Source organism: Mycobacterium neglectum (assembly GCF_002591975.1).
Classification (GTDB): Bacteria; Actinomycetota; Actinomycetes; order Mycobacteriales; family Mycobacteriaceae; genus Mycobacterium; species Mycobacterium neglectum.
Genome location: NZ_NVQE01000001.1, coordinates 1 through 115,343 on the forward strand (window position 1 = coordinate 1; position 115,343 = coordinate 115,343).

The window sequence follows — 115,343 nt, forward strand, 5'->3', positions numbered from 1 at the left end:
ACCACTGACGCTGATGCGCCTGCCCACGTTGGCGCACACATCGACGTTGGGCGCTATCGGTGCGTAGTACGGCGGTGGTGGCGGCGGGGGTAGTGCGTCGTTGAGGTAGGACAGGGGGTCACTGCACCCGGTGACGTCGACGAACCTGCCACCGATGGATCCGCACAGCGTCGCGTCAGCGGTGGGTGTCCCCACGTTCACCAATCCGCCCGCGAACAACACTGCCGCGGCACACAGCCAGATCTTGCGCACGTATGGCTCCTTCAAAAGGGCTGCCGTCGTACAGGACGCAGCGGAATGACGATTGTCGCAGTTCCCGCGGCCGCGTGATGGGAAAGGGCTCGGAAGGGTTCAGAAAGGACCCGAAAAAGACGCGCCAGACGACCGGTCGCGGCGCCCCGCGCGCAAAAATGCTTTGCTGCGTGGTAGACGTCGGAACGCTTCACCGCCCTGCGACACCCTGCGCGTGCCGCCCCGGCCGCTCGGGGACCGCATACCGGACCATCGGGTGCCGAGATCGCGGCTCACGACACACCTCCATGCCCGAAAGTCCATAGCTGCGATGAAGAAAAGGGCTTATCCCTTCGACCCGCGTCCGCAGCTGGGGCCGCCTGGTGTTCGCTGGGCGGATAGTGACAAACGCTTCGCTGACGATTCTGCGCAAATTGCCAGGCTCGACTACTTCCGTCGGGAACCACTTCCCGCTATGTTTGCTGTGACGTAACGGTGTGCCGGGGGACCTTCGAGGTGGGCGCCGCCAAGTCGGACCCGACTTCTCGAACCTGGGGATGAATCATGGCTGCACACGTCACCCGTCCTACCCGCACCCGGGCTTTTCACTTCGCGCTCGCGCGGTGATAGGGGTTCGACTCGCCCGCATCGCGTTGACGGTGGGGGTGGCACTGCTGGGCAGCATCGCGATCGGCAATACGCCGGCCCATGCGGCCGATGTATGGCAACCGAAGACACCACCGCTGTCGACCAGGTGGACCCAGTTGGTCGGACCCAACAACGCGCTGCCTGAGTATCCGCGCCCGCAGCTGTCGCGAACGAAGTGGCTGAACCTCAATGGCTTATGGGGTTACACCGGCCGGCCCGCCAAGGCCGGGGCGACCGCGCCGCCCCCGAAGGACGCCTATCGCGAGCAGATTCTCGTCCCCTTCCCCACCGAGTCCGCGCTGTCCGGACTCCAGCGCCACGACGATCAAATGTGGTACCGCAAGGTGTTTGAGGTTCCCGAAGACTGGGACAGCCAGCATGTGCTGCTCCACTTCGGCGCCGTCGACCAGATCGCTACCGTCTGGGTGAACAACAAGCAGGTGGCGCGTCACGAGGGCGGTTATACCGAGTTCAGCGCGGACATCACCAGCGCACTGCGACCGTCGGGACCGCAGGAGCTGACGGTGCGCGTCGAGGACCGCAATGAAAAGGGCGCCTTCGCCGTCGGCAAGCAGCGCTACAACCCCGCCGGACTCTTCTACACCGGGGCGTCGGGCATCTGGCAGACCGTGTGGATGGAACCGGTGCCCGCCGCGCACATCGACAAGCTCGACGTCACGCCCGACCTGGCCAGTTTCACTGTGACGCCCCGCGTTTCGGGCACGAACGATCAGCGCACCGAGGTGGTCGTCTCCAAGCCGGGCGGCGAGGTCGTGGCGCGTGCGTCGGGAAAGCCGGGTGCGACTCTGCGCCTCCTGGTGCCGTCCCCGCATCTGTGGACACCCGAGGATCCATATCTGTACGACCTGACCGCCAGACTGGTGAGCAGGTCCGGCCAGGTGGTCGACGAGGTTTCCAGCTATGGGGGCCTACGCACGATCGGCACGGTGAAAGACGCGCAGGGCCGGTCGCGAATCGCGCTCAACGGCAAGATCACGTTCCTGCACGGCCCACTCGACCAGGGCTATTGGCCCGATGGGATCTACACGGCCCCCACCGACGCGGCACTGAAGTTCGACCTCGAGCAGATCAAGGCGCTCGGAATGAACTTCGTGCGCAAGCACGCCAAGGTCGAACCTGCGCGGTGGTATTACTGGACCGACAAGCTCGGACTCCTGGTGTGGCAGGACATGCCGTCGCTGGACGTGTCACTCGACATCCCGACAGGGCCGGCTCCGACACCGCGTCGCGATGCGCAGGCGCATTTCGAAAACGAGCTCTCCGAATTGGTCCATCAGCTGAGCAGCGTCACATCGATCGTCGGCTGGGTGCCGTTCAACGAGGGCTGGGGCGAGTACGACACAGCCAGAATCGCCAGAGCGGTGAAGGCCGAAGACCCCACGCGCATGGTGGTGCCGAACAGCGGGGCGAACTGTTGTAAATCGCGTGGCGACAGCAGGGCCGGCGACATCTTCGACGACCACACGTATGTGGGCCCCGGCCGACCGGTGGTTCGCGACGGCCGGGTGACTGTCGACGGTGAGTACGGCGGGCTCGGCCTGATCGAGGAGGGCAATCGCTGGCCCGGCCCGCCCATGGCCTACGAGATGACCGACACCAAGGCGCGGCTGACCGAACGCTACGTAGAGGTCAGCCTGCACCTCGAGAGGATCGTGCACGAGGTCGGCCTGTCGGGCGCCATCTACACCCAGACGACCGATGTCGAGAACGAGGTCAACGGCTACATGACCTACGACCGGCAGATCATGAAGCTCGACCTCCCGGTGGTGGCGGGGCGAAATCGCGCGGTCATCGCCGCGGGGTCACGCTAGCGATCGTCGGCTGACGAACGCACGGCGTTCACCCGAGTACGGATCGTCGAACTCGAGACTGTGCGCAATCAGTTGCAGGGGTTGGGAAAAGTCGTCGGGCGCCACGTCGATGACGTTCGGGTACAACGTGTCCCCGGTGATCGGTATCCCGAGCGCGGCCATGTGCACTCGCAGCTGATGCGTTCGCCCGGTGCGGGGCGTCAACCGGTACACGCCGTCTCCGATGTGCTCAACCCGTGTCTCGGCATTCGGCTCGCCTGGCTCCTCGAACGCCTGTAACTGTCCGCGCCGCTTGATGATCCGGCTGGACAATACCCTCGGCAGCTCGATGTCCGGATTCACACCCGCGCGCGCGAGATACGTCTTGTGGACCAGGCTCCGCGCGAACATGGTCTGATATGCGCCGCGCACCTCACGTCGCGTCGTGAACAGCAGCACGCCGGCCGTCAGTCGGTCGAGCCGGTGCGCCGGAGACAATGTGGGCATGTCCAGTTGACGTCGCAGTCGCACCAGCGCCGTCTGCGCGACGTGGCCACCCCGGGGCATTGTCGCCAGGAAGTGCGGCTTGTCGACCACGATGATGTCGTCGTCGCGATGCAGGATCGGCATGTCGAAGGGGACCGGAACTTCTTCGCGCAACTCGCGATAAAGGTAGACGAAGGCGCCGGGCGGCAAGACCGTCGCAGCGCCGACGACGCTGCCGTCGGAGGTCACCACCTCGCCGTCGAGCACCTTGGCCGCGGCACCTTCGCCGAAACGGTCGGCCAACTCGACCAGCACGGCGCCGCCACGCAAGCGCACGCGCGCCGGGCCGAGTCCGTCGCGCACCGGTAAGGGCGCCGCACGCCTCCCCCGCGGCGCGGCACGCATCAATTGAGTGGCACCGGTTCGAGGATCTCTGCACGCGCCTCCGGCGCGGCGGCCCGCAGCGCATCGGCGGATTCGTCGTCGGGTTCCTGCTGCGAGCGCACCTCGGCCTCGACGCGCGCCAAGTACGTCGAAACCTCGCGGTCGACGTCTTCTTCACTCCAACCCAGCACGGGTGCAACCACTTCGGCCACTTCACGTGCGCAGTCCACACCGCGGTGCGGGTACTCGATGGAGATCCGCATGCGCCGGGCCAGGATGTCCTCCAGGTGCAGCGCACCCTCGGCCGCCACCGCGTAGTGCGCCTCTACCTTCAGGTAAACCGGCGCCTCGGTGATCGGTGTGAGCAGTTCCGGCCTGCCTTCAGCCATCTGCAGGACCTCGCCGATCAGTGATCCGTACCGGTCGAGCAAGTGCCGCACCCGATACGGATGCAGTCCGTAATGCACGCCGACGCTTTGGGTCTGGTTGATCAGCGCGAAATAGCCGTCAGCACCCATCAACGGCACCTTTTCGGTGATGGACGGGGCGACCCGGGCTGGAACGTACTCGGCCGCGGCGTCGATCGCATCTTCGGCCATCACCCGATAGGTGGTGTACTTGCCGCCGGCGATCGCCACCAGGCCAGGCGCGGGAACCGCCACCGCATGCTCGCGCGACAGCTTGGAGGTCTCCTCGCTCTCACCTGCCAGCAGCGGACGCAGACCGGCGTAGACCCCGTCGATATCGTCGTGGGTCAGCGGCGTCGCCAGCACCGTGTTGACCGTTTCGAGGATGTAGTCGATATCCGCCTTGGTCGCCGCCGGATGGGCCAAGTCGAGGTTCCAGTCGGTGTCGGTGGTGCCGATGATCCAATGCGTGCCCCAGGGTATGACGAACAGCACCGATTGCTCGGTGCGCAGGATGATCGCCACCTCGCTCACAATGCGGTCGCGGGGGACGACGATGTGTACCCCCTTGGACGCCCGCACCCGAAATCGCCCGCGCTGCTTGGACAACGCCTGGATCTCGTCGGTCCACACACCGGTGGCGTTGACCACCACGTGTCCGCGCACCTCGGTCACGCGGCCGTTTTCGGAGTCACGCACCTCCACCCCGACGACCCGGTCACCCTCGCGCAGCAGCGACACCACTTGCGTCGACGTCCGCACCACCGCGCCGTAGTGCGCCGCGGTCCGCGCGACAGTCATGGTGTGGCGCGCGTCGTCGACAACGGTGTCGTAGTAGCGAATACCGCCGATCAGCGACGACCGCTTCAGCCCCGGCGCCAGCCGCAGTGCACCAGACTTGGTCAGATGCTTTTGCGGTGGAACGGATTTCGACCCGCCGAGTTGGTCGTAAAGAAAGATTCCCGCCGCCACATAAGGCCGCTCCCACACCCGGTTGGTCAGTGGGAACAGAAACGGAAGCGGTTTGACGAGATGCGGAGCCAAGGTGGTGAGCGAGAGTTCCCGTTCGTGAAGCGCCTCGCGAACCAGCCCGAACTCCAACTGCTCGAGGTAGCGCAGGCCGCCGTGAAACATTTTCGACGAGCGACTCGACGTGCCGGACGCGAAGTCGCGCGCCTCGACGAGCGCTACCTTGAGACCGCGCGTCGCCGCATCCAGAGCAGCGCCCGCGCCGACCACCCCGCCGCCGACGACGACCACGTCGAACTGCTCGCTGCCGAGCCGCTCCCAGGCCTCTGCCCGTTGCTCCGGGCTCAGCAGTGTCTGCCCGTTCGCGGGGATCGGGTCGCTCACCGGAAATAGCTCCTAGTTACTGGTCGGTACGTTCACCGTGTCCCAGGTTACGTGGAGTCAGTCCAGATCGTCGTGCGCCATCAATCTTCGCGCCGCCTCCACGATCGATCCGGACAACGAGGGGTACACCGACAGCGTCTGGGCCAGGTCGGTGACCGAGAGGTTGTTCTGCACCGCCAGGGCGATGGGCAGGATGAGTTCCGAGGCGATGGGGGCGACCACGACACCGCCGATCACGACGCCGGTGGCGGGGCGGCAGAAGATCTTCACGAAGCCCAGGCGGAGCAGCGACATCTTGGCTCTCGCGTTGGTGTTGAGCGGCAGCGTGAGCGTGCGGGCGGGCACATTGCCGCTGTCGATGGCCGTCTGCGGCACCCCGACCGCGGCGATCTCCGGCCTGGTGAACACTGCCGCCGAAACGGTGCGCAACCGGATCGGCGTCACCCCCTCGCCCAACGCGTGATACATCGCGATGCGCCCCTGCATCGCGGCCACCGAGGCCAGTGGCAGCAGACCCGTGCAGTCTCCAGCCGCATAGATTCCCGACGCCGACGTGCGCGACACCCGGTCGACCTTGAGGTAGTTACCCGCGGACAGCTCGATGCCGACATTCTCCAGTCCCAGCCCCGCCGTGTTGGGCACCGAGCCGACGGTCATCAGCGCATGGCTGCCCTCGACGGTTCTCCCGTCGGCCATGGTCACCAGCACGCCGTCGGCGGTCCGGGTCACCGAGTCGGCCCTGGCGTTCTTGACCAGCTTCACGCCGCGGTCGGCGAACGCCTCCTCGAGCACCGCCGCCGCGTCGCGGTCCTCGTGCGGCAGGATCTGGTCGCGGCTGGCCACCACGGTGACGGGCACACCGAGTTCGGTGTAGGCGTTGCAAAACTCGGCTCCGGTGACGCCGGACCCGACGATGATGAGGTGTTGCGGCAGTTCGGTGAGGTCATAGAGCTGACGCCAGTTCAGGATCCGCTCGCCGTCGGGCTTGGCATTCGGCAGCACTCGCGGACTGGCTCCGGTCGCGATCAGCACGACGTCTGCCTTGAGCGTGCCGACCCTGCCGCCGGCGGTGGTGACCTTCACTCGGTGGTGGGCCATGCCGGAGGTGTCGTCGACCAGCTCACCGTGGCCGTGAACCACGGTGGCGCCCTCTCGCAGCAGCTGGTGGCCGATGTCGGTCGATTGCGATTTCGCCAGCGTCTTGACGCGGTTGTGGATCTGGTCCAGTGAGATTTTGGCGTCCTCGATCGCGATGTCGAACCCGAGACCTGAGGCACGTCGCAGCTCGGTGCGTACGCCGGTGGAGGCGATGAACGTCTTGGACGGGACACAGTCCCACAGCACGCATGCACCCCCGATCCCGTCGGAGTCGACCACGGTGACCTCGGCGACCTCGGGTCCGCGGGCGGCGGCTACCAGAGCAGCCTCGTAGCCGGCGGGACCGCCGCCGATGATGACGATGCGTGTTGCCACGACCTCAACGCTAGCCAAGCCGGTGGTTGATCGCCCAGCCTGTCGACGAAGCCGGTGGAAGAAGCCAGCCGGAAAAGCTTTAGAGTTTCCTGGTGCCGCTGTACGCCGCCTACGGATCCAACATGCATCCAGAGCAGATGTTGGAGCGGGCGCCCCACTCGCCGATGGCCGGAACTGGGTGGCTGCACGGCTGGCGGCTGACGTTCGGCGGCGAGGACATCGGCTGGGAAGGTGCGCTGGCCACTGTCGTCGAAGATCCTGCGGCGAGCGTGTTCGTCGTGCTCTACGACATGACCAAAGAGGACGAGGCCAACCTCGACCGCTGGGAGGGCTCAGAGCTCGGCATCCACAAGAAGATCCGATGCCGGGTGCACCGCACCTCGTCGGACACCAGCTTCGAGCCGGTGCTGGCGTGGCTGTACGTGGTTGACGCGTGGGAGGGTGGGCTGCCGTCCGCGCGCTATATCGGCGTGATGGCCGACGCCGCTGAGATCGCCGGTGCACCGCAGGAGTATGTACACAGCCTGCGCACCCGACCGGCCCGCAACATCGGTCCGGGCACCTAGCCGCGCGAGAGCCTGTTCAGTTTCCACAGCGGATACCCGCGCTCGATTACCGCTGCACGCACGAGATACACGATGACCTTCGGATTGACCGAGTCAGTGGCACGGATCATCGTCCACCCTTGTCGCACAACGATATCCGGTGTAACGGTGCTGAATTCGACACCAACCATCGGGGCTTCGTACGCCATCGCGATCACCGCAGTGGCTTCTCCATCGGTGACTGCGAATCGAGTCTTAGGCGCGGGAAGACCGGCGTCGATGAGGGCCAGGCGAACCATAGTCTCCTGCGGCGACTGCGACCCACCGTCCATGAGGCGGAGGGCACCGACCGCGCGCCGCCAATGTCGTGAGCTCTGATATCGATTGACCAGCGACTGTGCAGCCGAAGCCGTGACACCCGTTGTCGCGGAGAGCGCGTCCAGGTAGGCGACGGCGAGGTCGCGAGGGTGGTGTCTGGCAAGGTCAAACGCTGTCCGCGCCGGTGTCGTGACGGGGATGCCGGCGATGTCGCTGATCTCGTCGGATTCGATCCGCTCCCTTCGGGCGACGATTCCCTGCGGCGGATGGCTATTGCGGGAGATCACTTCCACATCTGCGAGTTCGTCGACCCATCGCGCGCCGTGCAGAGCCGCCGCGGCGAGACCCGCGACCACTGCTCGGCGACCAGACCACAGCCACGCGCCGACGGCGCGCTGCGACAGCGACGGCACCGCTTCGGCGCGCATGTAGACGTCGGGAAACATGGCCCGGTAGTTCCACCGCAGTTCCGCGCGGCTGAGCACGCCGCGCACCAGCGCTTCACTGCCGATGAAGACGTCTTCCATACCGCGATGCTGGCCGGGCGCACTGACAAATTGCGTCCTACAACCGAGAGTGAACTCAGGGTTGTGGATGCTCGACAACAGCCCTGGATTCACTCTCGCCCATAGGACCGACCACGACGTAATGGTGGACGGCGGCGAAGCGGCTCTTCCAGTCCTAGACCTGCGCCGCCTGGTCGATGATGTTGACCAGGAACCGCACACCCACTGCCATCGCACGTTCGTCGATGTCGAACGTCGGCTGATGCAGGTCCAGCTGCGGCCCGCGCCCCGACCACACCCCCAGTCGCGCCATCGCGCCAGGCACCTCCTCGAGGTACCACGAGAAATCTTCGCCGCCACCGGACTGGCGGGTGTCGCACAACACCTCGGGACCGATCGCCTCGATGGCATGGGTGACGATGCGCGTCGAGATCTCCTCGTTCACCACTGGCGGCACTCCGCGCCGGTACTGCAGGCTGTGCTCGATGTTCAGCGGCGCCAGCAGCGATGTGATCGCCTCGCGCACGATGTCTTCGAGGGTCTCCCAGGTATCGCGGCTTGCGGTGCGGATGGTCCCCGCCAGCGTTCCCGTCTGCGGTATCGCGTTCGCCGCGATGCCGGAATTCACTGCGCCCCAAACCATCACGGTGCTGTTGCGCGGATCGATGCGCCGAGAAAGGATCCCAGGCACGCCGGTGATCAAGGTGCCGATCCCGTACACCAGGTCGCCGGTGAGATGCGGTCGCGAGGTGTGCCCGCCTGGCGAGTGCAGTGTCACCTCGAGTTGATCGGCGGCCGAGGTGATCGGCCCGGGCCGGACCGCAACCTTGCCGACGGCCAGCCGCGGATCGCAATGCAGTGCGAAGATTCGCGACACCCCCGTCAGGGCTCCCGCCGCGATGGCATCGATCGCACCGCCGGGCATCAGCTCCTCGGCCGCCTGGAAGACCAGCCGCACGCCGACGGGCAGCTGCGGCACCGACGCCAGCGCAAGGGCGGTTCCCAACAGCATCGAGGTGTGCGCGTCGTGACCACAGGCGTGCGCCACATTGGGGACCACCGATTGGTAGGGCGCCCCCGTCCGTTCGGCCATCGGCAGCGCGTCCATATCGGCGCGCAACGCGATCCTCGGCCCGTGCTCCGGACCGAAATCACACGTCAGGCCGGTGCCCCCGGGCAACACCTTGGGATTGAGGCCGGCATCGGCCAGACGCGATGCGACGAACTGTGTGGTGGCGAACTCCTGGCGGCCCAGCTCAGGGTGGGCGTGCAGATGGCGGCGCCACTGGACCATCTCGGCGTAATGGACGTCCAGCCACAGTTCAGTGGCGTCGTGCAGACTCATGCCGCCCGCCTCGCCTTCAGCTCCATTACTCGGTCCCGCTGCGCCGGCGTCTCGGCGAGCCCGACCACCGTGCGAGCCAACATGATTGCACCTTCGATCACGGCCGTGTCGGCTCCCGGTCCGGCGGCAGCCGCGGCGAACGCCGGCTGATGCACCGACGCGCCACCGGCGTCGATCCCGACGATCGGATGGATACCGGGCATTATCTGGGTGACGTTGCCCATGTCAGTGCTGCCCAGCGGAAACGCCCCCTCCATCTCGGCCGGCAGTGGCGATCGGCCGATCCGCACCATTTCGTCGCGGAATCGGTCGGCCAGCCACGAGTCGGGAGTCAGCTCGTCATAAGCCGGCTCGGTCTCGGACACCGTGTAGTCGCAGCCGGTGGCCACCGCGCCCGCGAGGAAGCAGTCGGACATCCGCTTTTCGAGTTCGCGCAGCGACGGTGCGTCGTTGGCCCTCATCGTGTAATGCATCTCGGCGCTGCCCGGAATGATGTTGGTGGCTTGGCCGCCGTCGGTGACGATGCCGTGCGTCATCTGGCCCGGCGCCAGCTGCTGGCGCAGCAGCCCGATCGCGACTTGCGCGACGGTGATCGCGTCGGCGGCGTTGATCCCTAGGTGCGGTGCCACGGCCGCGTGTGACTCCCTGCCGCGATAGCCGACCGCGACCTGTGACAGTGCCAGTGACCGGGCGGCCGCGATGTCCAGCGGGCCGGGGTGCAGCATCACGGTGACGGCGATGTCGTCAAACGCTCCCGCGTTGAGTAGCAACACTTTTCCGCCGCCGGCTTCCTCGGCAGGAGTTCCGAGCAGAACCACCGTCAGCCCCAGTTCATCGGCCACCTCGGCGAGCGCCAATGCGGTGCCGACCGCCGACGCGGCGATGATGTTGTGACCGCAGGCGTGTCCGATGCCGGGCAGTGCGTCGTATTCGGCGCAGATCCCGACGACCAGCGGGCCGCTGCCGAAGTCGGCCCGGAAGGCGGTGTCCAGGCCGCCGAGCGCCTTGGTGACCGCGAAACCGCGGGCGGCGACCAGCTCCTGGGTCTTCGCGCAGCTGCGGTATTCGGCGAAAGCAAGTTCGGGTTCGGCGTGAATCGAGTGCGAAAGCTCGACCAAATCACCACGGCGTCGATTGACGGCGTCCTCGACGCAACTCGACGCGGTGACGGTGGGCATCCCCGAAGTATCTCACTGCCCCAGCGCGTGCCGTTTCGACGGCTAAGCTGCCCACCGTGACGACGCCGGATGCGGAAGCTGGGCAGTCGGCAATCGAGATCCGGCAGCGCACCGGCGTCGATCAACACGACGTCGCGATTGTGCTGGGTTCGGGCTGGGCGCCAGCGGTCGACGAACTCGGTGATCCGGTGGCGGTGGTGCCGATGGCCGAGTTGACCGGCTTCACCCCACCCGCAGCGGCGGGACACGGTGGCGAGATCTTGTCGTTGCGCGTCGGCGACCATCGGGTGCTGGTGTTCGTCGGCAGGATCCACGCCTACGAAGGCCACGAACTCCGCCATGTCGTTCATCCCGTCCGTACCGCATGTGCGGCCGGTGCGCGCACCATCGTCCTGACCAACGCCGCAGGCAGCCTGCGCGAGGACCTCGCCGTCGGCCAGCCGGTCCTGATCAGCGACCACCTGAACCTAACCGGCCGGTCGCCGCTGGTCGGAGCGCATTTCGTCGATATGGTCGACGCCTATTCTCCGCGGCTGCGCGCGGTGGCCCGCGAGATCGACCCTGGATTGGCCGATGGCGTCTACGCCGGACTGAACGGACCGCAGTACGAGACGCCGGCGGAGATCCGGATGCTGCGGACGCTGGGTGCCGATCTCGTCGGCATGTCGACGGTGCACGAAACTGTCGCGGCGCGCGCCGCGGGCGCACAGGTGCTGGGGGTGTCCCTGGTGACCAACCTTGCGGCGGGAATGACCGGTCAGCCGCTGAGCCACGACGAGGTGTTGGCGGCGGGCCGTCAGTCCGCGACGCGCATGGGCTCCCTGCTCGCCGGGGTCATCTCCCGGCTCTGACGGCCGAACCGCCCGCTCACCCAGACCATGCTGCGGGCCAGCAGCGGCGCGGCGAACAGCATCAACAGGATCCGCACCACCTGCGCGGCGATGATGAACGTGACGTTGGACCCCGTCTCGACGGCGGTGGCCAGCACGGCGTAGACGCCACCGGGGCTGGTGGCGAGGTAGCCATCCAGAAGGCTGACTCCCGCGACGTGAGACAACAGGACACCCAGGCCGGCCGTCGCGATGCTGAGCGCGGCGATCAGGCCGATGGCCGTCGGCAGCATGCGCGCGACCGCACGCATCGAATCGCGGGTGAACGCCAGCCCGGCCTGCCACCCGATCAGCGCGTAGCCGACCTGAACGAGCACCATCGGGACCGACAGCCCGAACGAAAGGCCGGTGACCTCAAGCAGCACCGTCAACGCCAGCGGCCCCAGCAGACCCGCGCCGGGCAGATGGATCCACCGGCCGACGGTAGCCCCGACCACGACCAGGGCGATGAGCATGCCGATACTCAGATACCAAGGAGCTGAATCGGATTGGGCCAGCACGGTGTCCGGCCGCGATCTGTCGGCGTGATAGACCAGCGTCACCAGGACGGGCATGGAAGCCGTCACCAACGCGACGCGCAGATACTGCACCACCGACACCACACGATCGTCGCCGCCGAGTTCGCGGGCGATCGCGACCAACCCTGAAGCACCTCCCGCAACCAGCGCCAGCGAGCCCGTAAGCGGGGTGACGTCGCGGTGCATCGACAGCAGTGCACCGGCCATGACACTGAGCAGCAGGGTGGCGACGGCGACCGCCACGACGATCGGCCAGTGCGGGCCGAGCGCGTCGACTGCATCCTGGTGGACCATCGTGCCGATGTAGACGCCGAGCACGCCCTGCGCGGCGACGCCGGCCGGACGGGGCACCTGCGCGGGCGCCAGCGACATGAGAGCCAGCGCCACGCCGACGGCCAGCGCGGCGAACAGCGCGGCGGACGGTACGCCGATCAGGGTCAGCGGATAGGTGACACCGGCCGTCACCACGACCAGCAGGCACCACTTCCGCAACCGTCTCATCACCATTGATTACAAGTATCCTCTTACTATGTTCGGCATGCAACTTGCACCTTAGGCACGTGACTATCGATATTTACCAAGGTATAACTTGTATATGGATCAAGCCGAACCAATCCGCAGGTCGGCGGCCACCGAGCTGCGGGAGTCGATCGTCGCCGTCAACCAGCAGATGCGCCGGCACCGGCCCGACCACGGCCTGACGCTCAGCCAGATGCAACTGCTCGGCGAAGTGAGCCGTGCCGGCATCACCACGCCTGCCGAGCTCGGCGCACGGTTGGGCGTTCGAGTGCAGTCGCTGACGGACAGCATCAATGCGTTGGAGGGCCGGGACCTGATCGCACGCAGGCCCGACGAAATCGATCGCCGTCGCCAACTCATCGAGATCACCGCTGCGGGCACCGAACTGCTTGAAGCCGACCGCGCGGAACGGGACGCGTGGTTGCACACGACCATGCGCGACAACCTGTCGGAGCTCGAGTTCGACCTCGTGATGCTCGTCGCGCCGGTGCTGCGCAAGCTGGCGTACACCGACTCCACATAAGCCGACTCAAAACTGGGCACACTATCCGGATGAAAGCGCGAGATTGGACTTCGACCGCCGCGCAAGAATGGATCGCTCACGATCCCGATCCGAAGACCGCCGCCGAACTTCTCGAATGCACCGGAGCCGATCTCTACGAACGGTTCGCCCATCCCCTGACATTCGGTACCGCTGGGCTGCGTGGGCCCCTGCGCGGAGGGCCGAATGGAATGAACCTCGCAGTTGTCCTGCGTGCCTCTTGGGCGCTCGCCAAGGTGCTCAGGGAACGCGGCCTGCACGGCCGCAACGTGGTGGTCGGCCGCGACGCCCGGCACGGCTCGGACGAGTTCGCACTGGCTGCCGCTGAAGTCCTTGCGGCTCAGGGGTTCTCCGTCACGTTGCTGTTCACAGCGGTCCCCACGCCGATAGTCGCATTCGCCGTCCGTCACGGCGGTGCCGTCGCGGGTGTCCAGATCACTGCGTCACACAATCCGCCGACGGACAACGGCTACAAGGTCTACTTCGACGACGGATTCCCGATCGTTCCGCCCGTCGACCACGAGATCGAGCAGGCGATGGCCGACGCACCACACGCCGACCAGATTCGGCGGCAGGTAGTCACCCCCTCCGGGGTCGACGAAGTTCAGCGCTACGTCGAACGCGCAGCCCAGGTTCGCCATACGCACGGCTCGGTGCGGGTGGCGATCACGCCGTTACACGGCGTCGGCGGCGAGTTCGTCCTCGACGCGATGGTGCGCGCCGGGTTCGACGACGTGCACGTTGTCGAGAGCCAATTCGCGCCCGACCCGAACTTCCCCACTGTGGCGCTGCCCAATCCGGAGGAACCCGCCGCTGTGGCCGCCCTGCTGACACTGGCCGCCGACATCGACGCCGACATTGCGGTGGCGCTCGATCCTGACGCGGACCGTTGCGCAGTTGGCATCCCCACACCCGACGGTTGGCGAATGCTTTCGGGCGACGAAACCGGTTGGCTGCTGGGCGATTACATTCTCTCTCAGATCGAGCCCGGTCCCGTCATGGCAGCCACCGTGGTGGCCAGCTCGGTGGTCTCTTCGCGAATGCTTGCCGCTATCGCAGCCGAGCACGGCGCGCGCCACGTGGAGACATTGACCGGGTTCAAATGGTTGTCGCGCGCCGACATCGACCTGCCGGCCTGCACCCTGGTTTACGCATACGAAGAGGCGATCGGGCATTGTGTCGATCCCGCAGCCGTCCGCGACAAGGACGGCATCAGCGCCGCAGTGCTCGTGTGTGATCTGGCTGTCGCGCTGCGACACCGTGGCTTCACCCTGCTCGATGCGCTCGACGATCTGGCTCGCCGCCACGGTGTGCACACCACGACCGCCGTGTCACGACAGGTCGCGGATGCCGAGGAGGCACAGTCGGTGATGAACCGGCTTCGCACGGCGCCACCGGACACACTTGCCGGATTCGGCGCGACGGTCACCGATCTGCGGAACGTGACCGGCCCGCTGCACACCGACGCGGTGGTCCTGTCGGGCGGCGACGGCGAAACCATGGTCCGCGTGGTGGTGCGGCCGTCGGGAACGGAGCCAAAGGTCAAGTCCTACATCGAGGTTCGTTGCAACAACGTGCCGGACGTAGGCAAGACGCGCGCACACGCCACGATGTTGATGACACAGCTCGAGGAGGACGCGCGGCGGTGGTGACGCTGCGCTGGAGATCAGGCCAGTCGACTCTGCGGCGTGCAGACGTTCATACTCGCCGCGCTGGTCAACAGTTCCAGACGGGCGAATCGACTTGCCTTCCTGCTCACCAGGGACAGCCGGCCGTCGCGGAGCACTGGCGCCGGGTGCATGGCGAGCAGATCGTCGGCGTTCGAGTTACCGGTGCCGAGCAGCACGCCGTGGCGTGCACGCACGTGGCGAATGCCATCGGGCGTGTGGACCAAGGCACCGACGGGTTGGCCATCGTTGAAGAGCAGGCGCTGAATCGTGCTCGAGCCGTGAATCTTCACCCCGCGCTCCTTGGCCATGTCTCGCAGCCACTGGCGCAAGGTCGTCCCAGATCGCCGAGCGAACGGGATCTCCGCGACGACGCCGGCTCTGATCGTCGTGCCATCCTCCAAGCGCATCGAAGACATGGTCAACGGTGACACCCGGCTGAACACCAGGCCATACGGCGAGGTCAGGCACTCACGCGCCCAATGCGCGAGTTCGTTGCCGTAGAAGGGTGGGACGGTCCCCCGCCGGTCGTCGCACGGATCGTCGCCGAAGGATTCGACGGAACCGATGGGCAACTGACCATGAGTCGGGGATCGTCGTGGTGGACCCAGGTCGCAGGTGAGCTGATGAAGGTAGGCAGCCGTCGGCTCGTCGGACTCGTCGGCGCCCCAATGCCTCTGCAGCAGATCCGGCCAGGCTTCGACCGGATCGGTCGACGCCGCCGTCTGCGATGTCCTTCGACGTGGCTCTGCCACGAACACCGACATTCCGGCGTCCGCCGCCGTGATGGCTGCAGCCAGGCCTGCGCTGCCCGACCCGATGCACACGATGTCGACGAGCTCGCTGTTGGACATGGTCATGACCTCGATCGCGGCACTCACACCGCAACCGCGGGTTCGACGCCGACGCCTGACCGGTTCGTCTCAGACTCAGCTTGGCTGCGCACTTCAGCAACGCTTCCTTCTCATTATCAAAGTTTTCGTCGGCTACTCTGCCGCCGCGGTCAATATCTCGAATCGGAACTATCGGTAATGCAATCAATAGCTATCAGGGAGGCTAGCAGTTAGACGGTTTGGTTGTCCGCCGTGTGACGAAGGCAACTCCCGCGTCAGTGAGCATCTCAGACTTTGCTCTCAAACCTCGGTCACGACCAACATTATCCTGATCAGGCTATCGATGCAATCGCGATGCGTTCCTGCAATACCTGTGCAACACGCTATTTACGTGCGACAACATTGCAGTTGACCACCGAGAATCACGTTTTCATGCAGTTCGAAGGCCCGTTTCATACTCGGCAGTAAGTTAGCTGTAGTGTTGCCGAAACTTCACGACGCAAACATGTATGCGCGCGCTCCAGCGCGCTGCTGACAGTGTGGCCATTGACGTTCGCGTCCATTTTCAGCAAATAAACATTAAGTGACATTTCTAATACGGGCATACCGTCCCAGAATTGGGAATAACGGATGCGGCGACCTCACAGTCAACAATTCAGTGTCACCGCAACGTCATCCCGGCTAACGCGCGGCACATGGCTGGTCCTAGCGGCGGGCGGCGCTCTCAGTACGCAGCTAGCGCGGTCCGAATTGGCGGTCGCCCGCATCGCCCAGCCCCGGGACGATATAGGCGATCTCGTTGAGACGCTCGTCGATCGCAGCCGTGAACAGGCGCAGATTCGGGGCCACCTCTTCCAATGCCGCAAGGCCTTCGGGGGCGACCACGACACAGATCGCAGTCACATCGGCGACACCGCGGGCTTGCAGCAGTTCGATGGTGTGGGCCATGGAGCCGCCTGTGGCCAGCATCGGGTCTAGGACAAATACGGGTTGAGCACTCAGATCGTCGGGCAGCGATTCCAAATACGGAGTGGGTTCGTGTGTCTCTTCGTCCCGCGCGACACCGACGAAGCCGACACGTGCCTCTGGGATCAACGCGTGCGCCTGGTCGACCATGCCAAGGCCGGCGCGCAGGACGGGTACGAGTAGCGGCGGGTTGGCCAATCGGCACCCGGTCGTCTCCGCGAGCGGTGTGCGGACCGGGACGGTTTCGGTGGCGGCGTCGCGGGTTGCCTCGTACACCAGCATGAGGGTGAGGTCGCGAAGGGCAGCACGGAACGCCGCGTTATCGGTGGTCACGTCGCGCAGTGTGGTCAGCCGCGCGGCGGCGAGCGGGTGGTCCACGACGCGCACATCCATGGGCCGCACATTAATGGAACCGATGCGACCAGGAGCGCAAAGCCGGGACGTTATCCGGAGAACGAAGTCATGCGAGGCGACCTGGTGCCGCGCACTGGCTGTAAGACGCTGCGCTGCGGAGGAATTCCAGCCGGGCGAAGCGACTAGCCGGCCTGCCGACTACGCAGAGTGTGGTGTCGCTGCCGAGCGCCATCGGCAAGATCGCCAATGTGTCGTCGCCTGCAGAACAGCTCGTGCCGAGCAGTACACCGCGGCGGGTCCGTACCGTACGGACGCCGTCGGGTGTGTCAAACACCGCGCCGACGAGCTGGCCGTCGTGGAAGATCAGTCGCCGAACTGCGCACGACTCCTGGACCGTGACACCTTTTTCCCGCGCCAGCCCGGACAACCACTGCCGAACGGTCATTTCGCGGCTCCGGCTCGTCGGGACGGGCGCGATGAGGCCCGCCCTGATCGTCGGGCCATCGACCTTGCGCATCGACGTCAACATCGGCGAGCTGACCCGGCTGAGCATCAATCCGAACGGCGAAGTGAGGCATTCACGCGCCCACGTGGCCAGTTCCGCGCCGTGGAACGGCGGCACGGATTGGGTCGGATCAGCCTTTCTATCGGTGAATGTCTCGACTGTGCCGATCGGCAGGTGACGACTCGCCTTCGCATGCGCCGGTGGCCCCAGGCTGCTCGTCAACTCCTCGAGGTAGTCGTTGATTGATGAGTTGAATTCCTCTACACCCCAGCGCCTCTGGAGCAGAGTCGTCCATGACTCAACGGAGGCACCGACCGACCGCGTTGGCGATATGACCTCTCGATTCAGCTCGACGACCAACACTTTCAAGCCGGCGTCCGCCTCGGCGATCCCGACAGCCATTCCCGCACTGCCGGATCCGATGCACAGAATGTCTACTAACTCAGCTCGGCTCATCTCTGCCACCCCAATCGCGGCCCATCAGATACCGGCCGCTGGGCCCACGACGACGGCGGAGTTGTATCCGCCCATCCCCATCGACGTCTTGAGGGTCAGTCCACCTTCGAGCGGAGTCAGACCATCGAGCAGGCGCGGGTGCGCGGTGCTCACGACCCGAGACGCCGGAACCTGCTTGTGCTCATAACCCATCAGGGTGCCCGCCAGTTCGATCGCCCCCGCGCTGGCCAGACAATGACCCACCAACGGCTTGAGCGCATAGATGTGCGGAACGTCGGCACCGAAAACCTCGTCCAGGACATGGGTTTCGGCGTCGCTGCACTGCTGAGTTCCGGTGCCGTGCGCATTGAGGTAACCCACCTCCTCGGGCGCGACGCCGGCATCGTCGATCGCCTCGGCCACACACCGGATCACCTCGGCATGCGAGGGGTCCATTCCGGTGGCATGGTGGGCATCGCACGTCATCGCCCCACCCAGCAGCGCCCCGTACGGCGCCGCACGCGACACCGTCAAGAAGCCCGCGAGCTGTCGCGAGGACATGACGAACCCGACAGCCGCCTCACCGGGGCCGAAACCCTTACCACCGTCCTGAAACGGCCGGCAGGCATCAAGCGGTTCGATATCGACCGCCGCAGCACCCAGCCGCGTGAATCCGGCGACGACCTCCGGCGTGAAGGACAGATCCGCGGCCACCACCACCACGTCGTCCACCTTGTCGGCGTCCAACCACAGTTTCGCCATGAGCAATGCGTTGTTCGTCGACGCACAGGTGGCCGACACCATCATCGACGGGCCATGGAAGCCGAACTCGTGCATGAACATCGCCACCGGCGTCGAGGGCAGCACCCGTACGAAATCCCGGGAACGCCGCGCACGCCCGGAGCAGAACTCAGTCCACCCGTACTGATCAGAGAAGCAGCCGACGCTGATCACTCCGACGCGCGCACCCGGCACCCATCCCCTGGCCCTGGCATCGGCGACGGCTTCCCGGCCCGCGGCCATGAAGGCGCGTCCGAACAGCCCCTCACCGTCCTCCGCGTCGCCGCCCTCTGGAACCAGGGCGAGCCACGCCGATTCCGTGTGGTCTTCGCCGTAGCCGCCGACCAATCGCGCTGCGGGCTTACCGCTGGATACGCCCTCCCAGAAGACGTCGCGACCCCACCCGTAGCCGCTGACGACACCCAAGCCGACGATGTCGATTCCGTTGCTGGACATAGTGATTCTCCGTTACGTCTGGTAGCCGTGTAGATGATTTGTTACTGCGCGCCGTTGCGGCTGGCGTAGGCGTGCATCGCCGACGCCGAGACTTCCTGCGGGCCTGGAATTGCCAATTCGAGAGATGCCGCAGGCAGTAGCGACGCCATATCGCGCAACTGCTCCAGAGCGGCTTGCACAGCGTCCTTGTCGAGAACGCCGGGATCAAATGACACCGAGAAGATGAGCTGGCCCTCGACGGAGACTGCCGCAACACTGACACCGTTCGCACCAGCCGGATACGACATCGTGAAGTACTGCGCTTGACTGAGCTCAGACCACGGCACGTGTTCAAGACCCGGGAGGCGCGCCATCGAGTTGAACGTCATCGTGAGGGGACCAGGCCCCGATGGGGCCTCATCATGTGATTCCCGGCGCAGTGCAGCCGAGACGGCCCCCGCCAACAGTGCCGGCACCCCGCGCGACGTGTCGACGAGACGCTTCAGACCGGTCGAGACATCCCACGGGCTGTCCATGTCTGCGGGAATGAACACGCTCTTCGCGAGGTTGCCGGGGCGCAACGCCTGGTTCTTGGGCAGATGGCGCCGCAGGTCGACCAGGGTGTAGAACCCAGCGGGATTCACCGGCAATCCCTGACCGGCCAGCGCGCGGTACGCCGCCGACGCCATCAGCGCGGTCGTCGACAGATCAGGGTAGTTCGCCTTCCGCCACGCCTTGAAGCGTCCGAACTCTTCGTTTGACAGCTTCATTCCGACGGCGGTGGTCGTGCCGGTCGGCTGCGCGACCGGGCCGGCCGCCACCCTCGCGGTCGGTGTTACGACCTGTGCTGAACGGCTGTGGTCCCACCAGTCGCGCCAGTGCGCGGACGCCTCTTTCAGGAAGATCTTGCCTGCCACGCCCAGTCCGGCATTGGCACGCAACGGCTTCAAGCCCTCGATGTCGCCGAGCGACATCAGCACCGAGAACGGGGAGAACACCGCGGCATCACCTGTGGCGTGGGCGAAGTAGGAGGTGATCGAGTCGCCACCGATCACCACCTTGAACGGGGCGTTGTACCCGTCCGGCGGCTGATTGTCGACCAGGTAGGTGAAGGGATCCTCGCGGTCACAGGAAGGACCTCGCACAATGATTCGTTCTACGTGCGCGCGTCGCTGCCCGGCCGGGACCGGACGCCAGCGCGTCCCGCCCTCCTCGAGAGTGCAGCACAACGGGTGGGTCGGGTCGGACTCCATGAACTCGACGTACTTCGCGTGCACCTCGTCGATATCGGGGGCAACGATGGGCGCCAAGCCCAGAACAGTCCAATGGTTCAGCCAGGTGCGGTCGAGGTAGCTCGTGCGGGCCCCCCGGCCAACGGGCAGATCACTCATGCGAATATCTCCTTGTCGGGAACAGTTACATTGCAGGACAGCGGTATTGCTTGGCCGGCCACTGATGACCGGTAGATCTCCGCGGTATTGGCGGTAACGTCGCGCCAGTCCGGCACTTGGGCCGCCTGTTCGCGTGGATGGGCGAGCTGATGACGGATCTGCGCCGCCAGCGCGCTTGCAGACCTGTCGCTCTGGATCACGGCACCGTCGCCCAGAAAGTCCGCGACGATCTCGCGGTGAGCGGGCAGATCACTCACGATCACTCGGGCGCCGGCACTGGCCGCCTCCAGCGGGGCGATGCCGAAAGCCTCGCGCTCCGACATCGACACGAAGACGTGCGCCGTCTTCAGCCATCTGTGCAGCTCGCAGTCGGTCACCTTGCCCAACACCCGAACGCGATGTGCTAGATCGAGATCGGTTGCAAGCGAGATGACCTCTTCACGTTGACCACCGTCGCCCACGATTACCAACTGCGCAGGTTCCGGTACGTCCCCGAATGCCCTGACGACGTCGGCGACCCGCTTGTAGGACTCGAGCCGTCCAACACAGAGGACGGTCGGTGGCTCACTGGGGAACGCTTCGGCGCGCCGGATCTCGGCGGCGGAGATGCCGTTGGGAATCACCGACACCTTGTCTGCCAGGAATGGAAAGTCACGCAACAACAACCGGCGTTCTGCCTCCGACACGCAGACGACGGCCGCGCACCTACGGAAGAGTCTCTTGCCGACGTGAAAAAAGCCGAGGTGCAGAAGGTCCGCAGCGCGCGAGTGTCCGCGCCGGCCGTGGTAGTGAGGCGTGAACACCGTCGGCGCGGACGGACCGAAGACCGCGAGGGCCGTCGTCGCGTGATAACTGTGGACATGCATCACGCGCCCGATTCCGCGGCGCCGGACGGCTGCCCGCACGAGTTGAGGTGAGATCGACATCGCGCGCAACCGCCACGCCGGATACGTGACCACCCGGCATCCGCGGTACTCGGTCACCGTTGGCCGGGTGAGGTCACGGCTGGCCGTCAGCACCTCGACATCCACACCGGACCGCGCCAACTCCTCCGCGAGCGCGGACGTGTGCGCTTCGACACCGCCGGTATCGGGCGCGAATCCCGGTGTCACCAGCGTGATAGCGGGAGTGGTCACAGTCCGACCGCCTTCTCGACCTCGCCGGCGATCAGGTCGTGGCCCGCGCGATTCGGATGCGGGTCGTTGTCGGTGCAGTAGTAGGTCAGACTGCATACCCGGCCGATCGACGCGGGCACGGTGCCATGACCTTCCAGATAGGTCTTATCGGTGCTTGGCAGATAGCCCCCGGCCAGCGCGGTGGTATCGACGAACTTCGCGCCGTACTTCGAATATGTCTGCGCCAGCGTCGGGTTCAGGTAGTTCTGGAACAGGATGGTCGCGGCGTCGGCCTTCGCTGAACCGTCCGGCTTGAGCGCATCAGCCAGGTACACGTTGATATAGGAGACGCCGACGATGGGCACGTTCGGGCCGACCGCTGCCCGGATGCGTTCCAGCACAGAGTCCAGACTCAACCGGACGCGAGGGACCTCCGCCTCGGCACATGTCTGCCGTTGCGCGGGGTCGGCCTCGTTGGCACACCGAAGCAGATCGTTGGCGCCGATGCCGAGCGTCACCAGCTTGATCCGATCGCGATGCTCGGAAATGAAATCGACCGCTGCCGCGGCTTGAGGGGTGTCCGTGTACTCCGGTCCACCGGGGGCCCGGGCGTCGTCTGCGCACCCCTTGTCGAAGGCCATTCCGTAGGCCGTGGTGCCTGAACACGCGAAGTTGACAAGCCTGACATCTTCGCTTCCGGAACGCAGCTTCTCCTCAACCCGGTACGCGAAGCCGTCACGTGAGGTGGCGCCCGGTCCCATGAAGCTGGGGCGATAGCCGGCTGCGTAGGAATCGCCGATCGAGACGTAATAGGAATCCGCAGCTGCCACGGGGTCGGTGGCCGATGCAGTGGCGACCCACCAGCCGAGACCACCAACAAGGGAGGTAGCGACTGCGATGCGCGCCGCCCGCCGTACCCAGAGGCCAGGACGCGGCTTGGAAGCGGCACGGCGACTTCCTGGCAATTGTGCTTGCTTATCCATCTTTAGCAACGAACTTCCTGATAAGAATCTCCGTTGACCGGCTCCGGTGCCGACCTGTGAAAATTGACGCGCGGATCAAGAGCTAGAAAAGTCTCTCGTGTTTGCTGACAGTAACACTTAGCTAGTACCGTCGCATCCTGTGTGACCCAGTCCACACTCGCGATCGCGGCTGGAGGAGACCACACCGTCAGCTGACGCCACCCAGCGGTAACGTAACTGACCCGAGCGTGTGGTGCAACATCGATCACTGGGCGAAAATCAACGATAACCTGCAGTTAACGTGCCTATCAGGCGGATGGCAGGAGCCGAAAGCGCCGCCACCGAGGCCGACTTCGGGCTACGCGACTTCAAAGATCTTCACGATCCTTCGGTAGGTCGTTCGAGCGTCCGGCAGCCAATCTCCCGGCCACCGGACAACACACGACGTGAGCAGCGTCTTACACATACTGGTGCAGATTTAGCAAACAATGTCTTCTCGCCCTGGGCCGAGCCGACGCAAGCCAGAAAATATTCGGACTTGCGCAAATTGCTTAGATTCAGCAAACTGCACATCATTGGCTGATGCGGATGCCTGCTAACGCCAGTTGAAGGGGACGTCGTCGAAGTCGCCGACGCAGGAGCACCCGCTCGCCCGCAATTTCCGAGGCCACGGCCTCACATGAACCTCTTTGGGGGAAGATCGTGATCAGGCTTTCGATCGTCATGCCGGTCTACAACGAGGCGTCCACCATCACCGACGCAATCGACCGAGTGCTCGCCGTCGACTACCCGTGCTCAGTCGAGCTGATCGTCGTGGACGACGGCAGCACCGACGGCACCGGCCGGCTCATCCGCGAATATGGCAGCCGCGGCGCCACCGTGCTGTGTCACCCCGTGAACCGGGGGAAGGGCGCAGCCGTGCTGACCGGGGTCCGCAAGGCCACCGGAACGCACGTCATCATCCTGGATGCCGATCTCGAGTACTCCCCGACGGACATCCCCTCGATGGTGACGCCCGTCATCGAGGGCTTCTCGGACCACGTCTTCGGGTCGCGGGTGTTCGGCATGAATACTCGGTTCCCGTCGTACCGCTTCGCCATGGGCGGCCGTGCCACTACCGTCGCGGCCAACCTCATGTACGACGCATGCTTGACCGACATGCATACCTGTTTCAAACTTGTTCCGCTGGAGCACTTCCGAGCGCTAGCACTCGCTCAAGAGGGTTTCGGCCTCGACACCGAGCTCACCGCGTCCATGCTGCGCGCAGGCATCCGGCCCTACGAGGTGCCGATCACCTACAACGGCCGCGACCTGATGCATGGCAAGAAGATCACGTGGCGCGACGGGTTCTCCTGCATATGGATCTTGCTGATGGTCCGCCTGCGCAAGCCGGTCACCCTGCCCGAACGTGCCTACGAGCTCGCACGCGTCGTCGTTCCGATGCCGCAGTCGATCATGGCCCACGACGAGTGGCCCGACGAAGAGATGGTCAATGCCGCAACCTGAGGCACTGTCCACATGCAGGCAGCTCAAGCTGCCGCCTAGTTCCGACTCCAAGCGAGTCCTGCTGGTGGGACCGGGTTTTCGGTTCCTTAGCGGCCTATCTGTCTACACCTGCCGGCTGGCCAACGCGCTGGCCGACTCGCACGATGTGTCGGTGCTGTTGATCGACCGGCTTGTTCCCAAGTTCCTGTACCCCGGGGCGGCGCGGGTCGGGCACGACCTGACGTCGCTGACCTATGACGAGCGAGTACGAGCGATCGGTGAGCTCAACTGGTACTGGGGCCGGTCAATGGCGCAGGTCGCACGCACGCTCCGGACCTTACAACCGGACGTCATCGTCCTGCAGTGGTGGACGGCCGCGACGTTGCATACGTACCTCATGCTCGCCCTCGTCGCGAAACGCATTGGCATTCCAATAGTCATCGAGTTCCACGAAGCGCAGGACACCGGCGAGGCTCGAATCCCGCTGGTCGCCTCCTACGCTCGGCGAAACCTGCGCACGCTGGTGGCCCAGTCGGCGGGGGTAATCTGTCACAACAGCCACGATGTGGACCTGTTGATATCGACCTTCGGGGTGGATCTCCTCCGAAACGTCCCGGTGTCGATCGCCCCGCACGGCCCATACGACCACGTCGTAAAACAGCTATCCGCGACGGCGCGCACGAGCGCTCGGACCAGGGTGCTCTTCTTTGGTCTGATCAGGCCGTACAAGGGGTTGGAAGATCTGGTCTACGCGCTCGACGGGATGTCGGATCTCGAAGCGGCACAGTTCGAGATCGACATCGTCGGCGAGACCTGGGAGCAGTGCACGCTGCCTGCGGAGGCCATCGCGGCCAGCCGACACCGCGACCGGATCAACTTCGTGAACCGGTATGTCAACGACGCCGAAGCGGCGGAGTACTTCGCGCGTGCGGACGTGGTCGTATTGCCCTACCGGCGCGGTTCGGCCAGTGGGCCCTTGCAGATCGCGATGAGCGCCGGACTGCACGTCGTGATGTACTCCGTGGGCGGGCTGGTCGAGGCCGTCCGCGACTACGAGGGTGCAGTTCTGGTGCCGCCGAACGATGTTCACGCACTGCGCAACGCACTGCTCGACGTTGTGGCGCGGCGCGACAGCCGATTCGATGACCCTCACTCCTGGCAGGACGTGCAGAGGGCGATCGAAAAGCACATAGCTGAAGGAAAGACCGCGTGACGATCGTCGCAGCGCCCCTCGATCTCGCCGACTCGGCCGAGACTCGGGATATCGGAACGCCGGATCCAGAAAGCCTTGTGCCCTACCGCCGCACGTGGCGTCCACCCGCATGGCCGTTGACTATCGGCGCAGCCGCCATCGGCATCATCGTCATCGGCTTGTCATATCGGCTGTCTGCACAGGCCTTTCCAGCCGATGTCTACTACCTGGTCTTCTGGATCGGAATGCTCGGCGCCCTTCTGCCCGCGACGCTGAAGCTCAGCGCCGTCGGCACCGATCGGACCGCCCGACTGTGGACGATCCTGCTGATCGGCGTGCTCACCGCAGTCCCGAAGTTCCTCCGGAATCCGGGTGAACCGCGCTACCACGACGAATACGCGCACTGGCGGGAAGCGGTGGACGCTGCCTCCGCCGGTCAGCTATTCCGGCCCAACACCGTCATCCCGATCGTTCAATACTTCCCAGGAACGTCTGCGCTGACAGTGACCACGCATTCATTCAGCGGACTCAGCATCTGGGCCGCGGGCGCACTCGTCGTGCTCCTCATGCACATCCTCGGACTGTTCGCGATGTTCCTCCTGGGCGAGAAACTGTTGTCATCTGCCCGGGCCGGCGCTATCGCCGCGCTCATCTACGGCATCAATCCCTCTGCCATCTACTTCGATACGCAGTACGCCTACGAGAGCATTGCGATCAATTTCTTCCTGTGGACGTTGGCGCTGACGACGATTGCCGCGCGGGACACGTCGCGACGGCGGTGGGCCTTCGTCGCGACGGCGATGATGACCGCCTTCTGTTGCGTCGTCGTCCACCATCTGAGCACCGTTTTTCTCATACTGGCGATGTCGACGGTGGTGGCGACCGCGACCGTCCGAACTCTGTTGCTAAGCCGCCGGTCCGGCGGAGGCGGCGGTTCGATCCGAGGTGAATTGCTGACCTGGTGGCTGATGTGGACCGCCGTGCTCGCCATCGCCGCGGGCTGGGTGATCTTCGCCGCCCGCCCGACATTGGTGTATCTCGAGCCTTACTTCGGCAATTCGGTGGATCAGCTCCAGACCATGACGACGGAGAAGCCCGACACCGGACGCCAGCTCCTGGCCGCCAATGTGCAGCCGATGTGGGAGCAACTGCTGACCGCGGCGGCGCCGCTGTTGTTGGCAGGCGTGGTCATCGCCGCGGCGATGATGTTGCGCCGGCGGCAGATCCGGCTCGATTCGACTACGTGGGGGTTCGTGGTCTTCGGTCTCTTCTATTTTGCGTCGCTACCGTTCATCCTGGCGCCGTCGGGGGCGGAAGGAGCACGACGGTCGTGGGGATTCGCCTACGTCGGCGTCGCCCTGATCGTCGCGATGGTGGTCGTGCACCGGCCGCAGAACCGCCCGCGTTGGCTGCTGGCGACACAGCGGGTACCGGTGCTGGTGACACTGTTCGCTGCGCTCGTCGTCGGAAATGTCGGCGGTGGCTTGAACGACCCTTACCGCTTCCCGAGCCCGTTCCGATGGGGTACCGACACCAACTCCGCCAGCGACGAAGCCCGCACCGTCGCAAGGGATCTCAATGGTGAAGTAGGACGCGTCCGCGTGGTCTCGGACTCGTACACCAGGCTCCAGCTGGCCGCGTACGGCGGCATGATCCTGGCTGCTCCCTCACCAGGCTTCCCCGCCTGGCAGCTGGTTCAGTCCAGCGAGGATCCAAGCCCTGAGCTGGCCGGCATGCTGGTCTCGTCCGACTACAACTTCCTCGTGGTCGACGTCAGGATGGGCGAGGAGGCACCCTTCAACGGGCACAACTTCGGCGAGAACGACCCGCTACGCGGGCGGGCCACGCCGATGACCAACCTGACGCGCCTCGATTCCGTGCCGTGGGCGACCCGGGTCATCACCACCGAGCATCTGCGGGTCTACCGGCTGGATCTGATGCCAATCGCGATGCAACCGAGGGGAACATCATGACCGACTTACAGTCTCGTCCGCCACGCGTGACCGGGGTGCGCCATAGCCTGATGGGGTACGCGATTCCCACGGCTGTGCTCGTCCTGGCAATGTTCGGGTCGATGACGCAGGCGCCGTGGCCGGTCCGGATAGTCGCCGCGGGCGTACTCATGATCCTGCCAGGTGCGGCTCTGACAAGATTGCTCTTCGGTGAGCGGGAGGACCAGGCGATCCGGCTGCCGTTGACTGTGCTGTTCGGGCTGATGCTGTGGCTGGCTACTGCGCTGATCCTGAACCTGATCGGAACATCGATCAATGCAACCAGTTTGGCGATCGGCGTCGGGGTTGTGGGACTTCCCGCGACGGTCGCGAGCCAGTGGCGCCGCTCGCACAACGTCCATACGTACACCGCCGACGTCGGTACTACAGCCACCCTGCCGGGGGAACCCAGGCGCCGGATGAAGGACGTTGGCGCGGTGATCTGTTCCGTCGCGGCTATTGCCCTGGCGCTGGTCGTGGCCGAGGCGATCCAGCCGCATCACGTCGAGCGGTACGCCTCACTCGGGTTCATCGACACTCCGCAATTTGTCGACGGTCGCATCGCCGATGCCGCCCCCGGAGGCCAGGTCCGGCTCAACTGGGTCTTGCGCGGCTACGGATACGACCTGTCGACAACTTCGGCGAGCGTCAGCGTGACCGTCGACGGTTCACCGGTCGACAACGTCGCCATCGATGTCGGCCCCTCCACCGAGCCCGACGAGCCGGGTGCGACGAGCACCGTGGACGGCGCCGTCACGTTCGCAGCACCGATGAATCGGGGTGGGCACGTGGTCGCAGTGACCGTTGTGCCCGCTACAACCGACGGGACAGCTGTCCCCGCACCAGGATTCATTTCCACCGTCTTGGAGGTCAAATGAGTGAGCACGATGTCGACGCGGCGCCTGTGGGCCTGAGCGCCAAGCTCCGGGGCGCATTGACCGACCCGATGATGCGCAACAGTCTCGCAATCATGACAAGTACCGTACTGACCTCAATGCTGGGATACGCCTTCTGGCTCATCGCCGCAAGGCTTTTCAGCCGTGAGGTGAACGGTACGGCTGCCGCGACCACCAGCGCCATCCAGGCGACCGTCCTGATCGCCAGCATCGGCGCCGCGGCGGCGCTCGTGGAGTGGCTGCCCCGTTGCACGACGGCCCTGGAGTGGCGGCAGCGGGTCACCACGGCGATGCTCGTATCGATCGTGACCGCCACGGTAGGTGCCGTTTTCGTCGTGGGCGTACTCGGCCTGGGTTTCAACACGCTGCCTCAGCTCGCGACACCCGCGGGGGCAACACTCTTCTGCGCGGCGTGCGCATTCTTCGCCGTCGGCCTCGTCATCGACTACATCGCCGTGGCAGAACACCGCGGCGGCTTGCTGCTGGTACGCAACATGGTGCTGTGCGGGTTGCGGATCCCGTTGATCTTCATTCCCGTGTTGGCGCTTAGCGGCGCGGATTCGATCCTCTTCGCCTGGACGGTCGCTGCGGCCCTGTCCCTGGTGTGCACGGTCGCGACCTTCGGATCCCGGTCCGGCCACTCGTTACGACCCAGCTTCACGGAACTGCCTCTGCACCTGCGCCAGATGGCGTCGTCGCTGATCGGCCAGCACCTCATCACGGTGACCGCCATGCTCGCCGGCTACGTTCTGCCGGTTGTGGTGTACGCCCGACTGTCGGCCACTGACAACGCGTACTTCTACATCACCTGGATGCTGGGATCCATTTTCTTCATCATCAGCCCGGCCATATCGGCCGCGCTGTTCGTCGAGGGCGCTGCGAACCCGCACGCGATGCCGCAACTGGTGCGGCGCTGCTTCATGTTCGTGGGTGCCCTGCTGACCGGCCCGATGATCGTCTACCTGATCGGCGGACAGTTCATTCTCGGGCTGTTCGGTGCAGACTATGTCGTAAACGGGTACGGCCTGCTGTTGGTACTCACGCTCTCGGCGATCCCCGATGCAATCACGAATATCGCTGTGGCCGTGCTGAGGGTTACCGATCGCACGTACACGGCACTGATGCTCAACGGCGGCATGCTCGCGGGCTGCGTCATCGGTGCGTGGATCGTGTTGCCCTCCATGGGAATCATCGGTGTCGGCGTGTGTTGGCTGGTCAGCCAGTTAGCCGGTGCTGCATGGGTGATCGCGCGCTGGCGAAACGTCTTCGGTGGCACTGCACCGACTGACGGTGACGTCGCCGAGCGAACAATGGAAGACATTGTGCCGGTGGCGATCCAGGCGGCCGACCATTAAGGTTCTGCAGGTCACCGACAGCTACGCCCCCGCGGTGGGCGGGCTCGAGCGAGCAGTTCACTCGCTATCAGTCGGCCTGGTCGAGCGCGGTATCCAGACCACTGTCGCGACATTGAGCCGACCGGATTCGGTGCCGGCCGAGGAGATCGACGGCGTCGAAATCCGGCGCCTCGACGGCTTCACCCGGCACCTGCGCCGTTTCGCTGCCGACCCGCAGCACTTCTTCCATCCGACGTGCCCCGACCCCCAGCTCGTGAAACGCCTCTCTGAGCTCATTGACGAGATCCGCCCCGACGTGATCCATGCCCACGGTTGGATTCTCAACTCCTGTATGGCCATTCGTCGGCCGACTCACACCCCGCTCGTCGCCACTCTGCACGACTACAGCGCCGTGTGCGCCAAGAAGACCCTGATCAACCACGACCGGCTCGATGAGGCGTGCGACGGACCACAGCTGGGTCGCTGCCTCAGCTGCGCTGGCGACTACTACGGAAAGATCAAGGGATCAGCGCTGACACTCGGACTCTCCGAGAGTCGCCGGAGGATGGACCGTGTCACCCTCTTCCTTCCGATCAGCACCGTCGTCGCGGCCAAAAGCTTGTCGCATATACCCGATGACAGGGTCGACGTCATACCGTCATTCATCGACGACTCCGCGCCCCGGGACGCGTTGTCCACTCCACGGCCGGGCTTCTTACCCGACGGCGACTTCCTCGTGTTCGTCGGCGCGCTCGGCGAGCACAAGGGCGTCGAGCTACTGGCCGAGGCACATCGTCGGATGAAAACCGCGCTGCCCTTGGTCATCATCGGCGCCGTGCGGGCCGACACCCGCATCCCTCAAGGATCCGAGAATCGACCGATCTTCGTCCATACCGGGCTGCCGCACAACGAGATCATGGCGACCCTGGCGGCGGCGACCGCTGCCGTTACGCCCTCGCGCTGGCAGGAGCCCCTGGGTTTGGTCCCGATCGAGGCCATGGCGGCAGGAACCCCGGTGGTGGCGACCCGCGTGGGTGCGCTGCCGGAAGTCGTCAAGCACGAACAGACCGGCCTCGTCGTCGAACCCAACAATCCCGATGCACTGGCCGCAGCGTTGGACCGGATCGTCACCGACCGCAGGCTGCGAGATGACTGCGGCCGCGCAGGACGGCGCTGGGCACAACGATTCACCGCATCAGCCGTGATCCCGAGGGTCATCGACGCTTACGAGCGGGCGATCGGTGCGTCCGACGTCAGGGCGTTGCGGCACGCACCAGATCGATCGCGTACTGCGTGAAGAACAATCCGGATCTGGGATCGCCCCGGTGACACTCCCCGTCGGACTCACCCGGGTGCTTGATCCACAGGTACGCATCCGCGTGCGGTCCGGTCGTGTTGGTCGTCGGCGCAGCCCCGATGGCCCGGCCGGGTGGATTACACCAATTCAATGGGCCGTCGGGGGCCGGGCCAGCACCGTTGCGCGACGTGTCGACCACGTAGGACGCCCCGTTCGTCAACGCCGAAACCCTCTCCCCGAAGGCAATCTCCTCCGCGGTGGTGAAGAAGTTCGACGTGTTGAGGCTGAATCCGCGAGCTCGATCGACGCCGACGTCGATCAGACGCCTGGCCAGTTCTTCGGCGGGCAACCAGCGTGAATGACCGCCGTCTATGTAGAGCACCACGTTCGCCTTGCGGGTCAACGTGTCTACGGCGTCGCGTAGCAGGTCCATCCGTTCCTGTTGCAGATCCGGCGGCAGGCAGTCCATCGCGGTCAACGCATCGGGTTCCAGTACGACCAAGACTTGCGACGTCCCGAGACCCTCCACCAATGAAGAGATCCACGCCCGGTATTCGTCACCCGTGGCGAAACCACTGGCGGAGAAGCCACCACAGTCGCGGTGGGGAATTGCGTACAACGCAAGCATTGGCATCTTGTTGACCGATTCTGCCGCTCGCACATAGGAATTGACGTCTGCGGCGACTCGGTCGATCGGCACCTCATTGCCGATCCAGCGGACCTGCGGCGTGCCTGCAATGGTGAGCAACTCACTCGATAGCGGTTGAGTCTCGGCCGCAGCAACCACCGACGACGTCGTCGGATCGACATAGAAGTACTTGCCGGACAACGGGTTATTCACCGAACCCGTGATTGTCTGCTCAATGTGAATGCTGCGTGGGGTGCTCACGGCGACATCGGGCAACGGCGCCTGCGCGGTAGCGGTGCATCCGATCACAGCGGCGGCAGGGACGACGAGGACGGGCGCCATTGCTCTCGCCAACCATCTACGTCGCTTCAGGGATAACACTCCAATAGTGTAGTGGCCCAACGTCAATGACGCCAACTGGACGGAAATCACCTACCGTGGCCCCATGTCGACGCTCCGCGCGAAAAGCGGAGGCACCCCAACGTCTCTGAAGTTCCGCGGCCCATCAGATACCGGCCGCGGGGCCCACGACGACGGCGGAGTTGTATCCACCCATCCCCATCGACGTCTTGAGGGTCAGTCCACCTTCAAGCGGAGTCAGACCGTCGAGCAGGCGCGGGTGCGCGGTGCTGACGATCCGCGAGGCCGGAACCTGCTTGTGCTCGTAACCCATCAGGGTGCCCGCCAGTTCGATCGCCCCCGCGCTGGCCAGACAATGGCCCACCAACGGCTTGAGCGCATAGATGTGCGGAACGTCGGCACCGAAAACCTCGTCCAGGACATGGGTTTCGGCGTCGGTGCACTGCTGGGTTCCGGTGCCGTGCGCGTTGAGGTAACCCACCTCCTCGGGCGCGACGCCGGCATCGTCGATCGCCTCGGTCACACACCGGATCACCTCGCTGTGCGAGGGGTCCACTCCGGTGGCATGGTGGGCGTCGGACGTCATCGCCCCACCCAGCAGCGCCCCGTACGGCGCCGCACGCGACACGGTCAAGAAGCCGGCCTGCTGTCGCGAGGACATGACGAACCCGACAGCCGCCTCACCGGGGCCGAAACCCTTACCACCGTCCTGAAACGGCCGGCAGGCATCAAGCGGTTCGATATCGACCGCCGCCGCACCCAGCCGCGTGAATCCGGCGACGACCTCCGGCGTCATGGACAAATCCGCGGCCACCACCACCACGTCGTCGACCTTGTCGGCGTCCAACCAGAGTTTCGCCATGAGCAACGCTTTGTTCGACGACGCGCAGGTGGCCGACACCATCATCGACGGTCCGTGGAAGCCGAACTCGTGCATGAACATCGCCACCGGCGTCGAGGGCAGCACCCGTACGAAATCCCGGGAACGCCGCGCACGACCGGTATTGAACTCGGTCCATCCGTACATGTCGGAGACGGTGGCTGCGTTGATCACGCCGACGCGCGCACCCGGCACCCATCCCCTGGCCCTGGCATCGGCGACGGCTTCCCGGCCCGCGGCCATGAAGGCGCGTCCGTACAGCCCCTCACCGTCCTCCGGATCGCCGCCTTCTGGAACCAGGGCGAGCCACGCCGATTCCGTGTGGTCTTCGCCGTAGCCGCCGACCAATCGCGCTGCGGGCTTACCGCTGGCCAACCCGTCCCAGAAGACGTCGCGACCCCATCCGTAGCCGCTGACGACACCCAATCCGACAATGTCGATTCCGTTGTTGGACATAGCGATTCTCCGATACCCCTATAGCCGCGTGAATGTCTGAGTTTGTGCGCGCCGCTGGCCCCGGTGTGAACCAGGTTCGCCCGAAGCGGTCTGTCAGAGATACTTGCCACCTCTTTGATAGCAATTAACTGTGCCCCCCGTCTAGGCCCCCGGAAGATCTAGCGACCGGACCGGAAGCTGACAGACAGATGTGATGCTAGGGAATTTTGCTGCCTTTGCGAGAGTATCACTTAGCTAAGTTGGTCGCACCCCCGTGGGACGCAGGCAACACCGTGGTCAGTTGTATACCCCGGGCGTGATTCGTGTACGCATCCATCGTGACCGGCCGATCAACCGATACAACACTGCGGAACGTGCAAAATATCCAGTCAATTGCCTGGTAGATGCGACTCTTGCCGCTTGTGGATCGAATCTGAAGCATTGGCCTTTCCCGCACGATCGGGCGCCGAAGGGGCGAGCGGGACCTCGACGGTCTCCGGCGCCGCTAAGGCCGCGACGCAACAGGTACGTGGGAGATGTGGCGGCAGTATTGAGCAACAAATTCGCTCGCCATACGGATCTTGGCAAATGACAGCGGCCATGCCGCACGGGTGGTTGACCCCGGCAGGCGGCCTGAACCAATCAGATCCTCTAGCAAACTTGCAACATCGCATGCACTGGTCGGCCGCCAATACAGCCCGATGACGTCGCTGATGGGGCCCGACTCGCCACACCTGCTCCTTGATGGAACCGACGGGGTTCGGGAGCCGTCCTAAGCGCATGTTCGCCGATACCGATGCCATCCGTGCGCTGGGGTCCGCTCATTCGATTCACGCCGACGACCTGGTGGCTATTGCCGCCGCATTGTCGTCGCTGCCCGTCGCGGCGGCCGGATCGTCGCTGGGTCCTGTCGGCGCACGGTTCCTGTCCGCGCTGTCTGAGGCCGCCGCAGATGGATCACGCCTGGCCGCGGCGATCAGCGACCACCTCGGGCTTTCGAACACGACCGCGTATGCCGTTGCCTCCGCCTATGATTCGGCCGACAGCGGCGCGGCCGTACGCATCGCGGGCGCCTAGTTGTGACCAGCGGCCTGGTCGCAGCCCTTGCGGCTCCGCTCAAGGCGGTGCAGTCGACGGTCGGTCCAGGATGGTCCACTGATCCTGCTGCCGATCCGGGCACCATGCTGACCCGAGTGCGCGACGCGCTCTCAGCCGTGTCGGCGGCGACCAGGAGGGCCTGGCATCAAACCGACTGGACCGGTGCTGGCGCCGACGGGGCCGCCGATTTCACGGCGAGGACCGTGGCGGCCATCGACGACCTTGCCGATCGAGCCGAGGCTATGAACGTGGCGGCAAGTGCTGCCGGCGCCGCGGTCGCGCGTGCTCATGAGCGGTTGCGCGATATCGTCCACGATTTCGAGTCGCGCGCTGCGGCGCTGGAACCCTTCCTCGACTCACCCGAAGTCGCCGCGTCGCTGAGGGCCGAGGCGCAACGATCACTCGCCGAGGCGGTCACCGTCGTCGAGGAACTTCAAGACGAGTTGGACCGACACACCGCGGCGCTCACCGGTCCCGCGGCGCCCCCGCCGGTGTCCACGGCACCCGCGGGCTTGGGGTCAGCGTCGATGCCGTCGATGGGCCCGGGTCTGGGTGGCTCGGGTCTGGCCGGCTCCGCCCCGATGAGTCCGTTGTCTAACGGAACATCTAGCGCGGGGTTCGGCGAGCTGGCCGGGTTGTTCACGCGAGATGCACCCACATCGTCACCGGAAGCCGCCACATTAGGAGATGGCGTCGCCATTCGCCTTCCCGACGGCACCACTGTCACAGCGCCGAATGCAGTGGCAGCCAGCGCGGTCCGACATGCTCTGACTCAGTTGGGAGTGCCGTACGACTGGGGCGGCACCACGCCGGGCGTCGGCCTCGATTGCAGCGGACTGACTCAATGGGCGTATTCGGAAGCGGGACTGAACCTTCCACGGTTGGCTCAGGAGCAGGACGTCGGTGCGCCCGTCGCGGCTGGCGATCTTCGACCGGGCGATCTCGCGGTATGGGACGGCCATGTCGCGATGATCGTCGGCAACGACACGATGATTGAAGCCGGCGACCCGGTGCAACTGTCGTCGATTCGAACTGGCAACGCAGGCCAGGGCTTTCAGGGGTTTTGGCGTCCCACCGCGTGAACCGCTCAGGCTTCGACGACGGCCCTGATGCGTTCGAGCGTTGTCCGCATATCACGCAGGTTCCGTCGCTTGCGGAGGTAGAAGAGGAACTCCAGCGGCCGCAGGACTGCCGATTCGATGGTCCGGAAAGACTCGGTCACGTCGGTTCCCTGACCGCTGGGGACGAAGGCGTAATGCCAATTGTTCACCGCGCGGTCGCCGACCAACACGGCGAAACCGAATTCCCTGCCCGGCTCACATGCCGTCACCCGACAGGTCGACCAGTACACGGGACCGATCTCGTTGCGCTTGACGTGACCACGGAATCGAGCGCCCAGCGTGGGTTCGGCAACTCCGTCGAGCCATTGCGCGTCGAATGTCTCCGGCGAGAATTTTCCGGTATTGCGGACATCGGCGACCAGCGTCCAGATTTCCATTGGCGAAGCGTCCATATGAACCGTCACCGCTCCGTGCACCAGGAGAGCGTAGCGGTCGACGGGCTCGGCAATATCGCCAGCATCGCGAGGCTCGTCGAACTCACCCTCGACCACGGTGGCTATTCTGTGCGCCATGGCTGCTGAAATCGTGCCGATCCGTCTTGGGCTGACCAAGGGTGACCTCTACACGCTTTGGGCGCCACGGTGGCGCGACGAGGGCGACGAGTGGGAGGCATTCCTCGGCAAGGACGAGGATCTCTATGCCTTCGAGACGGTGGCCGACCTGGTGGCGTTCGTCAGGACCAACAAAGACAATGACCTGACCGACCATCCTGCCTGGGAAAAGCTCACCGAGGCCAATGCGCATCGGCTGGATCCCAGCGAGGAACGGCAGTACGACGTCGTCGGCGTGCCGGAGCTGGCCGCCGAAAAGCCCAGCGAGGAGACGGTGGCGCAGCTGCATCGGTCGCTGGCCATCGCATCGTCCATCGGATCGGTCTGTGAGCTCCCCGCGATCAGCAAGTTCTTCAACGGCAATCCGGGGCTTGGCCAGCTGGGCGGCGGGGTCGAGGCGTTCTCGGGACGCGTCGGCAGGAAGCGATGGAGCGAAATCGAGACGGCGATCGGTCGCAGCTGGGACAACGTCCTCGATGCCATCGACGAGCTTGTCAGTACCCCCGATGTCGACGCGGTCGCTTCGAAGAAGGCCGCCGACGAGCTGGCAGCAGACGCCCCGGAGGTCGAAGAGGAAATCGTCGAGGAAGACGACGAGACCAGCAAAGACGACGACGTCGTCGAAGAAGCCGACGAACTCGAGGACCACGCCGACGGTGCGGTGCTGGGCAGCGACGACGACTTCTGGGTCAAGGTCGGCATCGACCCGGTGCGCATCATGACCACCGGCGGCACGTACTACACACTGCGGTGCTACCTCGACGATCAGCCGGTCTTCCTGGGACGCAACGGCCGGATCAGCGTCTTCGGATCCGAACGTGCGCTGGCGCGTTACCTGGCCGACGAGCATGACCACGACATCTCCAACCTTGCCACTTACGACGACATCCGCACGGCGGCCAACGACGGCTCGCTACGGGTGACCGTCGCGGACGAGAACGTCTACGTGCTCACCGAGATCGTCGACTATCTCGCCGAGGGACCCGACGCGATCGACCGTGACCAGCTCGACCTGGCCGTCGAATTACTCAGGGACGTTGGCGAATACGCTGAGGAGACGGTGGTCGCAGAAGCGCTCGACGCCGATCAGCCGCTGGGCAAGATCGTGTCGTACGTGCTCGATCCCGAGAAAGTCCGCAAACCGACGCCCCCGTACGCCAAGGCGGTCGAACAGTGGGGGTCGCTGGAAACCTTCCTCGAATCGCGACTGCGACCCGAATAGGACTAGAGCTCGATCGCTTTCGGGTGGCGCGGCTCGTAAAGGCGAGCTCGCCCTTGGCCTTGCTGGGTGCACGGCCACCTCCCGCGGGCGGCAGTTTGAAGATCAGCCGGCCACCGCCTGCGTCGACATGCGGATAGTCGAGGACATCGCGGAAGAAGGCGCGATCGGCATCGGCGTCGCGACGGCAAACGATGACGTGGGCGCCGGTGATCACGACGCACACCGTACGCTGCGGTGACTTTCGCCCTGCCGCGAAGTCTGCACCCGTATGACCCTCCCTATCACTACCCGTTCCGTCCCCGTGCCCGGCGCCCGGCTGCACTACGAGCTCCGTGGCCGGGGCCCACTGTTGCTCGTCATCGGCTCCCCCATGGCGGCCGCGGAGTTCGCACCCTTGGCCGAGACCCTGGCGAGCGACCGCACCGTCGTCACCTACGACCCTCGGGGTTATGCGGCCAGCACGGTCGACGACCCGGACGCACCGTCCAGCGTCGAACAGCGCGCCGACGACGTCAACGCGATCCTCGATGACCTGCGCGCGGAATCGGCCGACCTGTTCGGGTCCAGTGGCGGCGCGGTCACGGGGCTGGCGCTCGTCACGCGATATCCCGGACGGATCCGCACGCTGGTCGCCCACGAGCCGCCGTCGCTGTTGCTGTTGCCCGACGCGGCGGAACAGCGCGTCAACACCGAGGCCATCGTGGACACGTTCCACCGGGACGGGTTCGAAGCCGGGTGGGGGCATTTCATGGCCAACGCCGGATTCGACGTACCGCCTGACGACGCGCCGCCGACCAATCCGGAGCCGTCCGCCGCTGAAGCTCGCCAAATGGCCCGATTCTTCGACATCGACCTGCGCCCAACGTGCTACTACGAGCCCGACATCACTGCGCTGCGGGCGAGCCCGACGCGCACCGTGGTCGGCATCGGCGCAGACTCCGGCAGGCTGCTGACATACCGGACCTCGTCGGCGCTGGCCGAACTACTGGGCAGCGCGCCGGTCACATTCCCCGGCGACCACGGCGGATTCCTGGGCGCGCCAGTGGAGTTCGCGGCTACGCTGCGAGGGGTCTTGCAGTAATCGCGAGGAGAGTCAGCCGATCAGAACCGCGAAGCGCGGTTTGATCACGTCATCGATGATGGCCAGCCGTTCGTCGAACGAGATGAACGCCGACTTCATCGCGTTGATGGTGAACCGTTGGAGGTCGCTCCACCCGTAACCGAATGCCTCGACCAGACGCAGCATTTCGTGGCTCATCGTGGTGTCGCTGATCAGTCGGTTGTCGGTATTGACGGTGACTCGGAACCGTAGCCGCGCCAGCAGATCGAACGGGTGCTCGCCGATGCTGCCGACCGCACCGGTCTGCACGTTACTGCTCGGACACATCTCGAATGGAACCCGCTTGTCCCGCAACAGCGACGCCAATCTGCCCAACTCGACGGCCCCGTCCGGTCCCTCGGTGATGTCGTCGACGATCCGCACCCCGTGACCGAGGCGGTCGGCGCCGCAGAACGCGATCGCTTCGTGGATGGACGGCAGCCCGAACGCCTCGCCGGCGTGAATTGTGAACCGGGCGTTGTTGCCCCGCATGTATTCGAACGCATCGAGGTGACGCGTCGGCGGATATCCGGCCTCGGCGCCGGCGATGTCGAAGCCCACCACGCCTTTGTCGCGGAAGCGGATCGCGAGCTCGGCGATCTCCAGCGACCGCGCCTGATGCCGCATCGCGGTGACCAGGCATCGCACCACAATGAATCGGCCCTCGGCGCTGGCAGCCTTCTCGCCGTCGGCGAAGCCGGCGAGCACGGAATCGACGACGGCGTCCAAGGACAGGCCGGCGTCGATGTGCAGTTCGGGCGCGAAGCGGATCTCGGCGTACACGACGTTGTCGGCTGCAAGGTCCGCGACGCACTCATAGGCCACCCGGTGCAGCGACTCGGGTGTCTGCATCACTCCGACGGTGTGCGCGAACGGCTCCAGATAGCGCACCAGCGATCCGCTGTGAGCAGCGGTGCGGAAGAAAGATGCGAGTCCGTCGACATCGGTGGCGGGCAGATCGTCATAGCCGTTGGCCTCGGCCAGTTCCAGTACGGTGGCCGGCCGCAGCCCGCCGTCGAGGTGGTCGTGCAGCAGCGCCTTGGGCGCCTGGCGGATCGACTCCAGCGTCAGCGGCGTCGTCATGACGTGATCCGATCGATGATCAGCGGGCGCACCGGCGGCGCCTCGTCCCCGACGCGCCAGCCGCCGTCCAGCTCAGCCATCGCGGCCTCGAGTCGCTCAGGAGTTTCGGTGTACAGCGTGAACAGCGGCTCGCCGGCGGCGACGGGCTCGCCGGGACGGCGGTGGATGCGCAGGCCGGCACCGGACTGCACGCGCTCACCGGGGACAGAGCGGCCGGCACCGAGCCGCCACACCGCCAGTCCAACTGCCATCGCGTCGATGCTTTCCATGGTGCCACCACGCGGGGCGGTGACGGTCTCCGTATAGCTGCCCACGGGCAACGCGCCCGGAGACAGCGCGCCGAGGTCGCCGCCCTGCGCGGCGACGAGCTCACGGAACCGGTCCATCGCGGTACCGTCCTTCAGCGTCTGAGCCGGGTCGGTGCCGTCGACACCCGCGGCGTCGAGCATCTCGGCGGCCAGTGCCAGCGTCAGCTCCACTACGTCTGCCGGACCGCCACCGGCCAGCACCTCCAGCGATTCGGCGACCTCGACCGAATTGCCCACCGCACGGCCCAGCGGCGTCGACATGTCGGTCAGCAGCACGCGCGTCACCAGCCCGGCTTCGGTGCCGAGCTCGACCAGGGTGGCGGCCAGTTCGCGGCTCTCCTCCTCGGTGTTGAGAAACGCGCCGGAACCCACCTTGCAATCGAGCACCAGGGAGGCGGCACCCTCTGCGATCTTCTTGCTCATCACCGAACTCGCAATCAGCGGCAGCGATTCGGTGGTGCCTGTGACGTCGCGCAGCGCGTAGATCTTCCGGTCCGCAGGCGCCAGCTCCCCCGCGGCGAAGATCGCCGCGCCGATGTCACAAAGTTGTTCGCGAATTTGGGCTTTTGACAACTCGGGAGAAAAGCCAGGGATGGATTCCAGCTTGTCGAGCGTGCCGCCGGTGTGGCCGAGTCCGCGACCGGCCGCTTGCGGCACCGCGCCGCCGCAGGCCATCACGACCGGCACCAGTGGAATGGTGACCTTGTCACCCACTCCGCCGGTGGAATGCTTGTCCACCAACGCCAGTGGCTTTCCATCGCGCCGAAGATCTGTAAAGTCCAACCGCTCACCCGAGGCCACCATGGCCGCCGTCCAGCGAGCGATTTCAGGCCTTGTCATGCCGCGCAGGAAGATCGCCATCAGCAGCGCCGACATCTGCGCGTCGGCCACCCGCCCGTGCGTGTAGGCGTCGATCACCCAGTCGATCGCCGCGTCGGAGAGCACGCCACCGTCGCGCTTGGTCCGGATGATCGTGGGAGCGTCAAACGAATGCGGCATACAGCCTCCGCGCGTCGAATATGAACTGCATCACCGGATTACGGCACTTCCTCGTGGGGTACCTCGAGCCGGGCCAGATCCTGCGGTCCGAACGCGTCGGGCAGCAACTCGCCCAGCGTCCGCGGCCCCGTCGGATGATCGACCAGCAATTCCGGGCCGCCATGCTCCAGCAGCACCTGCCTGCACCGTCCACACGGCATCACGACGTTCCCGGCGCGGTCTACACAGGACAGGGCGATCAGCCTGCCGCCGCCACCGGAATGCAGGGCGCAGACCACTGAACACTCGGCACAGAGACCTAGGCCATATGAGACATTCTCCACATTGCAGCCCGACACCATCCGGTGGTCATCGACCAGCGCGGCGGCACCGACGGAAAAGCCTGAATACGGCGCATAGGCATGGCTAGCCGCCTCAGTTGCCTTGTGCCGCAACATTTTCCAATCGATATCGGATGTCATGTCAATCCCTCCGGACCGATTCTGAATGCATTCCGAAGACCCCGTTCCGCAATGAGACAAGTGAGGAAGGTAACCCTAACTTTTGCCGTTTTGCGTGCGCCGACGGCTAAACGGTAGTTCGTTTAGCAGTACAACTGGGATTAGAGTCGCCCCGAGGTTTGGGGCAGTGGTCCACGACCGGTCTGATTGCGAGCCTGTGGGACCCCCGCCCCGAGCGTCCACCGAAGGCGTTGGAGGCCATATGAGTACTCAGACTGCTGGGCAGTCGCCCGGGAGCGCGGCGGTGCCGGCTCCCCGGCCTGAGCCGTCACGCAGACGCACCCTCTACCGCGGTGACCCCGGGATGTGGTCGTGGGTGCTGCACCGCATCACCGGTGCCACCATCTTCTTCTTCCTCTTCGTGCACGTGCTCGACACCGCGCTCGTGCGTGTCAGCCCACAGGCCTATAACGAGGTCATCGAGACCTACAAGTCTCCGATCGTCGGACTGATGGAGATCGGCCTGGTGGTTGCCGTGCTCTACCACGCTCTCAACGGCGTCCGGGTGATCCTCATCGACTTCTGGCAGAAGGGTCCGCGCTATCAGCGGCAGATGCTCTGGGTCGTCGTCGGCATCTTCCTGGCGGTCTTCATCCCGGCGCTCGGCATGATCGGGCTGCACATGTGGGAGCGGTTCCTGTGAGCGGCCCGACCGGCGCCTGGACGCCACATCACAAGGAGGGCCGCATCGCCCCCGTGATGGAGAAGGAGTACGACCGCCCCGCCAGCCTGGACCACCCACGCGCTCCACGGCGCCCGCGGGGCATCCCCTACTTCGAGAAGTACGCGTGGCTGTTCATGCGCTTCTCAGGGGTCGCACTGGTGTTTCTGGCGCTGGGCCACCTGTTCATCATGCTGATCTGGGACGGCGGGGTGTACCGCATCGACTTCAACTACGTCGCGCAGCGGTGGGCATCACCGTTCTGGCAGATCTGGGACATGGCCCTGCTGTGGCTGGCGATGATTCACGGCGCCAACGGCATGCGCACGATCATCGGCGACTACGCCCGCAAGAACACGACGAAGTTCTATCTGAATTCGCTGCTGTTGCTGGCGACCGGATTCACCCTGGTGCTGGGCAGCTACGTGCTGGTCACCTTCGACGCGAGCATCTCGTAATGGGAGAAAGATGATTCAAGAACATCGCTACGACGTGGTGATCGTCGGTGCAGGCGGGGCGGGTATGCGCGCCGCCGTCGAGGCGGGGCCACGAGCGCGTACGGCGGTGCTGACGAAGCTCTACCCGACGCGCAGCCACACCGGCGCGGCGCAGGGCGGCATGTGCGCGGCGCTGGCCAACGTCGAAGAGGACAACTGGGAGTGGCACACCTTCGACACCGTCAAGGGCGGTGACTACCTCGCCGACCAGGACGCCGTCGAGATCATGTGCAAGGAAGCCATCGACGCGGTGCTCGACCTCGAGAAGATGGGCATGCCGTTCAACCGCACCCCCGAGGGCCGCATCGACCAGCGCCGGTTCGGTGGGCACACCCGCGACCACGGCAAGGCGCCGGTGCGCCGGGCCTGCTACGCCGCCGACCGCACCGGCCACATGATCCTGCAGACGCTGTATCAAAACTGCGTCAAGCACGACGTCGAGTTCTTCAACGAGTACTACGCACTCGACATCGCCATCACCGAGACGCAGTCGGGCCCCGTCGCCACCGGCGTCATCGCCTACGAGCTGGCGACCGGCGACATCCACGTCTTCCACGCGAAGGCGATCGTGTTCGCGACCGGCGGCTCGGGCCGGATGTACAAGACCACCTCCAACGCGCACACCCTCACCGGCGACGGCCTTGGCATCGTATTTCGCAAGGGACTTCCGTTGGAGGACATGGAGTTTCACCAGTTTCACCCGACGGGCCTGGCCGGTCTCGGCATCCTCATCTCCGAGGCGGTACGCGGCGAGGGCGGCCGGCTGCTCAACGGCGAGGGTGAGCGTTTCATGGAGCGGTACGCGCCGACGATCGTCGATCTGGCGCCGCGCGACATCGTCGCCCGCTCGATGGTGCTCGAGGTGCTCGAGGGCCGCGGCGCCGGTCCCAACAAGGACTACGTCTACATCGACGTCCGACACCTGGGCGCGGATGTGCTCGAGGCCAAGCTGCCCGACATCACCGAGTTCGCCCGCACCTATCTGGGCGTCGACCCGGTCACCGAGCTGGTGCCGGTCTATCCGACGTGCCACTACGTGATGGGCGGCATCCCGACGACGATCAGCGGCCAGGTGCTTCGCGACAACACCACTCCCCTGCCCGGCCTGTACGCCGCAGGCGAGTGCGCGTGCGTTTCGGTGCACGGCGCCAACCGGCTGGGCACCAACTCACTGCTGGACATCAACGTGTTCGGCAGGCGCGCCGGTATCGCCGCGGCCAACTACGCGCTCGGCCACGATTTCGTGGACCTGCCCGCGGACCCGGCGGACATGGTGGTCACCTGGGTCGGCGACATCTTGAGCGAGCACGGCAACGAGCGGGTCGCCGACATCCGCGGCGCGCTGCAACAGTCGATGGACAACAACGCGGCGGTGTTCCGTACCGAGGAGACGCTCAAGCAGGCGCTCACCGACATCCACGCGCTCAAGGAGCGCTATTCCCGAATCACCGTGCACGACAAGGGAAAGCGATACAACAGTGATCTGCTCGAGGCCATCGAGCTCGGCTTTTTGCTGGAGTTGGCCGAGGTCACCGTCGTCGGCGCACTCAATCGGAAGGAGTCGCGCGGCGGACACGCCCGCGAGGACTACCCCAACCGCGACGACACCAACTACATGCGGCACACCATGGCCTACAAGGAAGGCGCCGATCTGCTGAGCGACATCAGGCTGGATTACAAGCCGGTGGTGCAGACGCGATACGAGCCGATGGAACGGAAGTACTGATATGACGATCGCACCCGAGGTTTCGACCAAGGACCCCGAGCTGCCACCGGTGCCCGAAGGGGCGGTGATGGTGACGGTGAAGATCGCCCGTTTCAACCCGGAGGACCCCGACACGTCAGGCTGGCAGAGCTACCGGGTGCCGTGCCTGCCGTCGGACCGGCTGCTGAACCTGCTGCATTACGTGAAGTGGTATCTGGACGGCACGCTCACATTCCGGCGCTCGTGCGCGCACGGCGTCTGCGGCTCGGATGCCATGCGCATCAACGGTGTCAACCGCCTCGCGTGCAAGGTCCTGATGCGTGACCTGCTGCCCAAGAAGGCCGGCAAGCAACTCACCATCACCATCGAGCCCATTCGCGGCCTGCCGGTCGAGAAGGACCTCGTGGTGAACATGGAACCGTTCTTCGACGCCTACCGCGCGATCAAGCCGTATCTGATGACGACGGGCAACGAGCCGACGCGCGAACGCATTCAGAGCCAGACCGACCGCCACCGCTACGACGACACCACCAAGTGCATCCTGTGCGCCTGCTGCACCACCAGCTGCCCGGTGTACTGGAGCGAGGGCAGCTACTTCGGGCCGGCCGCGATCGTCAACGCCCACCGGTTCATCTTCGACAGCCGCGACGAGGGCGCCGCCGAACGCCTCGACATCCTCAACGAGGTCGACGGGGTATGGCGCTGCCGCACGACGTTCAACTGCACCGAATCCTGCCCCCGCGGCATCCAGGTGACGCAGGCCATCCAGGAGGTCAAGCGCGCGTTGATGTTCGCGCGCTAGGCCGTTGAGGCTTCGCCTGCCCGCTTCCCCACCTGCTCGCCGTAATAGCGAACGACCACCGCCACCGCGGCCACCACAGGCACGGCGAGAAACGCACCGATGACGCCGAAGGTGGCAGCGCCCAGCGTCACTGCGAGCAGAACGATCACCGCATGCAGCTTCATCGACTTCGATTGCAGCCACGGTTGCAACACGTTGCCCTCGAGCTGCTGAACGGCCACGATGATCGCCAGCACGATGAGCGCGTCCACCACACCGTTGGAAACCAACGCGATGAGGACGGCCAGACCGCCGGCGACGAACGCGCCGACGATCGGGACGAACCCGCCGATGAATGTGATGATCGCGAGCGCATACGCCAACGGCACGCCCATGATCACGAGGCCGATCCCGATGAGCACCGCGTCGACGAGACTGACCAGCGCCTGAGTCCGGACGAACCCGCCCAGGGTCGACCAGATCCGCTCGAGTATCTCCGCAGCGTGCGGCGCAGCAGGGCGACCCAGTACGCCGCGCAACCACGGAATGAACCGCGGCCCATCCTTGAGCAGGAAGAACGTCACGACGATCGTGGCGAACAGGGTAACGAGCGCCGACGTCGCGGCACCGACTCCGGTGAACACACCCGATGCAATTTGTGCGCTGCTGGAACTCAGCCGATCGTTGATCGCGGCGACCGCTGAATCGAGTTGCGCCTCACTGATATTCAGCGGTGGCCCGCCCAGCCAGTCCCGCACCTGCACGACGCCGGCGGAAGCCTGTTCGGCCAGCTCCGTGGACTGCTCGACGATCGCAGGCGCCACCGCCGCTATCACACCGGCGATCACCGCCACGGCGACCAGAAGCACCGACATGACCGCAGCAGCCGGGGGAACGCGCTTGCGCAGGAGCCAGCGCACAGGTGGCCACAACACGGTGCACACGATCAGCGCAAGCACCACGGGCAGGATGACCACCCACGTCTTGCCCACTAGCCATGCCAGCACCCACAGCGCCGCGGCCACCGCGACGAACTGCACCGCCACCACCGCACTCGACCGAAGATGGGCGCCGTAGATCGATCCGCGACTGGGAAACGTTGTTGATTCATCCGTCACTGGGCCTGGTTACCCGCCATCGGCAGGTTCAAAGTGTCTCGTCCCCACTCGCCGTGTCACACCTCGCGGGTCTGCCTCGTCTAACGGGTATGAACACGACTTCACGCATCGAACCCGTATCCCCGAAGCACGCCTCGCTGCTGACCAAGGTCTTCTACCGGATTGCCAAGCGCAAGTTCGGCGAGGTGCCCGAACCCTTCGCCGTCGCCGCACATCACCCGCGGCTGATGCTGGCCAACGTGGTGCACGAGGGCATGCTGGGGTCGGCGTCGAAGAAGCTTCCCAAGAATGTGCTCGAACTGGCGGTGTTCTGGACGGCGCGCACCGTCGGGTGCTCGTGGTGTGTCGACTTCGGTTCGATGCTGCAGCGCCTCGACGGCCTGGACGTCGACCGACTCAAGCACATCGACGACTACGCCACGTCCCCACTCTTCACCGACGACGAGCGAGCCGCCATCGTCTACGCCGACGCCATGACCACGGATCCGCACACCATCACCGATGAACAGGTCGACGACCTCAAAGGCCGCTTCGGTGACGACGGCGTGATCGAGCTGACCTACCAGATCGGCGTGGAGAACATGCGCGCACGGATGTACTCGGCGCTGGGTATCACCGAGCAGGGTTTCAGCTCAGGCGATGCGTGCCGGGTGCCGTGGGCTACCGAGGAGAATCTGGCCTGAGCGGCGAACCGGTGAACTTGTCCGGATTGGCGATATCCCAGATGGCACAGACCTTTCCATCGCGCACCGTCATCGCCGTGACGCGCGGCATCACCTCGGGATAGCCGTCGTTCGCCGGCGAGCCGGCGAGATAGGTGCCCAGCTGTCCGTTGATGTTCGCCAACTGGCTCGACGACAGGAACTCCGGCCCGTAGCGGGCAGCCAGCCCCAACAGGAAGCGCGCCACCTTGTCGGGACCATGGATGACCCGTGCGGCGGTGGGTGCTTTGCGGTTCGAGTCGCCCGTGAATGTCACCTCTGGATGTAGCAGTCGCACAACGGCTTCCATCTCACCGGCGGCGATGGCGAGCATCAGGGCGCCGGCCACCTCGGCGTGCATCTCGTCGGAGACCGCAGGCGGCGCGCTCGCCACCGCCCGTCGCGCTCTCGATGCCAGCTGACGCGCGGCGGCGTCGGTGATTCCGAGCACCGAGGCGATCTCGGGAAACGGCACGGCGAAACCGTCGTGCAGCACGAACGCCACCCGTTGATCGGGGTTGAGCCGTTCGAGCACCACCATGGCGGCGAACCGCGCGTCCTCACCGGCCACCACCGCCGCCAGCGGATCATCGCCGTCCAGTGCGGTCACGACGGGCTCCGGCAGCCATTCGCCGTAGTACATCTCCCGACGATGTGAGGCCGAGCGCAGCCGATCGAGCGCCAGCCTGCTGACCACCGTCGTCAACCAGGCGCGTAGATCGGCGATCGCGTCGGCATCCGAACGGTCCCACCGCAGCCACGCATCCTGCACGATGTCTTCGGCGTCGGCGACGGTTCCGGTCAGTCGGTACGCGACGGACAGTAGGTGCGGCCGCAGCTCCTCGAACTCGTCGACCCGCGTACCTCCGGAAAACCGAGTCATGAACCAAGTCTAGAACCGGCCCCCAATGTGACTGATTTCGTTGCGATGTAACCCGCATGAGTCGATTCCCGAGTTGAACCCACGCAGAAACCACGGAAACCGTATATTCCGCACATGGCAATCAAGGAACCCGACGCCCCCGTCGTCGGCGACAAGGGACTGCAGGCAGGTGCCCTCGGCCTCGTCGGCAACATCGTCATCGGCCTCGCCGCCGTGGCTCCCGCTTACAGCCTGGCCGCGACGCTCGGCTACGTCGTCCTCGCGGTCGGCGAAAAAGCGCCGTCGATGTTCTTGCTCGCGTTCATCCCGATGCTGCTGGTCGCGTTTGCCTACAAGGAACTGTCCCAGGACACCCCCGACTGTGGCACCACGTTCACGTGGGGAACCAAGGCGTTCGGGCCGTGGATCGGTTGGATCGGCGGATGGGGCCTGGCCGTGTCGGCGATCATCGTGCTGGCCAATGTGGCCGAGATCGCGGCGATCTACCTGTTCAAGTTCCTCGGCCTCGACGACCTCGCCGAGAACATTCTTGCCAAAGTGCTGCTCGGCTGCTTCTTCATCGTCGCCATGACACTGATCAGTGCGCGGGGGATCGTCGTCTCCGAGCGGTTTCAGAACATCTTGATCGCCATCCAGTTCGGCGTGCTGGTCATCGTCAGCATCATCGCGCTGGTCCGCGTGTTCTCCGGAACCGCCGGAGCCCAGGCGGTCACGCCGCAGCTGTCATGGCTGTGGCCGAGCGGTCTGGACATGTCCTCGATCGCCGCCGCGATCATCCTGTGCATCTTCATCTACTGGGGCTGGGACGCCTGTCTGGCGGTCGGCGAGGAAACCAAGAACCCCGGCCGCACTCCCGGGATCGCCGCGGTGATCACCACGCTCATCCTGGTGTGCACGTACGTGCTCGTCGCCTATGCGGTGCAGTCGTTCTCGGGCTTCAGCGAGGTGGGCATCGGGTTGAACAACCCCATGAACACCGACGACGTTCTCACGGTGCTCGGTAAACCGGTGGCAGGCACGATCGCGGCGTCCCTGCTGCTGCTCACAGTCTCCATTTCGGCACTGTCGTCGACCCAGACGACCATCCTGCCCACCGCTCGCGGCACCCTGTCGATGGCGGTCTACGAGGCCATCCCCAAGCGGTTCGCCCGTGTGCATCCGCGCTATATGACCCCGGCCTTCGGCACCCTCGTGATGGGCGGCGCGGCGCTGTTCTTCTACTTGCTGCTGACATTGCTGTCGGAGAATGCACTCGCCGACTCGGTGGCCTCGCTTGGGCTCGCGGTCGCGTTCTACTACGGAATCACGGCGTTCGCGTGCGTCTGGTACTTCCGCAGGACATTGTTCTCCTCGGCTCGAAACCTGTTCTTCCGCGGCATCTTCCCGCTGATCGGCGGGCTGGCAATGGCTACGGCATTCGGCATCAGCGCCAAGGACATGATCGCACCGGACTACGGCTACACCGCATTCGGGCCGATCGGCGGCGTCTTCGTGCTCGGCGTCGGAATGCTCGTGCTCGGTATTCCGCTGATGCTGGCGTGCTTCGCATTCGGCACCAAACGGTTCTTCCGTGGCGAGACTCTCACCGCCCAAACCGAAGTCAAGGTTCTAGACACCTACTGAGAGTGCAGGAAAAGCAATGCATCTGACAGTCGGATACCTAGCCACAAGCACCGGGGACGACGGCGTCGCATTGGCGAGCGCTCTCGCCAAGACCTTCGACGCCACTGTTGACGTTGTTCTGGTTGTGCGGCAAGAGCTTCCGGACGGCCATCCCGGGCGCGCGGAGTACCAGCAGCTGCTCGTCGAGCGCGGCGAGGACTGGATCTCCCGGGCGATCGACCGGCTCACCGCCAACGGTGTCAGCGCATCGTCGACCGTGCTGGTCGGTGAGTCGTTCGCCGAATCGCTCGTCGGCTTCGCCGAACAGAAGCATTCGGATCTCATCGTGGTCGGCGGCGCACGCGACGGGTTCTTCGGCGGCCACACCATCGGCCCGGTAACCGGTGCGCTGCTGCACTCCTCGCCGATTCCGGTGGCACTGGCTCCGCGTGGCTACGCCGACGACCCGGACGAGAAGTTCGTCGCCGTGACGGCCGCCGTGCCGACCCGCCCCGGCGACGACAACCCACTACCGTTCGCGATCACGCTTGCCAGCGCCGCCAACCTGGCCATCCGGATGCTCTCGCTGGTGTCCTCCGAGAACCTCACCGAGGCCGCCAACGCACGCGAGGTGCGCCAGCTCCAAAGGGCCGCCGCCGAGGAGAACCTCGCTGTGGCGGCGCGGGCACTTCCGGACGCGCCCGAGATCGAATCGCTCGTCGCCGACGGTATGACGTTGGAGTCCGCGCTGAAGAAGCTCCGCTGGGACGACGGCGATCTGCTCGTCGTCGGTTCCAGCAGGTTCGCCGCGCCACGACGGATCTTCCTGGGTTCGACGGCCGCGCGCATCCTGGCCGGCGTCGACGTCCCGGTGATCGTCGTCCCGAAAGCCGACTAACGCTTCGGGACAGGCCCGATGCTTCAGCTCCGCTAGCGCTTCGTGAAGATGGTCCGGTGCCACTCCTTGTCGGCCACCCCGGTGATATCGCTCATGACGTGCTTGATGGTGAGGTACTCCTCCAGCGAGTAGTCGCTCATGTCCTTGCCGAAGCCCGACGCGCCGACGCCGCCGTGGGGCATCTCGCTGATGATCGGGATGTGGTCGTTGATCCATACGCAACCCGCGTGAATCTCGCGTGACGCCCGCTGCGCCCGGTACACGTCACGCGTCCACGCCGACGCCGCCAAACCGAACGCGGTGTCGTTGGCCTGCCGCAGCGCGTCGTCGTCATCGGTGAACGACCGGACCGTCAACACCGGCCCGAAGATCTCGTCGCGGTAGATCTCGGAGGCTTCGTCGACGTCGGCGATCAGCGTCGGCCGGTAGAAGGAACCGGGCAGGTCAGGCGCGCTGCCGCCGGTCACAACGCGTCCGCCCTGACCAGGTGCACGCTCCACCATGCCCGCGACCTTGGCGCGGTGTGCCATCGAGATCAGCGGACCCAGGTCGGTGTTCGGATCCTCCGGATCGCCGACCACCACCTTGCTCATCACCTCCGCGACACCGGCGACGAAGTCGTCGTACAGATCGCGCGCCACGATCGCGCGCGTCGCGGCCGTGCAGTCCTGGCCGGTGTTGATCAGTGACCCCGCGACTGCGCCCTGGATCGCGGCATCCAAATCGGCGTCGTCGAAAACCACGAACGGCGCCTTGCCGCCCAACTCCAGCTGCGTGCGATGGCCGTGCACGGCGGCCGCCGCCATCACCTTTCGGCCGACCGGGGTCGACCCCGTGAACGTCACCACGTCGACGTCGGGGTGCCCGGCGAGCGCGGTGCCCACATCACCGCCCGCTCCCGTGATGACGTTGAAGACCCCGTCGGGCAGACCAGCTTCGGTGGCCAGCCGCGCAAGTGTCAGCGTGGTCAGCGGCGTCAGCTCCGCAGGTTTGATCACGACACTGCACCCGGCGGCCAACGCGGGCAGCACCTTCCAGACCGCCATTTGCAGCGGGTAGTTCCACGGCGTGATGGTGGCGACGACGCCGACGGCCTCGCGACGGATGCTCGACGTGTGATCACCGGAGTACTCGGCGGTGGCTTTGCCCTCGAGATGCCGTGCCGCACCGGAGAAGAAGGAGATGTTGTCGATGCTGCCCGGCACGTCGAACTCGGTAGCCAGCCGCACCGGCTTTCCGGTCTGACTCACCTCCTCGGCGATGATCGCGTCCGCGTTGGCGTCGACGAGTTCGGCGAGTTTGGCGAGCACCCCTGCGCGGTCGACCGGAGTAGCCGTCGCCCAGCCGCGCAACGCGGCACGCGCGGATGCCACGGCGCGGTCGACGTCGGCAGGCGTGGCCAGTGCCATCTCGGCGACGGGTGTTCCGTTGGCGGGATTGACCACTTGGTGCAGCCCACCGCCGGTGATCGCCGGGGCCCCGTCGATCCAGCTGCTTGCCACGTTCGTGGACACGGTCTTGGGAGAAGACACAGTCATGGACCAACGCTAACCGACCGGGACGGGCCAAGCTACGCATTCCCGCAGCGCGCAGGCCCTAAAACGAATGATTTCATGGTCATAGTTGCTTGCCGCGACGGATTCCGTGCACAATCACTTGCATGGCTAACCCGGGTCTCGGGCCCGTATCGTTCCGCGTCAACCAGTCCAGGCCTGGCGCGGCGTTCCAGCTCGACGACCTGTCGAAACAGATTATCGAGAAGTTGCAGCAGGACGGCAGGCGCTCCTACGCCGGCATCGGCAAGGCGGTCGGACTTTCCGAAGCCGCGGTTCGTCAGCGGGTGCAACGGATGGTCGACGCGGGAGTCATGCAGATCGTCGCGGTCACCGATCCGATGCAACTGGGCTTCGCCCGCCAGGCCATGATCGGCATCAAGTGCACCGGCGACACCACCACGATTGCCGAGAAGCTGGCCACCATCGAATCCGTCGACTACGTGGTACTGACTGCGGGTTCGTTCGACGCCATCGTCGAGGTCGTCTGTACCGACGACGACGACCTGCTCGACCTACTCAACACACAGATCCGCGCATTACCGGGAGTGATATCAACCGAGACACTTGTTTACCTGAAACTCGTTAAACAGCAATATAATTGGGGTACAAGATGACCGTTACCGATATCTCTAAAGACACCACCGAGCTTGGCGCCATCGCCGACCGCCACCTGTGGGGGCATTTCGCCCGCCACGGCGCCGGCATCACGCCGCCGATCATCACCCGCGGCGAAGGCGTCCACATCTGGGACAGCACCGGCAAGAGCTACATCGACGGCCTGTCGGGGCTGTTCGTGGTCCAGGTCGGCCACGGCCGCAAAGAGCTCGCCGAGGCGGCCGCCAAGCAGGCCGAGACGCTGGCCTTCTTCCCGCTGTGGTCCTACGCGACGCCGCCGGCGATCGAGCTGTCCGAGCGGATCGCCGGTTATGCACCGGGCGATCTCAACCGCGTGTTCTTCACCACCGGCGGCGGTGAGGCCGTCGAGTCAGCGTGGAAACTGGCCAAGAATTTCTTCAAGCTGACCGGTAAACCCGGTAAGCACAAGGTGATTTCGCGTGCGATCGCCTACCACGGCACTCCCCAGGGCGCTCTGGCGATCACCGGCCTGCCTGCGTTCAAGGAGCAGTTCGAGCCGCTCACGCCGGGCGGATTCCGCGCGCCGAACACCAACTTCTATCGGGCACCTGCGATCTACGAGCACGACGCGAAGGCGTTCGGACGGTACTGTGCCGACCGCATCGCCGAGGCGATCGAGTTCGAGGGCCCCGACACCGTATGCGCGGTCTTCCTGGAACCGGTGCAGAATGCCGGCGGCTGCTTCCCGCCGCCGCCAGGGTATTTCGAGCGGGTCCGTGAGATCTGCGACGAGTACGACGTGCTGTTGGTGTCCGACGAGGTGATCTGCGCCTACGGCCGGATCGGCTCGATGTTCGCCTGCGACGACTTCGGCTACGTACCCGACATCATCACCTGCGCAAAGGGTTTGACGTCCGGCTACTCGCCCATCGGCGCGATGGTCGCATCCGATCGGCTTTTCGAACCGTTCAACGACGGCAAGACGACGTTCGCACACGGCTACACGTTCGGCGGACATCCGGTGTCGTCGGCAGTGGCGCTGGCCAACCTCGACATCTTCGAGCGCGAGGGGCTCAACGACCACGTCAAGGAGTTGGCCCCGGCGTTCCGATCGACGCTCGAGCAGCTCTACGACCTTCCGATCGTCGGCGACGTCCGCGGCGAAGGGTTCTTCTACGGCATCGAACTCGTCAAGGACAAGGCGACCAAGGAGACCTTCAACGACGAGGAGAGCGAGCGGCTGCTGCGGGGCTATCTGACCCCCGCGCTCTTCGAGGCAGGCCTGTACTGCCGCGCCGATGACCGCGGTGACCCAGTTGTGCAGTTGGCACCGCCACTGATCAGCGGGCAGAAGGAATTCGACGCGATCTACGAAATCCTGCACGGCGTGCTCGCCGAAGCCAGCCGGCGACTCTGACACGGCAGCTGGGGTCGATCGGTGGCGTCCACAATGGGTAAGCCGCCGATCGACCCCGTCCGCTGGACGCCGCCGCCGGTCGATCCGCTCCCGGATCTTCCCTCGGCGGAGCTGACCGTCGTCTCGGTGCCCGGCGATGCACCCGAGGACGTGGTGGTCGACGGCGACGGGCAGATCTGGGCCGGCCTGGTCGACGGCAAGATCGTCCGCATCCCTTCGAAGGGCGGTGCGCCCGTCGTGGTCGCCGAGATCGACAACCGGCCGCTGGGCTTGCACGTCGCCTCCGACGGCCGATTGTTGGTCTGCAGCAGCCCGGGCGGACTCCTAGTGCTCGATCCGGCCACCGGTGTCGTCGAAACGTTGGTTTCCGAGGTCGACGGACGGGCTCTGCAGTTCTGCTCCAATGTCACCGAACTAGCTGACGGCACAATATATTTCACCGAGTCGACGAGCGCGTTCACCTACGCGGACTTCATGGGACCGATCTTCGAGGCGCGCAACCGCGGCAGTGTGTTCCGTCGCGATCCCGACGGCACAGTGCTCACGGTGGTCCCCGGCCTGTATTTCGCCAACGGCATCACGCCCACCGCCGACGGGTCGGCACTCGTGTTCGCCGAGACCCAGGCGCGACGACTGTCGAAGTACTGGCTTGCGGGAGACAAGGCGGGCACGGTCACGCCGCTGGCCATCAACCTGCCCGGTAATCCGGATAATCTCTCGACCGGCGCCGACGGCCGGATCTGGTGCGCGATGGTGTCGCAGACCAATGCGGCGGCGGAGTGGCTGCCAAGGACTCCACCCGCGCTACGAAAGCTGCTGTGGCGACTACCCGATCGACTGCAGCCCAAGATCAAGCCGGTCGTGTGGGCGGTGGCGTTCGACCCCGACACCGGCAACGCCGTTGCAGGTGTCCGCACCGAGCACCCTGGCTTCGGCATGGTGACGGGTCTGGTCGAAGCCGAAGGCAGATTGTGGATGGGTTGCATCGGCTCGCCGGCCGTCGCACACGTCGACCTGGCGGCGACGGCCTTGCGCTGAGGGCACCGGCATCGCTATCCACGAAATTCAGACGTCTACTCGCACTTCTTCTGCACTTCGTCGAAAACGATGTCATCCGCGCTACCCGCGCGAGTCACAATTGAAACTTGAATCACACCAGTCACAGCGCGCCTCCTGGGAATCCCGCCCGCCAACACCTAATCTGCGCTCACCATGGCGAACGTCCGAACCTCGTCGCAGCGCGCTGCGGCCCTGGTAGCAGCATTGTTTCTGTTGGCTTCCCCCGCGGTGGCCGCGGCCCAACCGGACGCCGCGCCGGATACCAGCGCATGTCCGTACAAGCAATCGACGCCACCGGCCATCGATGCGTCCGAGGTGCCCAAGCCCGGTCAGGCGGCTCCCGGTCCGCTGCCTGTGCCGGCCAAGCCGATGGGCGGCGACGCGCTCTCGGGTTGTGGCGTGATCACCGCTCCCGGCACCCCACCGCTGCCCAACGACGTCTCAGCCGAGGCGTGGCTGGTCGCCGACCTGGACACCGGCGATGTCATCGCCGCCAAGGATCCGCACGGCAGGCACCGGCCCGCAAGCATCATCAAGGTCCTCGTCGCGATGCAGGCGATCAAGGAGCTGCCGATCCACAAGGTCGTTGCGGGCACCGCCGAGGACTCCGCTCAGGAGGGCACCAAGGTCGGCGTCGGCGAGAACGGCTTCTACTCCATCAACGACCTGCTGCACGGCCTGCTGATGTATTCGGGCAACGACGCAGCGCACGCGCTGCTCATGCAACTCGGTGGGTGGGACACCGGGTTGGGCAAGCTCAACGCCCTGGCGGACAAGCTCGGCGGACACGACACCCGGGTGGCGACGCCATCGGGCCTCGACGGTCCCGGCATGAGCACCTCGGCATACGACATCGGCCTGTTCTACCGATATGCCTGGCAGAACCCGATTTTCACCGACATCGTCAGCACCCGCAGCTTCGACTTCCCCGGCCGAGGCGACGTCGGCTATCCGATCGAGAACGACAACAAGCTGCTCAACAACTACCCCGGCGCTCTCGGCGGAAAGACCGGGTTCACCGACGACGCGGGCCAGACGTTCGTGGGTGCGGCCGATCGCGACGGCCGCCGCTTGGTGGCGGTGCTGTTGCGTGGCACTCGCCAGCCGATCGCGCCGTGGGAGCAGGCGGCGCATCTCCTGGACTACGGCTTCGCGACGGCGCCGGGCACCAGGATCGGCACACTGATCGAACCCGACCCCTCGCTGCTCGCGCCGAAGCCGGAGGCGGCCGCCGGCTCCCAGGCCCTCAATGCCGCGCCGGTGCTGCCCGATATGGACGCCGCCCCCGTACGCGTGGGAGTGGGCATCGTCGGATCGATCATCGTGTTCGGGCTCATCATGGCCGCCCGGTCCGTCAATCGCCGCCCCCAGCACTGATTCAGGCGGTCACGGCCCCCACGCTGGCCTGGGCAACGCCGCGGACTTGCGGCCGAGCTTTCCGGACCGGACCTGGGCAGCCAGGCTGTCGAGGATGACCCGCGAGCTCATCAGCGCGGTCTGCTCGGCCCAGTCATACGGCGGCGAGCATTCGACGACCTCGATACCGGCCAGCCCGGGTTCGGAGACCATCTTGACCAGGTTGAGTGCTTCCCGCGGCAGCAGACCGCCCGGTTCCGGCCAGCCGGTGCCGGGCACGAAGCCTGCGTCGATGACGTCGATATCGAACGACAGATAGACCGCCTTGGCGCCCTTCCACGCTGTCTCAAGGGCAATTTCCGCTATCTTTTCGACGCCGACCCGTTCGACGTCGCCGACGGTGATGACCGTCGACTTGCGTTCGCGGCCCACCTTCACGCCCTCGCGCGGGCTCTGCCAACCGCCGATGCCGATCTGGACCAGGTTCGTCGCGGGCGCGTTCTTGATGTTGGTGGCGTGGAACCACGGGGTCGTGTGCATCCGCTCGTCGAGGTCGGTCTCCTGGGTATCGACGTGGCGGTCGAAGTGAATGATGCCGATGTTGCCGTCCATGTACGGCGCCAGACCGCGGATCGTCGGGAAGCCGATCGAGTGGTCGCCACCGAGCACGATGGGCATGACGCCCTTCTGTGCCACATGCGCCATCGCCTGACTGATCTGGTCGAACGACTTCTCCAAATTGCCAGGGATCGTGAACACGTCGCCGATGTCGACCATGTTCAGCTGCTCGCGCAGATCGACACCGGACTCGTAGTTGTACGTGCCGAACAGGTTGGTGGAGCGGCGAATTCCCTGGGGGCCGAACCGGGTACCGGGCCGGTAGGTGGCACCGGCATCGAGCGGCACGCCGAAGATCGCCACCTCGGCGTCGTCGACCTGGTTGACATCCTCGATGAACGGGCACTTGAGGAACGTGCCGCGCTCACCGGCGAAGTGTGGCTTCTCGCCGCGGACGAACGTCGAGATGGTCCGGTCGTTGATGGTGGGCGCGGCCTCAAGGCCGTAGCTCAGGCCGCGTTCGATCTCTTCACGCAACCGGCGATCGCCGAGATTTGCCTCTGCTTGCTGCGCCCACGCACCTTCGGAGTTCGGCAGGGACGGATCGGGCCTGCCGGTGAATTCGGGACCGTCGGACATGAGTGCTCCTCACGCGCCGTCTTGTCGCTGACCGGGTACGACGCACCTCGTCCGGGGCGCCGGGTTGCACGGCGCCTGCTGTCATTGTTGGCACGTTCGCGAATTCCTGTCCAGCGCTATATGAAACGCATCGTTAACACCGATCGCGATCTTTCGTAACGGGCAGGGCCTTTTCTGATTTGGACTCACATGAATATGTGGGGCGCGTCTAGGGTTCCGCCGGCACGCCGGGCCTGGTCCGAGAGACGCAGGCGACCAGGCAGCGGTGCTGGGCCGTTCCACGGCGGGATAAAAACCCGGGAGACTCCAGTGCCCATTCGGAGGCTCCGCCTCCGGTGCTCTATCGGGAGGCTCTCATGATTCTTCTCGGCGTGGCGATCAGCATCGCCGTTGTCGTTGCCGTCGGCTTCTATGTGTCCAAACGCATCGAGGGCGACAGCTCCAATTTCCTTGTCGGCGGCCGGATGTTGCCCTTCTGGCTCGTCGGCGGCGCGCTCATGGGCGCCGCCGTCGACACCAACGCCACCCTCGGCAATACCGACCTCGCCTTCGAATTCGGCTTCTGGGCGGGTGCGGCGCTGCCGCTGGGCTTGGCGCTCTGCCTGACGATCACCGGCGTCTTCTTCGCCAAACCGATGAACCGGATGGGGCTGACGTCGTTTCCCGACTACTACCGACTCAGGTTCGGGCGTTCGGTCGAGGTGGGCGCCTCGCTGCTCCTGGCCGTCGCGTTCTGCATGCTGGTGGCGGGCAACCTCGTAGCGGGCGGCTTTCTGTTCAACTACTTCCTCGGCATGCCCTACTGGCTGGGTGTTGTCCTGATCGCGGCGATTGCAGTGGCCTACACCGGAACCGGCGGCCTCATCGCTGACGCCTACACGGCGATCATCCAGATGTCGCTGATCCTGATCGGCGCCGTCGGCCTGTTCATCTGGATGTCGAGCACGCACGGCATCAACATCGCCGAGGGAACCGGGCCGTTCGCGCTCGGGCAACTCTCCGATCCGGCCCAGGGTGCGGTCATCAACTGGGCGACGCTGATTGCGCTGGGCATCGGCGACATCGTCGCGATCGATTTCATGGCCCGCGTGTTCTCCGCCAAGTCACCCGAGGCTGCGCGCAAGGCCTGCTTCACCGCGGCCGCGGGTACCGTCACGATCTGCGTACCGTTCGGACTGGTTGTGCTGGCGGCACATTCGTTCCTGCCCGAAGAACTCGACGGCCCGGTGTTGTTCGTGCTGCTTGACCAATACGCGCCGGTTGGGCTGACCGTACTGGTGCTGTGCGGGCTGGTCGGTGCGTCGATGTCCACCGCGAACGGCGCCATCTTGGCGATCTCCAACGTGTGCGTGCGCAACCTCGGCGGCGTCCGCCGGGTGCACGAGCCCGGTAAGAGGGATCCGCTGTTGCGGGCCACCCGCATCGCGATGGTTCCGATGACCTTGTTCTCGATCGTGTTCGCGATCTACGTCCAGCAGACCGGGATCCTCCTCACGCTGGCATTCGATCTGATGCTGGCCTGCCTGGTCGTGCCATTCATCCTTGGGCTGGTGTGGCGCCGGGGCACCACCACGGCCGCTGTTGCCTCGATTGCCGTCGGGTTCGTCGTCCGGATCGGACTGTTCGTCATGACCCCGACGATGTTCGGGGTCGAGAACACGATCCTCTACATCCCGAACAACCTCGTCAGCGCATCGTTCGACGGGTGGCCCACGTTCATCGCATTCGCGGCCGGCCTGCTGACCTATATCGCGGTATCGCTGATGACGCCTCCCGCAACGCTGCGCGGCCTCGACATTCAGGTCGCGCAGGATGTCGACGATGCCCTCGATACGACGCAAGAGGAGATCGAGAACAAGGCCTCTGCGCTCGCGGGTGCGGCCACGCCCGGATAGCGCAGCCGCAGCTCACGAGCGGCGCGTCCAACGCGAAATACCCAACGCACCAACGGCACCCACCGCTGCCGCAGTAAGCGCACCGCGAACTCCGATTCCTTCGCGAAACTCGACGCGCGGGATGATCTGCGCGGCGTTGGGTGGGTCGACCGGTGCCGCCACCAGATTGTCTTTCGACACGGCCGCCCATGCGGTCGCGAACAGGATGAGCCGAGAGGTGATGTAGGCGAACACCATCAGACCGAGCACCGGACCGAACGTCGCTCCGGCCGGACCGGTCACCACTGACCGCAGGTAGATCGACGCCACCTGCTTGAAGATCTCGAAGGCCACCGCGGCCATCAGCCCGGCCCGCAGGGCACTGCGGAAACTGACCGACTCACGGGGCAGCCGCGCGATGATCCAGGTGAACAACAGCCAGGTGATGAGCACCGACACCGCAAGTGACGCCACCCGCAGCGCCATACTCACACCCGGAACATCCTGCAGTCCAAACCATTCCAGGACTTGTTTCATCGCGCCCGAACTACTCAGCACGGTGAGCCCGATCGTGAGCACCAGCGCGAGGAACAGACCCACCATGGCCGTCAGATCCGACAACTTGGTACGGAGGAACCCCTTGGATTCATGCCGCGCCATCCCCCACATCTGGCTCAGCGCTTCACGAAGATTCGCCATCCAGCCCAGGCCGGCCCACGCCGCGGTCGCGAGACCGATGATGCCGACGGACGTACGCGATTTGATCGCAGAGTCCATCAACTCGACCAGTTGCTGCCCGATGTCTCCGGTGATCGTCGACTTGATCCGTCCCTGGACTTCGGCGAGCAGGTCAGGTTGGTTCGCCAGGATGAAGCCACCGATCGCGAATCCGACCATCAGCATGGGGAACAGCGCGAAGATCGTGAAGTACGTGATGCCCGCGGCGTAGAAGTCGCCCTTGCTGTCCTGGTAGCGCTCCTGGGCGCGCATCGCATGGTCGAACCAGTGATATCGCGCGCGTAGGCGATCGAGAATCCCGGGTTTGTCCGGCTTGTCTGGATCCATCGACTCGGCCGGAGGTGTCATTCGAGCCCTCCAAACGAGTCACAGGCGTTAGCTAGACAGAAACCCTAACCGGTCGTATACCCGCCGCAGCGTCTTTGCAGACACGTCTCTGGCGCGCTCGGCGCCGACGGCCAGGACCGCACCGAGCTCGGCCGGATCGGCCAGCAGTTCGTCGACGCGCGCCTGGATCGGCGTGACGAACTCGACGACGGCGTCTGCGGTGTCGGTTTTCAGGTCGCCGTATCCCCTGCCCGCATAGCCTTCGACGAGCTTGTCGACGTCGACACCGGACACCGCGGATTGAATGGTCAGCAGGTTGGAGACACCGGGTTTGGCGACCGGGTCGTACCGGATCTCGCGCTCGCTGTCGGTGACCGCGGAGCGAATCTTCTTGGCCGACTTCTTGGGATCGTCGAGCAGACTGATCAAGCCCGCGTCGGTGGCGGCGGACTTGCTCATCTTCGACGTCGGATCCTGCAGGTCGTAGATCTTGGCAGTCGCCTTCTGGATCAGCACGTCGGGAACCACGAAGGTGTCGGGGAAGCGGGCGTTGAACCGCTGCGCGACGTCGCGGGCCAATTCCAGATGCTGGCGTTGATCCTCACCGACCGGCACGAGATCGGTGTCGTAGAGCAGGACGTCGGCGGCCATCAGGACCGGATAGGTGAACAGCCCGACCGTGGTGGCCTCGGCGCCTTCCTTCTGCGACTTGTCCTTGAACTGCGTCATCCGCGACGCCTGTCCGAAACCGGTGAAACACCCCAGCACCCAAGCGAGTTCGGCATGCTCGGGCACCTGGCTCTGTACGAAAACGGTCGACCGCGACGGGTCGATGCCCAGCGCGAGATACTGCGCGGCGGTCACCAGGGTGCGCCGCCGCAACTGCTCGGGATCCTGCGGGACAGTGATCGCGTGCAGGTTGACGACGCAGAAGAAGGCGTCGTAGTCGTCCTGCATACCCACCCACTGCTTGATGGCACCGAGGGCATTGCCCAGGTGCAGGGAGTCAGATGTGGGTTGGACACCAGAAAAGACGCGACGCGCAGTGCTCATGATGGGTCAATCTTGGCACGCGTCACCCAATGGATTTTTGGGCGCTCTGATCCCGGGATTGCTCCAGTGCCCTGCGCGCGAAAACCCACCGTTCGGTGATCGCCAGTTGGCTGCGGCCCCTGCCCAGGAAAGTGATGAACCAGGAGTACACGGCGACGATGCGATTTCGGCTGCCGACGAGGTAGTAGAGATGCAATCCCAGCCATGCGAGCCAGGCGAGGAACCCGCCGAACTCGACCTTGCCGATCTGGGCGACCGCGTTGAACCGCGAGACGGTCGCCATGCTGCCCTTGTTCAGGTACTTGAACGGCTTTCGGTCCGCCGGAGCTGCCGAGCCCTTGAGTTCATTCTTGATCTGCTTGGTGGCGTAGACCGCGCCCTGGATCGCCCCCTGCGCCATTCCCGGCACACCCGGCACGCTCATCAGGTCGCCGATGACGAACACATTCGGGTGGCCCTTGACTGTGAGGTCGGGCTCGACGACCACGCGGCCGGCACGGTCGACCTCCGTGCCGTCGGACTGCTCGGCGATCTGCTTGCCGAGCGGACTGGCCTGCACACCGGCCGACCACACCTTCACGGCGGCCTCGATTCTGGTGTCTTCGCCGTCCTGGCCCCCTTCTTTAACCGTCAGGCCCAGGTAGTCGACGTCGGTGACCATCGTGTTCAGTTTGACCTCGACGCCCATCTTCTCCAGCCTGCGCTGCGCCTTGAGCCCGAGCTTGGGCCCCATCGGCGGCAGCACCGCGGGCGCCGCCTCGACCAGAATCACCCGGGCTTGGGTGGGGTCGATGGTCCGGAACGCCCCCTTCAGGGTGCGATCGGCGAGCTCGGCGATCTGGCCGACGACTTCGACGCCGGTCGGACCGGCACCCACCACCACGAACGTCAGCCGGCGCTTGCGTTCCGCCTCCGATGTCGTCACCTCGGCCGCCTCGAACGCACCCAGGATCCGGCCACGCAACTCCAGCGCATCGTCGACGGTCTTCATGCCGGGCGCGAAGGCCTCGAAGTGGTCGTTGCCGAAATACGACTGCTGGGCGCCCGCTGCCACGATCAGGCTGTCGAACGGCGTGACCCGTTCCCAGTCGAGCAGCTTGGAGGTGACCGTCTTGTTCTTCAGATCGACCCCGACCACATCGCCGAGCAACACTTCGGCATTGCGCTGCTTGCGCAGGATGATTCGCGTTGCCGGCGCGATCTCGCCGACCGACAGGATGCCTGTGGCGACCTGATAGAGCAGCGGCTGGAACAGATGGTGGGTCGTCTTCGCGATCAGCGTGACGTCGACGTCGGCGCGCTTGAGATGTTTGGCCGCGAACAGCCCGCCGAAGCCGGACCCGATGATGACGACGCGATGACGCCGCGGGGCGATGGTGTCGACGGTCATTGGCTGACCCTAACGGTCATGCGCCCGACTGACAGCCCACGGCGGGTGAATATTCGACGGTGACCGGTGCGTGGTCGGACCAGCGCAGCGCATAGGCCTCGGCCCGCTCGACCCGGGCGGATACGGCACGCGCTGCCAGGCCGGCCGTGGCCAGTTGATAGTCGATGCGCCAGCCGGCGTCGTTGTCGAACGCCCGCCCACGCCAGGACCACCACGCGTACGGTCCTGGCACATCGGGGTGGAGCACCCGCACCACATCCACCCAGCCCGAGGACAGTAGCTCGGTGAGCCAGGCCCGCTCGCTGGGCAGGAATCCCGACTTCTTGAGGTTTCCTTTCCAGTTCTTGATGTCGTTCTCGGTATGGGCGATATTCCAGTCGCCGCATATGACGGCATCGCGGCCGGAAGCGGCCAGCGCGGCCATTCGCGCCCCAAGGGTCGCCATGAACCGCTCCTTCTCCAGCTGACGGTCGGTCTCCGCCTCACCGGTCTGGATGTACAGGCTGGCCACGGTCAGACCGGCAGGTCCGATGTCCAAGTCGGCCTCCAGATACCGTCCGTGCGAGCCGAATTCGTCGGAATCCATCAACCGCGTCGCGTCAATCGGATGGCGGGACAGGACCGCAACACCGCTGCGCCCCTTGATATGTGGTTCCGCCGACACCAGATACCACCCGTCGGTCAACGCGGGCGCCAAGGCCGTTGCCAGTTGGTCGTCGTCGGCACGCGTCTCCTGCAGGCACACCACGTCGGCGGTGGTGGCCGCGAGCCACGGCAGCAGTCCGAGGTTCTCCGGCGAGCGCTCTTTGATCGCCGCGCGGATGCCGTTGACGTTGATGGTCGAGACAATCAGCGAGGACACAGCAGCAGACCCTATCGATCAGCCAAGGGCCCGGCTTGCGGTACCGGCGGTACCACCTTTAGTGTCGGGCAGATGAACGAGCGCGCACCGATACATCTGGGATCCGGCGAGCCGATGCTTTTGCTACATCCGTTCATGATGTCGCAGAACGTGTGGAAAGGCGTCGCGCCTTTGATTGCTGACACGGGCCGCTACGAGGTGCTCGCGCCCACCATGCCCGGCCACAACGGCGGCATCAAGGGCCGGTTCTTTCTTGATACCGCCGAGCTGGCCGACGACATGGAACGCCGGATGGACGCGCTGGGCTGGGACACCGCGCACATCGTCGGCAACTCGCTTGGCGGCTGGGTGGCGTTCGAGCTGGCACGCCGCGGTCGGGCCCGATCGCTGACCGGCATCGCCCCGGCCGGCGGCTGGACCCGCTACACCCCCGCGAAGTTCGAGATCGTGTTCAAGTTCGTGGCGGGCCTGCCCGTCTGGCTGGGAGCCAAGGCCCTCGGGCCGCGCGCCCTGAAGCTGCCCTTTGTCCGTCAGCTCGGCTTTGTGCCGATCAGCGCCACCGCGGACCGCCTCAACGACGAACAATGGCTCGACATCATCGACGACGTCACCCACTGCCCGGCCTACTACCAGCTGCTGCTCAAGTCGCTGTTGATGCCGGGCCTACTCGAACTGGCCGAGGCCAAGACACCCACGCACCTGGTCATCTGCGAGAAGGACCGGGTGCTGCCGCATCCTCGATTCACCAGGCACTTCACCAAGCATCTGCCGCAGTCGACGCACGTCACGCATCTCGAGAACGTCGGGCACATCCCGATGTTCGAGGCGCCGCGCGAGGTCGCCGACCTGATCGTCAGCTTCGTCGACCGCTACGCGACGCCAACCCGAGACGACAAGCCGCACGAAGCCATCGGGTAAGCCACCGGCTAGTTCCTGGCGGACTCCAGCGTCGAGTTCAGCGTCTTGCTCGGCCGCATGATCGCGGTGGTCTTCTCCGGGTCCGGCCAGTAGTAGCCACCGATGTCCACCGAATCACCCTGCACGGCGGCAAGTTCGGACACAATGGCGTCTTCGTTCTCGGCGAGCGATTTGGCGAGCGCGGCGAAGTGTTCGGCGAGTTCCTTGTCCTCGGTCTGCTCGGCGAGCTCCTGAGCCCAGTACATGGCGAGGTAGAACTGACTGCCGCGGTTGTCGAGCTCACCGGTCTTTCGTGACGGGCCCTTGTCGTTCTCCAGCAGCTTGCCGATCGCGCCGTCCAGCGTCTTGCCCAGCAGAGTCGCCCGCTTGTTGCTGGTCTTATCGCCCAGATCCTCGAAACAGGCGCCCAACGCGAGGAACTCGCCGAGCGAATCCCATCGCAGGTGGTTCTCCTCGACCAACTGATGCACATGCTTGGGCGCCGACCCACCGGCGCCCGTCTCGTACATTCCGCCGCCGGCCATCAGCGGAACGATCGACAGCATCTTGGCGCTCGTACCCAGCTCCAGGATCGGGAAGAGGTCGGTCAGGTAGTCACGCAGGATGTTTCCGGTGACGGCGATGGTGTCCTGTCCGCGGGTGACCCGCTCCAGGGTGTAACGCATGGCCCACACCTGCGGCATGATCTGGATGTGCAGGCCCTCGGTGTCGTGGTCCTGCAGATATGCCTTGACCTTTTTTCGCAGCTCGGCCTCGTGCGGCCGTTCGGTATCCAGCCAGAACACCGCTGTCATCCCTGACGCACGCGCGCGGGTGACGGCAAGCTTGACCCAGTCCCGGATCGCGGCGTCCTTGGTGACGGGCATACGCCAGATGTCACCCTCTTCGACATCCCATGACAGCAGCACCTCGCCGGTGTCGATGTCGACGATGTCGGCGACGCCGTCCTCCGGGATCTCGAAGGTCTTGTCGTGGGAGCCGTACTCCTCGGCCTTCTGCGCCATCAGGCCGACGTTGGGGACCGTGCCCATGGTCGTCGGATCGAACTGGCCGTTGGTCTTACACCAGTTGATCATCTCCTGATAGATCCGCGAGAACGTCGACTCGGGATTGACCGCCTTGGTGTCCTTGGTCCGCCCGTCGGCGCCGTACATCTTGCCGCCGAGGCGGATCATCGCCGGCATCGAGGCGTCCACGATCACATCGCTCGGCGAGTGGAAGTTGGTGATTCCCTTGGCCGAATCCACCATGGCCAACTCGGGCCGGTGCTCGTGAACGTCGTGGATGTCCTGAATGATCTGCTCACGTTGGAACGAGGGCAACGACTCGATCTTGTTGTAGAGATCCACCATTCCGTTGTTGACGTTCACACCCAGTTCGTCGAGCACGTCCTGGTGCTTGGCGAAGGCCTCCTTGTAGAACACCTTCACACAGTGGCCGAAGACGATCGGGTGGCTGACCTTCATCATCGTCGCCTTGACGTGCAGTGAGAACATCACGCCGGTCTTGTACGCATCCTCGATCTGCTGTTCGTAGAACTCGACGAGTGCCTTCTTGCTCATGTACATGGATTCGATGACGTCACCGTCGTCCAGGGCAGTCTCGGGCTTGAGCACGATCGTCTTGCCGTTCTTGGTCTTCAGCTCCATTCGCACCTTGCGATCGCGGTCCAGGGTCATCGACTTCTCACCGTGGTAGAAGTCCCCGCCCTTCATGGTTGCGACGTGGGTGCGCGACGCCTGAGAGAACTCGCCCATGCTGTGCGGGTGCCTGCGCGCGTACTCCTTCACGGCATTGGGGGCGCGGCGGTCTGAATTCCCTTCGCGCAGAACGGGGTTGACCGCGCTGCCGAGGATCTTGCCGTATCGCTCGTTGAGCGCCTTCTCCTCGTCGTTCTTCGGCTGCGCCGGATAGTCGGGAACCGCATACCCCTTCTCCTGCAGCTCCTTGATCGCGGCGTAGAGCTGCGGCACGGACGCGCTGATGTTGGGCAGCTTGATGATGTTGGTGTCGGGAGACTGCGTCAGCTTGCCCAGCTCGCCCAGGTTGTCGGGCACACGCTGATCTTCGGACAGGTGGTCGCCGAACTCGGCCAGAATGCGGGCCGCCACCGAGATGTCACTGGTCTCGATGTTGATCCCCGCCGGGTCGGCGAAGGTACGAATGATCGGCAGAAAGCCATAGGTCGCAAGCAGCGGCGCCTCGTCAGTCAGGGTGTAGATGATGGTGGGCTGCTCTTCGCTCATGTGATGCTCTCCCGGCGTGTGGTCAGTTCAACGAAGCTCCGCGTTGTGTGCGGCGGCTATCAGTATTGCGTCGAACACGACGCTACGCGTGGGTCACGGTGCGCCCTTGAGCGGGCACTTCAGCTACTGACGGGTAGCTTTCGGACCGCGCCGCCGCCTGGAAACAGGCTGCTGGCACGCGGCAAGCCCCATGCGATAGTCTGTCCTCGGTCATGAGTGCCAGCACTAAGCCCCGGCTTGCTGGCCGGCAACCCTCCAACCGCGGTGGGGTGCTCCGGGTGAAGACCAGGTTGAGTAGCCGCTAGCGAGCGGTTGCCGGCAAGCGCGGGTCCGGTTGACGGGCCCCCTGACACAAATGGAGGGCCGTCTCATGAGCGCGCCGGAAGACCCCACCCAGAATTGGGCGTTCGAAACCAAGCAGGTGCACGCGGGCCAAACGCCCGACATCGCGACCAACGCACGTGCCCTGCCGATCTACCAGACCACGTCGTATGTGTTCAACAGCACCGAGCATGCCGCCGCACTGTTCGGCCTCGCCGAGCCCGGCAACATCTACACCCGGATCATGAATCCGACGACCGACGTCGTCGAGCAGCGCATCGCGGCACTCGAAGGAGGCGTCGCGGCCCTGTTCCTGGCATCGGGTCAGGCCGCCGAGCACTTCGCGATACTCAATCTCGCCAACGCGGGCGATCACATCGTCTCCAGCGCGCGGCTCTATGGCGGCACCTACAACCTGTTCCACTACACGCTGCCCAAGATCGGGATCGAGGTCAGCTTCGTGGAGGACTCCGACGATCTGGACTCCTGGCGGACGGCCGTGCGGCCCAACACCAAGGCGTTCTTCGCCGAGACGATCTCCAACCCCCAAATTGATGTGCTCGACATTCCGGGTGTCTCCGGTGTCGCCCACGAAGCCGGGGTTCCGCTGATCGTCGACAATACGATCGCGACGCCGTATCTGATCCAGCCGCTCGCCCACGGCGCCGACGTCGTCGTGCACTCGGCCACCAAGTACCTCGGCGGACACGGCTCGGCGATCGCCGGCGTGATCGTCGACGGCGGCACCTTCGACTGGACCAACGGTAAGTTCCCCGGTTTCACGACACCTGACCCGAGTTATCACGGCGTGGTGTTCGCCGAACTCGGCCCTCCCGCATACGCATTGAAGGCGCGTGTCCAACTGCTGCGCGATCTCGGATCGGCGGCATCGCCGTTCAACGCGTTCCTCGTCGCCCAGGGTTTGGAGACGCTGAGCCTGCGCATCGAGCGGCATGTCGCGAACGCGCAGCGCGTGGCCGAGTACCTGGCCGGGCACGAGGGCGTCACCTCCGTGAACTATGCGGGGCTGCCAACTTCACCGTGGTATGAGCTGGGAAAGAAGCTGGCGCCCAAGGGAACCGGCGCCGTGCTGGCGTTCGAGCTGGCCGGCGGCATCGAGGCGGGTAAGGCGTTCGTCAACGCGCTTTCGCTGCACAGCCATGTCGCCAATATCGGTGATGTGCGGTCGCTGGTCATCCATCCGGCGTCGACGACGCATGCGCAACTGTCGCCCGAGGAGCAGCTGGCCACGGGTGTCACGCCGGGACTGGTGCGCCTCGCGGTCGGCATCGAAGGCATCGACGACATCCTGGCCGACCTCGAGCAGGGCTTCGCCGCGGCCAAGCAGTTCAACTCGGCAGGATCAGCGGATCCCAAAGCCGCGGCGGCGTTCTGATGACGCTGCTCGATAGGGACATCGATGTGAACAACCCGCAAACCCTGCCCGCCGAAGGTGAAGTCGGCCATGTCGACATCGGCCCGCTGACGCTGGAGAACGGCGCAGTCCTCGACGATGTCACGATCGCCGTGCAGCGGTGGGGTGAGCTTTCGCCCAACCGCGACAACGTGGTCGTCGTGCTGCACGCGCTCACCGGCGACTCACACGTGACGGGTCCGACCGGTCCGGGCGACGAGACAGAGGGCTGGTGGGAAGGCGTCGCCGGGCCGGGGGCGCCGATCGACACGACCCGCTGGTGCGCGATCGCCACCAACGTGCTCGGCGGCTTCCGTGGATCGACCGGTCCGAGCTCGCCGCACCCCGACGGGAAGGCGTGGGGCTCGCGGTTCCCGCTCGTCTCGGTGCGCGACCAAGTAGAGGCCGACATCGCCGCGCTCGAGGCGTTGGGCATCACCAGGGTCGCCGCGGTGGTCGGTGGCTCGATGGGCGGTGCCCGGGCACTGGAGTGGATCGTCGGCCATCCCGACAAGGTTCGCGCCGCACTGGTGCTGGCCGTCGGGGCCCGCGCGACCGCCGATCAGATCGGCACCCAGAGCACCCAGGTCGCGGCGATAAAGTCCGATCCGAACTGGTGCAACGGCGACTATTACGACACCGGGCTGGCACCGGAAATCGGCATGGAGATCGCACGCCGGTTCGCGCACCTCACCTATCGGGGTGAAGCCGAACTGGACGATCGCTTCGCCAACGACCCGCAGGGTGACGAGGATCCGGCTACCGGCGGTCGCTACGCGGTGCAGAGCTACCTCGAATACCAGGGCCGCAAGCTGTTGGCCCGGTTCGACGCAGGCACCTACGTGACGCTGACCGAATCCCTGTCCAGCCACGATGTGGGGCGCGGCCGCGGAGGCGTCGAAGCGGCGCTGCGAAGCTGCCCGGTCCCCGTAGTGGTCGGCGGTATCACGTCCGACCGGCTGTATCCCCTGCGGCTGCAGGAGGAATTGGCTGAGCTCCTTCCGGGTTGCACCAAACTGAACGTGGTCGACTCGATCTACGGCCACGACGGATTCCTAGTCGAGACGGAGGCGGTGGGCGCGTTGATCCGCACGACGCTGGAGCTGGCGTCACGCTCATGACGAGCAGCCAGCAGCGCTCGCTGTCGTACAGTGCGGAAGCCGCGGCATACGAGCGCGGCAGGCCGTCCTACCCGCCGGAGGCGATCGACTGGCTGCTGCCGACCGGGGCGCGCGACATCCTCGATCTCGGCGCCGGGACCGGAAAGCTGACCACCCGCCTGGTCGAGCGCGGACTGGACGTGATCGCCGTCGATCCGATTCCGGAAATGCTCGAGCTGCTGAGCAACTCGTTGCCCGGTACGCCCGCACTCTTGGGCACGGCGGAAGAGATTCCACTGCCCGACGACAGTGTCGACGCCGTGCTGGTGGCACAGGCTTGGCATTGGTTCGACACGGAGCGCGCCGTCAAAGAGGTGGCGCGCGTGCTGCGGCCTGGCGGCCGGCTGGGCCTGGTGTGGAACGCCCGCGACGAGCGGCTGGGCTGGGTGAAGGATCTGGGTGAAGTCATCGGTCACGAAGATGCCCACTTCAACGAAAAGACCACGCTGCCCGATGTATTCACCAATGTCGAACGTCACCGCGTCGACTGGACGAGTTACCTGACACCGCAGGCACTCATCGATCTGGTCGCTTCGCGCAGCTACTGCATCACCTCGCCGGAGAAGGTGCGCACCCATACCCTCGACCGGGTCCGCGACCTGTTGACCACCCATCCCGCGCTGGCCAATTCCAAAGGTTTGGCGCTGCCGTACGTCACGGTCAGCATTCGCGCGACACTGGACTAGGCGCCGCCGAACCACCGCGTCAGTGCGCCGCGTAACCGGTCGGCATCGTCAGCGCCGAATTCGTCTGCGGCCCAGGCCACATAGCCGTCCGGCCGGATGAGCATCGCCGCGGCGGGGCGGTCGGACATGGACGCGGCCACCACGTCGACGCGCCCCATCCATGCGTCGGCGGCCGATCGTGTGGCGCCGTTCGACAAGTCGAGCAACAGCGGACTGGCCTCATGGAGCAGGTCGGCGACGCGGGAACCGTCGTCGAATACGAGGTCGGGCACCATCAGGCCGGACAGCGGATGGCCGTCACCGACGTCGTAGCGCACATCCGAGCCCGCCAGCAGCCGGGCGAGGTGTCCGGCCACCTCCGGCAGATCCGCCAGCTCCCCGAAAAGCCCACGCAGAGCGGTCACTTCGGGTCCCGGCGCGGCGAGGGCGAGCTGTGCCTGCGAATGCAGCATCACTCGCTCACCCACGGGATATCGCTCGGACTCATAGGTGTCGAGCAGGCCGTCGGGCACTCGGCCGTTGACGACGGCCGCGAGCTTCCAGCCGAGATTGACGGCATCCTGCATCCCCAGGTTCAATCCCGGTCCGCCCATCGGCGAGTGCACGTGTGCCGCGTCGCCGAGCAGCAGCACCCGTCCCTCGCGATACGTGTCGGCCTGGCGCGAGTTCGTCCCGTCGAGCCGGCGAAGTGCATGCACACCGGGACTGGTCGGGGCTTCGATGGGGACGTCGACCCCGATCAGCCGACGAACGCTGTCGCGGAGCTCCTCGAGCGTCATCTCACCTGGCGCGCTGCCCGGCGTCCAGCCGTACTCGACGGTGCCCAGCAATGGCCGGTGGGGCTCGAGCGGGAACAGGATGAGTGTGCCGTTGTCGAACCTGTTCGGCCCGAACGGAACCAGGCCGTGGCCGGGAATTTCATAGCCTCGACCAGGGACCAGCAGCTCGTCGGGCAGGCGGACGTGTGCCAGCCGACTCACGACCGGTGATGTGTGGCCGGGAAATCCGATGCCCACACTTTTGCGCACGGTGCTGCGGCCACCGTCGGCACCCACGAGGTAGTCGGCTTCCAGCCGGTAAGAGTGCCCGGCGGAATCCACGGTCAGCGTGACGGCATCCGAACTCATGTCGATCGCGGTCAGCTCATGCCCCCACCTGATCTCGACTCCGAGATCGCGGGCACGCTTTTCGAGCAGGCGGACCAACCGCGGCTGCGCGATGAGAAGTGCATACATCGGGTTGTCGTCGACGCGCAGGAAGTTCAGCGGCATCCCGGCGAATGCCCAGCCGTACGTCGGCTGGGGCGGGCCGTCGTCGCCACCGAAAGCGTGGTAGAGCCCACGCATGTCCAATTGCCGAATCACCTGCCCGACAAGACCGTTGGCCTTGGGCTCATCGCTGGCTGCGGGCAGCCGGTCGAGCACGACAGGACGCACACCGGCAAGCGCGAGCTCGCAGGCGAGCATCAGCCCGTTGGGTCCCGCGCCGGAGATGACGACGTGTTCGCTCATGATCTCTTCCTGGCCGGTTCGGGCAGCCCAGCCGCTACTTGCGCGAAGCCCGCGCGAATCAGTTCGTTGATCGCGACCGGCGGGTCCGCCCGCACATACATCTCGGTCGCGGCGTCACCGACGGCGCGGACCACTGCCGCCACCAGACGTGGATACATGTCCACCTCGGGATCGGTGCCGGTGCGCTCGGCGACCACATCGGTCCACTCGTCGAACAGCTCCTTCGACACCACATCGCGAATCTCGGTACGCATCAACAGCTTCCGCACCTCGGCGAGTTCTTCGCGGTTGGGTAACTGGTTCTCGGCACCGTCGGGGTCACGCAGGTCGTCCTCCAGCGGAGCGACCACGGATTCGGTGATCGACGTCCACAGCGGCTCGTCGGCTGGACATGCGCGCAACACGTCGATGCTGCGCCGCAGACGTTCGGACTGGCGATACGCCAGCGCCTCGTACTTTCCACTGAAGTAGTTGTTGAACGTGCGCAGCGAGACACCCGCCAGGTCGGCGATCGCCTCGCGCGTCACCGCGTCGAATCCACCCTCGAGTGCGAGCTTCAGCGCGGCGTCACTGAGCGCCCGTCGCGTATCGAGCTTCTTGCGCTCCCGAAGTCCGGCCATGCGCCCAACGTAGCCATATATTGCCCACCGTGCAAGATTGCCTTGTGGGCAGTTTCCTGTGAGAGCGCTGTCCACTGTCGACGCGAAGGCAAGTCAGCCGACGCGATCGGTCGACGGACCGCTAGCTGGTGCCCAACGGGTCGATCGTCCACGCGATGTACAGAATCGTCGCGCTGACGCTCGCGGTCGTGGCGACGTCGATGCTGCGACTGCGCACCGCAAGCAATCCCGCCCGGTCCTCGGGCAGCGTGAGTCTCAGCACCGCGGCGAGTGCCACCCCGATCGCGAGCACCAATGCACCGCGTCGCCAGTAACCGGCGACCACGAGTCCGAAGGCCGCGATCAGGATCACGCCGGGCAACAGGATGGGCCACTGCCCACCAAAGACCTTGCGCGCGAACTCCCGCAGCGTCACTGGGCCGCCAGCACCTCTGCTCGCTCGACCACGTTGGTCAGCAGAAACGCGCGGGTGAGCGGCCCGACACCGCCGGGGTTGGGCGATACATGACCGGCCACGTCCCATACGTCAGGGTGCACGTCGCCGACCAGCTTGCCCGCGTCGTCGCGGCTCACCCCGACGTCGATGACCGCGGCCCCGGGACGCACCATCTCGGCGGTGATGATGTGCGGAACCCCGGCGGCGGCGATGATGATGTCGGCGTCGAGGGTGTGCTGCGGCAGGTGCCGAGTCGCGGTGTGGCACAACGTGACCGTCGCGTTCTCGGAGCGACGGGTCAGCAGCAGACCCAGTGGCCGGCCGACCGTCACCCCGCGGCCGATGACCACGACCTCGGCGCCTGCGATCTCGACCTCGTAGCGACGCAGCAGGTGCACGATGCCGCGCGGGGTGCAGGGCAGCGGAGCCGGCTCGTTGAGAACCAACCGGCCCAGGTTCGTCGGGTGCAGCCCGTCGGCGTCCTTACCGGGATCCACCCGCTCCAGGGCGGCGTTCTCGTTGAGATGTTTGGGCAGGGGCAGCTGCACGATGTAGCCGGTGCACTCGGGGTTGGCGTTCAGCTCGTCGATGGTCTCGTCGAGCGTGGCCTGGCTGGTGTCGGCGGGCAGATCGCGGCGGATCGAGTTGATACCGACCTTGGCGCAGTCGGCATGCTTACCGCGGACATACGCATGTGAGCCGGGGTCGTCCCCGACGAGCACCGTGCCCAACCCGGGCGTGTGCCCTGCCTCGGATAAGCGCGCGACGCGCTCCTTCAGGTCGACGAAGATTTCGTCGCGTGTGGCTTTACCGTCCAATGTGATCGCACCCACGCAGCATTCTCCCGTCGCTTCGCTCGCCTGCAAAGCCAGTCTGGCATGCTCACTTCCTATGAACACACAGCCCAATGTGTTCACCCCGGCCAAACTCGGCCCGGTGACGCTGCGCAACCGAGTCATCAAGGCGGCGACGTTCGAGGCTTCCTCGCCGAACGCGCTCGTCACGGACGACTTGATCACCTACCACCGGCTGCCCGCCGCGGGCGGTGTCGGCATGACGACGGTCGCCTATCTTGCGGTGTCGAAAGGCGGGCGCACCGAGGGCAACGTGATCTGGTGGCGTCCCGAGGCCATCCCCGGCCTGAAGAAGCTCACCGAGACCATCCACGCCGAAGGTGCGGCCATCAGCGCGCAGATCGGCCATGCCGGCCCCGTCGCCAACGCCCGCTCGACGAAGGCGACGGCGTATGCGCCGGTGCGATTCTTCAACCCACTGTCGATGCGCTTCGCCAAGAAGGCCACTCGCGACGACATCGACGACATCGTCGGCGCGCACGCCAACGCCGCCCGTCTTGCGATCGAGGCCGGCTTCGACGCGGTCGAAATCCACTTGGGGCACAACTATTTCGCGAGTTCGTTCCTCAGCCCGTTGATCAATCGTCGTACCGATGAGTTCGGCGGATCGCTCGAGAACCGGGCCAAGGTGGCGCGCGGCATGGTGATGGCGGTGCGGCGCGCGGTGGAGAAGGAAGGCACCCCCATCGCCGTCACCGCGAAGCTGACCATGGCCGATGGTGTGCGCGGCGGCATCCCGCTCGAGGAGTCGCTGCAGACCGCGAAGTGGCTGGAGGAAGACGGCGGGCTCGACGCCATCGAGCTCACCGCGGGCAGCTCACTGGTCAATCCGATGTATCTGTTCCGCGGCGACGTGCCGATCAAGGAATTTGCGGGCGCGTTCAAGCCACCGTTGCGGTGGGGTATCCGGATGACCGGCAAGAAGTTCCTGCGCGCGTATCCCTACCGGGAAGCGTTTCTGCTGCGCGACGCCAAACTGTTCCGTGCCGAACTCAAGATGCCGTTGATTCTGTTGGGCGGCATCACAAATCGCGAAACCATGGATCTGGCGATGGCCGAGGGTTTCGATTTCGTCGCGATGGGACGGGCACTGCTGGCCGAACCCGACCTGATCAACCGCATCAAGGACGACGGCGACGCGCACTCGATCCGATCGCTGTGCACCCACTGCAACAAGTGCATGGCCACGATCTACAGCCACACGCACTGCGTGGTGACGGGCTCGCCCGGTTAGTGGGGCCGGGTAGGCATCTCGACCGCCAACTGCGGGGGCGCCCCGAACTGCAGCACCGGTTCGGTGCGCGTCCACTCGTCGGTCTTGATGACCAGTTCCTTCGCGGTGACCGTGTAGGTGACGCCGTCCTTCTGCGCGAAGAATTCGCCAGGCACAGTGGGCTCGGCGACCACGGTGAGCACGGCGTTCTCGTCGGCCAGTCGCGCGCCTCGGTATTCGTAGCGGCCTGCCTGGTCTACGCAGATCGCCACCATCGACTGGTCGGTGCGGCTGAACGCGATCGCCGACTGCGGCGCATCACAGCGAATCTGCGAGTTGATGAAGCCCCGGTCGTCGGTCGGGTACGACGGCTGCGCTTGGGCCGTCGAGGACGGGATCGTCGCCGCCAGACCCACGGTCAGAGCGGCACTCATCACCAGGGCTGCAGGCGCCTTAGACACCATGAACAACGACACCACGAACCCGCCCGCGACGTCTGACGACTCGCCGGGCGGACCGGCAAATATTTGTGGCAGTCGGCCCAGGCGCGGATGACGACCAACCAGACCTGCGCCGCAATCGGGTTCATACCGATAGAGTTGGTCGCGATGAGCCGACCAGCCCCTCCCGCGCTGACCGTTCGATACGACGGATCGACCCGAACCTTCGCGCCGGGCAACGACGTAGTCGTCGGTCGCGATCTTCGCGCCGACATCCGTATCGCACATCCGTTGATCTCCCGCGCGCACCTGGTGCTGCGGTTCGATCAAGGCCGATGGGTCGCCATAGACAACGGCAGCCTCAACGGGATGTACGTCAACAATCGGCGGGTGCCCACCGTCGACCTCCAGGACGGTCAGCAGCTCAACATCGGCAATCCCGATGGGCCGCAGCTGAGTTTCGAGGTCGGGCGGCACCAGGGCGCCGTCGGCCGGACGCCGACCCAATCGGTGCCCATCGCCTCGGCCCGCCCGGCACCCGATACCTCGTGGCCCACCCAGGGACCGTCGCATCCGCCGGCGTCCAGCCCACAGGTTTCGCGACCGCAGCCGCCGCCGAGCGGCGCGCGCCCAGCGGCGGCCCCGCCGTACCCCTCCGGGCCACAGCCGCGCTACCCCTCGGCGCCGCAAAGGCCGGCCGCCTACAGCGGCGGCCCGGCCTATCCGTCCAGCCCGGCGGCGCCGACCCGACAACCTCCGCCCTCGCAGCCGATGTCGCAACCGGCACTCGAGTCCGTCACTGCGATGGGTCCGACGGCCGCGCCGCGGGCGGGCGAAGGCAATCTCGCGACGAGCATGCTGAAGATCCTGCGACCGGGCAGACCTGCCGTCGCCGCAGGAACCGCTGGCGCCATCAAGATCGGCCGAGCCACCGATAACGACATCGTGGTGCCCGACGTGCTCGCCGGGCGTCATCACGCGACCCTCGTTCCCACGCCGAGCGGAACCGAGATCCGCGACAACCGCAGTATCAACGGCACGTTCGTCAACGGCGCGCGCGTCGACTCGGCGATGCTGCGCGAGGGCGACACCGTCACCATCGGCAACATCGACCTGGTGTTCACCGGTGGCACGCTGGCCCGCCGCACCGAGACGGCCGCCGCCACCCAGACCGGCGGCCTGGAAGTGCACTCGATCACCTGGACGATCGAGGGCAACAAGACGCTTCTGGACAACATCTCGATCGCCGCGCGACCCGGCACCTTGACGGCCGTGATCGGTCCGTCGGGCGCGGGCAAGTCGACCTTTGCGAAGTTGGTGGCCGGCTACACCCATCCGACGACCGGCACCGTGACGTTCGAGGGTCACAACATCCACGCCGAGTACGCCTCGCTGCGCTCGCGGATCGGCATGGTCCCGCAGGACGACGTGGTGCACGGTCAGCTGACCGTCCGGCAGGCGCTGATGTACGCCGCCGAACTCCGGCTGCCGCCGGACACGACGAAGGCCGACCGCGAGCAGGTCGTCATGCAGGTCCTCGAGGAACTCGAGATGACCAAACATCTCGAAACCCGCGTCGACAAGCTCTCCGGCGGTCAGCGCAAACGCGCCTCGGTCGCCCTGGAGCTGTTGACCGGGCCGTCGCTGCTGATCCTCGACGAACCCACCTCCGGCCTGGATCCGGCGCTGGACCGTCAGGTCATGACGATGCTGCGCCAGCTCGCCGACGCAGGCCGCGTCGTCCTGGTGGTGACGCACTCGCTGACCTATCTCGATGTCTGCGATCAGGTGCTGCTGCTGGCACCCGGCGGAAAGACCGCGTTCTGTGGCCCGCCCAATGAGATCGGCCCGTCGATGGGCACCACCAACTGGGCCGACATCTTCAGCTCGGTCGCCGGCGACCCCGACGCGGCCAAAGCGCGCTACCTCGCGCAACACGGGCCGCCGCCACCGCCGCCTGCGGTAGAGAAACCCTCCGACCTCGGTGAGCCGACCAAGACGAGCCTGCGCAAGCAGTTCTCCACGATCGCCCGCCGCCAGATGCGACTGATCATTTCGGATCGCGGCTACTTCATCTTCCTGGCGTTTCTGCCGTTCATCATGGGCGCACTGTCGCTGTCGGTGCCCGGCGATGTCGGCTTCGGCGTTCCCAAGACCGCGTTGGAGGGCGGCGAAGCCCCGAACGAACCGGGACAGATTCTGGTGCTGCTCAATGTGGGCGCCATCTTCATGGGCACCGCACTGACGATCCGGGCGCTGATCAGCGAGCGGGCCATCTTCCTGCGCGAGCAGGCGGTCGGATTGTCCACGACCGCATACATGCTCGCGAAGGTCTTCGTCTTCTCCGGCTTTGCGTTGATGCAGTCGGGAATCGTCGTCGCCATCAACATTTGGGGCAAGGGTTGGGGCCCCGGATCCGTCGAGAGCGGCGCGGTGATACCCAACCGGTCCCTGGAGTTGTACATCGACGTTGCGGCGTGCTGTATCGGGGCGGCAATGGTCGGCTTGGCTCTCTCGGCGATTGCCAAGTCGAACGAGCAGATCATGCCCTTGCTGGTGATCGCGATCATGTCTCAGCTGGTGTTCCAGGGCGGCATGATCCCGGTGACCGGTCGCATCGTGCTCGACCAGATGGCGTGGGTGACTCCGGCCCGCTGGGGATTCGCCTCAACGGCATCGACGATCGACTTGATCAGGCTCGTGCCTGGTCCACTGACCCCGCAAGACTCGCATTGGAAGCACACCGCGGGCGCCTGGTGGTTCAACATGGGCATGCAGGCGCTGATCTGCATCGGCTATCTGAGCCTGGTGCGGTGGAAGATCCGGCTCGCCGCTGCCAACTGATCCCCACGATCCTGGGTCAAGTCCGCACCGGTGCCAACCGCTTGAGGGCGAGCCCGCCCTCGAACGGCCGGTAGCCGAACGCGGGCGGTGCGACGTAACCCGTGTCTTGCAGCGGCGTGTGCACCTCGGTGACCGTCGGCCCGATCTGCGCGGCAATCGGGGTCAGGGCGTCGAGATCGAAGCGGTACAGGCGACCCGCATTGCCGCCAAGGATCTTTCGGCAATTCTCTTCGGACTGGTCGTGCAGCGCCCACCGGATGGCCAGCTTGGAATGCGGCGCAAAACCTTCCTCGTGCGGATAGTCGCTGCCCCACATGACGTGATCGGCGCCCAAGTAGTCGATCATCGACTTCTCGTACGGCGTGAGTTCAGAAGCCAGGTAGCAGTTGCGCTTCGCGTAATCGCTCGGCGACAGCGTGAGTTCGTCGATCGACGAGCCGCCGAACATGCCATATGTGCGGTTGCCGGCTTCGGTTTTCATGCTGGGCACCATGACGTCGAGCAGCATCATCTGGTCTTGCAGCCACATGGTCCCCTGCTCGGTCGGCACGAACCGCAACGTCGGGTGACGCTCGAACACCCCGGCCAGGACTAGGTGGCTGACCGTCCGTTGCGCCCATAGCGCCATCTCGGTCACCAGCACGGCGTTGGACGCGGGCTGATCCATCGGCATGACCGGACTTCCCGCCCCCGCATGCTGAACCAATGTCAGGTCGAGCTCGGTGCATAACGACCAAATCGGCTCGTAGCGGGTATGAAAGAGCGGTGCGACATTCGGATCGCCCGGCGAGACTGCGGGCAGCAGCACGCCGCCGAAGCACTTCTGCTCTGCCCCCCAACGGATCTCGTCGAGGGCCAGGTCGACGTCGTTCGGAAAGATCTGGATCAGTCCGCGCCGCCGATCCGGTGCCAGCGAGCAGAAGTCGACCTGCCAGCGATTGTGCGCCTGCACCCCCGCCCATCGGTGTTCGAACTCCTCGCGGGTCTGCGGCAGGCTGATCGTGATGTTCGGGCTGGTCGGAAAGAACGGCGGCACGGTGTTTGGCAACAGCACCTCGGCAGCCACCCCGTCGGCATCCATTTCTGACATCCGCAGTTCGTGATCCCAGTTGCGCTTCGCCGTTGCGATGATCAGGTCGTCGAACGGGCTGACATAAGTCTTCGCCCAGGCGTCGAAATCATCGTGCAGGCGCGTCGGCAAGTACTTCTTGTAGTCGTAAAGGTCTGCGCCTGCGTGTGTGTCGGTCGAGATGACGACATAGCGGTCAATCGTGTCCCAGGTGGCTGCCATCTGTTGATCATGGTCCATCCGCCCGTCTACGGCGTCTGAACAGAACCAAGACGCCCAACAACACCGCGTTGCCGATCAGCAAACCCACCAGCGCGGGCACCACCAGCGCCTATCCGGACACGGCCCCTACCAACTCAGCTCATTGTGGTGGCGCTGCCAGATCACCGATCGTGCACGTCGGGATGGAACTGCTCTATCGCCGAAATCTCCTCGGCATCAACAGCGTTGAACAACTCAACCCATTATCCGACGAGTGCTCACCACCGGTCCTCACGTTGTCGGTGGGCCGCCATGCAGCCCGATGCGGGCACCCCACACTACCGACTCGATCGCCAGACTCACGCGACGTCCTGTGCCGCCATCGTTGTCACTGGGTGTCACCCATTCGACGGCGGCCTTCCCCGAGACGTGCAGCGTCGCACCCGTGTCGAAATCGATGAACAGCAACGCAGCGCTCGGATCCACGGCGAGATTGCCGAAACTGTTGAACATATTGTTGCCCGGATAGTCCGGCCACCACAGTCTGTCGCCGTCGACGTGGACGAATCCGGGTGGGCCGCCTCGATGGGATGCGTCCGCGCCGCGAGTGGGATGGATGGTGCCGAGAAAGAAGGTGTCGGCATTCGCGATGAGCAGTTGGTGCTCGGCGCTGAGAGCCGATGAACGTTCGACGGGCTGCGGCGCGCTGTCCACGTGTTCGAGAAGGCGCGAATGAATGTACTTGGGGCAGTTGCCGTACGCCTGGTCCACTGAGAGCTGCAGACCCGTTTCGCCGACGTGGGTGAGAATGCCGTTGACCCGGACCCTGCGGCGGGTCGAGAACTCGATGGCGAGCATGCCGACCGGCTGGCCGGCAACGACGCCTCCCAACGGATCACCGGGGCCCGGCAGGGCGCGCACCCGCAGTTCGCGGTCACGGGCCTGAAGGAATCCGGGTGTCGAGAAGAGCGGCGACGTCCACAGCCGGCCGTCGGGATCGCGGGCCGTGATCACGGCGAAGTCGCGGGCTGCCAGGAAGGAGGCCATCCCGCCGTTCAAATCGGGCGTGGCAAGCATGGCGTCTCCGAGGCGGGCCACCTGCGCACGAACGCCTGCACGCTCCTGGACCGCGAGCTCTCCGTCGTGAAACCCTGTCTGCGCCGTCATGTCACTAGCTAGCATGCCGCTCTCAACAGGACGGTGCAGCCGTTATTCCCCACCGATGTTGAGCCCGTGCGCCACGGCGTAGGCCAGCGCCTGGTCGACGTCGATCTTGGCGCCGCGAAGTGTGGCGGTGGTCCAGAATGTCGCGTCGGTGCGCGCGCCGCGCAGGTCGGCGTCATCGAGGCGAGTCTTCTGCAGTCGCGCACCACGCAGGTCGGCACCGCGCAACACCGCCTTACGCAGGTCGGTTTCGACGAGGCTGGCTTCACGCAACCGGCAGCCGGACAGGTCGACACTCTTCAGGTCGCAGCCGCCAAGGACGGCGAGCGTCAGGTCGACCTCCACCAGCTTCAGCGGTCGCATCCGGCATTCGGTGAACACCGATCCGAGCATGCTGCAGTGCGCAAATGTGCTGTGGTGCAGCGTGGCCCTTTCGAATCGGCAGTTGCGGAAGGCCGAGCCCACGTGCTCGGACTCGGCGAGATCGACACCGCGGAAGTCGCACTCGTCGAACACGACCCGTTCGGTGCGCAGCCGACTGAGGTCCGCGTTGCGAAAGTCGTGTGCGACGAACTCCCGCTCGATCCAGACCTCTTCGTCGTTGTCCACCGACTCAGCCGGGAAGCGAGGTCAGGACGTCGAGCGCGTACTCGGTGACCTCGATCAATGCCGCCCGGCCCGAGTTGCGGTCACGGGCGTCGACCGACATCACCGGTATGTGATCTGAAAGTGCCAGTGCCTTGCGCACCGCCTGAGCGGAATATCTTGGCGCCCCATCGAATTCATTGACCGCGATCAGGAAGGGCAGGTGACGAGCTTCGAAGAAGTCGACCGCCGCAAAGCTGTCCTGTAGACGTCGGACGTCGACCAGAATGACCGCGCCGATGGCGCCGCGGATCAAGTCGTCCCACATGAACCAGAACCTGCGCTGTCCGGGCGTGCCGAACAGGTACAGCACCAGATCGTCGTCGAGGGTGATGCGGCCGAAGTCCATCGCCACCGTCGTGGTGGTCTTCGACGGGGTCGCCTCCAGACCGTCGACGCCGTCGGAGGCATTGGTCACCAGCGCTTCGGTCCGCAGCGGCATGATTTCGGAGACCGCGCCGACGAACGTCGTCTTGCCCGCTCCGAATCCACCGGAGATGACGATCTTCGTCGAGGCGGCGGCCCGCCTCGCCGAGGGGTCCATCGAGGCATGCCGCCGCTCAGAGTGCCCTGAGGCCACGCAGCGTCCTTCCTATGAGTTCTCGTCGTTCGTCGTTGCTCACCGAATCGCCGAGTGTGGTGTGCACCTGGAGATAACCCTGCGTCACGAGGTCACCGATCAGAACCCGCGCCACGCCGAGAGGCAAGGCCAATCCGGCGGCGATCTCGGCGACGGACGGCAGGTCGGCACTCATTGTGAGGATCTGGCCACGTACATCATTTCCCGGCCACCGCGGTGGCTTCGCCGTTGCGGGCCTGGAGATCGGCGCCTCCAACGGCAGATGAAACCGGGCCTCGGTGCGACCGGCGGTCAGCGTGTACGGGCGGACCAGACTCGGTTCGCCCGCGACCTCCCGCTCCCATTGGTCCATTGGCCGGTCACAAATGCTGTGGTGCACGCCGCCGTGAAGACTGGACCACCGCGCCCACGCGTTCCACCAGAATCGCCATCTCGTAACCGATTTGGCCGATATCACAGTTGCGCGAGGCCAGCGTCGCCAGGTTCGAACCGTCGCCGACCCGCATCAACAGCAGATAGCCGTTCTCCATCTCGACGACCGACTGCATGACGTATCCACCGTCGAACAATTGCGCGGCGCCCGTCGAAAGGCTGGCCAGCCCCGAGGCGACCGCGGCCAGTTGATCAGCGCGTTCTACCGGGATGTGCTCGCTGGCCGCCATCAGGAGTCCATCGGCGGACACCAGCACGGCGTGGGTCACCCCGGATACCTCGTTGGCGAACTTGGAGACCAGCCAGTCGAGCGAATCGCGCTGCGTCGATCGTGGCGGGTAGTTCATGGGTTATCTGTTCCTCTGGTCTCTCGCGCGTGCGAGCGGCCCGCGTGAACACCACCGAAATGGCTGCTGATACTCGCGCGGACAGCATCGGGATCGCGCGGCGGTTGGGGAGCACCGCCTGCGGATGATGCGTCCGACTCCGGGGAGCCGTACTCAGCCGCCGATGCTACCGCTTCGTCGTCGTCGATGTTCTGGCGAGCGCCGGCGTTGTGGTGGCGCTCAGCCTCGCCACCGGCGGATTCAGCCGCGCCAGGCACCAGTCGGGCGCCTGGCTCGCGCACCGGTAGACCCTCGGCGGTGTGCTGCTGGACGGGAGTTTCCTCCGCCGCCTCCGCCGCGGACCAGCCGCTGTCCCACACCGATTCCCAGTTCAGATCCGCACTGTTGGCCAACTCGTGCGGATCGACCAGCCACTCGGAGAGCATCCGCTGGTAGATCGCGTCGTCAGAGCCCGCAGTGGCCGACGGTTCGGGCTCGGCCTGCGGTTGGGGCCAGGCCTGCGGTTCGGGCTCGGCCTGCGGTTCGGGCTCGGCAACCACCCGATGGTCTCCTGCCTGCTGCCGGGCCGCGAAGAAGCCCGACGTATCGGTGGGTCGGTCAGCGGGCACCGCCGGAGCGCCCCACTCCTCCTCTACTGGCTCGTGTGCCGCGTACTCGGGCGTCTGCGCCGGCATCGAATCCTCTGGCCAATCATCTTCCGGCCAGTCATCCTCCGGCTGGCTCTGCGGCGCGGCCGAGGACGGCGCCAGAGACACCGGGACGTCGGATATCCCACTGGCGCCTGGATCGCGTTGCGGCAACAACGCGGCCGGTACCTCGGAGTGGCCGTTGCGATGCTGCGGGGCAGCGTCATACTCACCCCAACCGTCGCCGTGGTCCTCATCGAGCGCAAGAGCGGTCGATATGCCCGCGTGCGCATCCGCGGCGTACTCCGGTTCGCCGAACTGGTGGGGCGCATCCGCACCGCCGAGCAGTTCGGTGGGCACGTAGACACCTGCCGTGGTGCCCGAATTCGGTTCGCCGGCAATCGTGCTGCGCAACCTGACCACCAGGCCGTGCTGCGATGCGAGCCGCCCGACCACGAACAGACCCATGTGTCGCGCGGTGTACGGGGTGACCTCGCCGCCCGATTGCAGACGCGTGTTCGCTACCCGCAGATCCGAATCGGTCATGCCAAGTCCGATGTCACTGACCTCGATGACGAGGCCGCCCCTGCCGGTGTGCACCGCAGACACCCGCACCTGGGAGATCGGGGGTGAATAGCGCAACGCATTGTCGAGCAGCTCGGCCAACAGATGAACCAGGTCGCCCGCGACAGATCCGGCGACCTCGCTGTCGGGGACCGTGGCGGTGACCACGCGGGTGTAGTCCTCGACCTCGGAGGCCGCCGCGTTGATGACCGCCGAAACGGGCACCGGCTCCGCCTGCTCGCGGGGTACCTTCGCGCCGGCGAGCACCAGCAGGTTGGCGCCGTTGCGGCGCATCCGGGCGGCCAGGTGGTCGAGGCGGAAAAGGCTCTCCAGTCGCTCCGGGTCCTCCTCGTTGCGCTCGAGCCGGTCGATGAGCGACAGCTGCTGGTCGACAAGTGAGCGACTGCGGCGTGACAGCGTCTCGAACATGTCACCGACCTGCAACTGCAGCCGCGACTGCTCGCCGGCCAACAGCACCGCCTGCTCGTGCAACTCGTCGACGGCGTGCGCGACCTGCCCCACCTCTTCGGAGGTGTGCACCGGAATCGGATCGATCGGGCCTGGATCCCCACCGGCACGCACGAGCTCGATTTCGCGAGCCAGATCATCGTGGGCGACCCGCAGCGCACTGTCCCGCAGTCGGCGAAGGGGCCGCACGAGCGACAGCGCCACCACGATGACCACGATCAACGCCAGCAGCATCGCGCCGCCGATGATCGCCGCGTCACGGATGGCGGCCGTGCGCTGCGCAGTGGCCAGCTCCTCCACTGTGGAGGTCACCGACGCGGTCGTGTCGGTGATGATCTGTCCCGCGATCTGATCGGTGATCGCTTCGGACGCCCGCAGGTCCGGGTTGTTGACCAAGACGGCCGTCGGATCCGACATGATCGCCAACCGCTTGACCATCTCGCCCTGCAACTGCTGGGCCTCGGCCGAGCCGACGCCGAGCACCTGGCTCATCCCGAACAGCGTCGAGGGCTCCGTACCCGCCAGCGCGAACATTCTGGTCCGCAGCTCGGGTTCGGGCAGTTCAGCGCCGAGATTCACCAACAGCTGCTGCATCATCATCTGGCCACGGGCACCGACGGCACGGGACAGACCGAGGGTGTCGGCCGTGATCCGCTCGTCGTCGACGCGCACCGAACCGTTGATGGCGTCCTCGGCGGTCAGCAGGATCGGTGCGTAGGTGGTGATGCGCTCGAACAGGTTGATGTTGTTGGACGTGACCTTGTCCATCAGCGCCTGGCCGTCGGCGATCATGCTCGAGACGCCGGTGCCGACATCGTCGGCGATATCGGTCTCGGATAACCGGCGCTGCAATTCCTGCCTGCTGGAGTCGAATTCGGTGAGCGCGGACTGTGGATCTGCTCCGGTGGAACTCGCCAGCATTGCACCGTCGAGTGCGCCCATGTAGTTCACGATCGCCGGGACCATTTCGGCGCGGTCGGCAGCGCGACGCAAATCTGAGGCTGCGGTGACGCTGCTGTAGATACGCAAGCCGCCAAACACGCCGGCGAGAACGAGCGGCACCAATACGATCGCGAACACTTTCCAGCGAACCGGCCAATTGGACACCGACCACCGGCTCGGCCGCTTGGGGGGCGGCGCACCGTTGGGTTCGAAATTGACAGGCGCGTCGTCGGACTGTGTGAGCTGCGAGAAAGTGCTCATCAGCGGCTGTCTGCGATTTCGGCCGGGTGTCGGCATTTCGGTTTTGGAGAGTGGTTCATATGCTTCCTGCTAATTCGCCCGCATCATCGGGCCGGCGTTGGGCGCCTGGCAATTGACCGAGTATGCCAGTCGTGACGTGGTGCTTCCACAATTCTTACTGAACAGACAGAGTTCATAACGCCGGCTTCGAGTCGCATTGTGGTAACGGAGCAAACACGTTTTGGACTGTCGGCCTCGCCGAGGCAATGATCTATGAATGTTCCGCGTGCTGTTCTACTCGCCGCGTATCGCGCCGAACACCGGTAATGCCATCCGAATGGTCGCCGGGACCGGCTGTGAATTGCATCTCGTCGAGCCGCTCGGATTCGATTTGTCCGAACCCAAGCTACGGCGTGCCGGCCTCGACTACCACGACCTGGCGTCGGTGACCGTTCACCGCGACCTAGACGCAGCATGGGAGGCCATGGCACCGCAGCGCGTGTATGCGTTCACCGCACATGCCAGCGCGCGGTTCGACGCTGTCAGCTACCAACCGGGCGACGTGGTCATGTTCGGACCCGAACCGACCGGCCTGGACGCCGCGACGCTGGCCGACCCGCACATCACCGCACAGCTGCGCATCCCGATGCTCGCCGGTAGGCGGTCGCTGAACCTTTCGAACGCCGCCGCTGTCGTCGTCTACGAAGCGTGGCGGCAGCACGGGTACAACGGCGCCGTCTGAGTATCACGAACGATCGAGTATCACCAACGATCGAAGTGCACCAGCTGCTCGGCCGGAAGGCGCTTGGCCGGACGGAAGTCGGTGCCCTTGGTGTAGGCGATCGGGAACAGGCCTCCCTGCCGGTATTCGTCAAACGGGATACCGAGGACGTCGGCGGCCAGCTTCTCGCCCTTGCCGACGAGATGCAGCGTCGTCCATGCCGAGCCGAGCCCCCGCGAGCGCAGGGCCAGCATGTAACTCCAGACCGCGGGCAGCAGCGAGCCCCAGAAGCCGGCGCTACCCGCAACCGCGTCGTCCGGACTGCCCGCGAGGCAGGGAATCAGCATGACCGGAACTTCATGCAGGTGGTCGTTGAGGTACTTGGCGGAGTCGGTGACGCGCGGGCGCTGTTCGTCGCGCTCGTCGCCGTAGGTTGGCTTGGGTCCATCGAGGTACGGCGTGGCGTTGTGCCGGTAGATGTCGGCTAGCGCCTTCTTCTTCTCGGGATCCTCGACGAAGACCCACTGCCAACCCTGGGCGTTGGACCCGGTCGGCGCCTGCAGCGCCAGCTCGAGACATTCCAGCAGCACTTCGCGTCCGACCGGCTTCTCCAGGTCCAGTCGCTTGCGCACCGAACGTGTGGTGGTCAGGACTTCATCGACGGACAGGTTCAGGGTCATATCCGGAGACTACATTCGGGTGGATGACAGTCGAATTCACGCAAGAGGTGTCCAGCAGACTCTTGGCCGACCATTCCGGGTGGTTGACAACGGTGGCCAAATCCGGCCAGCCAGTGCCGCGGTTGGTGTGGTTCTACTTCGACGGCAACGACGTCATCGTCTATTCCGAGCCCAACGCCGCCAAGGTCAGACACGTAAGGAACCATCCGCGAGTCAGCTTGAACCTGGATTCCGATGGAACCGGTTCAGGCGTCATCGTCGTCGGCGGCGTGGCCACCGTCGACGCCGAGAACGCAAATCCGTTGCAGGACGAGCGATATCGCGCGAAGTACGGCGAGCTCGCAGGCAGCCTCGGCTTCACCGACGAGTTCCTGTCCGCCTACAACCTGCGACTGAAGATCAGTGTCGACAAGGTGTGGACCACCCCGACCGAGGGCTAGGTGCGCGGGGGCTGCACCCGGGCCGGGCGCAGGGCGACTGCGCATAGGCCCACGAGTGCGATCGCCACGAACGCCGCGCTGGCGCCCACGACGTCGATCAGCGATCCAACTGCGGGCGCTCCCAATGCTTGACCGGCGGCGATGGTGAAGAACGACAAGCCGACCCCGAACGACGCCCGATCCGGGTAAAGCCGCACGCTCCACAGCAGGAGAAGTCCAGTCAGGCTGATGTAGGCAGCGCCAAACGACGCGGCCGCGACGATGATCACGACGAGACTCGACGGCGCCACAGCCAACATCACCGTTGCCGAGGCCATCGCGACCGTTGCCATTACCCAGGCCCAACGCAAGCCGATTCGATCGACGGCGTCGCCGGCGAATGCACCGACGATGCCCGCAGCGCCGAGCACGATCCACATCAGCGACGAGCGCGTCGAGTCCGCACCACCGGCAGTAGTGATCAGGTCGCGGCCGAAGGTCCAGACCGCGACGCTGCCAATGCCGATCAACAAGGAGGCCGCGAGAAGACCGAGAGTGCCTGGGTGCGAGGTTTGTTCGACTTCAGCCTTGGCCGGTCGGCTCGACGACTTGGGTACCGCCAGAATCACCCCGATGGTCACCAACGCGGACACCATCGCGTAGACCGCCCATGCGACGCGCCACTGATCCAAAAGCAGGAGCGCGATCGGCGCGGACAACAGCACGCCGATTCCGGTTCCTCCGTTGACGACTGTCTGGGCGCGATCTGCGGCGCTGCTGGGCACGAACTCTGCGACGGCCGCGGCCAGCGGCGGGGAGGCGATCCCGGTGCTGCACCCGGCCACCAGTACTCCCACGGCGAGAACCCAAGGTGAGGTTGCCATAGCGACAATTGAAATACCAACTGTCGCAACGACTCCAGCCGCGACAGCCACCCGCCTCGCACCCAGGCGTCGTGTCAGTAACAGGCTGGCGATGATCGCTGCGCAGTACCCTACATAGCTGCCCGCGCCTATCACCCCGGTGAGCGTAGGTGTGAGCCCGAAGGTATCGGTGAACACAGGTGCGAACAATCCGTAGGAAAATCGCGCGAACCCGTAGCAGCATGCGATGAGTGCGCAGCCCGCGGCGACAAGGAAGTACACGGATCGCGTCACGTCCTCACGGTAGCGGTCAGCGGCCGGGCCAGATGTTCCGCCTCGCTCCGCTCAGCGGCCGGGCCAGATGTTCCGCCTCGCTCCGCTCAGCGGAAGTCCCGGGACTTCGACGTCACTCGCATGTCGAGCTTGCCCATGCGTTCGGCGACGACGGTGACCGCGCCGGTGGCGTTCTGCACCTGGCCGCGTATCAATAGCGCCGATGCTGTCTGCGCCAGCTTGCGGTGCCGCGCCCAAACCCCACGCGAACACAGGACGTTGACCATTCCGGTCTCATCCTCGAGGTTGACGAACGTGACACCCTGTGCCGTCGCCGGCCGCTGGCGGTGGGTCACCGCCCCAGCCACCAGCACCCGGGTCCCGTCGGGCACCCCAAGTAGCTTGTTGGCCGGAACGACGCCGAGTTCGTCGAGATTCGCGCGCAGGAACTGAGTGGGATAGCTGTCGGACGAGACACCCGTCGCCCACACGTCGGCGGCGGCCAACTCGAGTTCGGTCATGCCGGGCAGCGAGGGGATCTGCGATGACGACCCGACTCCAGGCAGTCGGTCGGGGCGTTGGGTGGCGGCCGCGCCTGCAGCCCACAACCCTTCGCGCCTGGTGGTCCCGAAGCAGCCCAATGCACCCGCGGTGGCCAGCGCCTCGGTCTGCGGAACACTCAGCTGAACCCGCTGAGTGAGATCCAAAAGAGAGATGAATGGCCCGTTGGCTTTTCGTTCGTCGACGATGCGCCCGGCCAATTCGTCACCGATGTGGCGGACGCTGCCGAGACCCAATCTGACCACGTTCCCTGCATTTTCCAAGGTGGCGTACGCAAGGCTGGCGTTGGCGTCCGGCCCGTGGACATCGACCCCGTGCCTGCGGGCATCGGCCACCAGCGACTGCGGCGAGTAGAAGCCCATCGGCTGTGCCCGCAGCAGCGCAGCGCAGAACGCCGCGGGATGGTGCAACTTGAACCACGACGAGTAGAACACCAGCGAAGCGAAACTCAGCGAATGACTCTCCGGGAAACCGAAGTTGGCGAATGCCTCCAGTTTCTCGTAGATCCGGTCGGCGACCTCACCTGTGATCCCGTGCCGGGCCCGCATACCGTCGTAGAACCTGCCCCGCAGCCGTCGCATGCGCTCAGTGGAGCGCTTGGATCCCATCGCACGGCGCAACTGGTCGGCCTCGGCGGCGGAGAAGCCCGCGCAGTCCACTGCAAGCTGCATGAGTTGTTCCTGAAACAGAGGAACGCCCAATGTCTTTCGCAGGGCAGCTTCCATCGACGGGTGTTCGTAGGTGACGCGCTCGTCCCCGTTGCGGCGTTTGATGTACGGGTGCACCGACCCGCCCTGGATCGGGCCCGGGCGGATCAGCGCCACCTCGACCACCAGGTCGTAGAACACCCGCGGCTTCAGCCGGGGCAGAGTTGCCATCTGGGCACGGGACTCCACCTGGAACACCCCCACGGAGTCGGCGCGCTGCAGCATCTCGTACACCGCGGGCTCGGACAAGTCCAGCTTGGCCAGGTCGACGTCGAGGTCTTTGTGCTCACGAACCAGGTCGATGCAGTAGTGCAGCGCCGAGAGCATACCGAGGCCCAGCAGGTCGAACTTCACCAAACCGATTGCTGCGCAGTCGTCTTTATCCCACTGCAGCACACTGCGGTTCTCCATCCGGGCCCATTCCACCGGGCAGACATCGGCGATGGGGCGGTCGCAGATCACCATGCCGCCCGAATGGATACCCATGTGCCTGGGCAGATTGGAGATCTGCACGGCCAGGTCGATCACCGGTTCGGGAACATCCTCGACGTGAGTCTCTTCGTTCAGGTTGCCCCACTGGCCGATCTGCTTGCTCCAGGCGTCCTGCTGGCCTTGAGAAAACCCCAGCGCGCGGGCCATGTCGCGCACGGCGCTGCGACCCCGGTAGGTGATGACGTTGGCCACCTGGGCGGCGTAGTCGCGGCCGTAGCGGTCGTAGACGTACTGGATCGCGTTCTCCCGCAGATCCGATTCGATGTCGATGTCGATGTCCGGAGGCCCGTCACGTGCCGGAGACAGGAACCGCTCGAACAACAACTCGTTGGCGACGGGGTCGACGTTGGTGACGCCGAGGGCATAACAGACGGCCGAATTGGCCGCCGAACCCCTGCCCTGGGCCAGGATGTTGTTCTCTTTGCAGAATCGGGTGATGTCGTGGACGACCAGGAAATACCCCGGAAAGGTGAGCTGTTCAATGATTTTCAGCTCGTGCTCGATCTGGGAATATGCACGCTGGGCACGCTCGGGTGGCCCGTACCGGCTTCTGGCGCCCGCCATGACGAGGTGTCTCAGCCAGCTGTCTTCGGTGTGACCATCCGGCACGTCGAACGGCGGCAGCTGCGGGGCGATCAGGGCCAGCCCGAACGCACACTGCTCGCCGAGGTCGGCCGCCGCTGTCACGACCTCGGGATGATGCGCGAAGAGCCGCGCCATCTCGTCCCCGGATCGCAGGTGCGAACCGCCCAGCGGGGCAAGGTAACCGGCAGCCTCGTCCATTGAGCGCCGCGCCCGGATCGCCCCCATGGCCATGGCGAGCCTGCCGCGGGACGGCTCGGCGAAGTGCGCGCCTGTGGTGGCGACAACACCGAGACCGAACCTGGGCGCCAGCTCGACGAGTGCGGCATTGCGTTCGTCGTCGCAGGGGTGTCCGTGGTGGGTGAGCTCGATGCTGACCCGGTCGCCACCGAACCGGTCCACCAGGTCGGCAAGCGCCTTGGTCGCCGCCTCCGGTCCGCCCCCGGAAAGCGCTTGGCGGACATGACCTTTGCGGCATCCGGTCAGAATGTGCCAGTGCCCGCCAGCTGCGTCGGTCAGCTCGTCGTAGTCGTAGCGCAACTTGCCCTTCTCACCGCCCGCCAGATGCGCCTTGGCAAGCTCGCGCGACAGTCTCCGGTATCCCTCCGGACCGCGGGCCAGCACCAGCAGATGCGGTCCCGGCGGATCGGGGTCCTCGGTCCGGTCGCCCCCGCCGAGCGACAGTTCGGCCCCGAACACTGTCTGCACGTCGAGTTCCTTGGCGGCCTCGGCGAAGCGCACCACCCCGTAGAGCCCGTCGTGATCGGTCAGCGCGATGGCGCGCAGACCGAGCCTGGCCGCCTCCTCGACGAGTTCCTCCGGCGTGCTGGCGCCGTCGAGGAAGCTGTACGCCGAATGCGTATGCAACTCCGCATATGGCACCGACGAACCCGGCCGGTCGACGTCGAGCGGCTCATACGATCCACGCTTGCGCGACCAGGCCGGACTGTCGCCCCCGTCGCCCACCTGCTGATCGATGGGCCAACCGGCACGGCGCGGCTTGCCGTTGAGTACCCGCTCCATTTCCGTCCAGCTCGGCGGTCCGGTATGCCAACCCATTCTGGCAGTCTATCGAACATGCGTTCGATTGACTCAGAACCTCCCGGGATCGGCGAGCACGGGCGCGAATGCCAACTCGGCCGCGCCGATCACCAACGTATCGGCGCCGAGAGTCGCGGGTACCACGCGAACCAGGTCCCGTGGCGCCCCCATGCTGTGCCGCGCCAATTCGGCGCGCAGCACCGACGCGGCGCAGGCGGGGAAGACCCGCAGGAATCCGCCGAGCACGATCAGCCGTGGATTCAACATGTTGATGGCGTTGCCCAGAGCGATCGCCAACGCGCGTGTCTGCCGATCGAGCACATCGCTCTCCGCAGAGTTGGGGAGGGGCTGCGCGCCGCCGGGTGCGCTGTCGAGCTCGGCGAGCAGGCGAGCCAACGGCGCCTGGGTCACCTCGGTCTCCAGGCAGCCGACACTGCCGCAGTGGCATATCTCGCGACCACCGACGTAGGTATGCCCCAGTTCGCCCGCATAGCCGGCGACGCCCTCGAGCAGCCCGCCGGCCACCACGAAGCCGGCCCCTATACCGCTGGGCCCGCCGTTGACATAGATCAAATGATCGGCGTTGAGATGCGTGCCGAACAGGTGCTCGGCGATCGCGCCGACGTTGGCATCGTTGGCCGCATACACCGGCAATTTCATTGCTGCACTGAGCATCTGCCCGATCTCGACGTCATGCCAGTCCAGGTTGGGCGCCAGTTGCACCGACGATTCAGGACCATGTACCAGCCCGGGCACCGCCACACCGACCGCCGTCAGCGCCTGACCCTCGCGTAGGCCCCGGCGGATCCGGCCGACCGCCTCCGCGGCGATGGCCACGGTGTCCGCCGCGGTCGGAATCCGCTCGGTCGGGCAGCGCACCATGTCCAGCACCGCACCTCCCATCGCCACGAGTCCAACGGTGACGGCGTCGACCTCGGGGGTAACCGCCACCGCGAGCACCCGATCACCCGGGCGCACGATGGGACTGGGCCGCCCGACCTGCGATACCGACGGCGCCGGGGTCTCGTCGACCAGGCCCCGCGCCACCAACTCCTCGACCAGATCCTTGGTCGTCGATCGCGACAGCCCGGTGTGGCGGGTCAACTCGGCGCGACTGAGTGCCCGGTGATGGTGCACCAGGGTGAGGACGCTGGACAGATTGCGTCGCCGAACGTCGTCGGTGCTGGTTCCCACCCGAACAGCCCGATGGTCTTCCGATCCGTTCACCGACACACCCATTCCCCACTTTCGGCCTTGACAGTGTCGCAGGACACATCTTATGTTCGCACGGAGAACAAAATACAGGTTCATCGCAGATTCGCCCGCACTGTGCAGGTGCCACGATTCCCGAGGAGCACCAATGACCGTCCTGGAGTCCAGCGTCCCGACGTCGGAACGGCTGACACCGAGCCCATCCGACAAATTTTCGTTCGGGCTGTGGACCATCGGCTGGCCGGGCGTGGACCCGTTCGGCGTCGCCACCCGGCCCGCGGTAGACGTCGTCGAAGCCGTGGAGCGACTGGCCGCGCTGGGGGCCTACGGGCTGACGTTGCACGATGACGACCTGTTCGCGTTCGGCAGCTCCGACTCCGAGCGCCGGCGGATGATCAACCGTCTGACCTCCGCATTGAGCGCCTCGGGTCTGGTCGTGCCGATGGTCACTACAAACCTGTTCACCCAGCCGGTGTTCAAGGACGGCGGCTTCACCAGCAACGACCGGGGCGTGCGCCGCTTCGCCTTGCGCAAAGTCCTGCGCAACATCGATCTGGCCACCGAACTCGGTGCCGACACCTTCGTGATGTGGGGCGGAAGGGAAGGTAGCGAATACGACTCGGCCAAGGACGTCCAGGCTGCCCTGGAACGCTATCGCGAGGCACTGGACATGTTGTGCGAGTACGTGATCGACCAGGGCAGCGGACTTCGGTTCGCGATCGAGCCCAAGCCCAACGAGCCGCGCGGCGACATCCTGCTGCCCACGGTGGGGCATGCGTTGGCGTTCATCGAGACACTCGCGCACCCGGAGATGGTCGGCGTCAATCCCGAGACCGGCCACGAGCAGATGGCCGGGCTGAACTTCGTGCACGGCATCAGCCAGGCGCTCTACAGCGGCAAGCTCTTCCACATCGACCTCAACGGCCAACGCGGCATCAAATTCGACCAAGACCTGGTGTTCGGCCACGGTGATCTGGCCAACGCCTTCGCATTGGTCGACCTGCTCGAGCACGGCGGTCCCGAAGGCGGCCCGGCCTATGACGGACCGCGGCATTTCGACTACAAACCCAGCCGCACTGAAGACGCCGACGGGGTATGGGCGTCGGCGGCAGCCAACATGCGGATGTACCTGTTGCTGCGCGAGCGCGCCGCGGCGTTCCGCTCCGACCCGGCCGTGCACGAGGCGATGGCGGCGGCCAAAGTGTCCGAATTGCGCGAACCCACGTTGGCAGCCGGCGAGACCTATGCCGATCTACTGGCAGACCCGACCGCCTACGAACGGTTCGACACCGGCGCGTACTTCGGTGGAAAAGGTTGTGGCTTCGTGGCTCTCAACCAGCTGGCGATCGAGCACCTGATGGGCGCGCGGTGAGGAGCGCGCGGACCGAAACCGGCAATCTCGCTCGTAAAGTGATCTAGGTCACGATGTATGTGATGTCGCACAACAAAATCCACGACCCAATCGGAGGAGTCTTTGTGAAACGAACCAGCACCCTGCTCGTCGTAGCAGTCATCGGGGTCAGCCTGACGCTGACGGCCTGCGGGTCGGACTCGGGCTCAGGCACGGACTCCGCAGCGGCGACGGGCAAGGTCGGCGTCATCCTGCCGGACACCAAGTCGTCTGTCCGCTGGGAGACCAAGGACCGCCCCGCGCTGGAGGCCGCGTTCAAGAGCGCAGGCGTCGACTTCACCATTCAGAACGCCGAAGGGTCCGCTGACACGATGGCCACCATCGCCGACGGGATGATCGCCGACGGCGTCACCGTACTGGCGATCGTCAACCTCGACTCGGATAGTGGTGCCTCGATTCAGGAGAAGGCGGCCGCCCAGGGCGTCAAGACCATCGACTACGACCGCCTGACCCTGGGTGGCTCCGCCGACGTCTACGTCTCGTTCGACAACACCAAGGTCGGTGAACTCCAGGGCCAGGGACTCGTCGACTGCCTCGGCGGCAAGCCGGCGAATGTCGTGTTCCTCAACGGCTCTCCGACCGACAACAACGCGACATTGTTCAGCGAGGGCGCCCATTCGGTCATCGACGCCACGCCGACGATCACCAACGTCGGCGAACAGGCGGTGCCGGACTGGGACAACGACAAAGCGGTCACCATCTTCGAGCAGCTCTATACCGCCGCCGACGGGCGTGTCGACGGGGTGTACGCGGCCAACGACGGTTTGGCCGGGTCGGTCGTCTCGATCCTCGAGAAGAACAAGCGAGCCGGCCAGGTGCCGGTCACAGGTCAGGACGCGACAGTCGAAGGCCTGCAGAACATCCTCGCCGGAACCCAGTGCATGACCGTCTACAAGTCAGCCACCGAAGAGGCCAACGCGCTGGCCGAAGTGGCGATCGCACTCTCCAAGGGTGAGGAGCCGACGACCAGCAGCACCTCACGCGACGACACTGGCGGACGCGACGTTCCGTCGGTGCTGCTGACGCCGAAGTCGATCACCAAGGACACGGTGGGCGTTGTGTTCGAGGACGGCGGACAGTCCAAGGACGACGTGTGCACCGGGCAGTTCGCGCCCATGTGCGCCGCCGCAGGAGTCTGACTGCCGATGACCTCCGTGTCCGGCGCGGCCGAACCGATCCTCGAATTGCAGGGTGTCAACAAGAGTTTCGGCGTCGTCCATGTGCTCCATGACGTCGACTTCCGCGTTTACCCCGGCCAGGTGACGGCCCTGGTCGGGGACAACGGCGCCGGAAAATCGACATTGGTCAAGGCGATCGCCGGGATTCACCCCATCGACACCGGCACCTACCTGTTCGAGGGCAAGCCCGTGACCGTGCACAGTCCCAACGAGGTGTCAGCGCTCGGCGTCGAAGTCGTCTACCAGGACTTGGCGCTGTGCGACAACCTCGACATCGTCGAGAACATGTTTCTGGGAAGGGAACTCACGACCAGAGGGCTGCTCGACGAGGCCCGAATGGAGACGATGGCCCGTCAGGCCCTGACCTCGCTGTCGGTGCGCACGGTCAAGTCCGTGCGTCAGACGGTGGCGAGCCTGTCCGGGGGCCAACGCCAGACGGTGGCGATCGCGAAGTCGGTGCTGTGGAACTCCAAAGTGGTCCTGCTCGACGAACCCACCGCAGCCCTCGGCGTCGCGCAGACGCGTCAGGTGATCGATCTGGTGCGCAGGCTCGCCGATCAAGGTCTGGGAGTTGTGCTGATATCCCACAACATGGCCGACGTCTTCGAGGTCGCCGACCGGATCTGCGCGCTCTACCTCGGACGGGTGGCCGCCGACGTCAAGGCCTCCGACGTCACCCACGGCCAGATCGTGGAGCTCATCACCGCTGGCCGTTCCGGCAGCCTCGGCCTCGCTACCGCGCAGGCCGCAGAGTCGATGTGACCTCCGATGAGGATGACCGAGATGGAAATCTGAGGGAAGCCCATATGGCGAGCGAAATAAGCACTGTCAGTTCTGGATCCGACGTCACCCTTGCCGACGGCGACTTCGCCGGCGACGCCCACCCCGATGGGACGTTCGGTGACGCGGTACGTGGCTACCTGCAGCGCGTCCGCGGCGGGGATATGGGTTCGCTGCCCGCGATCCTGGGCCTCGTCGTGCTGTTCGTGGTGTTCGGTCTGGCCAACGACCGCTTCCTGTCGGCATTGAACCTGGCCAACCTCGTCACGCAGGCCGGGTCCATCTGCGTGCTCGCGATGGGGCTGGTGTTCGTGCTGCTGCTCGGCGACATCGACCTGTCCGCAGGAGTGGCAGGCGGGGTATCGGCATGTGCGACTGCGCTGATCGTCGTCAACCTGAGCTGGCCGTGGTGGGCTGCGATCTTGGCAGGCATTTCCTGCGGCGCGTTGATCGGCCTCGCCATCGGTGTGCTGCGCGCCAAACTCGGGATTCCGTCGTTTGTGGTCACGTTGGCGTTCTTCCTCGGCCTGCAGGGAGTGACGCTGAAACTCATCGGCGAGGGCGGGTCGGTCCGAGTCGACGATCCAGCGATCCGCGGCCTGACGATCAGCAATCTGCCCGTTTCCATCGGCTGGGCGATCGCGCTGACACTGGTGATCGGCATCGCCGGCCTCGAGATCTACCAATACCGGCGCAAGAAGGCCCTGCAGCTGTCGCACGCTCCACTCGGCGTGGTCGTCGCGCGCGTATCCGCTGTGGCCGCAGTCGTTCTCGGAGTCACGTTCGTGCTCAGTGTCAACCGCAGTGTCAACTCCAGCGTGGAGATCAGCGGTATTCCGTATGTGCTGCCGTTGATCCTGGTGCTGCTCATCGCGATGACGCTCGTACTCAAGCGCACGTCTTACGGCAGGCACATTTATGCCGTCGGCGGTAACGCCGAGGCTGCGCGCCGCGCAGGCATCTCCGTCGACCGCATCCGGGTTTCGGTGTTCATCGTCTGCTCGTCGTTGGCTGCGTTGAGCGGAATCATCGCGGCGTCCTATGCGGGAAAGGTGTCAGCGGCCTCTGGCGCGGGCAACGTACTGCTGTACGCGGTCGGCGCGGCCGTCATCGGCGGCACCAGCCTGTTCGGCGGTAAGGGCCGGGCCATCGACGCGGTGATCGGTGGCGTCGTGGTCGCGACGATCGCCAACGGACTCGGCCTGCTCAATCAGTCTTCCTATATCAACTTCCTGGTCACCGGCGGAGTGCTACTCCTGGCGGCAAGCGTGGATGCGATTTCCCGCAGACGACGTTCCTCCACCGGCCTGGGGTAACGCTTCTGCTCAGAGGGCGCCGACGCTGACGGGTCGACGCCGCGCCGCCCAACAGCCCTGGTAGTCATGCGACTCCTACTCCCCCGCGTGGTCCGGCGGGTCGGGATCGCTACGCAGCAGTTCTTCGGGATGGTGTGCCTGGTTGATCTCGGGAGGTCGAGTCCCGTCCGTCCACGCCAGCCGCCCACTGTCGGTGACCGTCGTCCGCCATCGGCCCTTGCTCACCTCCGCGTGGTCGGGCCCGCAGGCGAAGAACAGAAGGTCGGCGTTGGTGGCGCCGCCGACGGCCCAGTCGGTGCTGTGGTGCACCTCGGAGTGATAGCCGGGCTCAAGACAATTCGGGCGCGTGCATCCGCCGTCGCGTGAATAACAGATGATGCGCTGGTCGGCGGTTGCCACACGCCTCTGACGACCGAGGTAGATCGGCCGCTCGCTGTGATCCTCGAATACGGCCAAGTAATGGATGCCGTCGGTAGCCATCCGAATCAGATCACGCATCGGCAGCGCGGTATCGCCACCGGTGCGCGCCGGCGAGGGCATCGGAATGTCGGGATCGATCACGGCGTGGGCGGCCTGGTTGAGTTCTGCCAATGTGGTGCGGGCGATCACGGTGACGGCATGACCGCGGTGGGCGCCCAACTGCCCCGACGCAATACCGGCTTTGAGCCCGAGCTTGATGCCGTCGTGACGCCGCTGTGAAGTGCTGCGGTCATCGGGCGATTCGGTCAGTGCCCCGTCGGGCAGATGTCGGCCCGGACGCACCGCGGCAGTGGTTGTTTCGACATAGCAGCGGGTCTCCGGGTCGATCCACCCGGATAACCGCGACATCCCGTCGGGCCCCTGCCGCCCTAGCACCATGCCACGCCGACGCGCGCGGTCGGCTTCATCGAAATCACCGTCAGGATTGAAGATCTCATCTATACGGCGGCCGGCCGCCTTCACGATCTCGGCGTCGTTCTTGACCGCCTCGCGGACCAGGCTACGTTCGACCTCCACCCGGTCTTCTGCCGACACACACGACGGCAACCTGTCCATCGTCCTTTTGATTTCCTGCAGATGGTCTTCACCGACCGCACCCGCCGCAACGGCGTCGGCGACCAGTGGGAGTTCCGGTGGCAGCGGCGGACCGGTGAGCTGACGGCGCGGCCGGATGCGCTCGGCCATTTTCATTCGCCGCTTGATCTCGTTGCGCGGTATGTGCAGACGCGCCCACAGACTGTCGATCAGCCCGCTGACCAATCCCACCTCATCCGGCGGGTCGGCGATCTGGCCGAACACCCGATACATCAATCCGCGGTTGGTGCGCTCCTGCGTCTCCAGGCGCTCGGCCATCTCGACGCGAAACAGGCTGCCCACCTCGTCGGAGGACAACTCACGCATCTCGGTGTAGGCGGCATCGACCTGATTCAGCAGTACACGAAACCGCTCGCGCGCTGCCGATCCGGTGATGAATTCGCCCATACCACAACGCTAATGACACCGACCGCCAGAACCGGTCGGCCCCGATCCCACCGAGCCAAACCTGTGGATCAATCCCCGATTGGGGATAGACCCACCAAAATGTCAGTGCCAGGTGCTAGTCGAAGACGACGACAGCGCGACCGACGACGTCTCCCCGCGCCAATGCCTCCAGCTTGCCGTTGATGTCATCGAGTGCGACAGGGACAACGGTGTGTTTGATGAGTCCCTGACTCGCGAGTGCGAGCACCTCGCCGAGATCGTCGTAGTTACCCCAGAACGAGCCGAAGTACGACTTCTCTCCGTTGGTGAACGGCAGCAGCGGTAAGACCACCTTCTGACCCATGAGACCGACGCAGGTGAGCGCGCCCTCCCGGGCCAGGACCGCCGCGCCAAGCGCCAAGCCGTCTTCGGCTCCGGCGCAGTCGAGGATCGCGTCGGCGTCGCGCCGGCCCGTCAGGTCTTCGAGTGCGTCCTGAACCTCTTCGGCTGTCTTGCCGCGGGTGTTGACGGTGTGGTGGGCACCGTTCTCCATTGCCAGGGAAAGCTTTTCGTCACTGCGCGCGAAGGCCACGACGGTCGCACCACCGCCGAGCAGACGGGCGTATTGGACCCCGTAGCTCCCGAGACCGCCGATGCCGTTGACGACGACCGTGCGGCCCGCGCCGAGTTTTCCGGCCTGCCGCAGCTTCTTCATCCCGCGGTACGGCGTGAGCCCCGCATCGGTCAGTGGTGCCAGCGTTTCGGGCCGTGTGTCGACCCCGTCCGGAACGGCGATGACGTGGCGGTACGGAACGGGCATGTACTCCGCGAACCCGCCGGGCGGCCCGAATCCGGCCATCTGTCCGTTGCCGCATATCTGCTCGTTGCCTTCGCGACACTGCCGACACGTCCCGTCGCCCCAGTTCGGGTTGACCACCACAAGATCGCCTTCGGCGAGACCGTCTGCCACGTCGGCGCCGAGCGCGGCGATCCGTCCCGCGACCTCATGCCCAGGAGTGATCGGGGCCGTCAGTGGCGCACCGTGGGTGAAGTAGCCCTCCATGAGCTGGCAGTCGCTGCGGCACATGCCTGTCGCGGCGACCTTGACGAGAACATCGTCGGGGCCGATATCGGGAACCGGCACATCCTCGATCTTCAACGGTTGGTTGTACCCGTGCATTCGGGCCGCACGCATCTGCATGGAAAGAGTCAACCGCAAACGCAGACCGTTCCAGTGGCGTATTCGTGCTCGATTTGTGCCCGTTTCAGGAGCGGGCGCGACTATTGCTCGCAGCCATGGTGCGCCCCTCGAAGAATTCGGGACTTCGGAATCGCCAGATGACCATCAGCACGGCACCGAACAACAGGATGCCGAACCCCATGTAGAACACCAGGCCGATCCCACCGATGGAGGCGCCGCTGCCGTTCTCCGGGTTCATACTCTCGCGAATCGAGATCACGAAGACGGCGGCGAGCACGAGCCCGCCGAGCAACGGGAAGAGGAACTTGAAGACCACGTTGTGGAGGTTCTTGAACAGCTCGCGACGGAAGTACCACACACAGGCGAACGCGGTGATGCCGTAGTACCAGCAGATCATGATGCCTAGTGCGGCAATGGTATCCAGCAACACATGCTCCGAGAGCAGGCTCACGACGGTGTAGAACGCGCCGGTGATCACGCCAGCCACCACCGTCGCGTAGGCGGGCACCAGAAAGCGGGGGCTGACATTGGCGAACCTGGCCGGGAACGCCTTATATGCGCCCATCGCCAGCATGGTGCGAGCCGCTGGTAGAAATGTGGTTTGCAGACTGGCCACCGACGAGGCGAAGATGGCCAGGAACAGCACAGGACCGCCGAAACCACCGAGTATGGGATCGGCAAGCGCACCGAACACATTCTCCGAGTTTTCCGGATTGCCAAGTCCCAGACCCTCTTCGCCGACCCCGGCGTACATCATCACCGCCACCGCGACCAGCAGGTAGGTCAACAGGATCGTCAACACGCACAAGAGTCCGGCCCGGCCTGGCACCCGCGTCGGATCCTTGCTCTCCTCACCGAGGGTCAGGCACGTGTCCCAGCCCCAGAACGCGAAGATGGACCCCGTCACGCCGATAATGAAGGCACCCATCGCAAGTCCGGTGAAGGGATCGAACCAATCTAGATTGAAGGAGAGTCCGGCAGGAGCGTCACCACGACCGACGTGAAGGATCGCCATCGCTGCGAATGCCAGCAAGACCACCATCTGGAAACCCACGAGCACATATTGCACGTATTCGCTGGTGGTTATACCTCGGCTGGCGATGAACGTGGCGATCGCAATGAAAGCCAGTGTTGTGACGATGTTGATGAGTTTGTTGTCGGCCAGGTCGGCGATGTCTGGGTTGTTGAAGATCCGCGCGATGAACAGGTAGAAGAACTCCACTGCGATCGCTGCAAGGTTGGACAGCACGATGATGGTGGCAATCACCATTCCCCAGCCGCACATCCAGCCGATGTACGGCCCAAATGCCTTGGTGGACCAGGTGAACGAGGCTCCACAGTCAGGCGCGCGAGAGTTCAATTCACGATACGCGTAGGCGGTGAGGAACATCGGGATGAATCCGGCGATGAAGATCGCCGGCATCTTCAGGCCGACCGCGGCGACGATGAGGCCGATGCTCGCGGTGAGCGTGTATCCGGGTGCGACGGAAGCAATGCCGAGGATCGCACCGGACAAGGTGCCTACCTTGCCGGTCGCGAGGCCTTTCGAGACGAGGCCGGTGTCCTCTTGAGTTTCACTCACGGCAGGTCGCCGGCTTCGAACTGATCCCGCGGAACGACCACCATCGGGACGTCCAGCACTCGGAGCATCTTGGCGGCCGTGGAACCCAGGAACAGGCGCTTGGGCGCGCTAAGCCGGCTGGACCCGACCATGATCAGGTCGCCGTCGTGCCACTGGAGCTTGCTGACCGCCTCCTCAACGGTGCGGCCGTCGACAATCGTCGATGCCACCGGAAAGTCAGCGGGGAGTTTGCTTTTCGCTGTCTCGAGGGTCTGCCGGGCATGTACGAGCGCATGCTCACGGACCGCGTCGTCATCCCCACGAAGCGTGCCGAACATCGGGTCAAGCGCGACCAGGGACACCAGCCGCAACGGAGTTCCTGCGGCCCGGCTGAACCGCACCGCCGTGTCGAGCAGCAGGTCCGCGCCTGCACGCTCACCGAGCGCGCACGTCACTTCGCGAACATGGTCGGTCGACCAATAGCGGCAACCCCGCGGTGCCACGGCGACAGGAACCGGCGCCGAATGCAGGAGCTCGTTGACGACGGACCCCAACGAGTAGCTGCCCGCCAGGCCACCGCCCGAGCCGCCGACGACGATCAGGTCGGCCTGCACCCGTGCCGCCTCTTTGATCAGCCCGTCGGCATACGAGTCGTCAAAGCTGACATGGGTGCCCACGACGATATCGGCGGGTATCGACGCGCGCGCTTCGGCAAGCCAATGCTCGGCCTGCTCGGCGAGGTGTTCGTCGTACCCACCGACCGGCACAAGCGAAGGCACCACGCGATCCGGCGGCAAGATGATGCTCACCCCTAGCTCGGCGCCGAGTGTGCGGCACAGCCGCACCCCCAGCGCTATCGCGTCGGCGCCTCCCGGCGTTGCCAGATAACCAACGACCAGCTTCATAACCAAACCACCCTCCATCTCGCACACCGCTGTACGGACGTCGTGTGGTGAATCCTGTCAACGCGGGACCGCGGTTAGACGCGCTTCCGCGAAATTGGCCGGTGCTGGAGTCAGGCGCTGTACTCGGCGCTGCCGTCCTCGAGCACCAAGCGCGCGTTCGAGCCGTCCGGATCCGACGCCTCGGTGCGGAACACCGCGTGTCCCGCCTCGGTCCGCCAGATGGACGTCGTCAGGGTCTCGCCGGGAAACACCGGCGACGTGAATCGGGCTGCGATGGCGCTGACTTTCGTCGCATCACCCGCACCGAGGTCGGCCACCAGCGCCCGGCCCGCGACGCCGTAGCTACACAGACCGTGCAGGATCGGCTTCGGGAAGCCGGCCAGCTCGCGTGCGAACCAAGGATCACTGTGCAGCGGATTGCGGTCACCGGACAGTCGGTAGATCAGCGCCTGGTCCTCGCGGGTGGGCAGCGCGATCTTCGAATCCGGTTCGCGGTCTGGGATTTCCGGCGCCGATGGTCGTTGCCCGGGCTGGCCGCCGAATCCGCCCTCGCCACGGATGACCGCCGTGGTGTGCGTTTCGGCGATGACCTCGCCGGAGTCGGGATCAGTGCCGGTCGCCTTGAGCATGACGATGGCGTTTTTGCCCTCGCCCTTGTCTTGGATGTCGGCGACTTCGGCGACGACGCTCAGCCGGCCCGCCGGTGGCAGCGGCTTGAACAGCCGGATCCCCTGGGACCCGTGCAGCAGCATGGCGAAGTTGAAGCTGCCGATCATGGCGGCAGCCGCGAACGGCAGACACGCGATGACCGCGTAGGTCGGCAGCACCTGTTGCGGGGTGTCGTGGCTGTTCTCTGTGGTGAACGCCAGATCGTCGAGTCCCGCGCCCACGCCGAGCGCATAAAGCATGGTGTCGCGGTCGGTCCATTTGAAAAGCTGCGGTTCCGTCTTCGCACCTATGGCATTCGGGTCGAGCGGCATCGAGGCTCCCTTCGCTGGTGTGTCGGACCATACACAGCACCGCCGGCGAGCCGGCGATCCAGCCATTGACGTTTCCCCCGCCAGGGGTGACCATGGCTGGCATGCGCTATGTCGTTACCGGCGGTACCGGGTTTATTGGCCGGCGGGTGGTGTCGCAGATTCTGGCGAGCCGCGATGACGCCGAGGTGTGGGTTCTGGTCCGGCGTGAGTCGCTCGAGCGGTTCGAGCGACTCGCCACCGAAGGCGACCACCCGTGGGGTGAGCGCGCTAAGCCGCTGGTCGGCGACCTCACCTCACCCGACCTCGGGCTGAGCGACGAAGCCGTCGCCGAACTCGGCACCGTCGAGCACATCGTGCATTGCGCAGCGATCTACGACATCACCGTCGGCGAGGCCGACCAGCGTGCCGCCAATGTCGACGGCACCCGTGCCGTCATCGATCTCGCCCTTCGGCTCGATGCGACCTTGCACCACGTGTCGTCGATCGCCGTGGCCGGCGCCTACCGGGGCGAGTTCACCGAGGACGATTTCGACGTCGCGCAGGAGCTGCCGACGCCGTATCACCAGACGAAGTTCGAGGCCGAACTGCTGGTCCGCTCGGCGCACGGGCTGCGGTACCGGATCTACCGGCCCGCGGTCGTCGTCGGCGATTCGCGCACCGGTGAGATGGACAAGGTCGACGGGCCCTATTACTTCTTCGGCGTGCTGGCCAAGCTGGCGCGACTGCCCGGTATCACCCCGATGGTGCTACCGGACACCGGTCGCACCAACATCGTTCCGGTGGACTTTGTCGTTGAAGCCGCTGTCCATCTCATGCACAAACCCGACCGCGACGGGCAGACGTTCCACCTCACCGCACCGAAAACCATTGGGCTGCAGGGTATCTACCGTGGCGTCGCCAAAGCCGCCGGCTTGCCGCCGCTGCTCGGCTCACTGCCGCGCGGCGTCGCCACACCGATCGTGCGGGCCACCGGGCGCGCCAAGATCCTGCGCAATATGGCGGCCACCCAACTGGGTGTTCCCGCCGAAGTCCTCGACGTCGTCGACCTATTCGGAACCTTCACGTCCGACAACACCGACGAGGCGTTGCGCGGCACCGGCATCACCGTGCCGGAGTTCGCGACATATGCCCCGAAGCTGTGGCAGTACTGGGCCGAGCACCTGGATCCCGATCGCGCGCGTCGCGACGACCCCGCGGGGCCTCTGGTGGGCAAGCACGTCATCATCACCGGCGCATCCAGTGGGATCGGACGGGCGTCGGCGGTGGCTGTCGCCGAACGCGGAGCGACGGTATTTGCGTTGGCACGCAACGCCGAAGCGCTCGACCAGCTCATCGCCGAAATCCGCGAGGCGGGCGGACAGGCGCACGCGTTCACATGCGACGTCACCGACTCGACGTCCGTCGAGGCCACCATCAAAGACATCCTCGGCCGGTTCGGGCATGTCGACTATCTGGTCAACAACGCAGGACGGTCGATCCGTCGTTCGGTGTCGGCATCAACCGACCGACTGCACGACTACGAGCGCGTGATGGCGGTCAACTACTTCGGGTCGGTGCGGATGGTGCTCGCCTTGCTGCCCCATTGGCGGAGGCGGAAATTCGGGCACGTCGTCAACGTGTCCAGCGCAGGCGTGCAGGCCAGCAGCCCAAAGTACAGCGCGTACATCCCCAGCAAGGCGGCGCTGGACGCATTCGCCGAAGTCGTTGGCAGCGAGACGCTTTCCGATCACATCACCTTCACCAGCATTCATATGCCGTTGGTGAAGACGCCGATGATCGCGCCGTCGCGACGCCTGAACCCGATACCCCCGATCACCGCCGAGCACGCTGCGGCGATGGTGGTGCGAGGATTGGTCGACAAACCCGCGAGGATCGACACCCCCGTCGGAACGCTGGCCGACGTCGGCATGTACTTCACCCCCAAACTGTCGCGGCGGGTCCTGCACCAGATCTATCTGGGCTACCCGGATTCGGCGGCCGCCCGCGGGGCCGAAGCATCCGAGCCCGCCCCCGAACGCCGCCCGAAGCGGCCCGCGCGCGCCACGGTGCCCCGGGTACGTGTCCCGCGGGTCGTGTCCCGCCCGGCCAAACGTGCGCTACGCCTGGTGCCCGGCGTGCACTGGTGACCTGGATGGTCCTATCGTTGGCAGCGTGACGCTACCTGTCTTCGTCGACGTCGATACCGGCGTCGACGACGCGATGGCGTTGGTGTACCTGTTCGCCAGCGAGGACGCCAACGTCGTCGGAATTGCCTCGACTGCGGGAAATGTTCCCGCGCAACAGGTCTGCGAGAACAACCTGGGTCTGCTTGCACTCTGCGGACTGGACATCCCGGTCTCCAAGGGATCCGAGCATCCGATCAAGACACCGTTGCGCACCGCCGAAGACACCCACGGACCCAAGGGCATGGGTTACGCGCAGTTGCCCGCGACCGACCGTCGGCCCACCGCACACGATGCCGCCGACGCGTGGGTTCGTGCGGCACACGAACATCCCGGTGAGTTGGTCGCGGTAGTCGTCGGCCCGTTGACCAACCTGGCACTGGCTTTGCGGAAGGAACCGGCGCTGCCGAGGCTGCTGCGTCGTCTTGTCATCATGGGCGGCGCATTCGACTACCGAGGCAACACCACACCGGTCGCGGAATGGAACGTCAGCGTGGATCCTGAGGCCGCCGCCGAGGTCTTCGCTGTGTGGGGGGCGGCGTGGGGGCTGAAGCCGCCGGAACATCTCCCAATCATGCTCGGCCTGAACCTGACCGAGAACATCGCCATGACGCCGACGCTGCTGAGCCGGCTCGCGACGGTGGCGGCGTCGTCGTCGATTCCGATGAGCGTGCTGGACAACCGGGGCACTCGGTCGGTTGCCTCCAATCCGTTGATCGCGGTTCTCGAGGACGCGATGCGGTTCTATTTCGAGTTCCACTTCGACCAGAACGAGGGCTATCTGGCGCATCTGCACGACCCGTTGGCCGCAGCGGTGGTGCTGGATCCCGATCTGGTCAGTTACCGACGTGTCACCGTCGACGTCGAACTGACCGGCACACTGACCCGAGGCATGACAATCGCGGACTGGAGCAACCGGTGGGGCCGGGAGCCCAATGCGCTCATAGGTGTTGGCGTTGACCCGGAGATGTTCTTCGACCGGTTCATCAGCCGGGTCGGTGCGTTCGCGAAGCGACTGATCTGAACTTCGTTACCAGACCAGCACCAGCGCTGTCGCGAGGAACAACAGGATGAAAATGGCGATGGCAATGAGGCTCGCGACGACGGCGGGCGTGAACTTTCGACGGGCTTCGGCTGCGGGGCCGAAAGGCCAGAAGTCTGCGCCGAATCCGGCGGTGTGGAACCTGGCGCAACTCCACCGCCGGGTTCGAGGCCTGACGTGTGTGCCGGATCGGGATCTGGGGGCTGTGCAGTCATGCCATATGCGCGTACCCCATCTGGCCACATCTATTCGTAGATACCCTCCACATACCAGCTCCGTTGCCGGTAGCACAGCAGCAGAGCCCGCCCTGGCTTGCCATCGACCAGCACCTGGGCACGCGCGGTCCGGCCCACCGGCTTGCGTTCCGGATCCCACCAGCGTTCGTCGACCGGCCAGGGCCCGGTCCACCAGCTCAGATTCCCGCCGTGCCCCGGAGATTCCAGCCGCGCCGGATCCGATGAGAACAATCCGCGATGCGTTACCCGCACCGGTCTTCCTTGTGCGTCAAGAACTTCCACCGGATCATCGAGCAATACCACCGGCGAGGGCTGAGTCAGCTGACCCGGCCAAGGCTGAGTCGGGTCGGCCTGCGGAACCGGCTCGTCCCCCAGCGCGGTGAAAGTGATGCGCTCCGCCGGTCCGCGGCCACCACTGAGCACCGGCACCTGAACCGCTTCGGGCCCCAACAGACCCTGCACCCGCACCAGTGCCCGCCGAGCGCGTAACCGGTCGTCGTCGCCGGATGATCCCCAGAGCGGAAGCTGTAGAGCTCCCGCCGACACCACTTCCACCGGATGCAGGCGCAGCACCACGACGGGGGCAGTCGGCCGGTCGTCACGGCGCCGGGTCAGCCAGCCGTCCAGTTGCCAGCGCACTCGATCAGCGGTGGCATCCTCTGTCAGGGGTTCCGCACAACGCCAAACCCGATTCAGCTCTTCACCGTTGGCAGTGACGGCTTGGATGGCGAGCCGGGTGCAGCCCACGCCGGCGCCTTCCAGACTGCGGTGCAGTTCACCGGCAAGGGAGCGGCCCGCGAAGGCCGCCGCATCCACCCGATCGATCGGCGGATCGCAGTTCATCACGGCATCGAGCTCCGGAGGTAGGTCCCGCCCGGACGGTCTACGGTCGGACTCCCCGCACGCGAACCGGTGGGCACTGATCGCATCCGCACCGAACCGGGATGCCACATCGGTTCGCGACAACTCGGCGAACTGCCCGATAGTGCGGATTCCCATCCGCCACAGCAGGTCTGCCAGATCCTCGCGACCGGCTCCGGAAAGACTGGGTTCGGTGGCCAGCTGCCGGATGGACAGCACGGACAGAAACGACGCGTCCTGGCCTGGCTCGACGATGCGCCCCGCCCTGGCCGCGAACACCGCGGTGGCCAACTGATCGGCGATACCCGTCTGACATTCGGCACCCGCCGAGGCCACCGCGTCAACCAGTCGCTCGGCGGCCACCTGCTCGGATCCGAAGTACCGCGATGCACCCCGGACCGACACCACAAGCAGACCGGGCCGCAACACTTCCGCTCGCGGCACCCATTCGTCCACCGCGGCTGTCACGCCCTCGAAGTGGCGGGCATCGCGCGCCGGATCGGCGGTGGCGACATGCAGTTGCGGGCAACGGGCCTGCGCCTCACGACGACGCAGCCCGCGCCGCACCCCTACCGCCCTCGCAGCTGCCGAACAAGCGATGACCCGGTTGGCCAGGGTGACCGCCACCGGATCGGTGGCAGGCAGTCCGGCCGCGGCTGCCGCGCCGACCGCAGGCCAATCCATGCACCACAGCGCGAGAACTCGCGACACCGTTAGCCGCCGACTGCGATGCGTGGCAGCCCGGGAGTCCGGCTCCTGGCCCGGGTATCCAACCGCACCCGACCGATCCGCCCCCGACCGGAAATCTCCGTGCCACCATCGGTGCCGACCATCTCGTAGCCACAGACCCTGGCATCCAGCCGGACCGAGGCGCCCTGCCAATCGCCTCCGGTGACCAGCAATGTGCACCCCTTCTGCCTGGCGCGAGCGGTCACGGCCCGCGCCCTGCTCATCGGCACCGAACGGCCGGCCAGCGCCAGCACCACCAGATCCAGACCGTCCAACAGAACCGCGGCCACCTCCACCGGATCGGAACCGGGGTAGGGAATAACTGCAATCCGACTCAGATCCGCACCCATTTCGACCGCCGCCAGCAGGCCGACGTCGGGCTGCCCGACGATCGCCGCATGACCCCCCTCCGCGGTGGCCGCAGCCACCATCCTGAGCATCAGCGACCTGGCCCCGGACAGCACCGCCACCGTCCCTCTGGGCAACAGCCGTGGCAGGGTGCCGGACACCGGCTGCTCCGGCAACGCATCGGTGGATGGGCCGATCGGCGGATCCAAGGTCTCCAGCAAAGTTTCCTGCGCAGAATTCGTGCCACTCGCAGAGACCCTGCACGCACCCGGGGTTTCCATCTTCCCGGAGACTTCGGCTATCCTGCGACGTAGTTGTTCTACCTGTTCAGCACGCTCTTTTCGGTGCCGATTCAGATCCGTCGCCACCGCCACAGCAGCACCTCCAGCATCATTCGAAACAACAATTTTCGAACATATGTTCGAAACCTTGAGTAAACACCGCGCCGGGCTGGACAGTCAAGAGGAGACAGACGCCCACAGCGGCATCACAGAATCACTCCCAGATAAGGGAATGCGCTGATACAGGCGCTGCGTTACAGTTTCTGACACCAGATCCCGTCTCGAAATGGGACCTGCTGCACACGGTTTTCGCGGACGTCCGCGCCGACCGAAGATCACCACAACGGGAACACCAGTAAAGGACCGAACATGGCATCAAAGCGTCTGGGTCGTCGGATTTCGGCAGCGGTTGGCGGTGCCGCCATCCTCGCGATGATCGGCTTCACCGCTGCGTGCAGCACCGAAAGCGACGAGGCCCCCGAGACATCGACCACCACCACGACCACCACGACGGCGCCCCCGCTGACTCCGACCGAGAAGCGGGCACCCGACGGCGGCGACATCTTCACTCCGCCGGTGACGGCACCGCGGGCGACCGTCAACCCGAGCCACCGATAACTGAGCGACACCTAGACACTGAGGGCGGGTCCGAACACCGTTCGGGCCCGCCCTTAGATCGCACTGGAATCATGAGTACGGTGACCGCTCGCCTGCTGTCGGCTGTGCTTCTCGTCGGAGCCCTGGCGCTCGCCGCCGACCTGCGCGTGGGCCAGGAGCCCCTTGATGACAAGCTCATCGAGGGCCCGTACGCATCGCTGCTTGCCGCGTCGACCGATCTCGGGCCGGCCCGCGAACAGAGCATCCAACTCACCGCCAGCCTCACCGATCAGTCGGAGCCGCAGGCCCTGATGGACTGGGCCCGCGAAAAGGCGCTGTCGGTCCAGTGGCGTCCCGGCGACGACTGGGTGGTCGTCGAGGGATCGCCCAATGCCGTCGAACGGGCATTCGACGTCTCCGTGCGCGACTATCAGGGCAGGAAAGGCCAGCACTTCTACGCCTCGCCGCATCAGCCTTCAGTGCCCGAGCACCTACGTGACGAGGTGTCTGAAATCGGCCGAATCCTCAGCTACACACCGCATCACATGTCACGTCCCGACCACTTCCCACTCGATGTCCCCGACCAAGGGTTGGCCCCCGACGCGCTGCTGAACACCTATAACGCCGACGATCTGGCCCGGGCCGGAATCACCGGCGAGGGGATCACCATCGTGATATTCGCCTTCGACGGTTTCAATCAATCCGACCTCGACAAGTTCACCACCACTTTCGGCCTGCCGCAGTTCACTCCGGAGGTGGTCGGTGGACTGCCCGGCGAATCACGCGGCGAGCTGTCGATGGATCTCCAAGTGGCACATGCCATTGCGCCCGACGCCCGCAAGGTCGTGGTGAACGCTCGTCCCACCGTCGAAGGTGATGGCGGATATCGCAAGATCGGCGAGATGCTCGAGGACACCGACCGGCAGTTCCCCGGTGCGGTATGGAGCTTCTCCATCGGCTGGGGCTGCGACAAACTCATCACCGCCGCCGACCTTGCTCCGATACGGTCCGCGCTGCGCACGGCCCAGAGCCACGGCACCACCGCCTTCAACGCCAGCGGTGATCTCGCCGGCATGGAATGCAGAGGCGGACAGGACTGGTCATCACCACCCAGCGAACAGGACATCGGCCTCGACTCGGTTGCCTCGCTGCCCGAGATGACCAGTGTCGGGGGCACCACGCTGTCCACCGATGCAAACGGAGCGTGGGTATCTGAACAGACCTGGTTTGATGTACCGCTGTCCCAGGGCACCGGTGGCGGCGTATCGACACTGTTCGATCTGCCGCCCTGGCAGCGCCAGGCCGCCCTCACGGTCCCGTCCGAACGCAACACCGGCAAGCGCATGACACCGGACATCGCCGCGGTGGCCGACCCGTTCACCGGGGTGAAGATCGTGCTCGACGACCAGATCGTCGCCGGTGGGGGCACCTCGCAGTCGGCGCCCATCTGGGCCGGGCTGACAGCGTTGATGAATCAGTATCTGCTCGACAACGGCGGCACGCTGATCGGCGACATCAATCCGCTGCTGTACCGCATCGCCCAGGGTGCGCCGCGGCCCGCCTTCCGAGATATCACGTTGGGCGGCAACGCCGTAGACCTCGCCGCCCCGGGTTATGACCTGGTCACCGGACTGGGCACCCCCGATGTCGACAACCTGGTTCGCAACCTGCAGATCGCCCAGAAGGTGTCGGCCTGATGAGCGCCCCAGGCATGATGGAGTGCCCGGTCTGCCAGATCGATGTGCCCGCAGGCGAATACTGCGGACTGTGCGGCGTCCCGTTGGCGGAGCACAAAAGTGGCGACGGCCCGCACTGGTTGCGCGCCCGCGCCTTCAGCGCCGCACCCGGACAACGTCTGCTGTCGCCGGCGCTGACGAGTTCTCTGTTCCCACACCTCCCGCCGCGGTCGCGCAAGGTGTTCCTGATGGGCCTGGTGCTGCTCGTGGCTGCCCTGACCGTCGCGACGTTCATGCGCATGCCCGCCGCTCTCATCGCGATCGCCTCACTCGGCCTCCCGTTGCTATTCGCCTTGTACCTTCGGGAATCCGGTGTATCCCGCGATATCCCACGCAGCACGTTGGCGCTGACGGTGACGCTCGGGGTCGTACTCGGAGTCGGCTGGGTACTGCTGACCGGTGCCGCAGTGGCCCGCGCCTACGGCGTTCCGCTTGGCGCGGGGATCGCCAGCGGACGAATTCTGCGCGACGGTATCGGGGTGCCGCTGGGCAGCATGCTGCTCATGCTGGTGCCAGCGCTGGTGGCCCGGTTCGCCTGGCGAGGCAACCGGGAAGCCTTGGACGGCTACGCCATCGGCGCGCTGGGCGCCCTGACGTTCACCGCAGCGGCCACCCTGACCCGGCTGGCACCACAGTTCACCACCGGGATGGTCAACCGCATCCGTCCACTGGATGGACTGCTCGTCGAGGCCGGAATCCGTGGAATCGCCATGCCGCTGACCGCCGCCGCCGTCGGTGGCCTGATCGGCACCGCGCTGTGGTTCACTCGACCGCCGAGCAAGGTCGGTAAGAACCGCGGCCTCGTCGGGGTAACTCTCATCGTGATCGCGCTGCTGGTGATCGCCGTCTATGTCGGGCTGGGCCTGGTCGACGTCGCCCGCTTTCCACAGTGGTGGCAGCTGGCACTGCACCTGACGCTCACCGGACTCGCGCTGCTCGCGCTGCGGATCGGTCTGCACCTGGCACTGTTGCACGAGGCGCAGGACGAGATGCACAGCGACGAAGCTTTGCTGTGCATGGAGTGCAATCACGTGGTGCCCGACGCACCGTTCTGCGCACGGTGCGGTGCTGCCATGCACGCGTCGTCACGACGATCACGCAGGACGCGGCGCGAGGAACGTCCGATTCGGGTCACCGAGGAGCCCGCCGACGGAGAGATAATCGTCGGATTGCTGCCCGGCTACTCGCTGCAATCCGGCGCGTTCGAGGTGACCCAACCGCCGAAGACGTCGTTCCGAAAAGTGGTGCTGGTACTGGGGATCGCGATCGTCGTGCTGGCAGGCGGCTTGGTCGGCCTGTCCGCGGCGATCTCCAAACCCGCGCCCAAGTACGTCTGCCCGCCGGACTGTGGGAGCCCGCCGATGAACCGCGCGGTGGAGATCAACCCCCGGTTCACCGCCGCCGACGGGGCGTTCTCGGTGTCGTACCCGGTCGAGGGGGCGGCCTACGAGGTCACGAAGAACGACAACGGGATCACCGCGGTACTGCAGGCCGGCGATGGTGGCACCATGCAGTTGTTCAGCCGTCCCGCGGCCGGGCTCACCCCGAAGGAGATCGCCGTCGAACTGGTGAACCAGACCTTCCCGGACACCAGGACCGCGTACGAGATCCCGAACACGTTGGTCGGCTATCAGCACGGATATGGGCTGGCCGCCGATTGCTGGCCGCAGGGTGCGATGACCAGCTACTCGCGGATGCGCGTCATCGTGATGGTCGCCATCAAGAACGATCTGGCCCTGGTTGCCGCCGCGGTCGGCCCGTACCGCGCCTTCGGACCGGACTTCGGTTCCGGTAAGCCCTCGGCCGCCAATCTCCAGTTGGCACTGGATATGGGCAAGTACGTCAACAGTTTCAGCTGGCGCGGCGACCCGCCCCGGTAAGGCACCTTTCGTCACGTCGTGCTTCGGCAATGCCAAATGGTGACATTGACAAATGTCACCAATAGGGGGTGTACTCATCGTGCGCTCGACCAATGGAGGTCCGAATGCCCGAGCAGTCCCTTCCCGCCCGTGGATCGTTGCGATCCCGCGGCGCCGCCACGATCAGCAGCGTGACATTGCGGCAGATCAGCGCGATGTTGCCACCGGAGCGAGCCTGGGGACTATGGGCTTCGCGTCAGATCGTGGCGCGTGTCATGGACACCTTCGGGCCCTCACTGGCGGGCACCCGGGTCGAGCCCGTAGACGTCCGGCTCGCCGATGGCCGCAGGGTGGTCGGGGAATGGGTGCGCGCTGACCCCGGAAGCATTGGCGAGAGTGCCATCTACTACATCCACGGCAGCGGTTACGCCCTGTGTTCACCGCGAACCCACCGCAGGCTGACCGCCTGGCTGTCCCGGCTGACGCGACGTCCGGTGTTCTGTATCGATTACCGGCTGGCTCCGAAGTACCACTTCCCCACCGCCGCCGACGATGTGCGCGCGGGCTGGGACTGGTTGCGCACCGAATGCGGCCTCGACCCCGACCAGATGGTCATCGCCGGTGATTCCGCGGGTGGCCACCTCGCCGTAGACCTTTTGCTGCAGGCCCGTGTCCCGCATCCGGCCGCGATGGCCTTGTTGTCCCCACTGTTCGACCTCACTTTCGGGCTGGCCCGCGCCCGCGAGGCGCTGCGGAACGACCCGGCAATCAGGGCCTCGGATGCCGCGAAGCTCATCGGCTTGTATTGCAGCGGAACAGATCTGGGCCATCGCCGGCTGACCCTCGATGTCGCAGGAGGCCGCCGCATGCCCCCCACGCTGATCCAGGCCGGCGGCGCCGAGATGCTGCGGGCCGATGCTCACGCCCTCGACGCGGACATCCGTACCGCGGGCGGAACCTGCGAACTCCAAGTGTGGCCGGATCAGGTTCACGTCTTCCAGGCGCTTCCACGGCTGACACCCGAGGCGCGACCGGCGATGCGCCGAATGGCAACGTTCGTCTCACAGGCGTTGCACGACAACACCATCGACCAGGCAGCGGGGTGACGTTTGTGGGCCTGTTCGGACCGTCGAAGAAACGCAGCCATGACGCCGCGGCAGTAGTCACCGGCGCGGGCAGCGGCATCGGTGCGGCATTCGCCGTCGAACTCGCCAAACGAGGTGGCCGCGTGGTGTGTAGTGACATCGACGAGAACGCCGCCCGCACAACCGCCGACGCGATCATCGCCGCCGGCGGTGAAGCGACGTTGCTGCGCTGCGACGTCTCGCAGATCGACGACGTCACCGCGCTCGCCAGCCAGGCCCAGTCCTGGTTCGGCGGCCCGCCGACCGTGGTGATCAACAACGCCGGAGTGGGTGCGGGCGGCCTACCCATCGGCGAGATGAGCCTCGACGACTGGCAGTGGGTACTCGACATCAACCTCTGGGGACCGATCTACGGCTGCCATGTCTTTGCGCCCATCCTGCGCGAGGCCGGATATGGCGGAATCATCAACGTCGCCTCCGCTGCGGCGTTCGGCGCGGCACCGGGGATGGCCGCCTACAACGTCAGCAAGGCGGGCACGCTGTCGTTATCCGAGACGCTGGCCGCCGAACTGTCCGGAACCGGCGTCAACGTCACCGTGCTGTGCCCGACCTTCGTCAAGACCAATATCGTCGACGCGGGCCGGATCTCGGAGCGGTCAACGCAACTGGCCGATCGGCTGATGCGCTGGACCGGGTTCTCTCCCGAACGGGTGGCCCGCACCTGCCTGGACACCCTCGACCGCGGTGGCCTCTACTGCATGCCGCAACCCGACGCCCGAATCGGCTGGGGCATCAAACGTCTCACCCCGACGGTGTA

99 protein-coding genes, 1 pseudogene and 3 riboswitches (1 of these 103 running past the window's edge) are annotated in these 115,343 nt (G+C 65.5%); of the genes and pseudogenes, 46 read left to right on the forward strand and 54 right to left on the reverse strand.

All coding sequences use genetic code 11. The features are described 5' to 3' along the window. Positions 1–252 (reverse strand): RNA-binding protein (locus CSQ99_RS00005; RefSeq protein ID WP_099037001.1); only part of this gene is annotated, 252 nt, incomplete at its 3' end. A 536-nt stretch (positions 253–788) separates the two neighbouring features. On the opposite strand from CSQ99_RS00005, the gene CSQ99_RS00010 reads away from it, so the two are divergent. Next, positions 789–2,711: a glycoside hydrolase family 2 protein gene (locus CSQ99_RS00010; protein ID WP_245908612.1), complete on the forward strand. Its 1,923-nt coding sequence runs from the start codon at positions 789–791 to the stop codon at positions 2,709–2,711. Here the strand turns inward: CSQ99_RS00010 and CSQ99_RS00015 are convergent. Genes CSQ99_RS00015 through CSQ99_RS00025 form a run of 3 tightly spaced genes read right to left on the reverse strand, consistent with a single transcriptional unit; the run spans position 2,703 to position 6,793 of the window. Continuing rightward, positions 2,703–3,581: a pseudouridine synthase gene (locus CSQ99_RS00015; RefSeq protein ID WP_099037003.1), complete on the reverse strand. Its 879-nt coding sequence runs from the start codon at positions 3,579–3,581 to the stop codon at positions 2,703–2,705. The genes CSQ99_RS00010 and CSQ99_RS00015 overlap by 9 nt on opposite strands. Further along, positions 3,581–5,320, reverse strand: a complete 1,740-nt coding sequence (gene glpD / locus CSQ99_RS00020; RefSeq protein ID WP_099037004.1) for a glycerol-3-phosphate dehydrogenase — start codon at positions 5,318–5,320, stop codon at positions 3,581–3,583. The genes CSQ99_RS00015 and glpD overlap by 1 nt, the downstream gene beginning before the upstream one ends. Before the next feature lie 57 nt (positions 5,321–5,377). After that, positions 5,378–6,793: an NAD(P)H-quinone dehydrogenase gene (locus tag CSQ99_RS00025; protein ID WP_099037005.1), complete on the reverse strand. Its 1,416-nt coding sequence runs from the start codon at positions 6,791–6,793 to the stop codon at positions 5,378–5,380. 92 nt (positions 6,794–6,885) lie between these two features. On the opposite strand from CSQ99_RS00025, the gene CSQ99_RS00030 reads away from it, so the two are divergent. Further along, complete coding sequence (locus tag CSQ99_RS00030; RefSeq protein ID WP_099037006.1) at positions 6,886–7,359, forward strand: gamma-glutamylcyclotransferase family protein; 474 nt, start codon at positions 6,886–6,888, stop codon at positions 7,357–7,359. Here the strand turns inward: CSQ99_RS00030 and CSQ99_RS00035 are convergent. The 3 genes from CSQ99_RS00035 to CSQ99_RS00045 all read right to left on the reverse strand — a co-directional run bounded on the left by CSQ99_RS00035 (position 7,356) and on the right by CSQ99_RS00045 (position 10,685). After that, the gene (locus tag CSQ99_RS00035; protein WP_099037007.1) at positions 7,356–8,183 is read right to left on the reverse strand and encodes a hypothetical protein; all 828 of its coding nucleotides are present in this window, start codon (positions 8,181–8,183) and stop codon (positions 7,356–7,358) included. The two genes, CSQ99_RS00030 and CSQ99_RS00035, sit on opposite strands and share 4 nt — an antisense overlap. A 154-nt stretch (positions 8,184–8,337) precedes the next feature. After that, positions 8,338–9,507 (reverse strand): M20 family metallopeptidase, encoded by a 1,170-nt coding sequence (locus CSQ99_RS00040; RefSeq protein ID WP_099037008.1) that lies wholly within the window; start codon positions 9,505–9,507, stop codon positions 8,338–8,340. Further along, a complete protein-coding gene (locus CSQ99_RS00045; RefSeq protein WP_099037009.1) occupies positions 9,504–10,685 on the reverse strand; it encodes a M20 family metallopeptidase in 1,182 nt (393 codons plus the stop codon). Before CSQ99_RS00045 ends, CSQ99_RS00040 begins: the two co-directional genes overlap by 4 nt. A gap of 47 nt (positions 10,686–10,732) precedes the next feature. On the opposite strand from CSQ99_RS00045, the gene CSQ99_RS00050 reads away from it, so the two are divergent. Next, the gene (locus CSQ99_RS00050) at positions 10,733–11,536 is read left to right on the forward strand and encodes a purine-nucleoside phosphorylase (RefSeq protein ID WP_425437750.1); all 804 of its coding nucleotides are present in this window, start codon (positions 10,733–10,735) and stop codon (positions 11,534–11,536) included. On the opposite strand, the gene CSQ99_RS00055 is transcribed toward CSQ99_RS00050, so the two are convergent. Then, positions 11,482–12,600: an AbrB family transcriptional regulator gene (locus tag CSQ99_RS00055; RefSeq protein WP_176560795.1), complete on the reverse strand. Its 1,119-nt coding sequence runs from the start codon at positions 12,598–12,600 to the stop codon at positions 11,482–11,484. The two genes, CSQ99_RS00050 and CSQ99_RS00055, sit on opposite strands and share 55 nt — an antisense overlap. Before the next feature lie 88 nt (positions 12,601–12,688). Here CSQ99_RS00055 and CSQ99_RS00060 point away from each other — a divergent pair, with 88 nt between their 5' ends. Then, a complete protein-coding gene (locus CSQ99_RS00060) occupies positions 12,689–13,135 on the forward strand; it encodes a MarR family winged helix-turn-helix transcriptional regulator (protein ID WP_099037011.1) in 447 nt (148 codons plus the stop codon). Positions 13,136–13,164: 29 nt separating this feature from the next. Beyond that, positions 13,165–14,805: a phospho-sugar mutase gene (locus tag CSQ99_RS00065; RefSeq protein ID WP_099037012.1), complete on the forward strand. Its 1,641-nt coding sequence runs from the start codon at positions 13,165–13,167 to the stop codon at positions 14,803–14,805. Between the two features lie 14 nt (positions 14,806–14,819). On the opposite strand, the gene CSQ99_RS00070 is transcribed toward CSQ99_RS00065, so the two are convergent. The 7 genes from CSQ99_RS00070 to CSQ99_RS00100 form a co-directional block, all read right to left on the reverse strand. Continuing rightward, the gene (locus CSQ99_RS00070; RefSeq protein WP_245908572.1) at positions 14,820–15,701 is read right to left on the reverse strand and encodes an FAD-dependent oxidoreductase; all 882 of its coding nucleotides are present in this window, start codon (positions 15,699–15,701) and stop codon (positions 14,820–14,822) included. Between the two features lie 687 nt (positions 15,702–16,388). Continuing rightward, positions 16,389–17,012 carry a uracil phosphoribosyltransferase gene (upp, locus tag CSQ99_RS00075; protein ID WP_099037013.1) on the reverse strand — a complete coding sequence of 208 codons (624 nt, stop codon included), beginning with the start codon at positions 17,010–17,012 and terminating at the stop codon, positions 16,389–16,391. A gap of 67 nt (positions 17,013–17,079) precedes the next feature. Next, a complete protein-coding gene (locus CSQ99_RS00080; protein ID WP_099037014.1) occupies positions 17,080–17,934 on the reverse strand; it encodes an FAD-binding protein in 855 nt (284 codons plus the stop codon). Positions 17,935–17,958: 24 nt separating this feature from the next. Next, the gene (locus tag CSQ99_RS00085; RefSeq protein WP_099037015.1) at positions 17,959–19,149 is read right to left on the reverse strand and encodes a beta-ketoacyl synthase N-terminal-like domain-containing protein; all 1,191 of its coding nucleotides are present in this window, start codon (positions 19,147–19,149) and stop codon (positions 17,959–17,961) included. A gap of 41 nt (positions 19,150–19,190) precedes the next feature. After that, positions 19,191–20,519: a hypothetical protein gene (locus CSQ99_RS00090; protein WP_099037016.1), complete on the reverse strand. Its 1,329-nt coding sequence runs from the start codon at positions 20,517–20,519 to the stop codon at positions 19,191–19,193. After that, the gene (locus CSQ99_RS00095) at positions 20,516–21,655 is read right to left on the reverse strand and encodes a glycosyltransferase family 4 protein (RefSeq protein WP_176560796.1); all 1,140 of its coding nucleotides are present in this window, start codon (positions 21,653–21,655) and stop codon (positions 20,516–20,518) included. Before CSQ99_RS00095 ends, CSQ99_RS00090 begins: the two co-directional genes overlap by 4 nt. After that, positions 21,652–22,617: an SGNH/GDSL hydrolase family protein gene (locus tag CSQ99_RS00100; RefSeq protein WP_099037018.1), complete on the reverse strand. Its 966-nt coding sequence runs from the start codon at positions 22,615–22,617 to the stop codon at positions 21,652–21,654. The genes CSQ99_RS00095 and CSQ99_RS00100 overlap by 4 nt, the downstream gene beginning before the upstream one ends. Before the next feature lie 681 nt (positions 22,618–23,298). Between CSQ99_RS00100 and CSQ99_RS00105 the strand changes: the two genes are divergently transcribed. The 6 genes from CSQ99_RS00105 to CSQ99_RS00140 are packed head-to-tail and all read left to right on the forward strand — an operon-like array spanning position 23,299 to position 30,791. Then, positions 23,299–24,102: a glycosyltransferase family 2 protein gene (locus CSQ99_RS00105; RefSeq protein WP_218014570.1), complete on the forward strand. Its 804-nt coding sequence runs from the start codon at positions 23,299–23,301 to the stop codon at positions 24,100–24,102. After that, on the forward strand, positions 24,089–25,294 hold the full coding sequence (locus tag CSQ99_RS00110; protein WP_099037019.1) for a glycosyltransferase family 4 protein: 1,206 nt from the start codon (positions 24,089–24,091) through the stop codon (positions 25,292–25,294). Before CSQ99_RS00105 ends, CSQ99_RS00110 begins: the two co-directional genes overlap by 14 nt. Continuing rightward, positions 25,291–27,246 carry a hypothetical protein gene (locus tag CSQ99_RS00115; protein WP_099037020.1) on the forward strand — a complete coding sequence of 652 codons (1,956 nt, stop codon included), beginning with the start codon at positions 25,291–25,293 and terminating at the stop codon, positions 27,244–27,246. Before CSQ99_RS00110 ends, CSQ99_RS00115 begins: the two co-directional genes overlap by 4 nt. Further along, positions 27,243–28,142, forward strand: a complete 900-nt coding sequence (locus CSQ99_RS00120) for a hypothetical protein (RefSeq protein WP_141562642.1) — start codon at positions 27,243–27,245, stop codon at positions 28,140–28,142. Before CSQ99_RS00115 ends, CSQ99_RS00120 begins: the two co-directional genes overlap by 4 nt. After that, positions 28,139–29,515 carry a lipopolysaccharide biosynthesis protein gene (locus tag CSQ99_RS30670; protein WP_141562643.1) on the forward strand — a complete coding sequence of 459 codons (1,377 nt, stop codon included), beginning with the start codon at positions 28,139–28,141 and terminating at the stop codon, positions 29,513–29,515. The genes CSQ99_RS00120 and CSQ99_RS30670 overlap by 4 nt, the downstream gene beginning before the upstream one ends. Positions 29,516–29,549: 34 nt before the next feature. Then, positions 29,550–30,791: a glycosyltransferase family 4 protein gene (locus CSQ99_RS00140; RefSeq protein ID WP_176560797.1), complete on the forward strand. Its 1,242-nt coding sequence runs from the start codon at positions 29,550–29,552 to the stop codon at positions 30,789–30,791. On the opposite strand, the gene CSQ99_RS00145 is transcribed toward CSQ99_RS00140, so the two are convergent. Together CSQ99_RS00145 and CSQ99_RS00150 are read right to left on the reverse strand one after the other, a co-directional pair. After that, complete coding sequence (locus tag CSQ99_RS00145; RefSeq protein WP_099037026.1) at positions 30,748–31,761, reverse strand: glycoside hydrolase family 6 protein; 1,014 nt, start codon at positions 31,759–31,761, stop codon at positions 30,748–30,750. The genes CSQ99_RS00140 and CSQ99_RS00145 overlap by 44 nt on opposite strands. Before the next feature lie 163 nt (positions 31,762–31,924). Continuing rightward, positions 31,925–33,115 (reverse strand): beta-ketoacyl synthase N-terminal-like domain-containing protein, encoded by a 1,191-nt coding sequence (locus CSQ99_RS00150; RefSeq protein WP_099037027.1) that lies wholly within the window; start codon positions 33,113–33,115, stop codon positions 31,925–31,927. A gap of 759 nt (positions 33,116–33,874) precedes the next feature. Between CSQ99_RS00150 and CSQ99_RS00155 the strand changes: the two genes are divergently transcribed. After that, positions 33,875–34,171 (forward strand): hypothetical protein, encoded by a 297-nt coding sequence (locus CSQ99_RS00155; RefSeq protein ID WP_099037028.1) that lies wholly within the window; start codon positions 33,875–33,877, stop codon positions 34,169–34,171. A gap of 2 nt (positions 34,172–34,173) precedes the next feature. Continuing rightward, positions 34,174–35,274 (forward strand): C40 family peptidase, encoded by a 1,101-nt coding sequence (locus tag CSQ99_RS00160; RefSeq protein WP_099037029.1) that lies wholly within the window; start codon positions 34,174–34,176, stop codon positions 35,272–35,274. A 5-nt stretch (positions 35,275–35,279) separates the two neighbouring features. Here CSQ99_RS00160 and CSQ99_RS00165 read toward each other — a convergent pair whose 3' ends face one another. Continuing rightward, the gene (locus tag CSQ99_RS00165; protein ID WP_099037318.1) at positions 35,280–35,729 is read right to left on the reverse strand and encodes an SRPBCC family protein; all 450 of its coding nucleotides are present in this window, start codon (positions 35,727–35,729) and stop codon (positions 35,280–35,282) included. 94 nt (positions 35,730–35,823) lie between these two features. Between CSQ99_RS00165 and satS the strand changes: the two genes are divergently transcribed. Beyond that, positions 35,824–37,086, forward strand: a complete 1,263-nt coding sequence (gene satS, locus CSQ99_RS00170; protein ID WP_099037030.1) for a protein export chaperone SatS — start codon at positions 35,824–35,826, stop codon at positions 37,084–37,086. Between the two features lie 268 nt (positions 37,087–37,354). After that, entirely contained in the window at positions 37,355–38,167 is an 813-nt protein-coding gene (locus CSQ99_RS00180; RefSeq protein ID WP_099037031.1) for an alpha/beta fold hydrolase, read from the forward strand. 12 nt (positions 38,168–38,179) lie between these two features. Here CSQ99_RS00180 and CSQ99_RS00185 read toward each other — a convergent pair whose 3' ends face one another. From CSQ99_RS00185 to CSQ99_RS00195, 3 genes are read right to left on the reverse strand one after another with little or no spacing between them, the layout of a single operon-like run. Beyond that, complete coding sequence (locus tag CSQ99_RS00185; RefSeq protein WP_099037032.1) at positions 38,180–39,268, reverse strand: adenosine deaminase; 1,089 nt, start codon at positions 39,266–39,268, stop codon at positions 38,180–38,182. Continuing rightward, positions 39,265–40,575: a thymidine phosphorylase gene (locus CSQ99_RS00190; RefSeq protein ID WP_099037033.1), complete on the reverse strand. Its 1,311-nt coding sequence runs from the start codon at positions 40,573–40,575 to the stop codon at positions 39,265–39,267. Before CSQ99_RS00190 ends, CSQ99_RS00185 begins: the two co-directional genes overlap by 4 nt. 38 nt (positions 40,576–40,613) lie before the next feature. After that, the gene (locus tag CSQ99_RS00195; protein WP_099037034.1) at positions 40,614–41,036 is read right to left on the reverse strand and encodes a cytidine deaminase; all 423 of its coding nucleotides are present in this window, start codon (positions 41,034–41,036) and stop codon (positions 40,614–40,616) included. 241 nt (positions 41,037–41,277) lie between these two features. On the opposite strand from CSQ99_RS00195, the gene sdhC reads away from it, so the two are divergent. From sdhC to CSQ99_RS00215, 4 genes are read left to right on the forward strand one after another with little or no spacing between them, the layout of a single operon-like run. Then, the gene (sdhC, locus tag CSQ99_RS00200; RefSeq protein WP_099037035.1) at positions 41,278–41,718 is read left to right on the forward strand and encodes a succinate dehydrogenase, cytochrome b556 subunit; all 441 of its coding nucleotides are present in this window, start codon (positions 41,278–41,280) and stop codon (positions 41,716–41,718) included. Positions 41,719–41,774: 56 nt separating this feature from the next. Beyond that, positions 41,775–42,194: a succinate dehydrogenase hydrophobic membrane anchor subunit gene (locus tag CSQ99_RS00205; protein ID WP_051468732.1), complete on the forward strand. Its 420-nt coding sequence runs from the start codon at positions 41,775–41,777 to the stop codon at positions 42,192–42,194. Between the two features lie 10 nt (positions 42,195–42,204). Next, positions 42,205–43,959: a succinate dehydrogenase flavoprotein subunit gene (gene sdhA, locus CSQ99_RS00210; RefSeq protein WP_099037036.1), complete on the forward strand. Its 1,755-nt coding sequence runs from the start codon at positions 42,205–42,207 to the stop codon at positions 43,957–43,959. Between the two features lies 1 nt (position 43,960). Then, entirely contained in the window at positions 43,961–44,740 is a 780-nt protein-coding gene (locus CSQ99_RS00215; protein WP_099037037.1) for a succinate dehydrogenase iron-sulfur subunit, read from the forward strand. On the opposite strand, the gene CSQ99_RS00220 is transcribed toward CSQ99_RS00215, so the two are convergent. Continuing rightward, positions 44,737–45,837: an AI-2E family transporter gene (locus tag CSQ99_RS00220; protein WP_099037038.1), complete on the reverse strand. Its 1,101-nt coding sequence runs from the start codon at positions 45,835–45,837 to the stop codon at positions 44,737–44,739. The two genes, CSQ99_RS00215 and CSQ99_RS00220, sit on opposite strands and share 4 nt — an antisense overlap. Before the next feature lie 89 nt (positions 45,838–45,926). Between CSQ99_RS00220 and CSQ99_RS00225 the strand changes: the two genes are divergently transcribed. Then, positions 45,927–46,520, forward strand: coding sequence for a carboxymuconolactone decarboxylase family protein (locus CSQ99_RS00225; protein WP_099037039.1), 594 nt, complete (start codon positions 45,927–45,929; stop codon positions 46,518–46,520). Here CSQ99_RS00225 and CSQ99_RS00230 read toward each other — a convergent pair. Beyond that, a complete protein-coding gene (locus CSQ99_RS00230; protein ID WP_099037040.1) occupies positions 46,498–47,421 on the reverse strand; it encodes a sigma-70 family RNA polymerase sigma factor in 924 nt (307 codons plus the stop codon). The two genes, CSQ99_RS00225 and CSQ99_RS00230, sit on opposite strands and share 23 nt — an antisense overlap. Before the next feature lie 114 nt (positions 47,422–47,535). Here CSQ99_RS00230 and CSQ99_RS00235 point away from each other — a divergent pair, with 114 nt between their 5' ends. Together CSQ99_RS00235 and CSQ99_RS00240 are read left to right on the forward strand one after the other, a co-directional pair. Further along, entirely contained in the window at positions 47,536–49,044 is a 1,509-nt protein-coding gene (locus CSQ99_RS00235) for an APC family permease (RefSeq protein WP_099037041.1), read from the forward strand. A 16-nt stretch (positions 49,045–49,060) separates the two neighbouring features. Beyond that, positions 49,061–49,921, forward strand: coding sequence for a universal stress protein (locus CSQ99_RS00240; RefSeq protein WP_099037042.1), 861 nt, complete (start codon positions 49,061–49,063; stop codon positions 49,919–49,921). Positions 49,922–49,953: 32 nt separating this feature from the next. Here CSQ99_RS00240 and CSQ99_RS00245 read toward each other — a convergent pair whose 3' ends face one another. Beyond that, the gene (locus CSQ99_RS00245; protein ID WP_176560798.1) at positions 49,954–51,459 is read right to left on the reverse strand and encodes a gamma-aminobutyraldehyde dehydrogenase; all 1,506 of its coding nucleotides are present in this window, start codon (positions 51,457–51,459) and stop codon (positions 49,954–49,956) included. A gap of 122 nt (positions 51,460–51,581) precedes the next feature. On the opposite strand from CSQ99_RS00245, the gene CSQ99_RS00250 reads away from it, so the two are divergent. The 4 genes from CSQ99_RS00250 (at position 51,582) to CSQ99_RS00265 (ending at position 55,906) form a co-directional block, all read left to right on the forward strand. Further along, on the forward strand, positions 51,582–52,091 hold the full coding sequence (locus CSQ99_RS00250; protein ID WP_099037043.1) for an Lrp/AsnC family transcriptional regulator: 510 nt from the start codon (positions 51,582–51,584) through the stop codon (positions 52,089–52,091). Then, on the forward strand, positions 52,088–53,470 hold the full coding sequence (locus CSQ99_RS00255) for an aspartate aminotransferase family protein (protein WP_099037044.1): 1,383 nt from the start codon (positions 52,088–52,090) through the stop codon (positions 53,468–53,470). Before CSQ99_RS00250 ends, CSQ99_RS00255 begins: the two co-directional genes overlap by 4 nt. 33 nt (positions 53,471–53,503) lie before the next feature. Then, positions 53,504–54,508 carry an SMP-30/gluconolactonase/LRE family protein gene (locus tag CSQ99_RS00260; RefSeq protein ID WP_176560821.1) on the forward strand — a complete coding sequence of 335 codons (1,005 nt, stop codon included), beginning with the start codon at positions 53,504–53,506 and terminating at the stop codon, positions 54,506–54,508. Positions 54,509–54,682: 174 nt separating this feature from the next. Beyond that, positions 54,683–55,906, forward strand: coding sequence for a D-alanyl-D-alanine carboxypeptidase family protein (locus tag CSQ99_RS00265; RefSeq protein WP_099037046.1), 1,224 nt, complete (start codon positions 54,683–54,685; stop codon positions 55,904–55,906). A gap of 9 nt (positions 55,907–55,915) precedes the next feature. On the opposite strand, the gene CSQ99_RS00270 is transcribed toward CSQ99_RS00265, so the two are convergent. Further along, positions 55,916–57,082 carry an agmatinase family protein gene (locus CSQ99_RS00270; RefSeq protein ID WP_099037047.1) on the reverse strand — a complete coding sequence of 389 codons (1,167 nt, stop codon included), beginning with the start codon at positions 57,080–57,082 and terminating at the stop codon, positions 55,916–55,918. A 10-nt stretch (positions 57,083–57,092) separates the two neighbouring features. Then, positions 57,093–57,161: riboswitch (guanidine-III (ykkC-III) riboswitch) on the reverse strand. 118 nt (positions 57,162–57,279) lie between these two features. Next, positions 57,280–57,387: riboswitch (guanidine-I (ykkC/yxkD leader) on the forward strand. Between the two features lie 51 nt (positions 57,388–57,438). Between CSQ99_RS00270 and CSQ99_RS00275 the strand changes: the two genes are divergently transcribed. Further along, positions 57,439–58,977: a high affinity choline transporter 1 gene (locus CSQ99_RS00275; RefSeq protein WP_099037320.1), complete on the forward strand. Its 1,539-nt coding sequence runs from the start codon at positions 57,439–57,441 to the stop codon at positions 58,975–58,977. Positions 58,978–58,989: 12 nt separating this feature from the next. On the opposite strand, the gene yhjD is transcribed toward CSQ99_RS00275, so the two are convergent. From yhjD to CSQ99_RS00295, 4 genes are read right to left on the reverse strand one after another with little or no spacing between them, the layout of a single operon-like run. Continuing rightward, positions 58,990–60,042, reverse strand: coding sequence for an inner membrane protein YhjD (gene yhjD, locus CSQ99_RS00280; RefSeq protein ID WP_099037048.1), 1,053 nt, complete (start codon positions 60,040–60,042; stop codon positions 58,990–58,992). 27 nt (positions 60,043–60,069) lie between these two features. Continuing rightward, positions 60,070–61,074, reverse strand: coding sequence for a tryptophan--tRNA ligase (trpS, locus tag CSQ99_RS00285; protein WP_099037049.1), 1,005 nt, complete (start codon positions 61,072–61,074; stop codon positions 60,070–60,072). 22 nt (positions 61,075–61,096) lie between these two features. Next, the gene (locus CSQ99_RS00290) at positions 61,097–62,464 is read right to left on the reverse strand and encodes an NAD(P)/FAD-dependent oxidoreductase (RefSeq protein ID WP_099037050.1); all 1,368 of its coding nucleotides are present in this window, start codon (positions 62,462–62,464) and stop codon (positions 61,097–61,099) included. A 16-nt stretch (positions 62,465–62,480) separates the two neighbouring features. After that, on the reverse strand, positions 62,481–63,317 hold the full coding sequence (locus CSQ99_RS00295; protein WP_099037321.1) for an exodeoxyribonuclease III: 837 nt from the start codon (positions 63,315–63,317) through the stop codon (positions 62,481–62,483). An 81-nt stretch (positions 63,318–63,398) separates the two neighbouring features. Here CSQ99_RS00295 and CSQ99_RS00300 point away from each other — a divergent pair, with 81 nt between their 5' ends. Next, complete coding sequence (locus CSQ99_RS00300) at positions 63,399–64,244, forward strand: alpha/beta fold hydrolase (RefSeq protein ID WP_099037051.1); 846 nt, start codon at positions 63,399–63,401, stop codon at positions 64,242–64,244. 8 nt (positions 64,245–64,252) lie between these two features. On the opposite strand, the gene CSQ99_RS00305 is transcribed toward CSQ99_RS00300, so the two are convergent. Beyond that, positions 64,253–66,490, reverse strand: a complete 2,238-nt coding sequence (locus CSQ99_RS00305) for an NADP-dependent isocitrate dehydrogenase (protein ID WP_099037052.1) — start codon at positions 66,488–66,490, stop codon at positions 64,253–64,255. Between the two features lie 208 nt (positions 66,491–66,698). Next, a riboswitch (SAM riboswitch) is annotated at positions 66,699–66,821 on the forward strand. 24 nt (positions 66,822–66,845) lie between these two features. Here CSQ99_RS00305 and CSQ99_RS00310 point away from each other — a divergent pair. From CSQ99_RS00310 to CSQ99_RS00320, 3 genes are read left to right on the forward strand one after another with little or no spacing between them, the layout of a single operon-like run. Continuing rightward, positions 66,846–68,207, forward strand: coding sequence for a bifunctional o-acetylhomoserine/o-acetylserine sulfhydrylase (locus tag CSQ99_RS00310; RefSeq protein WP_176560799.1), 1,362 nt, complete (start codon positions 66,846–66,848; stop codon positions 68,205–68,207). Then, on the forward strand, positions 68,207–69,346 hold the full coding sequence (metX, locus tag CSQ99_RS00315) for a homoserine O-acetyltransferase MetX (RefSeq protein WP_099037053.1): 1,140 nt from the start codon (positions 68,207–68,209) through the stop codon (positions 69,344–69,346). Before CSQ99_RS00310 ends, metX begins: the two co-directional genes overlap by 1 nt. After that, a complete protein-coding gene (locus tag CSQ99_RS00320; RefSeq protein WP_099037054.1) occupies positions 69,343–70,071 on the forward strand; it encodes a class I SAM-dependent methyltransferase in 729 nt (242 codons plus the stop codon). Before metX ends, CSQ99_RS00320 begins: the two co-directional genes overlap by 4 nt. Here the strand turns inward: CSQ99_RS00320 and CSQ99_RS00325 are convergent. The 4 genes from CSQ99_RS00325 to CSQ99_RS00340 form a co-directional block, all read right to left on the reverse strand. After that, the gene (locus CSQ99_RS00325; RefSeq protein WP_099037055.1) at positions 70,068–71,582 is read right to left on the reverse strand and encodes an FAD-dependent monooxygenase; all 1,515 of its coding nucleotides are present in this window, start codon (positions 71,580–71,582) and stop codon (positions 70,068–70,070) included. The two genes, CSQ99_RS00320 and CSQ99_RS00325, sit on opposite strands and share 4 nt — an antisense overlap. After that, complete coding sequence (locus CSQ99_RS00330; RefSeq protein WP_099037056.1) at positions 71,579–72,202, reverse strand: acyl-CoA-like ligand-binding transcription factor; 624 nt, start codon at positions 72,200–72,202, stop codon at positions 71,579–71,581. Before CSQ99_RS00330 ends, CSQ99_RS00325 begins: the two co-directional genes overlap by 4 nt. 121 nt (positions 72,203–72,323) lie before the next feature. Then, a complete protein-coding gene (locus CSQ99_RS00335) occupies positions 72,324–72,617 on the reverse strand; it encodes a DUF3017 domain-containing protein (RefSeq protein ID WP_099037057.1) in 294 nt (97 codons plus the stop codon). Then, entirely contained in the window at positions 72,614–73,471 is an 858-nt protein-coding gene (locus CSQ99_RS00340) for a bifunctional methylenetetrahydrofolate dehydrogenase/methenyltetrahydrofolate cyclohydrolase (RefSeq protein ID WP_099037058.1), read from the reverse strand. The genes CSQ99_RS00335 and CSQ99_RS00340 overlap by 4 nt, the downstream gene beginning before the upstream one ends. A 58-nt stretch (positions 73,472–73,529) precedes the next feature. Here CSQ99_RS00340 and CSQ99_RS00345 point away from each other — a divergent pair, with 58 nt between their 5' ends. Beyond that, positions 73,530–74,726, forward strand: coding sequence for an NADH:flavin oxidoreductase (locus tag CSQ99_RS00345; RefSeq protein WP_099037059.1), 1,197 nt, complete (start codon positions 73,530–73,532; stop codon positions 74,724–74,726). Here CSQ99_RS00345 and CSQ99_RS00350 read toward each other — a convergent pair. Further along, entirely contained in the window at positions 74,723–75,169 is a 447-nt protein-coding gene (locus CSQ99_RS00350) for a hypothetical protein (RefSeq protein ID WP_245908574.1), read from the reverse strand. The two genes, CSQ99_RS00345 and CSQ99_RS00350, sit on opposite strands and share 4 nt — an antisense overlap. Positions 75,170–75,313: 144 nt before the next feature. Here CSQ99_RS00350 and CSQ99_RS00355 point away from each other — a divergent pair, with 144 nt between their 5' ends. Continuing rightward, complete coding sequence (locus CSQ99_RS00355) at positions 75,314–77,989, forward strand: FHA domain-containing protein (RefSeq protein WP_099037323.1); 2,676 nt, start codon at positions 75,314–75,316, stop codon at positions 77,987–77,989. A 16-nt stretch (positions 77,990–78,005) separates the two neighbouring features. On the opposite strand, the gene CSQ99_RS00360 is transcribed toward CSQ99_RS00355, so the two are convergent. The 7 genes from CSQ99_RS00360 to CSQ99_RS00390 form a co-directional block, all read right to left on the reverse strand. Next, positions 78,006–79,280: an amidohydrolase family protein gene (locus CSQ99_RS00360; RefSeq protein ID WP_099037324.1), complete on the reverse strand. Its 1,275-nt coding sequence runs from the start codon at positions 79,278–79,280 to the stop codon at positions 78,006–78,008. Between the two features lie 270 nt (positions 79,281–79,550). Next, positions 79,551–80,426, reverse strand: coding sequence for a pyridoxamine 5'-phosphate oxidase family protein (locus CSQ99_RS00365; protein WP_176560800.1), 876 nt, complete (start codon positions 80,424–80,426; stop codon positions 79,551–79,553). A 42-nt stretch (positions 80,427–80,468) separates the two neighbouring features. Continuing rightward, the gene (locus tag CSQ99_RS00370) at positions 80,469–81,032 is read right to left on the reverse strand and encodes a pentapeptide repeat-containing protein (RefSeq protein ID WP_099037062.1); all 564 of its coding nucleotides are present in this window, start codon (positions 81,030–81,032) and stop codon (positions 80,469–80,471) included. Between the two features lie 4 nt (positions 81,033–81,036). Continuing rightward, the gene (locus CSQ99_RS00375) at positions 81,037–81,612 is read right to left on the reverse strand and encodes a GTP-binding protein (protein WP_099037063.1); all 576 of its coding nucleotides are present in this window, start codon (positions 81,610–81,612) and stop codon (positions 81,037–81,039) included. 16 nt (positions 81,613–81,628) lie between these two features. After that, a complete protein-coding gene (locus tag CSQ99_RS00380) occupies positions 81,629–82,000 on the reverse strand; it encodes a DUF742 domain-containing protein (RefSeq protein ID WP_099037064.1) in 372 nt (123 codons plus the stop codon). A 7-nt stretch (positions 82,001–82,007) separates the two neighbouring features. Continuing rightward, complete coding sequence (locus CSQ99_RS00385) at positions 82,008–82,427, reverse strand: roadblock/LC7 domain-containing protein (protein ID WP_099037065.1); 420 nt, start codon at positions 82,425–82,427, stop codon at positions 82,008–82,010. Continuing rightward, on the reverse strand, positions 82,424–85,288 hold the full coding sequence (locus CSQ99_RS00390) for a HAMP domain-containing sensor histidine kinase (protein ID WP_099037066.1): 2,865 nt from the start codon (positions 85,286–85,288) through the stop codon (positions 82,424–82,426). Before CSQ99_RS00390 ends, CSQ99_RS00385 begins: the two co-directional genes overlap by 4 nt. A 256-nt stretch (positions 85,289–85,544) precedes the next feature. On the opposite strand from CSQ99_RS00390, the gene CSQ99_RS00395 reads away from it, so the two are divergent. Next, entirely contained in the window at positions 85,545–86,009 is a 465-nt protein-coding gene (locus tag CSQ99_RS00395; protein ID WP_099037067.1) for a tRNA (cytidine(34)-2'-O)-methyltransferase, read from the forward strand. Positions 86,010–86,029: 20 nt separating this feature from the next. On the opposite strand, the gene CSQ99_RS00400 is transcribed toward CSQ99_RS00395, so the two are convergent. Beyond that, positions 86,030–86,668, reverse strand: a complete 639-nt coding sequence (locus CSQ99_RS00400) for a nitroreductase family protein (protein ID WP_099037068.1) — start codon at positions 86,666–86,668, stop codon at positions 86,030–86,032. Positions 86,669–86,691: 23 nt separating this feature from the next. Between CSQ99_RS00400 and CSQ99_RS00405 the strand changes: the two genes are divergently transcribed. Further along, the gene (locus tag CSQ99_RS00405) at positions 86,692–87,108 is read left to right on the forward strand and encodes a TIGR03667 family PPOX class F420-dependent oxidoreductase (RefSeq protein ID WP_099037069.1); all 417 of its coding nucleotides are present in this window, start codon (positions 86,692–86,694) and stop codon (positions 87,106–87,108) included. Here the strand turns inward: CSQ99_RS00405 and CSQ99_RS00410 are convergent. The 3 genes from CSQ99_RS00410 to CSQ99_RS00420 form a co-directional block, all read right to left on the reverse strand. After that, entirely contained in the window at positions 87,105–88,244 is a 1,140-nt protein-coding gene (locus CSQ99_RS00410) for an MFS transporter (protein ID WP_245908575.1), read from the reverse strand. The two genes, CSQ99_RS00405 and CSQ99_RS00410, sit on opposite strands and share 4 nt — an antisense overlap. A gap of 86 nt (positions 88,245–88,330) precedes the next feature. After that, a complete protein-coding gene (locus CSQ99_RS00415; protein ID WP_099037071.1) occupies positions 88,331–91,624 on the reverse strand; it encodes an error-prone DNA polymerase in 3,294 nt (1,097 codons plus the stop codon). A 33-nt stretch (positions 91,625–91,657) separates the two neighbouring features. Further along, the gene (locus CSQ99_RS00420) at positions 91,658–92,845 is read right to left on the reverse strand and encodes an ROK family transcriptional regulator (RefSeq protein ID WP_099037072.1); all 1,188 of its coding nucleotides are present in this window, start codon (positions 92,843–92,845) and stop codon (positions 91,658–91,660) included. 121 nt (positions 92,846–92,966) lie between these two features. Between CSQ99_RS00420 and xylA the strand changes: the two genes are divergently transcribed. From xylA to CSQ99_RS00440, 4 genes are all read left to right on the forward strand, one after another. Then, a complete protein-coding gene (xylA, locus tag CSQ99_RS00425) occupies positions 92,967–94,190 on the forward strand; it encodes a xylose isomerase (protein ID WP_099037073.1) in 1,224 nt (407 codons plus the stop codon). A 104-nt stretch (positions 94,191–94,294) separates the two neighbouring features. Beyond that, positions 94,295–95,368, forward strand: coding sequence for a sugar ABC transporter substrate-binding protein (locus CSQ99_RS00430; protein ID WP_099037325.1), 1,074 nt, complete (start codon positions 94,295–94,297; stop codon positions 95,366–95,368). Between the two features lie 6 nt (positions 95,369–95,374). Then, positions 95,375–96,169: an ATP-binding cassette domain-containing protein gene (locus CSQ99_RS00435; protein ID WP_099037074.1), complete on the forward strand. Its 795-nt coding sequence runs from the start codon at positions 95,375–95,377 to the stop codon at positions 96,167–96,169. A 44-nt stretch (positions 96,170–96,213) separates the two neighbouring features. Then, entirely contained in the window at positions 96,214–97,503 is a 1,290-nt protein-coding gene (locus CSQ99_RS00440; RefSeq protein WP_099037326.1) for a sugar ABC transporter permease, read from the forward strand. A gap of 75 nt (positions 97,504–97,578) precedes the next feature. Here CSQ99_RS00440 and CSQ99_RS00445 read toward each other — a convergent pair whose 3' ends face one another. The 5 genes from CSQ99_RS00445 to CSQ99_RS00465 all read right to left on the reverse strand — a co-directional run bounded on the left by CSQ99_RS00445 (position 97,579) and on the right by CSQ99_RS00465 (position 103,590). After that, positions 97,579–98,964 carry a DUF222 domain-containing protein gene (locus CSQ99_RS00445; RefSeq protein WP_099037075.1) on the reverse strand — a complete coding sequence of 462 codons (1,386 nt, stop codon included), beginning with the start codon at positions 98,962–98,964 and terminating at the stop codon, positions 97,579–97,581. Between the two features lie 115 nt (positions 98,965–99,079). Continuing rightward, a complete protein-coding gene (locus tag CSQ99_RS00450) occupies positions 99,080–100,144 on the reverse strand; it encodes an NAD(P)-dependent alcohol dehydrogenase (protein WP_099037076.1) in 1,065 nt (354 codons plus the stop codon). 64 nt (positions 100,145–100,208) lie between these two features. Further along, complete coding sequence (locus CSQ99_RS00455) at positions 100,209–101,726, reverse strand: APC family permease (RefSeq protein ID WP_099037077.1); 1,518 nt, start codon at positions 101,724–101,726, stop codon at positions 100,209–100,211. Continuing rightward, positions 101,723–102,610 carry a universal stress protein gene (locus CSQ99_RS00460; protein ID WP_099037078.1) on the reverse strand — a complete coding sequence of 296 codons (888 nt, stop codon included), beginning with the start codon at positions 102,608–102,610 and terminating at the stop codon, positions 101,723–101,725. The genes CSQ99_RS00455 and CSQ99_RS00460 overlap by 4 nt, the downstream gene beginning before the upstream one ends. Positions 102,611–102,720: 110 nt before the next feature. Beyond that, entirely contained in the window at positions 102,721–103,590 is an 870-nt protein-coding gene (locus CSQ99_RS00465) for a MaoC/PaaZ C-terminal domain-containing protein (protein ID WP_099037079.1), read from the reverse strand. A 101-nt stretch (positions 103,591–103,691) separates the two neighbouring features. Between CSQ99_RS00465 and CSQ99_RS00470 the strand changes: the two genes are divergently transcribed. Both CSQ99_RS00470 and CSQ99_RS00475 read left to right on the forward strand, forming a co-directional pair. Further along, complete coding sequence (locus tag CSQ99_RS00470) at positions 103,692–105,716, forward strand: SDR family oxidoreductase (RefSeq protein ID WP_099037080.1); 2,025 nt, start codon at positions 103,692–103,694, stop codon at positions 105,714–105,716. A 73-nt stretch (positions 105,717–105,789) separates the two neighbouring features. Then, the gene (locus tag CSQ99_RS00475; RefSeq protein WP_245908614.1) at positions 105,790–106,776 is read left to right on the forward strand and encodes a nucleoside hydrolase; all 987 of its coding nucleotides are present in this window, start codon (positions 105,790–105,792) and stop codon (positions 106,774–106,776) included. Between the two features lie 6 nt (positions 106,777–106,782). Here the strand turns inward: CSQ99_RS00475 and CSQ99_RS31190 are convergent. From CSQ99_RS31190 to CSQ99_RS00490, 3 genes and pseudogenes are all read right to left on the reverse strand, one after another. Next, positions 106,783–107,009 (reverse strand): annotated as a pseudogene (locus tag CSQ99_RS31190) (DUF6480 family protein). Positions 107,010–107,039: 30 nt separating this feature from the next. Beyond that, on the reverse strand, positions 107,040–108,575 hold the full coding sequence (locus CSQ99_RS00485; protein ID WP_099037327.1) for a DNA polymerase Y family protein: 1,536 nt from the start codon (positions 108,573–108,575) through the stop codon (positions 107,040–107,042). A 29-nt stretch (positions 108,576–108,604) separates the two neighbouring features. Continuing rightward, entirely contained in the window at positions 108,605–109,342 is a 738-nt protein-coding gene (locus tag CSQ99_RS00490) for a hypothetical protein (protein ID WP_099037082.1), read from the reverse strand. A gap of 276 nt (positions 109,343–109,618) precedes the next feature. On the opposite strand from CSQ99_RS00490, the gene CSQ99_RS00495 reads away from it, so the two are divergent. The 5 genes from CSQ99_RS00495 to CSQ99_RS00515 form a co-directional block, all read left to right on the forward strand. Continuing rightward, a complete protein-coding gene (locus tag CSQ99_RS00495) occupies positions 109,619–109,867 on the forward strand; it encodes a hypothetical protein (protein WP_099037083.1) in 249 nt (82 codons plus the stop codon). 71 nt (positions 109,868–109,938) lie between these two features. Beyond that, a complete protein-coding gene (locus CSQ99_RS00500; RefSeq protein WP_099037084.1) occupies positions 109,939–111,543 on the forward strand; it encodes a S53 family peptidase in 1,605 nt (534 codons plus the stop codon). Then, a complete protein-coding gene (locus CSQ99_RS00505; RefSeq protein WP_099037085.1) occupies positions 111,543–113,462 on the forward strand; it encodes a DUF2339 domain-containing protein in 1,920 nt (639 codons plus the stop codon). Before CSQ99_RS00500 ends, CSQ99_RS00505 begins: the two co-directional genes overlap by 1 nt. Before the next feature lie 104 nt (positions 113,463–113,566). Continuing rightward, on the forward strand, positions 113,567–114,547 hold the full coding sequence (locus CSQ99_RS00510; RefSeq protein ID WP_176560801.1) for an alpha/beta hydrolase: 981 nt from the start codon (positions 113,567–113,569) through the stop codon (positions 114,545–114,547). A gap of 5 nt (positions 114,548–114,552) precedes the next feature. Further along, on the forward strand, positions 114,553–115,343 hold the 5' portion of the coding sequence (locus tag CSQ99_RS00515; protein WP_176560824.1) for an SDR family NAD(P)-dependent oxidoreductase. Its footprint extends 43 nt past the window's final position; 791 of the gene's 834 nt are visible here — the first part of the coding sequence; the start codon lies at positions 114,553–114,555; its stop codon lies off the right edge, out of view.

Coding starts and splice junctions, on each gene's coding strand:
- CSQ99_RS00010 (WP_245908612.1), top strand. CDS start 789: ATGAATCATGGCTGCACACGTCACCCGTCCTACCCGCACCCGGGCTTT.
- CSQ99_RS00015 (WP_099037003.1), bottom strand. CDS start 3,581: ATGCGTGCCGCGCCGCGGGGGAGGCGTGCGGCGCCCTTACCGGTGCGC.
- CSQ99_RS00035 (WP_099037007.1), bottom strand. CDS start 8,183: ATGGAAGACGTCTTCATCGGCAGTGAAGCGCTGGTGCGCGGCGTGCTC.
- CSQ99_RS00040 (WP_099037008.1), bottom strand. CDS start 9,507: ATGAGTCTGCACGACGCCACTGAACTGTGGCTGGACGTCCATTACGCC.
- CSQ99_RS00045 (WP_099037009.1), bottom strand. CDS start 10,685: ATGCCCACCGTCACCGCGTCGAGTTGCGTCGAGGACGCCGTCAATCGA.
- CSQ99_RS00055 (WP_176560795.1), bottom strand. CDS start 12,600: ATGGTGATGAGACGGTTGCGGAAGTGGTGCCTGCTGGTCGTGGTGACG.
- CSQ99_RS00060 (WP_099037011.1), top strand. CDS start 12,689: ATGGATCAAGCCGAACCAATCCGCAGGTCGGCGGCCACCGAGCTGCGG.
- CSQ99_RS00065 (WP_099037012.1), top strand. CDS start 13,165: ATGAAAGCGCGAGATTGGACTTCGACCGCCGCGCAAGAATGGATCGCT.
- upp (WP_099037013.1), bottom strand. CDS start 17,012: ATGGATGTGCGCGTCGTGGACCACCCGCTCGCCGCCGCGCGGCTGACC.
- CSQ99_RS00080 (WP_099037014.1), bottom strand. CDS start 17,934: ATGAGCCGAGCTGAGTTAGTAGACATTCTGTGCATCGGATCCGGCAGT.
- CSQ99_RS00085 (WP_099037015.1), bottom strand. CDS start 19,149: ATGTCCAGCAACGGAATCGACATCGTCGGCTTGGGTGTCGTCAGCGGC.
- CSQ99_RS00090 (WP_099037016.1), bottom strand. CDS start 20,519: ATGAGTGATCTGCCCGTTGGCCGGGGGGCCCGCACGAGCTACCTCGAC.
- CSQ99_RS00100 (WP_099037018.1), bottom strand. CDS start 22,617: ATGGATAAGCAAGCACAATTGCCAGGAAGTCGCCGTGCCGCTTCCAAG.
- CSQ99_RS00110 (WP_099037019.1), top strand. CDS start 24,089: ATGCCGCAACCTGAGGCACTGTCCACATGCAGGCAGCTCAAGCTGCCG.
- CSQ99_RS00120 (WP_141562642.1), top strand. CDS start 27,243: ATGACCGACTTACAGTCTCGTCCGCCACGCGTGACCGGGGTGCGCCAT.
- CSQ99_RS30670 (WP_141562643.1), top strand. CDS start 28,139: ATGAGTGAGCACGATGTCGACGCGGCGCCTGTGGGCCTGAGCGCCAAG.
- CSQ99_RS00145 (WP_099037026.1), bottom strand. CDS start 31,761: ATGGCGCCCGTCCTCGTCGTCCCTGCCGCCGCTGTGATCGGATGCACC.
- CSQ99_RS00150 (WP_099037027.1), bottom strand. CDS start 33,115: ATGTCCAACAACGGAATCGACATTGTCGGATTGGGTGTCGTCAGCGGC.
- CSQ99_RS00155 (WP_099037028.1), top strand. CDS start 33,875: ATGTTCGCCGATACCGATGCCATCCGTGCGCTGGGGTCCGCTCATTCG.
- satS (WP_099037030.1), top strand. CDS start 35,824: ATGGCTGCTGAAATCGTGCCGATCCGTCTTGGGCTGACCAAGGGTGAC.
- CSQ99_RS00180 (WP_099037031.1), top strand. CDS start 37,355: ATGACCCTCCCTATCACTACCCGTTCCGTCCCCGTGCCCGGCGCCCGG.
- CSQ99_RS00185 (WP_099037032.1), bottom strand. CDS start 39,268: ATGACGACGCCGCTGACGCTGGAGTCGATCCGCCAGGCGCCCAAGGCG.
- CSQ99_RS00190 (WP_099037033.1), bottom strand. CDS start 40,575: ATGCCGCATTCGTTTGACGCTCCCACGATCATCCGGACCAAGCGCGAC.
- CSQ99_RS00195 (WP_099037034.1), bottom strand. CDS start 41,036: ATGACATCCGATATCGATTGGAAAATGTTGCGGCACAAGGCAACTGAG.
- sdhC (WP_099037035.1), top strand. CDS start 41,278: ATGAGTACTCAGACTGCTGGGCAGTCGCCCGGGAGCGCGGCGGTGCCG.
- CSQ99_RS00205 (WP_051468732.1), top strand. CDS start 41,775: ATGGAGAAGGAGTACGACCGCCCCGCCAGCCTGGACCACCCACGCGCT.
- sdhA (WP_099037036.1), top strand. CDS start 42,205: ATGATTCAAGAACATCGCTACGACGTGGTGATCGTCGGTGCAGGCGGG.
- CSQ99_RS00215 (WP_099037037.1), top strand. CDS start 43,961: ATGACGATCGCACCCGAGGTTTCGACCAAGGACCCCGAGCTGCCACCG.
- CSQ99_RS00225 (WP_099037039.1), top strand. CDS start 45,927: ATGAACACGACTTCACGCATCGAACCCGTATCCCCGAAGCACGCCTCG.
- CSQ99_RS00230 (WP_099037040.1), bottom strand. CDS start 47,421: ATGACTCGGTTTTCCGGAGGTACGCGGGTCGACGAGTTCGAGGAGCTG.
- CSQ99_RS00235 (WP_099037041.1), top strand. CDS start 47,536: ATGGCAATCAAGGAACCCGACGCCCCCGTCGTCGGCGACAAGGGACTG.
- CSQ99_RS00240 (WP_099037042.1), top strand. CDS start 49,061: ATGCATCTGACAGTCGGATACCTAGCCACAAGCACCGGGGACGACGGC.
- CSQ99_RS00245 (WP_176560798.1), bottom strand. CDS start 51,459: ATGACTGTGTCTTCTCCCAAGACCGTGTCCACGAACGTGGCAAGCAGC.
- CSQ99_RS00250 (WP_099037043.1), top strand. CDS start 51,582: ATGGCTAACCCGGGTCTCGGGCCCGTATCGTTCCGCGTCAACCAGTCC.
- CSQ99_RS00255 (WP_099037044.1), top strand. CDS start 52,088: ATGACCGTTACCGATATCTCTAAAGACACCACCGAGCTTGGCGCCATC.
- CSQ99_RS00260 (WP_176560821.1), top strand. CDS start 53,504: ATGGGTAAGCCGCCGATCGACCCCGTCCGCTGGACGCCGCCGCCGGTC.
- CSQ99_RS00265 (WP_099037046.1), top strand. CDS start 54,683: ATGGCGAACGTCCGAACCTCGTCGCAGCGCGCTGCGGCCCTGGTAGCA.
- CSQ99_RS00270 (WP_099037047.1), bottom strand. CDS start 57,082: ATGTCCGACGGTCCCGAATTCACCGGCAGGCCCGATCCGTCCCTGCCG.
- CSQ99_RS00275 (WP_099037320.1), top strand. CDS start 57,439: ATGATTCTTCTCGGCGTGGCGATCAGCATCGCCGTTGTCGTTGCCGTC.
- yhjD (WP_099037048.1), bottom strand. CDS start 60,042: ATGACACCTCCGGCCGAGTCGATGGATCCAGACAAGCCGGACAAACCC.
- trpS (WP_099037049.1), bottom strand. CDS start 61,074: ATGAGCACTGCGCGTCGCGTCTTTTCTGGTGTCCAACCCACATCTGAC.
- CSQ99_RS00290 (WP_099037050.1), bottom strand. CDS start 62,464: ATGACCGTCGACACCATCGCCCCGCGGCGTCATCGCGTCGTCATCATC.
- CSQ99_RS00300 (WP_099037051.1), top strand. CDS start 63,399: ATGAACGAGCGCGCACCGATACATCTGGGATCCGGCGAGCCGATGCTT.
- CSQ99_RS00305 (WP_099037052.1), bottom strand. CDS start 66,490: ATGAGCGAAGAGCAGCCCACCATCATCTACACCCTGACTGACGAGGCG.
- CSQ99_RS00310 (WP_176560799.1), top strand. CDS start 66,846: ATGGAGGGCCGTCTCATGAGCGCGCCGGAAGACCCCACCCAGAATTGG.
- metX (WP_099037053.1), top strand. CDS start 68,207: ATGACGCTGCTCGATAGGGACATCGATGTGAACAACCCGCAAACCCTG.
- CSQ99_RS00320 (WP_099037054.1), top strand. CDS start 69,343: ATGACGAGCAGCCAGCAGCGCTCGCTGTCGTACAGTGCGGAAGCCGCG.
- CSQ99_RS00325 (WP_099037055.1), bottom strand. CDS start 71,582: ATGAGCGAACACGTCGTCATCTCCGGCGCGGGACCCAACGGGCTGATG.
- CSQ99_RS00330 (WP_099037056.1), bottom strand. CDS start 72,202: ATGGCCGGACTTCGGGAGCGCAAGAAGCTCGATACGCGACGGGCGCTC.
- CSQ99_RS00345 (WP_099037059.1), top strand. CDS start 73,530: ATGAACACACAGCCCAATGTGTTCACCCCGGCCAAACTCGGCCCGGTG.
- CSQ99_RS00350 (WP_245908574.1), bottom strand. CDS start 75,169: ATGGTGTCTAAGGCGCCTGCAGCCCTGGTGATGAGTGCCGCTCTGACC.
- CSQ99_RS00355 (WP_099037323.1), top strand. CDS start 75,314: ATGAGCCGACCAGCCCCTCCCGCGCTGACCGTTCGATACGACGGATCG.
- CSQ99_RS00360 (WP_099037324.1), bottom strand. CDS start 79,280: ATGGCAGCCACCTGGGACACGATTGACCGCTATGTCGTCATCTCGACC.
- CSQ99_RS00365 (WP_176560800.1), bottom strand. CDS start 80,426: ATGACGGCGCAGACAGGGTTTCACGACGGAGAGCTCGCGGTCCAGGAG.
- CSQ99_RS00375 (WP_099037063.1), bottom strand. CDS start 81,612: ATGGACCCCTCGGCGAGGCGGGCCGCCGCCTCGACGAAGATCGTCATC.
- CSQ99_RS00380 (WP_099037064.1), bottom strand. CDS start 82,000: ATGGACCAATGGGAGCGGGAGGTCGCGGGCGAACCGAGTCTGGTCCGC.
- CSQ99_RS00385 (WP_099037065.1), bottom strand. CDS start 82,427: ATGAACTACCCGCCACGATCGACGCAGCGCGATTCGCTCGACTGGCTG.
- CSQ99_RS00390 (WP_099037066.1), bottom strand. CDS start 85,288: ATGAGCACTTTCTCGCAGCTCACACAGTCCGACGACGCGCCTGTCAAT.
- CSQ99_RS00395 (WP_099037067.1), top strand. CDS start 85,545: ATGTTCCGCGTGCTGTTCTACTCGCCGCGTATCGCGCCGAACACCGGT.
- CSQ99_RS00400 (WP_099037068.1), bottom strand. CDS start 86,668: ATGACCCTGAACCTGTCCGTCGATGAAGTCCTGACCACCACACGTTCG.
- CSQ99_RS00405 (WP_099037069.1), top strand. CDS start 86,692: ATGACAGTCGAATTCACGCAAGAGGTGTCCAGCAGACTCTTGGCCGAC.
- CSQ99_RS00415 (WP_099037071.1), bottom strand. CDS start 91,624: ATGGGTTGGCATACCGGACCGCCGAGCTGGACGGAAATGGAGCGGGTA.
- CSQ99_RS00420 (WP_099037072.1), bottom strand. CDS start 92,845: ATGGGTGTGTCGGTGAACGGATCGGAAGACCATCGGGCTGTTCGGGTG.
- xylA (WP_099037073.1), top strand. CDS start 92,967: ATGACCGTCCTGGAGTCCAGCGTCCCGACGTCGGAACGGCTGACACCG.
- CSQ99_RS00435 (WP_099037074.1), top strand. CDS start 95,375: ATGACCTCCGTGTCCGGCGCGGCCGAACCGATCCTCGAATTGCAGGGT.
- CSQ99_RS00440 (WP_099037326.1), top strand. CDS start 96,214: ATGGCGAGCGAAATAAGCACTGTCAGTTCTGGATCCGACGTCACCCTT.
- CSQ99_RS00445 (WP_099037075.1), bottom strand. CDS start 98,964: ATGGGCGAATTCATCACCGGATCGGCAGCGCGCGAGCGGTTTCGTGTA.
- CSQ99_RS00450 (WP_099037076.1), bottom strand. CDS start 100,144: ATGCAGATGCGTGCGGCCCGAATGCACGGGTACAACCAACCGTTGAAG.
- CSQ99_RS00460 (WP_099037078.1), bottom strand. CDS start 102,610: ATGAAGCTGGTCGTTGGTTATCTGGCAACGCCGGGAGGCGCCGACGCG.
- CSQ99_RS00465 (WP_099037079.1), bottom strand. CDS start 103,590: ATGCCGCTCGACCCGAATGCCATAGGTGCGAAGACGGAACCGCAGCTT.
- CSQ99_RS00470 (WP_099037080.1), top strand. CDS start 103,692: ATGCGCTATGTCGTTACCGGCGGTACCGGGTTTATTGGCCGGCGGGTG.
- CSQ99_RS00475 (WP_245908614.1), top strand. CDS start 105,790: ATGGCGTTGGTGTACCTGTTCGCCAGCGAGGACGCCAACGTCGTCGGA.
- CSQ99_RS00485 (WP_099037327.1), bottom strand. CDS start 108,575: ATGGATTGGCCTGCGGTCGGCGCGGCAGCCGCGGCCGGACTGCCTGCC.
- CSQ99_RS00495 (WP_099037083.1), top strand. CDS start 109,619: ATGGCATCAAAGCGTCTGGGTCGTCGGATTTCGGCAGCGGTTGGCGGT.
- CSQ99_RS00500 (WP_099037084.1), top strand. CDS start 109,939: ATGAGTACGGTGACCGCTCGCCTGCTGTCGGCTGTGCTTCTCGTCGGA.
- CSQ99_RS00505 (WP_099037085.1), top strand. CDS start 111,543: ATGAGCGCCCCAGGCATGATGGAGTGCCCGGTCTGCCAGATCGATGTG.
- CSQ99_RS00510 (WP_176560801.1), top strand. CDS start 113,567: ATGCCCGAGCAGTCCCTTCCCGCCCGTGGATCGTTGCGATCCCGCGGC.